General features: G+C 59.1%; 110 protein-coding genes (2 of these 110 running past the window's edge). 48 read left to right on the top strand and 62 right to left on the bottom strand.

Features of this window, described 5'->3' with window-relative positions:
• On the bottom strand, nt 1–43 hold the beginning of the coding sequence (gene rpmB / locus ACR0FB_RS12375; RefSeq protein WP_050603240.1) for a 50S ribosomal protein L28. Its footprint begins 245 nt before the window's first position; only the first 43 of its 288 coding nucleotides appear in the window; the start codon lies at nt 41–43; its stop codon lies beyond the left edge, outside the window.
• A gap of 186 nt (nt 44–229) precedes the next feature.
• A complete protein-coding gene (meaB, locus tag ACR0FB_RS12370; RefSeq protein ID WP_171724394.1) occupies nt 230–1201 on the bottom strand; it encodes a methylmalonyl Co-A mutase-associated GTPase MeaB in 972 nt (323 codons plus the stop codon).
• A gap of 188 nt (nt 1202–1389) precedes the next feature.
• On the opposite strand from meaB, the gene hrpB reads away from it, so the two are divergent.
• From hrpB to ACR0FB_RS12355, 3 genes are all read left to right on the top strand, one after another.
• Nucleotides 1390–3864, top strand: coding sequence for an ATP-dependent helicase HrpB (gene hrpB / locus ACR0FB_RS12365; protein ID WP_480620845.1), 2475 nt, complete (start codon nt 1390–1392; stop codon nt 3862–3864).
• 167 nt (nt 3865–4031) lie between these two features.
• A complete protein-coding gene (locus ACR0FB_RS12360; RefSeq protein ID WP_171724395.1) occupies nt 4032–4490 on the top strand; it encodes an NUDIX hydrolase in 459 nt (152 codons plus the stop codon).
• Nucleotides 4491–4579: 89 nt separating this feature from the next.
• Entirely contained in the window at nt 4580–6055 is a 1476-nt protein-coding gene (locus ACR0FB_RS12355; protein ID WP_480620844.1) for an inorganic phosphate transporter, read from the top strand.
• A gap of 9 nt (nt 6056–6064) precedes the next feature.
• On the opposite strand, the gene ACR0FB_RS12350 is transcribed toward ACR0FB_RS12355, so the two are convergent.
• The 3 genes from ACR0FB_RS12350 to ACR0FB_RS12340 all read right to left on the bottom strand — a co-directional run bounded on the left by ACR0FB_RS12350 (nt 6065) and on the right by ACR0FB_RS12340 (nt 9034).
• Nucleotides 6065–7039: a 2-dehydropantoate 2-reductase gene (locus tag ACR0FB_RS12350; protein ID WP_480620842.1), complete on the bottom strand. Its 975-nt coding sequence runs from the start codon at nt 7037–7039 to the stop codon at nt 6065–6067.
• A gap of 79 nt (nt 7040–7118) precedes the next feature.
• On the bottom strand, nt 7119–8081 hold the full coding sequence (locus ACR0FB_RS12345; RefSeq protein ID WP_171638206.1) for a pirin family protein: 963 nt from the start codon (nt 8079–8081) through the stop codon (nt 7119–7121).
• Between the two features lie 119 nt (nt 8082–8200).
• Nucleotides 8201–9034, bottom strand: a complete 834-nt coding sequence (locus ACR0FB_RS12340; RefSeq protein ID WP_480620840.1) for a phytanoyl-CoA dioxygenase family protein — start codon at nt 9032–9034, stop codon at nt 8201–8203.
• A 216-nt stretch (nt 9035–9250) separates the two neighbouring features.
• Between ACR0FB_RS12340 and ACR0FB_RS12335 the strand changes: the two genes are divergently transcribed.
• Nucleotides 9251–9739 carry a twin-arginine translocation pathway signal gene (locus ACR0FB_RS12335; protein ID WP_480620838.1) on the top strand — a complete coding sequence of 163 codons (489 nt, stop codon included), beginning with the start codon at nt 9251–9253 and terminating at the stop codon, nt 9737–9739.
• Nucleotides 9740–9747: 8 nt separating this feature from the next.
• Nucleotides 9748–10344 (top strand): ferric reductase-like transmembrane domain-containing protein, encoded by a 597-nt coding sequence (locus ACR0FB_RS12330; RefSeq protein WP_480620892.1) that lies wholly within the window; start codon nt 9748–9750, stop codon nt 10342–10344.
• Here the strand turns inward: ACR0FB_RS12330 and argF are convergent.
• Nucleotides 10341–11267, bottom strand: coding sequence for an ornithine carbamoyltransferase (argF, locus tag ACR0FB_RS12325; RefSeq protein ID WP_171724400.1), 927 nt, complete (start codon nt 11265–11267; stop codon nt 10341–10343). The genes ACR0FB_RS12330 and argF overlap by 4 nt on opposite strands.
• A 76-nt stretch (nt 11268–11343) precedes the next feature.
• A complete protein-coding gene (locus ACR0FB_RS12320) occupies nt 11344–12531 on the bottom strand; it encodes an aspartate aminotransferase family protein (protein WP_209546957.1) in 1188 nt (395 codons plus the stop codon).
• Nucleotides 12532–12804: 273 nt separating this feature from the next.
• On the opposite strand from ACR0FB_RS12320, the gene ACR0FB_RS12315 reads away from it, so the two are divergent.
• Nucleotides 12805–13689, top strand: coding sequence for a DMT family transporter (locus tag ACR0FB_RS12315; RefSeq protein ID WP_480620890.1), 885 nt, complete (start codon nt 12805–12807; stop codon nt 13687–13689).
• Between the two features lie 81 nt (nt 13690–13770).
• Here ACR0FB_RS12315 and ACR0FB_RS12310 read toward each other — a convergent pair whose 3' ends face one another.
• Complete coding sequence (locus tag ACR0FB_RS12310; protein WP_480620836.1) at nt 13771–14574, bottom strand: ABC transporter permease; 804 nt, start codon at nt 14572–14574, stop codon at nt 13771–13773.
• A gap of 126 nt (nt 14575–14700) precedes the next feature.
• On the opposite strand from ACR0FB_RS12310, the gene ACR0FB_RS12305 reads away from it, so the two are divergent.
• Nucleotides 14701–15276, top strand: a complete 576-nt coding sequence (locus ACR0FB_RS12305) for a GcrA family cell cycle regulator (protein WP_171724402.1) — start codon at nt 14701–14703, stop codon at nt 15274–15276.
• Nucleotides 15277–15541: 265 nt separating this feature from the next.
• A protein-coding gene (locus ACR0FB_RS12300) for an IS3 family transposase (RefSeq protein ID WP_480620834.1) occupies nt 15542–16668 on the top strand; the annotation gives its coding sequence in 2 pieces (ribosomal slippage) (nt 15542–15806 and nt 15806–16668; 1128 coding nt in all).
• A 1445-nt stretch (nt 16669–18113) separates the two neighbouring features.
• On the opposite strand, the gene ACR0FB_RS12295 is transcribed toward ACR0FB_RS12300, so the two are convergent.
• Nucleotides 18114–18746, bottom strand: coding sequence for a tyrosine-type recombinase/integrase (locus tag ACR0FB_RS12295; protein ID WP_480620832.1), 633 nt, complete (start codon nt 18744–18746; stop codon nt 18114–18116).
• Between the two features lie 73 nt (nt 18747–18819).
• Between ACR0FB_RS12295 and ACR0FB_RS12290 the strand changes: the two genes are divergently transcribed.
• Both ACR0FB_RS12290 and ACR0FB_RS12285 read left to right on the top strand, forming a co-directional pair.
• Entirely contained in the window at nt 18820–20064 is a 1245-nt protein-coding gene (locus ACR0FB_RS12290) for an alpha/beta hydrolase (RefSeq protein ID WP_171724405.1), read from the top strand.
• Between the two features lie 240 nt (nt 20065–20304).
• Nucleotides 20305–21327, top strand: coding sequence for an alpha/beta hydrolase (locus tag ACR0FB_RS12285; protein WP_480620830.1), 1023 nt, complete (start codon nt 20305–20307; stop codon nt 21325–21327).
• 313 nt (nt 21328–21640) lie between these two features.
• Here ACR0FB_RS12285 and ACR0FB_RS12280 read toward each other — a convergent pair whose 3' ends face one another.
• Together ACR0FB_RS12280 and ACR0FB_RS12275 are read right to left on the bottom strand one after the other, a co-directional pair.
• The gene (locus ACR0FB_RS12280; RefSeq protein ID WP_480620828.1) at nt 21641–22717 is read right to left on the bottom strand and encodes a DUF2235 domain-containing protein; all 1077 of its coding nucleotides are present in this window, start codon (nt 22715–22717) and stop codon (nt 21641–21643) included.
• Nucleotides 22695–24986 (bottom strand): xanthine dehydrogenase family protein molybdopterin-binding subunit, encoded by a 2292-nt coding sequence (locus tag ACR0FB_RS12275; protein WP_480620827.1) that lies wholly within the window; start codon nt 24984–24986, stop codon nt 22695–22697. The genes ACR0FB_RS12280 and ACR0FB_RS12275 overlap by 23 nt, the downstream gene beginning before the upstream one ends.
• A 113-nt stretch (nt 24987–25099) precedes the next feature.
• On the opposite strand from ACR0FB_RS12275, the gene ACR0FB_RS12270 reads away from it, so the two are divergent.
• The 4 genes from ACR0FB_RS12270 (at nt 25100) to ACR0FB_RS12255 (ending at nt 30744) form a co-directional block, all read left to right on the top strand.
• Entirely contained in the window at nt 25100–25828 is a 729-nt protein-coding gene (locus ACR0FB_RS12270; protein WP_171636936.1) for a dienelactone hydrolase family protein, read from the top strand.
• 79 nt (nt 25829–25907) lie between these two features.
• Complete coding sequence (locus ACR0FB_RS12265; RefSeq protein WP_480620825.1) at nt 25908–29069, top strand: valine--tRNA ligase; 3162 nt, start codon at nt 25908–25910, stop codon at nt 29067–29069.
• Between the two features lie 138 nt (nt 29070–29207).
• Nucleotides 29208–30371 (top strand): benzoate/H(+) symporter BenE family transporter, encoded by a 1164-nt coding sequence (locus ACR0FB_RS12260; RefSeq protein ID WP_480620823.1) that lies wholly within the window; start codon nt 29208–29210, stop codon nt 30369–30371.
• A 40-nt stretch (nt 30372–30411) separates the two neighbouring features.
• Nucleotides 30412–30744 (top strand): DnaJ family domain-containing protein, encoded by a 333-nt coding sequence (locus ACR0FB_RS12255; RefSeq protein WP_209834987.1) that lies wholly within the window; start codon nt 30412–30414, stop codon nt 30742–30744.
• Here the strand turns inward: ACR0FB_RS12255 and ACR0FB_RS12250 are convergent, their stop codons facing one another.
• The gene (locus ACR0FB_RS12250) at nt 30745–31527 is read right to left on the bottom strand and encodes a crotonase/enoyl-CoA hydratase family protein (protein ID WP_480620821.1); all 783 of its coding nucleotides are present in this window, start codon (nt 31525–31527) and stop codon (nt 30745–30747) included.
• A gap of 66 nt (nt 31528–31593) precedes the next feature.
• Nucleotides 31594–32664 carry an SMP-30/gluconolactonase/LRE family protein gene (locus ACR0FB_RS12245; protein WP_480620819.1) on the bottom strand — a complete coding sequence of 357 codons (1071 nt, stop codon included), beginning with the start codon at nt 32662–32664 and terminating at the stop codon, nt 31594–31596.
• 88 nt (nt 32665–32752) lie between these two features.
• On the opposite strand from ACR0FB_RS12245, the gene ACR0FB_RS12240 reads away from it, so the two are divergent.
• On the top strand, nt 32753–33868 hold the full coding sequence (locus ACR0FB_RS12240; protein WP_480620817.1) for a pyridoxal phosphate-dependent aminotransferase: 1116 nt from the start codon (nt 32753–32755) through the stop codon (nt 33866–33868).
• A 125-nt stretch (nt 33869–33993) separates the two neighbouring features.
• Here ACR0FB_RS12240 and ACR0FB_RS12235 read toward each other — a convergent pair whose 3' ends face one another.
• The 6 genes from ACR0FB_RS12235 to ACR0FB_RS12210 all read right to left on the bottom strand — a co-directional run bounded on the left by ACR0FB_RS12235 (nt 33994) and on the right by ACR0FB_RS12210 (nt 42804).
• On the bottom strand, nt 33994–35184 hold the full coding sequence (locus tag ACR0FB_RS12235; protein ID WP_480620815.1) for a pyridoxal-phosphate-dependent aminotransferase family protein: 1191 nt from the start codon (nt 35182–35184) through the stop codon (nt 33994–33996).
• A 51-nt stretch (nt 35185–35235) separates the two neighbouring features.
• Nucleotides 35236–35868 carry a bifunctional 4-hydroxy-2-oxoglutarate aldolase/2-dehydro-3-deoxy-phosphogluconate aldolase gene (locus ACR0FB_RS12230; protein WP_480620813.1) on the bottom strand — a complete coding sequence of 211 codons (633 nt, stop codon included), beginning with the start codon at nt 35866–35868 and terminating at the stop codon, nt 35236–35238.
• Between the two features lie 4 nt (nt 35869–35872).
• Nucleotides 35873–37678 (bottom strand): phosphogluconate dehydratase, encoded by a 1806-nt coding sequence (gene edd, locus ACR0FB_RS12225; protein ID WP_216598296.1) that lies wholly within the window; start codon nt 37676–37678, stop codon nt 35873–35875.
• Nucleotides 37679–37680: 2 nt separating this feature from the next.
• On the bottom strand, nt 37681–39126 hold the full coding sequence (gene zwf, locus ACR0FB_RS12220) for a glucose-6-phosphate dehydrogenase (RefSeq protein ID WP_480620811.1): 1446 nt from the start codon (nt 39124–39126) through the stop codon (nt 37681–37683).
• 149 nt (nt 39127–39275) lie between these two features.
• Nucleotides 39276–41519, bottom strand: coding sequence for a phosphoenolpyruvate--protein phosphotransferase (ptsP, locus tag ACR0FB_RS12215; protein WP_171636916.1), 2244 nt, complete (start codon nt 41517–41519; stop codon nt 39276–39278).
• 46 nt (nt 41520–41565) lie between these two features.
• On the bottom strand, nt 41566–42804 hold the full coding sequence (locus ACR0FB_RS12210) for an aspartate kinase (RefSeq protein ID WP_171636914.1): 1239 nt from the start codon (nt 42802–42804) through the stop codon (nt 41566–41568).
• Nucleotides 42805–42969: 165 nt separating this feature from the next.
• On the opposite strand from ACR0FB_RS12210, the gene ACR0FB_RS12205 reads away from it, so the two are divergent.
• Nucleotides 42970–43326 (top strand): hypothetical protein, encoded by a 357-nt coding sequence (locus ACR0FB_RS12205; RefSeq protein ID WP_171363717.1) that lies wholly within the window; start codon nt 42970–42972, stop codon nt 43324–43326.
• Here the strand turns inward: ACR0FB_RS12205 and ACR0FB_RS12200 are convergent.
• The 5 genes from ACR0FB_RS12200 to ACR0FB_RS12180 form a co-directional block, all read right to left on the bottom strand.
• The gene (locus tag ACR0FB_RS12200) at nt 43320–43958 is read right to left on the bottom strand and encodes an SDR family oxidoreductase (RefSeq protein ID WP_480620808.1); all 639 of its coding nucleotides are present in this window, start codon (nt 43956–43958) and stop codon (nt 43320–43322) included. The genes ACR0FB_RS12205 and ACR0FB_RS12200 overlap by 7 nt on opposite strands.
• 2 nt (nt 43959–43960) lie before the next feature.
• On the bottom strand, nt 43961–44416 hold the full coding sequence (locus ACR0FB_RS12195; protein ID WP_480620806.1) for a DUF1178 family protein: 456 nt from the start codon (nt 44414–44416) through the stop codon (nt 43961–43963).
• Between the two features lie 72 nt (nt 44417–44488).
• Entirely contained in the window at nt 44489–44950 is a 462-nt protein-coding gene (locus tag ACR0FB_RS12190; RefSeq protein ID WP_171636911.1) for an NUDIX hydrolase, read from the bottom strand.
• 132 nt (nt 44951–45082) lie between these two features.
• On the bottom strand, nt 45083–45826 hold the full coding sequence (locus tag ACR0FB_RS12185) for an EcsC family protein (protein ID WP_480620804.1): 744 nt from the start codon (nt 45824–45826) through the stop codon (nt 45083–45085).
• Between the two features lie 52 nt (nt 45827–45878).
• The gene (locus ACR0FB_RS12180) at nt 45879–46373 is read right to left on the bottom strand and encodes a GNAT family N-acetyltransferase (RefSeq protein WP_171636909.1); all 495 of its coding nucleotides are present in this window, start codon (nt 46371–46373) and stop codon (nt 45879–45881) included.
• 71 nt (nt 46374–46444) lie between these two features.
• Here ACR0FB_RS12180 and ACR0FB_RS12175 point away from each other — a divergent pair, with 71 nt between their 5' ends.
• Both ACR0FB_RS12175 and ACR0FB_RS12170 read left to right on the top strand, forming a co-directional pair.
• Nucleotides 46445–47050, top strand: a complete 606-nt coding sequence (locus tag ACR0FB_RS12175) for a flavin reductase family protein (protein WP_171636908.1) — start codon at nt 46445–46447, stop codon at nt 47048–47050.
• Nucleotides 47050–47688 carry a CatB-related O-acetyltransferase gene (locus ACR0FB_RS12170; protein WP_480620803.1) on the top strand — a complete coding sequence of 213 codons (639 nt, stop codon included), beginning with the start codon at nt 47050–47052 and terminating at the stop codon, nt 47686–47688. Before ACR0FB_RS12175 ends, ACR0FB_RS12170 begins: the two co-directional genes overlap by 1 nt.
• A gap of 31 nt (nt 47689–47719) precedes the next feature.
• On the opposite strand, the gene ACR0FB_RS12165 is transcribed toward ACR0FB_RS12170, so the two are convergent.
• Nucleotides 47720–49354, bottom strand: coding sequence for a SulP family inorganic anion transporter (locus ACR0FB_RS12165; RefSeq protein ID WP_171636902.1), 1635 nt, complete (start codon nt 49352–49354; stop codon nt 47720–47722).
• 166 nt (nt 49355–49520) lie between these two features.
• On the opposite strand from ACR0FB_RS12165, the gene ACR0FB_RS12160 reads away from it, so the two are divergent.
• The 3 genes from ACR0FB_RS12160 to ACR0FB_RS12150 all read left to right on the top strand — a co-directional run bounded on the left by ACR0FB_RS12160 (nt 49521) and on the right by ACR0FB_RS12150 (nt 51936).
• Nucleotides 49521–50081 carry an invasion associated locus B family protein gene (locus tag ACR0FB_RS12160; protein ID WP_480620801.1) on the top strand — a complete coding sequence of 187 codons (561 nt, stop codon included), beginning with the start codon at nt 49521–49523 and terminating at the stop codon, nt 50079–50081.
• A gap of 66 nt (nt 50082–50147) precedes the next feature.
• Nucleotides 50148–51020 carry an S-methyl-5'-thioadenosine phosphorylase gene (locus ACR0FB_RS12155; protein WP_171636900.1) on the top strand — a complete coding sequence of 291 codons (873 nt, stop codon included), beginning with the start codon at nt 50148–50150 and terminating at the stop codon, nt 51018–51020.
• Nucleotides 51021–51306: 286 nt separating this feature from the next.
• Complete coding sequence (locus ACR0FB_RS12150) at nt 51307–51936, top strand: LysE family translocator (RefSeq protein ID WP_171636898.1); 630 nt, start codon at nt 51307–51309, stop codon at nt 51934–51936.
• 7 nt (nt 51937–51943) lie between these two features.
• On the opposite strand, the gene ACR0FB_RS12145 is transcribed toward ACR0FB_RS12150, so the two are convergent.
• Nucleotides 51944–52117 carry a hypothetical protein gene (locus ACR0FB_RS12145; RefSeq protein ID WP_171117543.1) on the bottom strand — a complete coding sequence of 58 codons (174 nt, stop codon included), beginning with the start codon at nt 52115–52117 and terminating at the stop codon, nt 51944–51946.
• Nucleotides 52118–52555: 438 nt separating this feature from the next.
• Here ACR0FB_RS12145 and ACR0FB_RS12140 point away from each other — a divergent pair, with 438 nt between their 5' ends.
• Both ACR0FB_RS12140 and ACR0FB_RS12135 read left to right on the top strand, forming a co-directional pair.
• Nucleotides 52556–53095: an adenine phosphoribosyltransferase gene (locus ACR0FB_RS12140; protein ID WP_171636894.1), complete on the top strand. Its 540-nt coding sequence runs from the start codon at nt 52556–52558 to the stop codon at nt 53093–53095.
• Nucleotides 53096–53265: 170 nt separating this feature from the next.
• The gene (locus ACR0FB_RS12135) at nt 53266–53748 is read left to right on the top strand and encodes a fasciclin domain-containing protein (RefSeq protein ID WP_117869700.1); all 483 of its coding nucleotides are present in this window, start codon (nt 53266–53268) and stop codon (nt 53746–53748) included.
• 36 nt (nt 53749–53784) lie between these two features.
• Here ACR0FB_RS12135 and ACR0FB_RS12130 read toward each other — a convergent pair whose 3' ends face one another.
• The 11 genes from ACR0FB_RS12130 to coxB all read right to left on the bottom strand — a co-directional run bounded on the left by ACR0FB_RS12130 (nt 53785) and on the right by coxB (nt 63744).
• Nucleotides 53785–55200, bottom strand: coding sequence for an FAD-binding oxidoreductase (locus ACR0FB_RS12130; RefSeq protein ID WP_480620799.1), 1416 nt, complete (start codon nt 55198–55200; stop codon nt 53785–53787).
• A gap of 38 nt (nt 55201–55238) precedes the next feature.
• Complete coding sequence (locus ACR0FB_RS12125) at nt 55239–56057, bottom strand: MBL fold metallo-hydrolase (RefSeq protein ID WP_210093517.1); 819 nt, start codon at nt 56055–56057, stop codon at nt 55239–55241.
• 102 nt (nt 56058–56159) lie between these two features.
• Nucleotides 56160–56744 (bottom strand): GNAT family N-acetyltransferase, encoded by a 585-nt coding sequence (locus ACR0FB_RS12120; protein ID WP_171636888.1) that lies wholly within the window; start codon nt 56742–56744, stop codon nt 56160–56162.
• On the bottom strand, nt 56744–58006 hold the full coding sequence (locus ACR0FB_RS12115; RefSeq protein WP_209834968.1) for a M16 family metallopeptidase: 1263 nt from the start codon (nt 58004–58006) through the stop codon (nt 56744–56746). The genes ACR0FB_RS12120 and ACR0FB_RS12115 overlap by 1 nt, the downstream gene beginning before the upstream one ends.
• Nucleotides 58003–59391 (bottom strand): threonine synthase, encoded by a 1389-nt coding sequence (thrC, locus tag ACR0FB_RS12110; RefSeq protein WP_480620797.1) that lies wholly within the window; start codon nt 59389–59391, stop codon nt 58003–58005. The genes ACR0FB_RS12115 and thrC overlap by 4 nt, the downstream gene beginning before the upstream one ends.
• Nucleotides 59388–60065 carry an SURF1 family protein gene (locus tag ACR0FB_RS12105; protein ID WP_171724426.1) on the bottom strand — a complete coding sequence of 226 codons (678 nt, stop codon included), beginning with the start codon at nt 60063–60065 and terminating at the stop codon, nt 59388–59390. Before ACR0FB_RS12105 ends, thrC begins: the two co-directional genes overlap by 4 nt.
• A 157-nt stretch (nt 60066–60222) precedes the next feature.
• Complete coding sequence (locus ACR0FB_RS12100) at nt 60223–61038, bottom strand: cytochrome c oxidase subunit 3 (RefSeq protein ID WP_152457261.1); 816 nt, start codon at nt 61036–61038, stop codon at nt 60223–60225.
• Nucleotides 61039–61060: 22 nt separating this feature from the next.
• The gene (locus ACR0FB_RS12095) at nt 61061–61636 is read right to left on the bottom strand and encodes a cytochrome c oxidase assembly protein (protein ID WP_152457260.1); all 576 of its coding nucleotides are present in this window, start codon (nt 61634–61636) and stop codon (nt 61061–61063) included.
• On the bottom strand, nt 61636–61797 hold the full coding sequence (locus tag ACR0FB_RS12090) for a hypothetical protein (RefSeq protein WP_162896804.1): 162 nt from the start codon (nt 61795–61797) through the stop codon (nt 61636–61638). Before ACR0FB_RS12090 ends, ACR0FB_RS12095 begins: the two co-directional genes overlap by 1 nt.
• Complete coding sequence (cyoE, locus tag ACR0FB_RS12085) at nt 61794–62744, bottom strand: heme o synthase (protein WP_171636880.1); 951 nt, start codon at nt 62742–62744, stop codon at nt 61794–61796. The genes ACR0FB_RS12090 and cyoE overlap by 4 nt, the downstream gene beginning before the upstream one ends.
• A gap of 88 nt (nt 62745–62832) precedes the next feature.
• Nucleotides 62833–63744: a cytochrome c oxidase subunit II gene (gene coxB / locus ACR0FB_RS12080; RefSeq protein ID WP_171636878.1), complete on the bottom strand. Its 912-nt coding sequence runs from the start codon at nt 63742–63744 to the stop codon at nt 62833–62835.
• A gap of 176 nt (nt 63745–63920) precedes the next feature.
• Here coxB and tldD point away from each other — a divergent pair, with 176 nt between their 5' ends.
• The 3 genes from tldD (at nt 63921) to topA (ending at nt 69500) form a co-directional block, all read left to right on the top strand.
• Nucleotides 63921–65342: a metalloprotease TldD gene (gene tldD, locus ACR0FB_RS12075; protein WP_480620794.1), complete on the top strand. Its 1422-nt coding sequence runs from the start codon at nt 63921–63923 to the stop codon at nt 65340–65342.
• A gap of 238 nt (nt 65343–65580) precedes the next feature.
• Complete coding sequence (gene dprA / locus ACR0FB_RS12070) at nt 65581–66705, top strand: DNA-processing protein DprA (RefSeq protein WP_480620792.1); 1125 nt, start codon at nt 65581–65583, stop codon at nt 66703–66705.
• 167 nt (nt 66706–66872) lie between these two features.
• Nucleotides 66873–69500 carry a type I DNA topoisomerase gene (gene topA / locus ACR0FB_RS12065; RefSeq protein WP_480620790.1) on the top strand — a complete coding sequence of 876 codons (2628 nt, stop codon included), beginning with the start codon at nt 66873–66875 and terminating at the stop codon, nt 69498–69500.
• A 72-nt stretch (nt 69501–69572) separates the two neighbouring features.
• On the opposite strand, the gene ACR0FB_RS12060 is transcribed toward topA, so the two are convergent.
• Nucleotides 69573–69908 carry a hypothetical protein gene (locus ACR0FB_RS12060; RefSeq protein WP_480620789.1) on the bottom strand — a complete coding sequence of 112 codons (336 nt, stop codon included), beginning with the start codon at nt 69906–69908 and terminating at the stop codon, nt 69573–69575.
• A 205-nt stretch (nt 69909–70113) separates the two neighbouring features.
• Here ACR0FB_RS12060 and ACR0FB_RS12055 point away from each other — a divergent pair, with 205 nt between their 5' ends.
• Together ACR0FB_RS12055 and ACR0FB_RS12050 are read left to right on the top strand one after the other, a co-directional pair.
• Complete coding sequence (locus tag ACR0FB_RS12055) at nt 70114–70818, top strand: CoA transferase subunit A (protein ID WP_480620787.1); 705 nt, start codon at nt 70114–70116, stop codon at nt 70816–70818.
• Entirely contained in the window at nt 70818–71444 is a 627-nt protein-coding gene (locus ACR0FB_RS12050; protein ID WP_152457252.1) for a CoA transferase subunit B, read from the top strand. Before ACR0FB_RS12055 ends, ACR0FB_RS12050 begins: the two co-directional genes overlap by 1 nt.
• 37 nt (nt 71445–71481) lie before the next feature.
• On the opposite strand, the gene ACR0FB_RS12045 is transcribed toward ACR0FB_RS12050, so the two are convergent.
• Nucleotides 71482–72348 carry a lytic transglycosylase domain-containing protein gene (locus ACR0FB_RS12045; protein ID WP_171636865.1) on the bottom strand — a complete coding sequence of 289 codons (867 nt, stop codon included), beginning with the start codon at nt 72346–72348 and terminating at the stop codon, nt 71482–71484.
• A 353-nt stretch (nt 72349–72701) separates the two neighbouring features.
• On the opposite strand from ACR0FB_RS12045, the gene ACR0FB_RS12040 reads away from it, so the two are divergent.
• From ACR0FB_RS12040 to pdeM, 15 genes are all read left to right on the top strand, one after another.
• Complete coding sequence (locus tag ACR0FB_RS12040; protein ID WP_171724432.1) at nt 72702–72929, top strand: Flp family type IVb pilin; 228 nt, start codon at nt 72702–72704, stop codon at nt 72927–72929.
• 303 nt (nt 72930–73232) lie between these two features.
• Nucleotides 73233–73460: a hypothetical protein gene (locus tag ACR0FB_RS12035; protein ID WP_171724433.1), complete on the top strand. Its 228-nt coding sequence runs from the start codon at nt 73233–73235 to the stop codon at nt 73458–73460.
• Nucleotides 73461–73753: 293 nt separating this feature from the next.
• Nucleotides 73754–74632 carry a Flp pilus assembly protein CpaB gene (gene cpaB / locus ACR0FB_RS12030; RefSeq protein WP_171724434.1) on the top strand — a complete coding sequence of 293 codons (879 nt, stop codon included), beginning with the start codon at nt 73754–73756 and terminating at the stop codon, nt 74630–74632.
• Between the two features lie 193 nt (nt 74633–74825).
• Nucleotides 74826–76199, top strand: a complete 1374-nt coding sequence (locus ACR0FB_RS12025; RefSeq protein ID WP_209834954.1) for a type II and III secretion system protein family protein — start codon at nt 74826–74828, stop codon at nt 76197–76199.
• A 17-nt stretch (nt 76200–76216) separates the two neighbouring features.
• Nucleotides 76217–76840 carry an OmpA family protein gene (locus ACR0FB_RS12020; RefSeq protein WP_171636857.1) on the top strand — a complete coding sequence of 208 codons (624 nt, stop codon included), beginning with the start codon at nt 76217–76219 and terminating at the stop codon, nt 76838–76840.
• 221 nt (nt 76841–77061) lie between these two features.
• Nucleotides 77062–78297: a CpaE/TadZ family protein gene (locus ACR0FB_RS12015; RefSeq protein WP_152457246.1), complete on the top strand. Its 1236-nt coding sequence runs from the start codon at nt 77062–77064 to the stop codon at nt 78295–78297.
• A gap of 25 nt (nt 78298–78322) precedes the next feature.
• Nucleotides 78323–79765: a TadA family conjugal transfer-associated ATPase gene (locus tag ACR0FB_RS12010; RefSeq protein ID WP_480620784.1), complete on the top strand. Its 1443-nt coding sequence runs from the start codon at nt 78323–78325 to the stop codon at nt 79763–79765.
• Nucleotides 79766–79776: 11 nt separating this feature from the next.
• A complete protein-coding gene (locus tag ACR0FB_RS12005) occupies nt 79777–80745 on the top strand; it encodes a type II secretion system F family protein (protein WP_117869719.1) in 969 nt (322 codons plus the stop codon).
• Between the two features lie 10 nt (nt 80746–80755).
• Nucleotides 80756–81730, top strand: coding sequence for a type II secretion system F family protein (locus ACR0FB_RS12000; RefSeq protein ID WP_171636852.1), 975 nt, complete (start codon nt 80756–80758; stop codon nt 81728–81730).
• A gap of 57 nt (nt 81731–81787) precedes the next feature.
• Nucleotides 81788–82330 carry a tetratricopeptide repeat protein gene (locus tag ACR0FB_RS11995; protein ID WP_371732270.1) on the top strand — a complete coding sequence of 181 codons (543 nt, stop codon included), beginning with the start codon at nt 81788–81790 and terminating at the stop codon, nt 82328–82330.
• A gap of 30 nt (nt 82331–82360) precedes the next feature.
• Entirely contained in the window at nt 82361–83212 is an 852-nt protein-coding gene (locus tag ACR0FB_RS11990; RefSeq protein ID WP_171636850.1) for a tetratricopeptide repeat protein, read from the top strand.
• Between the two features lie 3 nt (nt 83213–83215).
• Entirely contained in the window at nt 83216–83761 is a 546-nt protein-coding gene (locus ACR0FB_RS11985; RefSeq protein ID WP_171724435.1) for a prepilin peptidase, read from the top strand.
• Nucleotides 83762–83876: 115 nt separating this feature from the next.
• Nucleotides 83877–85184 (top strand): ATPase, encoded by a 1308-nt coding sequence (locus ACR0FB_RS11980; protein ID WP_171636847.1) that lies wholly within the window; start codon nt 83877–83879, stop codon nt 85182–85184.
• A gap of 40 nt (nt 85185–85224) precedes the next feature.
• The gene (locus tag ACR0FB_RS11975; protein WP_480620782.1) at nt 85225–87636 is read left to right on the top strand and encodes a ligase-associated DNA damage response DEXH box helicase; all 2412 of its coding nucleotides are present in this window, start codon (nt 85225–85227) and stop codon (nt 87634–87636) included.
• A 40-nt stretch (nt 87637–87676) separates the two neighbouring features.
• Nucleotides 87677–88339 carry a ligase-associated DNA damage response endonuclease PdeM gene (gene pdeM, locus ACR0FB_RS11970; RefSeq protein WP_480620780.1) on the top strand — a complete coding sequence of 221 codons (663 nt, stop codon included), beginning with the start codon at nt 87677–87679 and terminating at the stop codon, nt 88337–88339.
• 2 nt (nt 88340–88341) lie between these two features.
• Here pdeM and ACR0FB_RS11965 read toward each other — a convergent pair whose 3' ends face one another.
• The 18 genes from ACR0FB_RS11965 to ruvC form a co-directional block, all read right to left on the bottom strand.
• Complete coding sequence (locus ACR0FB_RS11965) at nt 88342–88935, bottom strand: LytTR family DNA-binding domain-containing protein (RefSeq protein WP_245218136.1); 594 nt, start codon at nt 88933–88935, stop codon at nt 88342–88344.
• Between the two features lie 369 nt (nt 88936–89304).
• Nucleotides 89305–90195 carry a bifunctional methylenetetrahydrofolate dehydrogenase/methenyltetrahydrofolate cyclohydrolase FolD gene (folD, locus tag ACR0FB_RS11960; RefSeq protein WP_171636839.1) on the bottom strand — a complete coding sequence of 297 codons (891 nt, stop codon included), beginning with the start codon at nt 90193–90195 and terminating at the stop codon, nt 89305–89307.
• Between the two features lie 53 nt (nt 90196–90248).
• A complete protein-coding gene (locus ACR0FB_RS11955; RefSeq protein WP_171636837.1) occupies nt 90249–90554 on the bottom strand; it encodes a chorismate mutase in 306 nt (101 codons plus the stop codon).
• 60 nt (nt 90555–90614) lie between these two features.
• Nucleotides 90615–92291, bottom strand: a complete 1677-nt coding sequence (locus ACR0FB_RS11950) for a formate--tetrahydrofolate ligase (RefSeq protein WP_171170859.1) — start codon at nt 92289–92291, stop codon at nt 90615–90617.
• Nucleotides 92292–92435: 144 nt separating this feature from the next.
• Nucleotides 92436–93032: an MOSC domain-containing protein gene (locus ACR0FB_RS11945; RefSeq protein WP_480620778.1), complete on the bottom strand. Its 597-nt coding sequence runs from the start codon at nt 93030–93032 to the stop codon at nt 92436–92438.
• Nucleotides 93033–93129: 97 nt separating this feature from the next.
• A complete protein-coding gene (gene ftsH / locus ACR0FB_RS11940) occupies nt 93130–95043 on the bottom strand; it encodes an ATP-dependent zinc metalloprotease FtsH (protein ID WP_171636833.1) in 1914 nt (637 codons plus the stop codon).
• Between the two features lie 75 nt (nt 95044–95118).
• Nucleotides 95119–96378, bottom strand: coding sequence for a tRNA lysidine(34) synthetase TilS (gene tilS, locus ACR0FB_RS11935; RefSeq protein ID WP_348539537.1), 1260 nt, complete (start codon nt 96376–96378; stop codon nt 95119–95121).
• Nucleotides 96369–97193, bottom strand: coding sequence for a tol-pal system protein YbgF (ybgF, locus tag ACR0FB_RS11930; protein ID WP_171636830.1), 825 nt, complete (start codon nt 97191–97193; stop codon nt 96369–96371). Before ybgF ends, tilS begins: the two co-directional genes overlap by 10 nt.
• A 4-nt stretch (nt 97194–97197) precedes the next feature.
• The gene (gene pal / locus ACR0FB_RS11925) at nt 97198–97704 is read right to left on the bottom strand and encodes a peptidoglycan-associated lipoprotein Pal (RefSeq protein ID WP_152457229.1); all 507 of its coding nucleotides are present in this window, start codon (nt 97702–97704) and stop codon (nt 97198–97200) included.
• A 72-nt stretch (nt 97705–97776) separates the two neighbouring features.
• Entirely contained in the window at nt 97777–99096 is a 1320-nt protein-coding gene (gene tolB, locus ACR0FB_RS11920; RefSeq protein WP_480620776.1) for a Tol-Pal system beta propeller repeat protein TolB, read from the bottom strand.
• Entirely contained in the window at nt 99093–100196 is a 1104-nt protein-coding gene (locus tag ACR0FB_RS11915) for an energy transducer TonB (RefSeq protein WP_480620774.1), read from the bottom strand. Before ACR0FB_RS11915 ends, tolB begins: the two co-directional genes overlap by 4 nt.
• Before the next feature lie 9 nt (nt 100197–100205).
• Nucleotides 100206–100682, bottom strand: coding sequence for a protein TolR (tolR, locus tag ACR0FB_RS11910; RefSeq protein WP_152457226.1), 477 nt, complete (start codon nt 100680–100682; stop codon nt 100206–100208).
• Nucleotides 100683–100684: 2 nt separating this feature from the next.
• A complete protein-coding gene (tolQ, locus tag ACR0FB_RS11905) occupies nt 100685–101380 on the bottom strand; it encodes a protein TolQ (protein WP_152457225.1) in 696 nt (231 codons plus the stop codon).
• A 110-nt stretch (nt 101381–101490) separates the two neighbouring features.
• The gene (gene ybgC, locus ACR0FB_RS11900) at nt 101491–101874 is read right to left on the bottom strand and encodes a tol-pal system-associated acyl-CoA thioesterase (protein ID WP_171636827.1); all 384 of its coding nucleotides are present in this window, start codon (nt 101872–101874) and stop codon (nt 101491–101493) included.
• Nucleotides 101871–102494: a hypothetical protein gene (locus tag ACR0FB_RS11895; RefSeq protein WP_480491606.1), complete on the bottom strand. Its 624-nt coding sequence runs from the start codon at nt 102492–102494 to the stop codon at nt 101871–101873. The genes ybgC and ACR0FB_RS11895 overlap by 4 nt, the downstream gene beginning before the upstream one ends.
• A gap of 63 nt (nt 102495–102557) precedes the next feature.
• On the bottom strand, nt 102558–103577 hold the full coding sequence (ruvB, locus tag ACR0FB_RS11890; RefSeq protein WP_171229583.1) for a Holliday junction branch migration DNA helicase RuvB: 1020 nt from the start codon (nt 103575–103577) through the stop codon (nt 102558–102560).
• A gap of 4 nt (nt 103578–103581) precedes the next feature.
• The gene (ruvA, locus tag ACR0FB_RS11885) at nt 103582–104259 is read right to left on the bottom strand and encodes a Holliday junction branch migration protein RuvA (protein ID WP_480620772.1); all 678 of its coding nucleotides are present in this window, start codon (nt 104257–104259) and stop codon (nt 103582–103584) included.
• Nucleotides 104256–104753: a crossover junction endodeoxyribonuclease RuvC gene (gene ruvC / locus ACR0FB_RS11880; RefSeq protein WP_152457220.1), complete on the bottom strand. Its 498-nt coding sequence runs from the start codon at nt 104751–104753 to the stop codon at nt 104256–104258. The genes ruvA and ruvC overlap by 4 nt, the downstream gene beginning before the upstream one ends.
• A 333-nt stretch (nt 104754–105086) precedes the next feature.
• Between ruvC and ACR0FB_RS11875 the strand changes: the two genes are divergently transcribed.
• Nucleotides 105087–105302, top strand: a complete 216-nt coding sequence (locus tag ACR0FB_RS11875; protein ID WP_171636824.1) for a DUF1127 domain-containing protein — start codon at nt 105087–105089, stop codon at nt 105300–105302.
• 111 nt (nt 105303–105413) lie between these two features.
• On the opposite strand, the gene ACR0FB_RS11870 is transcribed toward ACR0FB_RS11875, so the two are convergent.
• The 4 genes from ACR0FB_RS11870 to ACR0FB_RS11855 form a co-directional block, all read right to left on the bottom strand.
• Entirely contained in the window at nt 105414–105758 is a 345-nt protein-coding gene (locus tag ACR0FB_RS11870; RefSeq protein ID WP_171636822.1) for a hypothetical protein, read from the bottom strand.
• Between the two features lie 101 nt (nt 105759–105859).
• Nucleotides 105860–106738 carry a 50S ribosomal protein L11 methyltransferase gene (locus ACR0FB_RS11865; RefSeq protein ID WP_480620770.1) on the bottom strand — a complete coding sequence of 293 codons (879 nt, stop codon included), beginning with the start codon at nt 106736–106738 and terminating at the stop codon, nt 105860–105862.
• Between the two features lie 66 nt (nt 106739–106804).
• Nucleotides 106805–108037 carry an MFS transporter gene (locus ACR0FB_RS11860; RefSeq protein WP_171724443.1) on the bottom strand — a complete coding sequence of 411 codons (1233 nt, stop codon included), beginning with the start codon at nt 108035–108037 and terminating at the stop codon, nt 106805–106807.
• A 79-nt stretch (nt 108038–108116) separates the two neighbouring features.
• Complete coding sequence (locus ACR0FB_RS11855) at nt 108117–110312, bottom strand: primosomal protein N' (protein WP_480620768.1); 2196 nt, start codon at nt 110310–110312, stop codon at nt 108117–108119.
• Between the two features lie 88 nt (nt 110313–110400).
• On the opposite strand from ACR0FB_RS11855, the gene fsa reads away from it, so the two are divergent.
• The 4 genes from fsa (at nt 110401) to ACR0FB_RS11835 (ending at nt 113640) form a co-directional block, all read left to right on the top strand.
• On the top strand, nt 110401–111054 hold the full coding sequence (fsa, locus tag ACR0FB_RS11850) for a fructose-6-phosphate aldolase (RefSeq protein ID WP_152457215.1): 654 nt from the start codon (nt 110401–110403) through the stop codon (nt 111052–111054).
• Between the two features lie 197 nt (nt 111055–111251).
• On the top strand, nt 111252–111959 hold the full coding sequence (locus ACR0FB_RS11845) for a DUF484 family protein (RefSeq protein WP_171636814.1): 708 nt from the start codon (nt 111252–111254) through the stop codon (nt 111957–111959).
• The gene (locus ACR0FB_RS11840) at nt 111956–112876 is read left to right on the top strand and encodes a tyrosine recombinase XerC (RefSeq protein WP_171636812.1); all 921 of its coding nucleotides are present in this window, start codon (nt 111956–111958) and stop codon (nt 112874–112876) included. The genes ACR0FB_RS11845 and ACR0FB_RS11840 overlap by 4 nt, the downstream gene beginning before the upstream one ends.
• A gap of 68 nt (nt 112877–112944) precedes the next feature.
• Nucleotides 112945–113640, top strand: coding sequence for a CDP-alcohol phosphatidyltransferase family protein (locus ACR0FB_RS11835; RefSeq protein WP_170344959.1), 696 nt, complete (start codon nt 112945–112947; stop codon nt 113638–113640).
• Nucleotides 113641–113661: 21 nt separating this feature from the next.
• Here ACR0FB_RS11835 and ACR0FB_RS11830 read toward each other — a convergent pair whose 3' ends face one another.
• Nucleotides 113662–113929 carry the 3' portion of a hypothetical protein gene (locus ACR0FB_RS11830; protein ID WP_152457211.1) on the bottom strand. Its footprint extends 200 nt past the window's final position, so the window shows 268 of its 468 coding nt (coding positions 201–468); its start codon lies beyond the right edge, outside the window; the stop codon is at nt 113662–113664.

Genomic DNA, 113929 nt, shown 5'->3' with positions numbered 1-113929 from the left:
CAGTCATCGGGCCTTTTCCGGTCAGTTCGCAACGGCGCGACATGGTTTCTTCCTTTGTTTCTGGAGGCCGGGCACAAAGCCCTCGGCCAAATCACAAGGGGCACAACCCGAAGTCGCGCCCGAAAACTGGTTGGATGCGTGTAGTGGGAATCGCAGGAAGGGTCAAGACGGACCGAACGAATTCTTTCATTTTGCGCACGCCTTTGAAACCTTGCCCCCTTTCACCCCGTCAGCTCAGTGTGCCAAGCAGTTCTTCGGCCGCGCGGGCCGGGTTCAGACGCCCGGCCGAGACTTCAGCGTTCAGGCGTTCCATCTCAGCCTTGGCCCGCGGCGTGTCGAGCCGTGCCAGAAGGGCATGGCGGACTTCCTGATCGAACCAGTATCGCGCCTGTGCGGCCCGGTTGGCTTCCCAGATACCGTTGTCGCGGCGCCACCGGGTCAGGGATTGCATCTCGTCCCAGGCTTGCTCCAGCCCCTGTTCTTCGACCGCTGAAACGGTCATTGCCTTGGGGAAACCTTCGGGATCCTGCGGGCGCTTGCGCAGCAATCGCAACGCGCCGGCATAGTCTGCGCATGTCCGGGTCGCCGTGGCCTTCAGGTCGCCATCCGCCTTGTTGATCAGGATGATATCGGCCATCTCCATGATGCCACGTTTGACACCCTGCAATTCGTCCCCACCCGCCGGGGCCAACAGCAACAGGAACAGGTCCGACAATTCGGACACCACCGTTTCAGACTGCCCGACGCCCACGGTTTCAATCAGCACCACGTCATAGCCTGCGGCCTCGCACAGGGCGATGGCCTCGCGGGTCCGTCGGGCAACGCCGCCGAGATGGCTCTGGCTGGGGGAGGGGCGAATAAAGGCGTTCTTCTCGCGGCTCAGGCGTTCCATCCGGGTTTTGTCCCCCAGAATCGAGCCCCCCGAACGGGCAGAGCTGGGATCGACTGCCAGAACCGCGACACGCAGCCCCTGCCCCGTCAGCATCATGCCAAAGCTTTCGATGAAGGTGGACTTGCCCACCCCGGGCGTACCCGACAAACCGATCCGGAGCGCCTGACGCCCCGATCCTGCGAGCTGGGCCAACAGCTCGCTGGCCTGTGCACGATGATCGGCGCGATTGCTTTCCACCAGAGTAATCGCGCGGGCCAGCGCCCGGCGCTCGCCCTTCAAAATCCTGTCGCTGAGGCTGTCTGTCTGCATTCTTGTCCCGATCCTAGAGGCAGGAATAGTTGCCGCGCTCGGGGGGCGTTTGTCCAGACCGCAGGTCTCCGGAAATGCGATCAAAGCGAAAGCTGCGTCAATTCGTGCGTTGCTTGGCCGTTCAGGGTTGATTCTGCCGCCCCGGTGTCACCAGAACGCGCGCGGCGCGAGAACTGGACGACACCAGCATGATCGCGGATAAGAACCGGATGACGATACGCCTGCCCATCGACGACGCCATTCCCGAACTGCTGCACAGATTGTGCGCGCAGGGTCGCGCGGTATTGCAGGCCCCACCGGGGGCGGGCAAGACCACGCGGGTTCCCCTGGCAATGCTCGAGGCGGGTTTGTGCGAAGGCAGGATCGTGATGCTGGAGCCCCGGCGGCTGGCGGCCCGGGCCGCGGCCGAGCGGATGGCCGAGACCCTGGGAGAGCGCGCAGGGCAGACCGTGGGATACCGTGTGCGCGGCGAGGCGAAAATGTCGAAAGACACCCGGATCGAGGTGGTGACCGAAGGCATCCTGACCCGGATGCTGCAATCCAACCCGGATCTGCCGGGAATTGGCGCAGTGATTTTCGATGAATTCCACGAACGGTCTCTGAACGCCGATCTGGGGCTGGCCTTGTGCCTCGAAGTGACCGACGCATTGCGGGACGATCTGATCCTGCTGGCCATGTCAGCCACGCTGGATGCGGATCCCGTCGGTGCGTTGATGGCGGCCCCTCTGGTCACATCGGACGGGCGCAGCTTTCCGGTTGAGACGCGCTGGCTGGATCGGCCATTGGGGCCGCAAGCGCGACGGTTGGATGCGTTGATCGATCTGGTGGTGCAGGCCGAGCGTGAGACCCGGAAGTCCGGCGGCGGAATTCTGGTTTTCCTGCCGGGAGAGGGTGAGATCCGACGCGCTGAAAGCCTTTTGAACGGTCGGTTGCCCGACAGATGCGTGGTGCGCCCGTTATTCGGGGCCATGCCCTTTGCAGCCCAGCGTGCCGCGATTGCCCCGGTGGAACAAGGGCGCAAAGTCGTGCTGGCGACGTCGATTGCCGAAACTTCGCTGACGATCCCCGACATCAAGATCGTGGTGGATATGGGACAGGCCCGGCGGGCTCGGTTCGATCCGGGATCGGGCATGTCCCGGCTGGTGACCGAACGGGTGACCCGGGCCGAGGCCACACAGCGCGCGGGCCGGGCCGGACGGGTGGCCGAAGGGGTTTGTTACCGGCTCTGGTCGAAGGGGGAAGACGGTGCGCTGGCCGCCTACCCGCCTGCCGAGATCGAAGCGGCGGATCTGACCGGGCTGGCGCTGGAGCTGTCCCTGTGGGGCGCTGACGCGGCCGATCTGGCCTTTCTGACTCCACCTCCCGAGGGGACGATGGCCGAGGCGCGGGCTTTGCTGACAATGCTGGGCGCACTCGATACTAATGGGCGGATTACCGATCATGGGCGCGCCCTGGCGGCACTGCCCTTGCATCCCCGGCTGGGGCACATGCTTGTGCGGGCCGGTCCGAACGCCGCCCCGTTGGCGGCCTTGATGGCCGAGCGTGACCCCCTTCGCGGCGCGCCGGTGGATATCACCCTGCGGCAAGAGGCGCTGCGCGACCCCCGGGCCTTTCAGCGCAACAGGGTCTGGCAGGTCAACATGGGCGCAGTGGATCGGATCAATGCCGAGGCCAGACGGCTGCGAAAACAGGCCAAGGGCGACTCGCCCGATCTGAGCCCCGCCGCCATGGCCGCGCTGGCCTATCCTGACCGCATCGGGCAGCGGCGCAAGGGCGACGCGCCGCGCTATGTGCTGTCAGGGGGGAAAGGTGTTGTTCTGGACAGTGCGGATTCACTGGCCAACGCTCCGTTTCTGGTCGTCATCGACACGGATGGCAACCCGCGCGAGGCGAAGGTCCGGATGGCCACCCAGATTTCGGAACGCGACATCCGCGATCTGTTCGCGGATCAGATCGGCTGGGTCGAGACCTGCGCCTGGTCCAAACGCGAGCGGCGCGTCGTGTCGCGGCGGCAAGAGCGGTTCGGTGCGATCACATTGGACGACCGCATCTGGAAGGACGTCCCGGACGACGCTGTGGCCCGCGCGATGCTGGATGGGATACGCGATCTGGGCCTGCGGCTGGAGGGTGCCGCCGCGCGCTTGGCCGCCCGTGTCGAACTGGTGCGCGCCGATGGCGTCGATCTGCCCGATTTTTCGGTCGCAGGCCTGATGGCCGATATGGAAGACTGGTTGCTGCCCATGCTGTCAGGGGTCAAAAGCGCCGAAGACTGGAAGAAATTCGATCTTTTGCCCGCCCTGCGCGCGCGGCTGGACTGGGCGCAGACGCAGGAACTGGACCGGCGCGCTCCGGGGTCATTTGAAACGCCGCTGGGGCGCAAGGTGCCAATTGATTACAGCGCGGCCGTACCGGAAATCTCGGTCCGTTTGCAGGAAGTGTTTGGCGTGACCCGACACCCGGCGATCGGCGGCCAGCCTTTGAAGATCACTCTGCTGTCACCGGCGCAGCGCCCGATCCAGATAACGCGTGACCTGCCCGGTTTCTGGGCGGGCTCTTACGCGGATGTACGCAAGGACATGAGGGCGCAATACCCCAAACACCCCTGGCCCGAAGACCCGACCCAGGCTGATCCCACGCTGAGGGCAAAACGCAGACGTCACTAGAGCCGTCAGCAAAGCCCGAGCCTTGCCCAAAATCCACAAAACAACCCAGAAAACCCTCAAGAATCGGCCAAACCCGGCCAAAACTGGAAGGTTTAATTGAAACTCACCATTTCCGTTGTTAAGTCGTATCAACTTTAAAGGCATAGAGTAGACTGACAAAAAAACTGATGAATGCATGGCTGCAAAATATCTGGGAAGAGGTCGGGCGACCGCTGTTCCTGCGCCCCCGACGGGTGCAGTTTGCGGCGTTATGCACCCGCGTTTATGACGGGCACGATCAGGTTCTGCTGATCACCAGCCGTGACACCAAACGCTGGATCATCCCGAAAGGCTGGCCCATCGATGGTTTGAGTGGCGCGGAAACAGCCCTTCAGGAGGCCTGGGAAGAGGCCGGGGTGCGCGCGGATGCAGTTCACGATGAACCCGTCGGCCAATTCACCTATGACAAGATCCTCAAAAACGGATCAGCGCAACCGGTATTGACCAATGTCTACAGGATTTCGGTGCGCGCGCTGGCGGATGACTTTCCCGAGGCCGATCAGCGCGAGCGCAGCTGGTTTTCGCCGGTTGAAGCGGCCACTCTGGTGCAAGAGCCCGAGCTTCAGGCCTTGTTGCGCAGACTGTAAGGAATTCGCAACATTTCGATGGCACCCAGCTTGCCTGAGCATCCGGATACCGTTAGTGGCGCACGATCCTACAATATCTGACCAAGTTCATGTCTGACACGAATCCGAAACCACGCTGGCAAACGTTGGACAGCGACCTGCACCGAATTTCGCGGGTCGAAACCGCCAACATCCATGTCGCGCGCCACCTGCTGGCACCGGGGGTCGCACTGGCCTTCATGGCGCTTGCCGGGCTGACGGCGGCGGTCCTGTTCGGTCGGGCGGATGGCAGCCATGTCGTGGTCGCGGCGGCCGCGTTCGGGGCCTATATGGCGATCAATGTCGGTGCCAATGACGTGGCCAACAACATGGGGCCAGCGGTCGGCGCGAATGTGCTGACCATGGGCGGTGCCATCGTGATTGCCGCCATCGCCGAAAGCGCAGGTGCGTTGCTTGCGGGGGGTGACGTGGTCTCGACCATCTCGAAGGGGATTGTCGATCCCGCCTCGGTGCAAAACAGCGAGGTGTTCATCTGGGCCATGATGGCAGCGCTGATATCTTCGGCCATGTGGGTCAACCTGGCGACCTGGATTGGCGCCCCTGTGTCCACAACGCATTCAGTCGTGGGCGGGGTGATGGGTGCGGGCATTGCAGCAGCGGGCCTGAGCGCGGTGAACTGGGGCACGATGAGTGCAATTGCAGCCAGCTGGGTGATTTCGCCGATGCTCGGGGGTGCGGTTGCCGCGGCTTTTCTGGCGCTGATCAAGTCGAAAATCCAGAATCAGGACGACAAGATCGCCGCCGCGCGCAAATGGGTACCTGTCCTTTTGGCGGTGATGGCGGGGGCCTTTGCCACCTATCTGTCCGTCAAAGGCCTGCAACGGATCGTGCATATCGATCCGGAAATGGCCCTGTTGATCGGGTTGGGCGTGGGGCTGCTGACCTGGTCCGTGACCGTCCCGTGGGTCAAGCGCAGATCCGAAGGGATGGAGAACCGAACCCGGTCGCTGAAGACGCTGTTCGGCCTGCCGCTTGTGATCTCGGCCACGTTCCTGAGCTTTGCCCATGGTGCAAATGACGTGGCCAATGCGGTCGGTCCGCTGGCTGCGATTGTCCACGCGGTCGAGTTCGGAGAGTTCGCCGCGAAAGTTCCAATCCCGCTTTGGGTGATGATCATCGGAGCGTTCGGGATTTCCTTCGGTCTGTTTCTGTTCGGCCCCAGGCTGATCCGGATGGTGGGCCGCCAGATCACCAAGCTGAACCCGATACGCGCCTTTTGCGTCGCCCTGTCGGCGGCGATCACCGTAATTCTGGCCAGCTGGCTTGGCCTGCCGGTCAGTTCGACCCATATCGCCGTTGGTGCAGTCTTTGGCGTCGGCTTCTACCGAGAGTGGGATTCCGAGCGCCGGCGCAAACAGGGAAAGCGTCACCGCACAGAACATCACCTTGCCCCGGAAGAATACCGCCGTCGCAAGCTGGTACGGCGGTCGCATTTCATGACCATCGTGGCCGCGTGGGTAGTCACTGTGCCCGCCGCCGCAACCATGTCGGCCGTCATTTACTGGGTGTTGACCGCGTTCGCCTGAGGGAGACCGTCAGAGCCTGATCTGTTCCGGCGACAACGGGTGATCGGGTGCATGCTTGATCAGGTCTGACACCTGCGTGCAGATGGGTGTTGGCACTCCGGTTTCGTGACCCATCCGGATGATGTGACCTTGCAGGCTGTCAATTTCCGTTTGCCGCTCGGCCATGAGGTCATAGGCCATGGACGTTCGCGCGCTGGGGTCGATTGTCAGCATCCGGGCCGCGATGCGGGTGAACAGCGGTGTCGGCAGCCGCAGAATATGCGGGGTCATCCATGCCGGAAGCGGTGTGGTCGAGGCCACGGGATGACCCGCCGCCTTGAGGACGGTCAGCGCCTCGGACATCTGATCCGCCATGAGATTGCGCCAGTCGCGGTTCATCAGCTGATCCACCAACGTGAGGCCCGACAAGGCATTAAGCGCATTGTTCAGGTTGATCACCAGCTTGCCCCATTGCACGGCTTCGATCTGGTCGCTGGACTTTACGGGAAGGTCTGCGCTGCTCAGCTGCGCAGCCAGATCACCGGTGCCGCTTTGGATGACGATCTCTCCGGACGTGGCCCGATGATAGGTGGCAGGGCCGTTTGGCACCACGTTGAACGGAACCATACCCGCACGCACATCGCGCCCCGGCAAGGCCTCACGCAATGTTGCGGCAGCTTCGATACCGTTTTGCCAGGACATGATCGGAGCATCCTGCCGCGTAAAGCGCTCAATTTGCTCGGCCATGTCTGCGGTTGCACCCGATTTGACGGTGACGATGACCAGTTCGGCCTGATCCAGACAGGCCGGATCTTCGCTGAGCGTCAGGCCCCCGGTCGGAATCGTGACGTCAAGGCCATCAAAGTCAGTGACCTTCAGCCCGTGCTCTCGGATCGGGTCCAGCACATGGGCGCGACCCAGCAGGGTTACAGCGTGGCCCGCATGGGCCAGCAAAGCACCACAGTAACAGCCAATGCTGCCCGCGCCTGCAAGGACAAGATTCATGATACCCCCTCCGGTACACCCGAAAAGGATCACCGCAAACGTCCTGTGACACAAGCCCGCTTGCCCCCGACGTCACGCGCTAGCGGGCCAGCCGGGGTTTGGTGCGCTCAAGCTCTTTGGAAATAGGGATAAATTCCTGATCGTCGCCCGGAGGCAGTTGAAATGCTCCATTGGCCCAATCGGCGCTTTTCCACTCACGGGTTGCGGTTTCGATTTTTTCCTTCGAAGACGAAACGAAATTCCACCAGATGTAGCGGTCTTCATTCAGGGTCGCTCCGCCCAGCAGCATCAGCCGTGCGCCCAATGCACCGGCCTTGACAGACAGCTTGTCCCCGGGCCGGAACACCATCATGCGGCCCTCGTCAAACCTGTCGCCCGCGATTTCGACCGAACCTTGCGTAACATAGACACCGCGATCTTCGTGGTCGTCAGGCAGAGGGAAAGACGCGCCGGGTTCCAATTGCACGTCGAGATAGAAGGTTTCGGACAGCATCGTGACCGGGCTGGTTTCACCATAAGCCGAACCCAGGATCAACCGGGCGCTGACGCCTGCATCCTGAATATGCGGCAACGCGGCCTGTTTGTGATGTTCGAAATCTGGGGCCATATCCTCATGCGCTTCGGGCAAAGCAATCCAGGTCTGAATGCCGAACAGGCTGTGTTTCCTGCCGCGTGTTTCGTCACTGGTGCGCTCGGAATGGGTGACACCACGCCCTGCAACCATCCAGTTGACCTCGCCGGGATAGATCATCTGATGTGTGCCAAGGCTGTCACGGTGCTCGAATTCGCCCTGGTACAGATAGGTAACCGTGCCCAGTCCGATATGGGGGTGGGGGCGCACGTCGATGCCGCCTTCGGTGATGAATTCAGCCGGCCCCATTTGATCGAAAAATATGAAAGGGCCTACCAACTGTCGTTTTACCGAAGGCAGCGCGCGGCGCACTTCGAACCCTCCCAGGTCACGGGCACGCGGGATGATTAATGTGTCCAGCGCCGGATTCTCCGAAATGCACTCCGGATTGTGTGTCGGGTTCCAACTCATTTCAGCTCTCCCTTCGTTGCGGATGGTCAGGCCACCCGCGTTCACTCAGGTAAGAAATAGCCACGCGAAGCAGCCCATAAAGTGCACAATCGCACAGATTGCGTGCGGCGCCGTTCCGATCAACGCGGCCAGAGTTGCGGGAAAAACGGCCCGTCAATCCGATCCCCCTCGCCATAGCCTGCCGCCTCGAACTGCGCACGCTCGTCCTTGGCCCAGTCGCCGCGATACCGGATGACACCATCAGGTGCCGTCATGCGAAGGGTGAAGCGCCGCACCGTTTCCGACGGCGTGGTCGAGGACAATCCGCCATGCAGCGTTCGCATGTCGAAAAAGATACAATCCCCAAGCTCCAGATCCCATTGCAGCAACTCATACGCGCCTGGGTCGGCATTGACATCGGGTGGCGGATGATAGGTCAGCCCGGCGACTTCGGTGGGCTCATAGCTGGGATGTCCATCGACAAACCGCACCCGCATGAACAGCTTGTCCCATAGGTGTGAACCCTTCACGAATGCGATGCCGTTTTCCTTGGACACGGGTTCCAGCGGCAGCCAAAGGACACACATCGCGCCTTCGAAGTCGAAGTAAGACAGGTCCTGATGGAAGGGCGGGCGCGAGGTCGAGCCGGCCTCGCGCAGGAACCAGTTGTCCATGACAAGGTTGATGGATGGCACCCCCAGCAACCCGGCGGCAAGCGGAGCGCAGGGCGACTTGTGAACGAATTCGTTGAATTGCGGGATTTTGTTCCAGGCCCAGTAGTCTTCGTAATAGCCCGGGGCGTTCGGATCCTTGGTATGACGGGTGAAATTATCCGTCGGCGTGTCAAGGTCGGCGTCGATACCTGCGCGCAGCAATGACAACCAGTCGGATGAGAATTTCGACCGCAGAACAACAGCACCATCGCGTTGGAAGGCGGCAATGTCTTCCTGTGTGACCATATCTGCTGTCGTCATGGAATAATCATCCCGATGTGGTTCGGTGGCCCCGAGCATCGCACCAGGCACCGCCAGAGGTCAAAGAGATTCGTTTCGACGACCCGGAATCACTCACAGAACCGTGAGGACGCGGGGATCCAACCGCGCACGGCCTCGGATTTTGAACGAAACATGCTATGTTTCAGATGGAAGCCGCAGACTGACAAAAATGGATCGCGTATTGGAGGTTTCTCGATGACAGATGCGTTGCTGTCCCGCCGTTCCCTGATCACCCAAGGTGTTGCCGTTTTGGCAACCGGCGCCACAGGGCTTTGGGTGCCTGCCCGCGCAGCCGGGCTTGCGCCGACGCCTTCGATGCGGGGCGGATCGAACAACTATCGCCCAGGCGCGCCAATCGTGGACCGGATCGGTGGCGGCGGGTTCTGGATGACCGGCACCGTACGACGGGCGGGCGATGGCGCCCCCCTGCCCGGCCAGCGCATACAGATCTGGGCCCATACCACAGAAGGGCACGAGCGTGACCCGCAAAGCCATGGAGCGACCTTGACGGATGAAAAGGGTGAATTCCGCCTGGAAATGCCGCAGATCGTTCCTGCATTCGGTCAACCGCACGGGCATCTGGCCTATGACAGCGGCGCGTTCGAAACCGTGTTCCTGCGGCCTGTGATGTCCAGTTCCAAAGACAAGACACTGGCTGCGCATTTCGTGTTGCAACCGCTCTGATCCCGGTGATCCGAACCGGTGCCATTTGGGCGACCCTGATCGCCGCCCTTGCCGTTCCCCTGATCGCTGCGGCAGGCAGCCCGTATCTTGCCTGGCGCGATCCAGCCTATATCCTCGCCGGGTTTGCCGGAATTCTGAGCTTGGGCCTGCTGCTGCTGCAACCGCTTCTGGCCGGAAGATACCTTCCGGGCCTGTCCGCAGTGATGAGCCGCCACATTCACCGCTGGATCGGCCTGACCCTTGTGCTGGCGATTGTTGTCCATGTCGCGGGGTTGTGGCTTACCAGCCCGCCGGATGTGGTGGATGCATTGTTGTTCGCATCGCCAACGCCGTTCTCGGCCTGGGGTGTCATTGCCATGTGGACCGCTTTCGGGGTGGCCCTGTTAGGGGTCTTCCGCAAACGTCTGCGCCAGCGTTTTCGTTTTTGGCGGCTGAGCCACACCGCACTGGCCGGGGTGACGATTGTCGGCAGCCTTGTTCACGCCATGCTGATCGAAGGCACGATGGAGATCGTAACCAAAACAGCGCTTTGCGCACTGGTCCTCTTGGCGAGCGCAAGCACGCTCGCCAAATTGAAAGTGTGGGATATCCGTCGACGCCCTTAGACGCCCAGGCACCAGCGCATCACCGCCTTTTGTGCATGCAGACGGTTTTCGGCCTCATCAAAAATGACCGAGTTCGGGCCGTCCATGACCTCGGAGGTCGCTTCTTCCTCGCGGTGGGCCGGCAGGCAATGCATGAACAGCGCGTCCGGTTTGGCATGCGACATGAGTTCAGCATTGACCTGATATGGACGCAGCATGTTGTGGCGGCGCTCTTTGGCCGACTGGGAATCATGCATCGAAACCCAGGTGTCCGCGACGACGAGGTCCGCGCCTTCCACCGCTTTGTGCGGATCCCTTTCGATCACGATTTTCGAACCTTTCTGGCGGGCAAACCCCATGAACTCCTCTTCCGGGTCAAGCTGAGCGGGGCCGGTGAAGGTCAGATCGAATCCGAATTGACCGGCGGCGTGCAGGAAGGAAGCGCAGACATTGTTGCCGTCGCCGGTCCAGACCACTTTCTTGCCCGCGATAGGGCCGCGGTGTTCCTCGAACGTCAAAACATCGGCCATGATCTGGCAGGGATGGGTGCGGTCGGTCAGACCGTTGATGACGGGCACGTCGGAATATTCGGCCATTTCGGTCAGGATGGTTTCATCAAAGGTGCGGATCATGATCATGTCGACATAGCGCGACAGCACGCGGGCAGTATCGGCAATGGTTTCGCCGTGACCCAGCTGCATGTCCTTGCCCGACAGCACCATGGTCTGGCCGCCCATCTGGCGCACGCCCACATCAAAGGACACGCGCGTCCGGGTCGAGGGCTTTTCGAAGATCAGCGCGACCATGCGGTCTTTCAGCGGTTGTTCGTCATCAGGGGCGGCCTTGGGACGGCCCAGACGCGCCTGTTTCATCGCGCCCGCCTGATCGATCATGGACCGAAGCGCGGTAGCATCGGTTTTGTGGATGTCGAGAAAATGGTTCATGTCGGTTCGTTTCCTGGCTGTCGGTTGCCGGGGGCGCTGCCCCCGGACCTCCGGAGTATTTGGGAAAAGATGAAAATCAGGCAGTTTGGAGTTGGGTTTCGATCTGCCGGGCGGCCTTGTCGAGGCGGATCATGGCCTGAGCGATATCGTCCTCGGTCAGAGTGAGAGGCGGTAACAGGCGGATCACGTTGTCGGCGGCGGGAACGGTGATGACGAGGTTGTCATAACCTGCGTTGACCACGTCGATATTGGCAGGCTTGCACTTGAGGCCGAGCATCAGGCCTGATCCGCGCACCTCTTCGAACACGTCGGGGTGATCTGCGATCAGGGCTTCGAGCTTTTGGCGCAGCAGGCCCGCCTTGCGGTTGACGCTTTCCAAAAAGGCGGGTGTTGCCACATGATCGATCACCGCGCAGCCCACCGCGCAGCCCAGCGGGTTGCCGCCATAGGTCGAACCATGGGTGCCTGCTGTCATGCCGCTGGCCGCGTCTTCGGTGGCCAGGACTGCGCCCAGAGGGAAGCCGCCGCCGATGCCCTTGGCGACCATCATGATATCAGGGGTGATCCCAGCCCATTCATGGGCAAAGAGCTTGCCTGTCCGGCCAACGCCGCACTGGACTTCATCAAGGATCAGCAGCAGCCCGTTGTCGTCGCAGATCTGGCGCAGCGCCTTAAGTTCGGCGTCCGGCACCGGGCGAATACCGCCCTCGCCTTGGATGGGTTCGATCAGGATCGCGGCGGTCCTGTCGGTGATGGCGTCGGTCACGCCGTCCAGATCGCCGAAGGCCACATGCACGAAACCCGGCAGCAGCGGGCCGAAGCCCTTGGTCATTTTCTCGGACCCGGCAGCGGCGATGCCGGCTGACGACCGGCCGTGGAACGAACCGTCGAAAGTGATGATCTCGACCCGCTCGGGCTGATCCTTGTCATAGAAATACTTGCGGGCCATTTTTACGGCCAGTTCGCAGGATTCCGTGCCGGAGTTCGTGAAGAAAACCGTATCGGCAAAACTGTTTTCCACCAGCTTGTCTGCCAACGCCTGTTGCTGAGGAATGTTGTACAGGTTCGAGACATGCCACAGCGCATGGGCCTGGTCAGTCAGCGCGGCCACCAATGCCGGATGGGCATGGCCCAGTGCGTTCACGGCGATCCCTGCGCCGAGGTCCAGGAAACGTCGGCCATCCGCCTCGGTCAGCCAGGCGCCTTCGCCCTTCACGAAGGTCAGGGGCGCACGGTTATAGGTCGGCAGAACGGACGGGATCATGGGATCATCCTTTTCAGGTAGTATGAGCCTCGTGAGTGATACACGAAGGCCCTGTTCGTCAACAATTTTGGTGAGGTCTGTGCCGATTTGTCGGGCACACGAGATCAAACAGGCCGGTTACGCAAAGATGCGTCGGCGTCGGAGCAGTTGGATATGCACATGTTTGATCATGGCCGACCGTATAGCGATGCTTGCACAGGTTGGGAAGCCAGTATTTTGCAGGGATCGAATTTTGCCCTTGCCAAAGCCTGTGCAACGGCGCACCGCTTGGCCATGTTCCAACCCAAGCACCACAATCCACCGCTTGCCGCTGCGCTGATTTTTGTCGCCACCGCCTTTATCGCCGCGACGACGCTGCTGGCAAAGGCGCTCGGGACGGATGCGTTGGGCCCGTCCTTGCACGCCATGCAGATCAGTCACGGGCGGTTTCTGTTTGCCCTGCTGGCGATCGTGCTGGCGGTTGCAGCTTTGCGGCCCCGGTTGGTGCGGCCCCATTGGGGGCTTCACGTCGGGCGGACCAGTTTTGGCTGGGCGGGGGTGACATTGATGTTCGCGTCGGTTGCCTTCATTCCGATGGCGGATGCGACGGCCATATCCTTTCTGAACCCTGTCTTTGGTATGGTGCTGGCCATGCCTCTGCTGCACGAGCGGGTTGGTCCTTGGCGCTGGCTGGCGGCGGCTGTCGCCTTGACGGGCGCGTTGATCCTGCTGCGCCCGACCCCCGCCAGCTTTCAGCCTGCCGCGCTTCTGGCGCTGGCGGCGGCTGCGCTGATCGGGATGGAGCTGATTTTCATCAAAAAACTGTCCGGGCGCGAGCCACCGATGCAGATCCTGCTGATCAATAACGCGATGGGTTTGCTGATCGCCACTTTGGCCGTCAGCTTCGTCTTTCAGATGCCGACCCCGCAGCAGTGGGCGGCATTGGTGGGGATCGGCGTTCTGATGGCCTGTGCGCAGGCCTGTTTCGTCAACGGCATGGCGCGGGCGGATGCATCCTTTGTGGCCCCGATCAGCTATGCCACGCTGATCTTTGCCGCCCTTTACGACTTGGCGGTCTTTGAAGTAATCCCCGACTGGATCAGTCTGATCGGGTCTGCGACCATTCTGGCCGGCGGGCTGATCCTGGTCTGGCGAGAAGCGGTGCGGCGCCGCGTTTGAGAGCCTGCCCTGCACGGCGGAAACGGGTGCGCCTGCATCCCGGCCCCGGCCCTTGCAACCGGTCGCGATGGCTGGGCCACCCTAAGCCTTGAGGCGATATCCGGTGCGCAGCATCAGCCAGGTGATGGTTCCGATCACGAGTGTTGCAAACGTACAAACCGCCATTCCCAGCCACGGAGAGCTGTCGGACACTCCGATCATTCCATAGCGCAAACCATCGATCAGATAGAACACCGGGTTCAGGTGGGTCAGGCGGTTCAGCACGGGCGGCAGCGCCTCGACCGAGTAGAACGTGCCCGACAGGAAGGCCAGCGGCGTGACGATAAAGTTGGTGATTGCTGCCATCTGGTCGAACTTGTTGGCGAAGATACCGGCAAACAGGCCCAACGCGCCCATGAATGCCCCACCCAGAACAACAAAGGTCAGCGCGATCAGGGGGTGCTGAGGCGCAATGGAGAGCAAGACCAAAAACGCAATCGAGATCACCAGTGCAATCATCACGCCTCGGGCAATACCACCCGCGAGGTAACCCAGCAGAATCTCGAGCGGTGACAGCGGCGGCATCAAAGTATCGACGATATTGCCCTGCACCTTGGCGATCACCATCGAGGACGAGGTATTGGCAAAGGCATTCTGGATCACCGTCATCATCATGATCCCCGGTGCCAGAAACATCACAAACGGCACACCCATGATATCGGGCCGGCTGGGTCCGATGGCGATGGTGAAGATCAACAGGAACAGCCCCGCCGTAACCAGTGGTGCCAGAACCGTCTGCGTCCAGACGGCCAGAAAACGCAGGGTTTCGCGCTGAGCCAGCGTGTACAGGCCCATCCAGTTGACTGCTCCGAAGCGACGCGCGGTCTGATCTGCGCGATTTTGCATGATATGCCCTCGACCTGATTCGAAGACAGCTTGTAACTCGGGCAGCAGTGTTTAGAATAGGGGGCTGAGACGAATTCCCAAGGCGGCCCGAATCCGGGGCCGCTTTCCGCTTTTGAAAGGCTAACGATGTCCTGGACAGACGAGCGTGTTGAACTGCTGAAGAAGATGTGGGGCGAAGGCCAGTCGGCCAGCCAGATTGCCAAGGAACTGGGTGGCGTGACCCGCAATGCGGTGATCGGCAAGGTGCACCGCCTGGGCCTGTCGAACCGGACGGCAGGCGCATCCCCGGCCAAGGCGGAACCGAAAGAAAAACCGGCGCCCGCCCCCAAGGCCGAGGCCAAGCCCAAACCTGCACCCAAGACCGAACCGGCGCGTCCGGCCCCGGCCCCTACCTCCGAGGCGAAGCCGGTCGTTCCGGCCCGCCGTCAGATCATCCCCGCCGGTCAGCCGCTGCCACCGCAGCCATCGGCCAATGAGATCAGCCCCGAGGCGCTGGCCAAGGTCAACGAGGTTGAAAAGAAAGCCAAGAAGCTGACTTTGATGGAATTGACCGAGAAGACATGCAAATGGCCCGTGGGCGACCCCGCGACCGAGGATTTCTGGTTCTGCGGCCTTCCGGTTGAGGCGGGCAAACCCTATTGCGAGGCGCATGTGGGAGTGGCCTTCCAGCCGATGAGCTCGCGCAGGGATCGTCGGCGGTAATTGCGAACACAAGAACCTAAATCATGTCTATGGAACGTGAAAAGGGCGCAGGCATTTCGCCACGCCTCTACCGGAGACGTTGCATAGTCAAGAACGACGCAAGGCGTAACGGGTTCTTACAAAGAAAACACCCTCGCTGAATGCTGCGAGGGTGTTTTAGTTCGGAGCGTCAGCTTTGCGGACAAAGTTGCCGTGGGCTCATCGCTTTCTGATCCTCCCCCTCTGAAGTGGTCCGCCGTTATGGTTATGAAAACGGAGGAACCACATGGCGAACAAGCGACCGAGGCCGGAAGAGATTGTCTCGAAGTTACGGCAGGTTGAGATATTGATGGGGCAAGGCATGTCCCGTCTGGATGCGATCCGGCAGATTGGTGTTGTTGAACAGACCTATTATCGCTGGAAGAAGAAGTACGGCGGAATGGGTACGGATCAATTGAAGGAACTTAAGCGCCTTCAAAAAGAGAATGAGCGTCTTCGAAAGGCCGTCTCGGATCTTACCCTGGACAAACTGATCCTGACGGAGGCGGCCAAGGGAAACTACTGAGCCCCGCCCGTCGCCGTGCCTGCATCAACCATGTGCGCCACAAACTGCGTGTCTCAGAACGCCGGGCGTGTCGCGTCCTGAAACAGCACCGATCCACACAGCGAAAGCTGCCGAAAGGTCGAGCTGACGAGAAGCGCCTGGTGGCGGACATGATAGAATTGACCCGCCAGTATGGCCGCTACGGTTATCGCCGGATCGCGGCTTTGCTGAGAGATGCGGGCTGGCAGGTGAATGACAAGCGTGTCGAAAGGCTTTGGCGTCGGGAGGGGCTGAAAGTGCCAATGAAACAACCAAAGAAGGGGCGGCTCTGGTTAAATGATGGATCGTGTGTTCGGCTGCGGCCGGAGCATCGAAACCATGTCTGGAGCTATGACTTCGTGCATTGTCGAACGGATGACGGAAAGGCATTCCGCACGCTCAACGTCATCGATGAGTACAGCCGGGAGTGCTTGGCGATCCGTGTGGACCGCAAGCTGAACTCCAGCGATGTCATCGACGTGCTGAGTGACCTGTTCATCATGCGCGGTGTGCCAAGCTACATTCGCTCCGACAATGGCCCTGAGTTCATTGCCGTGGCGGTGCAAGACTGGATCAATGCAGTTGGAGCAAAGACCGCATACATCGAGCCAGGCAGCCCAAGGGAGAACGGTTACTGTGAAAGTTTCAATGCGCGGTTCAGAGATGAGTTCCTGAATGGCGAAGTCTTCTACTGTCTAAGAGAAGCGCAGATTTTGATCGAAGAATGGAGGAAACACTACAACACAAAACGCCCTCACAGTGCTCTGGGATATAAACCGCCGGCCCCGGAAACCATCGTTCAAATGGACCAAAGGCCAGTCATGCACTAACAATCAAATTGGACCACACAAGTGGGGCTGATCACCTGAGCTTGTTTGTTTGCTGAACTGGCCGCTACTCAGGTCTTTGTCCGCGGAAATCACTACGGATGGTGCCGAGGCGTAGGGAACCCACACCAGTCGAGCCAAGGATGCGGGCAGGCCGGTGGGCTAGGGGCAGGCAATCAAATTACCGGCCCAACGCAGCCGGTGGCAAATCAGTTGCCATCTCGAGGAACGCCGCAAACGCCCACGTCCGTCACAGTGCCGGTCCTTGCACCGGGCGCGGTCCCGAACGCAATTCCCGGTCAGGTTCCTATCGCGACACCAGTAGCGGTACCCGGTCAGGTGCCAACGCCGATCGTAGCGCCGACACTAGCTCCGCCATTAGTGCCAAACCCGACACCCAACCGGGTTCCGACGGCCGTTCCCAATCAAGTTCCGATAGCTGTCCCAGGCCAGGTTCCGCCTCAACCCAATGTGCCGCCCTTGGTGCCAACAGCAACACCCAACCAAATACCAGTCGCTGTTCCTGGTCAGGTTCCGCCTCAACCTAACGGTCAAACTGCTGTGCCACCGCTCGTCCCAACCGCGACTCCCAATCAGGTTCCCACAGCGGTTCCTGGTCAGGTTCCACAGTTGACTCCAAAACCTACGGCAACTCATATGGCCGTCCCAGGACATCCGAAACCACAAGGCGTAGTGACAGTTATGCGCCCAAAGCCAAGGCCGACAACCGGTACTGTCCAGCCAACTGGCACAACACAAGTTACCCACCATTTGACCCACCAAAGCAATTCAAAAAAACTCGATCATGTCGCAGCAACACCTGGACGGCATGACCCGCACGACTTACCCAGGTTCCGCAACGCAGCGGCAAAGGAAAACTGGGAATGCGTTGCCAGCGGATTTGGACAGCGCCGTTACGATGCAGGGCATGGTGTGTTGCTGAACAACGGAGCGTTGCGGCACCTCGGAAACGTGGACGCTATGGCGCGGGATGTACCAGCACGGCATCCAAAACACTCTGGGTGCATTATTTCGGTTAAACGAAAACAGCGCTGAAGCTTGTCTGGCAGCTATCGCTCGGACAATGATGTTAATCGACCAATAGTTCGTCCAAAATCGTCTGATTTGTTGGAGCTTGTACTGCCCTTATTCCCCTAGCACTAACGTTGGCTGACGTAGCACAACACTGCTCAGTACCTAAGTTTTTTCAAATAGGCCAACAATCTATAGTGCCGCACTTCCAAGATGGGCCTCCGGCTATCTGGGCCGGTCTGGTTAGGCGAGCAAAAGCATGAACGGCATCTTTGCAAAGTCAGATTTCTGCGCATTGCTGTCATGGGGGTATCGATCAGCATCGGTCAAAGTGGGCTCGAACCGAACCACTGCCGCGGTGCGATCGTAGGTCTGGTCTGAATTGGCGAACGGCAAGTGCCGCCCGCCAACATGGTTCAAATGTCGATTTGCTCGGCAATGCTCAACGCATCTTCAAGTTCGACACCAAGATATCTGACAGTGCTGTCAACCTTTGTGTGCCCGAGCAGGAGTTGAACTGCCCTGAGATTTCCGGTTTTGCGGTAGATTTCCGCTGCTTTGGTCCGGCGCAGCGAATGGGTACCGTATCCGCTGGGCTCCAGCCCAATCGCGGCCACCCAATCCCTCACAAGCCGGCCATATTGGCGTGTTGAGATATGCGGGCGGTCATGAAACCTGCTGGGAAACATGAAATGGCAGCCGAGCATCTCCGGTGACTTGATCCATGCGGCAATGGTATCCCGCGTGTTTTCAGAAAGTTCAAACTGAACAGGCCGCTTGGTTTTGCTCCGGATCACGGACACGCGTTCGCGAACGCGATCATCCTTTACCAGGTCGGCGACGGCCAGTTTCACCAAATCGCATCCGCGAAGCTTGCTATCAATGGCCGCACTGAACAGCGCAAGATCGCGCAGGTTGCCCGCCAGCTCGAGCCGCGCGCGGATCGCCCAGACCTGTTTCGGCCAAAGCGGCCGTTTCTGGCCGATGATCCGGCCCCTGTGCCAGGCTCTTCGTTTCGGGGTGACAGCGGGAAGTTGGACTCTTGGCATTGTGCGCCCTCCAATCCTCCCGCCAAACCCTGACTATGCACAGCGCTGGCGCCTCAGTTTGCTGGTGGTTTGAATGGCCGTTATAAGCTTGCTGTTTCATTGGCGAACGCCGCAGACGCATTGGGCAGTAGAGAGCCCAAAGCAGAATTGCTTAATCTATACACTTTGCATTCGCAGCCAGCGAATTATTCTGCCTGCCAGTTGTGCGATCGGGTCTCCTCATTTAGCGTGTTTGCGATCGCCGTCCGAATTTACGCACCTGCGTGAAAAGCTTCGGGCAATTCAATTTATCATTCGATCGAGGCGCCAAGTGAGCAAATTGCGAAACTTCAATTTGATGGCTTTGGTCGCTGCACTCCTTTTTCCTGCTCCGGGAGGTGCTCCTCTGCTCGCGCAGGAGGCACCAGCGGAGACATACACTCTGGAGGCTGATGTGATCTACGGCGCGGGCCTCGTGACGAAGGACGGGACGCAAGTATCGCGTGATCTGTGGATGGACATCTACTATCCCGCCGAAAATGCTACCGAGCCACGGCCAGCTGTGATCCTTACTTTCGGCGGGGCTTTCCATCGCGGCAGTCCACGTCTGACATTTCAATCCGGAGGTGCGCAGGACACCTCGATGGGCAACTATTGCCGCCGATTTGCTGCGAGAGGTTATACCTGCTTTGCGATTGATTACCGGCTTACAACGGAACGCCCGGTGCTGTCCGGCGAGGGCTACCAAGAAGACTGGATAGATCCTGAAAGTCTGTTACCGCTTTTACCTCAAGCCAATTACATTCGGGGGACGATGAACCTGCCGCCGATAGATTTCGCGATTCCGGATCAAAAAAAGACAATGGTTGATGGCGTAGTCGCCGCCGCTGAAGACCTGCGCACAGCCGTTTTACACATTCGCAAGGCAGCCGGGACATACCAGATCGATCCAAACCGTATCGTTCTGGGAGGTTTTTCAGCAGGCGCGGTGACGTCCTGGAACGTCGCTTATGGCATGGGCGTCCCCGTTGCAGGTGTCTTTTTACTTTCCGGAACCGATGCGGGCTTTGACGTGAAAAAGACCGTGACATCGACCTCAGTAACACCACCGACTTTGATGTTTATGGGGCAATATGATCTTCCTGGCGCGCTATCCTCTGTGCCTGAACTCATCCAGCATTATGAAAAAGTCGGCGTTGACTATGAGTTCGCATGGGTTCCCGGGTTTGGCCATTTTTACCCTGCTGGTGCTGCCAGTCTGGGCGGCGATGCGGTGAGTGTGTCGATAGAAGGTCGGATTGCAGCCTTCCTTGACCGCTCCTTTGCCGATGATCGCTGAAGTGCGGCTTGCACATTCGCCTTCGGCAGTTTCTGCTAGTGACTGTATTTACAGCGCATACCAAAGAGAACTTTGCAACGCTCTTCAGGCAGTAGAGCACTTTGCGACGGTTATTTGCTTCAATCTTCATAACTATTTCGACGCTTTGACAAATCAGAGGCAAAATACCGACGACCACTTCATTCAGAAGTGCCGACAGCGTTGCGAACCAGCACACTTTACTTTCGATTGGAGGATTCAATGATCCGTAAAAGCGTCTGGCTGTCTGTAGCCGCTTTTCTGCTTTTTTCAGCCGCCAAATCTGGCAACGCTGATCAGGTGTTTGGATACGAAACTGAGCTCGACGTTGTTTACGGGACAGGAAAAATCGCGCCTGATGGTATTCAGACAGAGCGGGAACTGCGGATGGACGTCTATTCACCCTCTGCTGCCAACGCGGACTACACCAAGGCTGCGTCAGTTTTAGACGGCCCGCATCCGGCGGTAATATACGTGCATGGTGGCGCGCATCACCGCGGTGGAAGACGTATAGAACCCTTTCGGCTAGAGGCCGCTGTGCACTCGCGCCCGGAAGATTATGCGCGGTTGCTTGCGCCGCTTGGCTACGTTGTTTTTGTTATCGAGTATCGGCTTGCCACCGAATACCCTGAGCCTGCTTTAGCGCCGGGGGAAGGGAACCTGATTGCCGATGTTGACGCCTACATCACGCCGCAGGTGTTTGAGGCGACAGTTCGGGCTCGGAATGCAATGGGATTGCCACGGCTAGAGAACAGCCCCGAAGACAGGCTTTATCTGTGGAAAGCCGGGCTGGCTGGTGCGGAAGATGCCAACCTCGCCCTCGAATTTGTCATTGAGAACGCGGAGCGCTTCAATATCGATCCTGAGCGCATTGCAATGGGCGGGCATTCGGCCGGTGGCGGAATTACACTCAACGTCGGAATTGGTATGGACGCCCCACTTGCCGCGATTTTTCCGCTGTCCGGGCCGAACATTCTCTTCGAGCATGAAGCGGTGATGGACCACCCTGATTTGCCACCCACACTACTGGCGTACTCTCAATTCGACGAACACACGCAGTTAAGTGACCTGCCAGGAGTTGTGTCGCTTTTGAGGGAAGCCGGTGTGGAATACTCACTGTCATGGGTTCCGGGATTTGCCCATTTTTATCCGCACAATGCTGTATCGCTGGGTGACGATGGCACTCGAATGTCTTTGGGAGACCGGATCATATCATTCCTTGATGTGCACTTGGGTTCAAAGTAAGGGTCCCCCGGCATCTACAAAAACCGAAAGCATTCACGAGTTCAGACGAACTTCAGCAATTTCGGATTTCCGCAAACGAGTGAATGACGAGAACGGCAGCAAAGTCCCGCTCCTGGTGAATTCGGCGTCTGTTCCTCGCTGCGGTCAACATGAATGACTGGTCCTTCCGCTGCGCGGCGGCACCGAAATTCACGCGCATGCAGCATTTCTGGTGCTGCGTGCGCACGTACCAAGAAATTCGAATTTACAAGTTGGGCTCGAACCTGACAGTGAAGTACCGGTGATCTTGGAGTCACCGGCACATTGTAGCCTTTCACTGCGCGGGATGTGTCGGCAGGTTCGGCATCGCGACCCATCCGGGCAGTTCGTCCGGCGAAACTGAAACATGCAGGCGTTCTGACGGGTCCTGCCCGACCTTGCGATGCTTTCGCAGCAGGAAAATCTTACCCCAGCCGCGCCATGTGCCAACCGACGGAGCATGGGGATCAATGGGAAACCGATCGCTCCAGCCGTCGGGCAAAGGCAGACCGTGCAATTCCGCCTTGTCCAGCATCCAGATCAGGGAAATGTTGCTCAGCGGCCGCGCCTCTTCGTAGCCGTTCAATTGGCCACCTATGTCGCCATGGGTTCCGCGGAACCAGACCTGCTCCACATGGCCCTTGAACTCGGGCGTGCAGGTCCACAGAACTGGTTCGAACACTTCGCGCGTCTCATCCAGCGCCAAAGCGTGATACCCGTGGCGGGTGACCGGGCCCAGCTGATGGTTGTGAAAGGCGTGCTTCTCTTCGGCCCTACGCCACAGCAGCGGCAAACGCAAACCCAGCGCCTTGACCGTGTCCCAGACGCCGACCATCTCGATCTCGACCCCTTCGTGGCAGAAACGTCGGCGGAATTCGCTGGCGGCGATGCCCTCTGGATTGCATTCATAGTGGCGATACGCTTGCAGTATGTTTCGTTCAGTGGCGTGTTCCGCCTTGAGCAGGCCGATCATGTCGATCACGCCGGCCAGACTGCGCACGCCATAGGCACCGCGCGAATAACCGATGAAAAAGATCTTGTCGCCCGGCTTGTAGCGGGACGCCAAATACCCATAGGCGCGACGGATCTGGCGGTTGATGCCCCTGCCCATCATCACATCCAGCGAGGACTTCCAGCTTTCCCACTGCACGCCTGCCTCGTAGAACACCGAAACCTTGCTGCCCATCTCGCAGCACAGGCGAAATGTCTGACCGGCGTGGGTTTCAAACCCCGGTTCCAGAGTGGACATGGTGCCATCAAGGATGATGACATGGCTGATCGGTTCGCGGTGCCGCGTCTCGGCGGAATGCTCGGACCGCAAAGGGCGCCCGAGCCATCCCAGAACCTTTCTACTCAGCCGCGACAGATTCATGCGTCAGCAATTCCCATACTTTGTGAGGTGTGAAAGGCATGTCCGCCTGCCGCACCCCATGATCCCAGAGCGCATCCTGAACCGCGTTTGCCACAGCGGCCAGCGCGCCCACGGTGCCAGCCTCGCCACACCCTTTCATCCCCATCGGGTTCGAGGTTGACGGAACCGGCGCCGAGGTAAACTTAATCATGGGTATGTCGGTTGCACGGGGCAAGGCGTAATCCATAAACGAAGCCGTGAGCAGTTGCCCATGTGCATCGTGCACGACATGTTCGGTCAGCGCCTGGCCGATACCCTGCACCACCCCGCCATGTACCTGCCCTTCGGCCAGCATCGGATTGATAAGATTACCAAAATCGTCAACCACGGTGTACCGGTCCACCCAGGTTTCGCCGGTGCAAGAATCGATCACGACTTCGGCAACATGCGCGCCGTTCGGATAGCTGCGCGCATCCAGGTTTGCGCGGGCCTCATGTTGCAGCAGATCCGTTCGACCATCGGCACGCGCCATCTCGGCAGCTTCGGTCAGGGTCGGCGTCAGGTTGGAGCCCGGCGCGCGGAATGTCTCGTGGTCAAAATGCACATCACTGTCCTCGACCCCCATCTTATCGGCTAGATAAGGCGTGAATGCGGCGATCATCTTGTCAATCGTGGCCAGGGTGGCCGTGCTTTGCACGGTGACCGAGCGGGACCCGCCAGTGCCGCCGCCATGGGCAAGCCGGTCGGTATCGCCCTGAATGACGGTGATCTTGTCCATGGGAATACCCGTCTGATCTGACAGGAACTGGGCGTAGACCGTCTCATGCCCCTGCCCGTTCGATTGCGTGCCGACGTAAAGATTCACCGTTCCATCCTCGCAAAACGCGACCTTCGCGTTTTCGGAAGGGTCCCCCAAAATGCTTTCGATATAGTAACAGAGACCCTGCCCCCGGATCAGACCGCGTTCGGCATCCGCAGCTTTTCGGGCCTCGAACCCGGTGGTCTGGTCGGCCGCACGGGTGAGGACCATGTCGAAATCGCCGACATCATAAGTTTCGCCAGTGGAAGTGGTGTAGGGGAAATCGGCGGAGCGGATGAAATTCCTGCGCCGCAGTTCCCACGGGTCAACGCCCAGTTCGCGCGCGGCGCGGTCCATCGCGCGTTCAAGCACGTAAATCGCCTCGGGGCGGCCCGCACCGCGATACGCATCCACCTGCGTCGTGTTCGTATAAAAGCCTTCGACCCGCAAATAGGTGGTCTGGACGTCATAGACACCCATCAGCACTTTGCTGAACAGGCTGGTCTGGATCGCCTGACCGAAGTGGCTGTTGTATGCGCCAAGGTTCACCTTGCTGTGGACGCGGTAGGCGGTGATCTTGTGATCGGCGTCAAAGGCCAGCTCGGCCAGCGAGGTCAGGTCGCGGCCCTGGTGATCGGAAAGCATCGCCTCGGACCGGTCGGACATCCAGTGCACCGGCTGACCCAGCTTCATCGCCGCCACGGAAACGCAGAAATATTCGGGGTATGGCATCACTTTCATACCGAAACCACCACCCACATCCGGGGTCGTGACGCGTATGTTGTCCGCATCCAGTTTCAGTTTTTGCGCCAGTTGGGCCTTCATCGCCCAAACGCCCTGACCTCCGTAAGAAAAATGCAGGCGCCCCTCGGACCAGTTCGCCTGACATCCGCGCGGCTCCAGCGAACTAATGATGACCCTGTTGTCGGCGACGTTCAGCGACACCGTATGCGCGGCCGCCTGAAAGGCAGCCTGGGTCGCGGTTTCGTCGCCCAGCCCCCAATCGAAAGCACGGTTCTCGGGCGCTTCCGCGTGCAGGATCTCACCGCCTGCCTTCACGTCCAGCTTGGCCGGGCGCTCTTGCGTATCCATCCAGATCAACTCGACCGCGTCCTGCGCTTGTGCCAGCGTATCCGCGATAACAACCGCCACCGGCTCGCCCACGAAACGCACGCGATCCCTGGCCAGCATGTGCCGATCGGGCGCAGCGGCCTTCGATCCATCGCGGTTTTGTAAAACGGCAGCGTTTAGCACCGTGTCGATGCCCGAAGCTGCCAGATCGTCCAGCGTCATGACCAGCCGAACGCCGTCGGCAGCCCGTGCGGCCTCGACATCTAGAGACGTGATGTCACCATGCGCCACCGGGCTGCGGAAGAATGCGGCAAACAAAGCGTTCCCGGGCACCGCATCATCCATGTAACGCCCCTGCCCGGTCAGGAACCGTTGATCCTCGGTCCGTTTCACCGGCTGGCTTCTGCCGAACTTTTCCATGGGTGGCCCTCCTGCGCGGTCTCAGGGGCGAGCCTAGCCCGCGACCAGGCGATGTCCAGCGGAGTTCACTGAAATTCGTTTGCGCGCAAAGGATGTTCGGCTAGCCTTGGGCCATGAGCTGGACGCATGATACCGTTTTTCCCTTCTCTGCCCCGATGACCAGCGGGCAGTCGACCACACATGACGTTTATGTCGGCGGCGAAGGCCCACCGATCCTGATCCTTCAGGAACTGCCCGGGATCGGGCCCGAAACGCTGGCGTTGTCCGCCAAGCTCAACGCATCCGGCTTTCGCGTCTACCTGCCTCATTTGTTTGGAACATATGGCAAGGTTGAAATGGCCAAGAACATGGCTCGGTTGTTCTGCGTGCGGCGCGAGTTCAACATTTTCGCCCGTGGCAAGCAGAGCCCCATTGCAGGATGGATGCGCGCCCTGACCCGTGAGATCAAGCAACGCGAAAACAGCGCCGGTGTGGGCGTCATCGGCATGTGCCTGACCGGCAGTTTCGCCCTGACCCTCATGGCCGAAGACGCCGTTCTGGGCGGGGTAGCCAGCCAACCTGCGCTGCCGATCCTCGGGGGTCGCCATCTGCACATGAGCGCTGAAGACATCGGCGCGGCCTCTGCGGGTATGACCGCGAAAGGCCCCGGTCTGGCGATGCGGTACTCCGAAGACAAGCTTGCACCAAAGAAACTGATGCAGGCGCTTGAACAGGCATTCGGCAATCTGCTGGAAACCGTCGAATATCCCGGCAAGGATCATTCGCTGCTGACGCTGGATTTCCATGAACCCGCCTATCAACGCGTTGACGCCTATTTCAAAGCACGCTTTGGCGTGGCTTAGGCGCACTAGGCCTTCCCCTTGCCGCGCGCATTCGCTATTGCAGGCGCGGACCCGAATTTGTTGACGCAGGACGCATCCCATGGCGATGGAAAAGACATTCAACGCGGCCGAGGCCGAGGCCCGGATCTACAAGGCCTGGGAACAGGCCGGAGCCTTCAAGGCAGGCGCGAACCGTTCGCGCGAGGAAAGCTTTACCATCATGATCCCGCCGCCCAACGTGACCGGTGCTCTGCATGTGGGCCATGCGTTCAACAACACCCTACAGGACATCCTGATCCGTTGGCACCGCATGCGTGGCTTTGACACGTTGTGGCAGCCCGGCCAGGACCACGCCGGCATCGCAACCCAGATGCAGGTCGAAAAGATGCTGGCCGCCACCCAACAACCCAGCCGCAACGAATTGGGCCGCGAAAAGTTTCTGGAGAAAGTCTGGGAATGGAAGGGTGAATACGGCGGCACCATCATCGAGCAGCTGAAACGCCTCGGCTCCTCCTGCGACTGGTCGCGCAACGCCTTTACCATGGCCGGTGCAGCGGGCGACCCGCGCACGGGCCATGAAAACAGCCCCAACTTCCACGACGCGGTCATCAAGGTTTTTGTCGACATGTACGACAAGGGCCTGATCTACCGCGGCAAGCGGCTGGTCAACTGGGATCCGCATTTCGAAACCGCGATCTCGGACCTCGAGGTCGAGAATATCGAGGTCGCCGGCCACATGTGGCACTTCAAGTACCCGCTGGCCGGGGGTGAGACGTACACTTACGTTGAAAAAGACGAGGACGGGAACGTCATCCTTGAGGAAGAGCGGGATTACATTTCCATCGCCACGACCCGCCCCGAAACCATGCTGGGCGACGGCGCGGTCGCGGTGCACCCCTCGGACGAACGCTATGCGCCGATTGTCGGCAAGCTGTGCGAAATCCCGGTTGGTCCGAAAGAGCATCGCCGCCAGATCCCGATCATCACCGACGACTACCCCGACCCCGATTTCGGCTCGGGCGCGGTGAAGATCACCGGCGCACATGACTTCAATGACAACATGGTCGCCAAGCGCGGCGGCATTCCGATGTACCGCCTGATGGACACCAAGGGCGCGATGCGGGCCGATGGGGCCCCTTATGCCGAAGAGGCAGGCAAGGCGCAGGACTATGCGCGTGGGCGCGCGTTTACTGAGAACGAAATCGACGCGATCAATCTGGTGCCGGATCATCTGCGTGGCCTCGACCGGTTCGAAGCGCGGGCCAAGGTGGTTGAAGAGATCACGGCTGATGGTCTGGCCGTGATGACCCGCGCGGATGATCCGCGCCTGGGATCGACCGCATTGAAGCCGGATCAGGAAGGCGCCGACACACTGGTGCCGCTGGTCGAAAGCAAACCGATCATGCAGCCCTTCGGCGACCGGTCGAAGGTGGTGATCGAGCCGATGTTCACCGATCAGTGGTTCGTCGATGCCGCCAAGGTCGTCGGCCCTGCGCTGGACGCGGTCAAGGACGGCACGGTCAAGATCATCCCCGAGTCGGGCGAGAAGACCTACTACCACTGGCTGGAAAATATCGAACCCTGGTGCATCAGCCGCCAACTGTGGTGGGGGCATCAGATTCCGGTTTGGTATGGTCTAGACCTGTCCGCAGAAGACTTCATTGACGACGAGAATGATGGCGACCTTGATCTGGTTGAATTGGGTCGTTTGCTGAACGAAGGCGGCATGCTGCATCGTGGCAATGTCATGGAATGTGCCGCGAGTTTCGAGGCCGTTACCGAAAAGTTCCTGGACGACAATGCGGACATTCCCAGCCCTCTGAGCCACGCGACCGTGATCGAAGTCGCCGACAAGCAGGAGGCGATCCATCGGTTCGCCGAAAGCCTGGCGCAGTACGCCGTTGAACAGGATCCGACCAAGCTGGTTTACCCGGTGTGGCGCGACCCTGACGTGCTGGACACGTGGTTCTCCTCTGGCCTGTGGCCCATCGGCACGCTGGGCTGGCCCGAACAGACCGAAGAGTTGCAGCGCTACTTCCCGACCGATGTTCTGATCACCGGTTTCGACATCCTGTTCTTCTGGGTCGCCCGGATGATGATGATGCAGCTGGCCGTGGTCGATCAGATCCCGTTCCACACCGTCTATCTGCACCAGCTCGTCCGCGACGAGAAGGGCAAGAAGATGTCCAAGACCACCGGCAACGTCATCGACCCGCTGGAGATTGTGGACGAGTTCGGTGCCGACGCGCTGCGCTTTACCAACGCGTCGATGGCGGCGATTGGCGGGGTGCTGAAACTGTCCCGCGAACGCATCACCGGTTATCGCAACTTTGGCACCAAGCTGTGGAACGCCGTCCGCTTTGCCGAGATGAACGAGGTTTTCACCGACGCCGTGCCGCAATTGGATGCGGCCGATCTGAAGCCCAAAGCCGCCGTGAACCGCTGGATCATCGGCGAAACTGCCCGCGTGCGCGAAGAGGTCGACGCGGCGCTGGACAGCTACCGCTTCAACGACGCGGCGAACGGGCTTTATGCCTTTGTCTGGGGCAAGGTCTGTGACTGGTATGTGGAACTGTCCAAACCTCTGCTGCAAGGCGATGACGCCGAGGCCCAGGCTGAAACCCGCGCCACCATGCGCTGGGTTCTGGATCAGTGCCTGGTCCTGCTGCACCCGATCATGCCATTCATCACCGAGGAGCTGTGGGGCCTGACCGGCACCCGCGCCAAGATGCTGGTGCATGCCGACTGGCCGACCTATGCCGCCGCCGAACTGGTTGATGCCGCCGCGGATCGCGAAATGAACTGGGTGATCTCGGTGATCGAGAACACCCGTTCGGCCCGCGCCCAGATGCGCGTTCCGGCCGGTCTGTACGTGCCGATGCTGGTGACCGAGATCGACGCCCACGGCCAGGCCGCCTGGGACCGGAACGAGGCGCTGATCAAGCGACTGGCCCGGATCGACAGCCTGACCAAAGCCGACACGCTGCCCAAGGGCACCATCTCTATCGCGGCGCCCGGAGCGTCCTTTGGCCTGCCGCTGGCGGATATCATCGACATCGGAGCGGAAAAGGAACGGCTGGAAAAGGCCAAGGGCAAGCTGGCCAAGGAACTTGGTGGCCTGCGCGGGCGTCTGAACAACCCGAAATTCGTGGCCTCGGCCCCTGCAGAGGTCGTGGAAGAGGCCAAAGCCAACCTCGCAGCCCGCGAAGAGGAAGAAGCGAAACTGAACGAGGCGCTGGCCCGACTGACCGAAATCGCCTGATCTTCATCTTTTCCCAAATACTCAAATCCGGAACCCCGCCGCGACCACAACGGCGGGGTTTTCTTTTGCACGTTCAGACCTTGCCCGACCCTGCCCCTGCTTGTTAGCAATCAGCGAACACATTTCCCCGAGGCCGTCATGACGCACAAAGCCCCACCGTTCCAGACAGTCTCGACCGGGCTGGTTGTGGCAATCGTCGGCTTTTTCAGCTCTTTCCCGATTGTATTGCAAGGGTTGGCGGCGATGGGCGCGTCCCCGACGCAGGCGGCGTCCGGATTGATGATGGCGGCCATTGCCATGGGCCTGACCGCCATCGTGCTGAGCCTGTGGTACCGACAGCCGATCAGCGTGGCCTGGTCCACGCCGGGTGCGGCCCTGCTGGCGGTTTCCGCCACACCTGCACTGGGGTTTGCCGAAGCGACAGGCGCGTTCCTTTGTGCAGGGGCTTTGACCGTGTTGGCCGGGCTGTGGCGACCATTGGGGCGAATGGCTGCGGCGATACCGACGACCCTGGCGCAGGCCATGTTGGGGGGCGTGTTGCTGCCGCTTTGCATATTGCCCTTTCAGGCAGCGGTTGACCTGCCATGGCAAGCCTTGCCGGTAATTCTGACATGGTTCATCGCCGGCCGGATCAACCGCCTGTTTGCCGTTCCGGCTGCGGTCGTAGCAGCGGCAGCCGTCGTCGTTCTGAACGCCGGGGACGCGTCGCTGACGCCGACGCAATGGATCGCGGCTCCGGTCTGGACCACGCCCAGCTTCTCTGCGGCTTCGGTCATCGGGATTGCCGTGCCGCTGTTCATCGTCACGATGGCGACCCAGAACATCCCCGGCATCGCGGTGATCCGCAGCTTTGGCTATGCGCCGCAGACCGGCAAGCTGTTCTCGTCCGTGGGTATTTCCAGCATCTTGTCTTCTCCGTTCGGTGCCCCCGCCACCTGCCTTGCGGCGATCACCGCTGCGATGTGCGCGAACGAGGACAGCCACCCCGACCCCGCGCAACGCTATTGGTCTGCCGTGATGGGTGGGTTGTTCTATTGCCTGTTCGGGGTGTTCGCCGTGGCGATTACCGGGTTCGCCATTCATGCCGATTCACTGTTGATGGGCACGCTGACCGGTGTTGCGCTGATCGGGGTGATGGCCAATGCCACATCCGCCGCGCTGGAAGTTCCGGCCGAGCGCGAAGCGGCCATCCTGACCTTTGCCATCACTGCATCCGGCATTACCGCGTTTGGACTTGGTGCGGCCGTCTGGGGCTTACTGGCAGGCGGGATGGCCTATCTTGTGAAACAACGCTTTCGGTAAACGGGTTCAAACCGCACTTCAAAGCAAGTATGAAGAGGCCATGTTTGGAGCGTTGGGAAAACTGGTCGAGCGCCAGATCAAGAAAGCCCAAGCCGAGGGTCAGTTGCAGGGCCTTGAGGGCGAAGGCCAACCGCTGCCTGACCGGTCATCCGAGGCATTGAGCGATCCGGCCACCGCCGCCGGCCATCGGATCATGGCGCAGGCAGGCGTGTTGCCGGAAGAATTCGACATCAAAAAACAGCTCGACACAGCGCGGCAGGATTATGCGACCCTGACGGACCCCGCCGAGCGTAAGGCCGCAATGGCCCGTATCGCCGATCTGGAAATGCGCTACAACATGGCCCGCGACGCGCGGCGGGCCTTCATGCGGTGATCATTTGAACTCGGGCTTGCGGCCCTGCATCTGCGCCATGACAACTTCCATCTGGTCGGGTTTGCCAATCAGTTCCACCTGCTCAGCGGATTCCGCCATCAGAACGTCTGCGCGGGCCTGAGTTTCGGCAACCTCGATCAGACGCTTGGCGGCACGGATGGCCGAAGGGCTTTGGCCCGCGATGTTTTCGGCTAGGGCCAACGCTTCGGTCAACGGATCGTCGGACAATTGCGTCACAAGGCCCCACTCCGCCGCCTGCGGCGCACCGATCGGGCGGGCCGTATAGGTCAGCAGCCGCAGCACGTCCGACCGGACCAGCCGAGGCAACAGAACCATGCCGCCCATATCAGGAATGATGCCCCATTTCATCTCCATCACGGCCAGTTTCGCTTCGGGATGCGCGATACGGATATCCGCGCCCAGCGCGATTTGCAGGCCACCGCCATAAGCCACGCCCTGAATTGCGCAGATCACCGGAACCGGAACGCGACGCCAGATCAGCGCCAGCTCCTGCATCTCGTTGGCGTCTTCATGGCTGCGGGTCATCAGCCATTCCGTGGGGTCCATATGGGCCATCTTGGCAAAGCTTGCCATGTCGAGCCCGGCGCAAAAGCTTTTGCCTTCGCCGGACAGGACCACGGCACGGGCATCCGAGGCGGCGACCTCTTGCCCGGCGGACAAAAGTGCCTTGATCATTGCATCATCCAGCGCATTCATCTTGTCGCCTCGGGTCAGAGTGACATGGGCAACGTGGTCTTGATAGGCAACGGATACGCGTGACATGGAGGACCTCCGGAAATTCAATCGTGACAAACATGCCCGGACAGACTGCGGAATACCACTGCGACGTCAGGGCATGTCGCTGACAGGCATTCGCCCGAACCACGGGGAATCGAGCGTCATGACATAGAACTGATCCCCCGCAATCTTACCGCCGGTCGTGATGCCCAAGCGGCCTTGCGGGTCCTGTAGCGTGCGCAGGATCGTACCATCGCCATCAAACTGCACCATCATGCCGCGATGGATCGGCGCGGGGCGCACTGCCGGACCCAATCGCCAGATCACCTTGCGCAGGAACGGGTACGGCATCAGCGCCTCGGACGGGACACGCGGGCTGGCGAAGGCCATCCAATAGGTGCCGTCGCCCTGAGCCTCGAGGTTGTCGGGATAGCCGGGCAGGTTTTCCAGCAGGATCTCTTGCCGCCCTGCATTTGGTCCGGTCAGCCACAGCTTGTGCACGCGCGCGCGACCTGTTTCCGCGATCAGCAGAAAATCCTCGTCAGGTGAAAGCGCGACACCGTTGGTATAGACAAAGCCCTCGGCGATTTTCTCGGTGCGGCCGTCGGGTGTGCGACGCGCGACGTAACCCGTATCGGACTGTTCCCAGATGGTGAGGACAGAGGTCGGTTTGGTCCCGCCCATGGTTTCAGGATCGAAGCGGTCAGATGAATTCGAGAAGTAGATCGTGCCATCCCGCGCCACATCCAGCTGGTTGGCGTAGATCACCGGCGCGCCGTTGATGTCGCCCACCAGCGTGTCCAATGTGCCCGGACCGGTCCAACGCATCACCCCCCGATAGCTGTCAGCGATGAAAAGCGCGCCATCCGGTCCGGCCTTGAGGCCGAGGGGACGACCGCCAAGTTGGTCAACCTCGACCGGTTCCGCCCCGTCGATGCGGTAGAGAGTGCCGGACAGGCTGGTTGTGTAGATCGTGCCATCTGGCATGAAAGCGATGTCTTCAGGGCCAATCTCTGCACCCGGCAGGCGAATCAGCTGCGCGACGCCCAGCGCGTTGTTCTCTGCGAAATCACCTGTGAAACCGGCATCTACCGGCATTTCGACGGCGACAGGTTTTACCGGGACGGGCCAGACCAGAAGATAGGCGAGGCCCAGGAGAACAACGATCGAGAGAATGCGCATCTGCGCTCCTTTATTCTTACTTCTTTTCCAGCGCGCCCAACGCCTGTGCGCGCTTGCTCATTGATCGGGCTTGGGGTTATCTGCGGACATGACCGGACCTCGATACACCCCGCTTGCCCAATCCCTGCCCGCCACCGTGCCCTTTGTCGGCCCGGAAACGCAAGAGCGCCAGCGCGGCGCGTCCTTTGTGGCCCGACTGGGCGCCAATGAGAGCATTTTCGGCCCCTCGCCCCGCGCGATCGAGGCCATGGCGCAAGCCGCGTCCGAGATCTGGATGTACGGCGACCCCGAAAACCATGACCTGCGCCATGCTTTGGCCGACCATCACGGCGTATCGCCGGAGAATATCGTCGTGGGCGAAGGTATTGACGGGCTGCTGGGCTATCTGGTGCGGCTGATCGTCGGGCCCGGGGATGCGGTTGTCACCTCGGACGGGGCCTATCCGACCTTCAACTATCATGTGGCCGGGTTCGGCGGCATTCTTCACAAAGTGCCGTATTCAGGTGATCACGAGGACCCATCGGCGCTTTTTGCCAAGGCGGCTGAGGTTGGTGCCAAGCTGGTCTATCTGGCCAATCCGGACAATCCGATGGGCAGCTGGCATTCCGGCGCGGACATCGTGGCTACCATGGATGCCTTGCCTGATGGGTGCCTTCTGGTTCTGGACGAAGCCTATGTGGAATGTGCGCCCGAAGGGACGGCTGCACCAGTCAGTATAGATGATCCGCGCGTAATCCGGATGCGGACATTTTCTAAGGTCTATGGCATGGCGGGCGCGCGGGTTGGCTATGCCCTAGGAGCGCCCGACCTGATCGCAGCCTTCAACAAGGTGCGCAACCATTTCGGCATGAACCGAGCGGCGCAGGCCGGGGCGCTGGCCGCGTTGCAGGATGGCACCTGGCTGGAGCACATTCAGGCGCAAATCGCCGAGGCGCGTGAGCGGTTAGCAACGATTGCCTGCGAGAACGGGTTGGAGCCCCTGCCCTCCGCCACCAATTTCGTGGCGATTGACTGCGGGCGGGATGGCGATTTCGCCAAGGCCGTACTGGACGCTTTGGTTGCGCGGGGCTTGTTTGTCCGGATGCCGTTTGCAGCGCCCCAGAACAGGTGCATCCGGGTAAGCTGTGGTGAAACAGCAGATCTGGATGCTTTTGCGGTCGCATTGCCCAAGGCGCTAGCGGAAGTGCGGGCAAAGACAGGCTAGCGCTGGTCTGTCTTGCCATCGGGTCAAAGGGGGGCTGTCTGCCCCCCATCGCGCAAAGCGCGATCCCCCCGAGGATATTTTTGGCCAGATGAAGGGGCGGATCGGTGCTGTTGGTCTGAGGCGTGTCAGGCGGCCAGAACGGCGGCTGCGGCCTCGAGCGCGCCTTTGCCACGGGGGATATCAAGAGCGGCCATGGCCGTTTCCATACCCCCCAGCATCGCCATCACCATCTGCCCGTTGACATGGCCCATATGCCCGAGGCGAAAACAGCTGTCGTAGTCCTCCATCCCAAGACCAATGCCCAGCGTCAGGCCCAGCTGATGTTCAGTGAACGCGCGCAGGGCCGTGCCGCGACCTTCTGTCAATCGCAAGGCCGTGACGGCGTGACTGCGGTGGGCGCGATCGGCAACGTTCAGATGCAGCGCGCCGCCTTCGGCCCATGTTTCGCAGGCCGCCCAGTTGGCAGTGGCCAGACGTTCATGGCGGGCCCAGACCTGTTCGATCCCCTCTGCATGGATCAGATCAAGCGCGGCGCGCAGGCCATAGAGGTGGTGCGTGGGCGCGGTGCCGTTGAAATACTGATAGAACAGGTCTGGATCGGCGCGCGGCTGCCAATCCCAATATTGCGAAACGCGCGGCATGGTGGCCCGTTTGGCTTGTGCTTTTTCGTTGAAGAAAACAAAGCCGATGCCCGCCGGGGTCATCAGGCCTTTTTGGCAAGCGGCAACTGTGACATCGACACCCCAGCCATCCATCTCGAACCTGTCACAGCCAAGTGAGGCAATGCAGTCTGCCATCAGCAGCGCCGGGTGTTGCAGGTCGTCCAGAAGCCTGCGCAGCGCCGGGATGTCGTTCCGGATCGAACTGGATGTATCCACGTGGACCGCCAGAACCGCCTTGATCTGGTGGTTTCGATCCGCACGCAACGCGTCTGCGATCCGGTCAAAATCCCAGGTTGACGAGGTGCCGAAATCGATCAGTTGAACCTTTGCCCCGATGCCTTCGGCCATCTCGGCCCAGCCATGGGTGAACCGGCCCGAGGCAGGAGCCAGAACGGTTTCGCCGGGGGCGATCACGTTGGACAGAGCGGCCTCCCAGGTGCCGTGACCATTGGCGATATAGATGGCAACGTTGTGATTTGTGCGGGCAACCCGGCACAGATCGCGGGTCAGGTCGGGCATCATGTCGATGAGCGCGCCATCATAGATGTTGGGCGACGGACGGTGCATGGCTTGCAAAACCGCATCCGGCATGACCGAAGGGCCCGGAATGGCCAAATATGTCCGCCCCTGGGAAAGGGATACCGTCTGTGTCATGGGGTCAACCTGTATAAATTGACGCCCACATTACCGAGAGGCCGCGCGGCGTCAATCCGCCAGCTTCGACGCCTCGCGCGCAAGTGTCTCGATCCCGGCCCAGTCGCCGTTTTCGACCAGTTGCTTTGGTGCGACCCAGCTTCCGCCAGCGCAGATCACGTTGGGCAATGACAGGTAGTCGCGGGCGTTGGCGGGGGACACGCCCCCGGTCGGGCAAAAGCTGATCTGGGGGAGCGGCGCGCCGATTGCCTTGAGCGCGGGCGCGCCGCCCGAGGCCTCGGCCGGGAAGAATTTCAACATGTCATAGCCTTTTTCCAGCAACGCCATAGCCTCGCTTGCCGTCGCGGCGCCGGGCAACAGCGGCAGATCTTCGGCTTCGCAGGCCGCGATCAGGGCATCCGTGGAACCGGGGGAAACGCCGAACTGCGCGCCCGCCTTTTTGGCGGCGCAGACGTCTTCGGGTGTGACCAGCGTACCTGCGCCGACCACGCCGCCCGGCACCTTGGCCATCGCGCGGATCGCGTCGAGCGCGGCGGGCGTGCGCAAGGTGACCTCAAGCGCGGGCAAGCCGCCGGCGACCAATGCCTCGGCCAGCGGGCGGGCCTGCGCGACGTCATCGACAACCAGAACCGGAACAATGGGCGCCATAGCGCAGATTTCGCGGGTGCGTTGGGATTTGGACATGATGTTAAACTCCGAAAACGCTGGCACCGGTGTCGGCCGAGCCGACATTCTGGCGGAACGCACCAAAAAGATCGCGCCCAGCGCCGTGTTGATTGGCGGACAGGTCGGCGGTCGCGGGGGACCGGTCCAGAACGCCTGCGGTGAGGATTTCCAGATCACCCCTGACCGCGTCGACGCGCAGGACGTCACCGTCCTGAAGGTATGCAATGGGGCCGCGGTCGAGCGCCTCGGGGACAACATGGATGGCGGCGGGTACTTTGCCGGAAGCGCCAGACATGCGGCCATCGGTGACCAGAGCCACTTTCTGGCCCCGGCCCTGCAGGATCGACAGCATGGGCGTCAGCGAGTGCAGTTCCGGCATCCCGTTGGCCTTGGGGCCCTGAAACCGGACCACGACGATAACGTCATCTGTGAACTCTCCGGCTTTGAAGGCGGCTTTCACCTCATCCTGATCGTGGAACACCCGCACGGGTGCTTCGACGACCTGATGTTCCGGCGCTACGGCTGATACTTTCATAACCCCAGTGCCCAGATTGCCGGTCAGGCGCGACAGGCCCCCGGTGGGTTGGAACGGGTCATTGGCTGGGCGCAGGATCTTTTCGTTCAGGCTGTGTCCCGAACCATCCTGCCAGATCAACTCGCCATCGATCAGTTTGGGTTCCTTGGTATAGTTGTGCAGCCCCTGACCTGCGACGGTCAGCGTGTCCGGGTGCAGCAAGCCTTGTTCAAGCAGAGTACCGATCGTGTACCCAAGGCCGCCGGCCGCGTGGTAATGGTTCACATCCGCCAGGCCGTTGGGATAGACCCGCGCGACCAGCGGCACCACAGCGGAAATATCGGAAAAATCCTGCCAGTCCAGCACGATACCACCAGCGCGCGCCATGGCGATCAGGTGGATCAGCAGATTGGTTGAACCACCGGTTGCCATCAGACCGACGATGCCATTGACGAAAGCGCGCTCGTCCAGAACCTGACAGACCGGAGTGTAGCTGTTGCCCAACGCGCTGAGCGACAGGGCACGGCGCGCGCCTTCCTCGGTCAGGGCGTCACGCAACGGGGTATTCGGATTGACGAAGCTGGAGCCCGGCAGGTGCAGCCCCATAAACTCCATCAGCATCTGGTTGGTATTGGCGGTGCCATAAAAAGTACAGGTACCGGGGCCGTGATAGGCCGCCATTTCAGCCTTCATCAGCTCTTCGCGGCCCACTTCCCCGGCGGCGAATTTCTGTCGGACCTTGGCTTTTTCGTCGTTCGGCAAGCCGCTGGTCATCGGGCCTGCGGGCAGGAATACGGCAGGCAGATGGCCAAAGGCCTGCGCGCCGATGATCAAGCCGGGCACAATCTTGTCGCACACCCCAAGAAAAACAGCCGCGTCATAGGTGTTGTGGCTAAGCGCCACACCGGTTGCCAACGCGATGACGTCGCGTGAGAACAGCGACAGCTCCATCCCCGCTTCGCCCTGGGTGACACCGTCGCACATGGCTGGCACACCGCCTGCCACCTGTGCCGTTCCGCCGGCGGCACGGATCGCATCGCGGATCAGGGCGGGATAGCGTTCAAACGGCTGATGAGCCGAAAGCATGTCATTATAGGCGGTGACAATACCCAGATTGCCCGCAGTGCCGGTGGCCATCGATTGCTGATCCTCGCCCGCGCCCGCATAGGCATGGGCCTGACCGCTACAGGACAGATGCGCACGGGCAGGACCCTTGGATCTGGCTTGCTCCATCCGTTCAAGATGTGGGCCGCGCAGATCGGCGCTGCGGTCGATGATCCGTTTGGTGACATCGGAAATGACTGAGTGAACCATGATTACCCTCCGATCTGACGCCAGCGGCGCCCATCGCGATGCATCAGCATCAATGCTTCTTCGGGGCCTGAACTGCCCTGATCGTACCGGGACGGGCGGTCTCCGCGCTGCTCCCAGCCCTGAATGATGGGATCGACCCAGGCCCAGGCGGCCTCGGCCTCGTCCCCACGCATGAAAAGTGTCTGATCGCCACGGATGACATCCATGATCAGCCGCTCATAAGCGTCGGGGGCTTGCGCTTCGGCCCCAAGCGCATCGGCAAAGCTCATGTCCAGCGCAACATCCGACAGCCGGAAGCCCCCCGGCCCCGGATCCTTGATCGTGGTGCGCAAGGTGATTCCTTCGTCAGGTTGCAACCGGATCACCAGAACGTTTCCGTGCAGAGGGCCGACATTGGGAAAAATCGTGTGCGGCGGATCGCGGAAGAACACCGCAATTTCGGATTCCCGCGCGCGCAGACGCTTGCCAGTACGCAGATAGAACGGCACACCTGCCCAACGCCAGTTGCCGATATGAACCTTGAGGGCGATGAAGCTTTCGCTTCGGCTGGCGGGGTTGCCGACATGATCGACATAACCGCCCTCGCCCTTATCGGCCCGATACTGACCGCGCGCTATGTCAGACTGGGCCACGGGCTCCAGCGCTTCGATCACCTTGACCTTTTCATCGCGCACCGCGTTGGGCGAGAATTTCGAAGGCGGTTCCATTGCGGTCAGACACAGCAACTGCACCAGATGGTTCTGGACCATGTCCCGCATTGCGCCGGACTGATCGTAATAGGCCCCGCGCCCTTCGACGCTTACGGTCTCGGCCACCGTGATCTGCACGTGGTCGATATGGGTCGAATTCCAGAGCGGTTCGAACAGCGAGTTGGCAAAGCGCAGCGCCATCAGATTCTGCACGGTCTCTTTGCCCAGATAATGGTCGATCCGGTAAATCTGATGTTCTTCGAAACAGGCACGCAAGCCTTCGTTCAGCGCCTTCGCCGAGGCAAGGTCGTGCCCAAATGGTTTTTCGACGACAATGCGGCTGTCCGGTGTCGCAAGACCGGCGTCATGCAGCCGCTGCGCGATACCCGAAAAAAGGCTTGGTCCAACGGACAAATAAAAGGCCCGCACGACGTCTTCGCGCATCCGTTCTTTCAGGTCGGACCACCCGGTCTCGCCCAGCGCATCCACGGGCACATATTCGACATGGGCAAGGAACCGATCCATTGTTTCCCGGGAAAAACCGGGCGCGAACTGTTCCATCGATTTTCGAACCTGATCGCGAAACCCGTCATTGTCGATATCAGAGCGTGCCGTACCGATGATCCGCGCGCCGTCGGGCATTTGGCCGACCTCGAAGCGATGGTACAGGCCCGGCAGGATTTTACGCTGCGCCAGATCGCCGGTCGCACCGAAAAGTACCAGATCAAATGGCTCTACCGGAATTACGCGTGAAACCATCACAGGCTCCTTCTGAATTTGCCGATATCAGCTTAGCACGGCGTGATACCCCGAAAAACCCAATATGTTATCGCTAACATTGCATGTCTATTAGAAAACCGCCCATGAAAAATCAAGCACAGTTTGAAGAAACCGTGCCGTTTAGCGCATCAGGTCTGATGGCGCAGCCAGTCCATGACCGCAGGACGCACCGATTGCTCTCCGCGGTGGCGCGCGTCAGCGATGATTTTGCGAACCTCCGTCAGATTGGACCGCAACAGCAGGCTTTTGACCGGGCCGATCGAGGCAGGCCGCATCGACAGCGTCCGTATCCCCATCGCCGCAAGGCACAAGGCCTCGACCGGGCGGCCTGCATCTTCGCCACAGAAGCTGAGTGGCGTGTCCGAGATATCGCAGCGTTCGACGATGCGTTCCATCAGGCTCAGGAAGCTGACATTCAGCGTGTCATAGCGACGCCGGACCAGTTCGTTTTCACGGTCAGCAGCAAAGAAGAACTGCTTTAGATCGTTCCCGCCAATCGAAATGAAGTCCACTTCGTCAAAGAATTTCTGCGGCGCGAAGGCCAGCGACGGCGTTTCCAGCATCGCGCCAACTTCAAGCATCTCGGGCAGCACATGACCCAACCGTTTTTCCCGCTCGATGGTTTTGTTCACTTCCCAACGGGCTTCGCGATATTCCTCGGCCTGCGCGACAAAAGGGAACATGATGGTCAGCGGTCGACCATTGGCGGCGCGCAGCAGGGCCTGCAACTGCATCCTCATGACGCCGCGCTTGTCCAGACCGACCCGAATGGCGCGCCAGCCCAGCGCCGGGTTTGGTTCCGCCACGTGCTTCATATAGGGCAGAACTTTGTCCGACCCGATGTCGAGTGTTCGGAATACTACCCTTTTGCCGCCTGCCGCGTCCAGAACGCGCTGATACTGGCTGACCAGTTCTGACCGTTTCGGCATCTGGTTGCGGATCAGGAATTGCAGTTCAGTGCGGAACAGGCCAACGCCCTCGGCGCCCGAGGTGCCAAGCGATGGCAGATCGGCCATCAGACCTGCATTCATCACAAGGTTAATCCGCGAGCCATCGCGCGTCACGCAGGGTGTTTCGCGGATCGACGCATAACGTTCCTGCGCCTTTGCCTGCATCGCGATCTTGTCGCGGAAGGCACTGACCACACTGTCTTCCGGGCGCAGATGCACAACACCTTGATCACCATCCACCAGAATATGATCTCCGTTCAGGGCCTCGGTGGTGATCCGGCCCACATGCACGACCAAAGGAATCGCAAGCGCCCGCGCAACAATCGTGGCATGACTGCCGACAGAGCCTTCTTCAAGCACGATCCCCTTCAGCGCCCGTCCGTATTCCAGCAAGTCGCCGGGGCCGATATTGCGCGCGATCAGGATCGGATCGGGTGGCAGATCAGCACTGTCCGTCTTGCCTTGCCCAGTCAGGATGCGCAGCAGGCGATTGCTGAGATCGTCCAGATCCGCAAGACGTTCACGCAAGTACGGATCGGTGACCTGTCCCATGCGCGCACGGGCCTGGGATTGTTCTTTCTCCACCGCGGCTTCGGCGCTGAGACCCAGGGCTATGTCTTCCTCCATCCGCCGCATCCAGCCTTTGGAATTGGCAAACATGCGGTAAGCTTCCAGGACCTTCAGCTGTTCCTTGTCGCCGCCCTGCGAAATTTCGAGCATCTTGTCGACGCCGACGCGCAGTTCTTCTACCGCATCGACCAAACGTTCGCGTTCCCGGTGAGGGTCTTCGGCAATGGGGTTGGTAACCACCACGCGGGGTTCGTGCAGCCAGACATGCCCTTCAGCAGACCCTTCCTGCGCCGGGCCGCCGCGCAGCAGAACCGATTGCTGGTGCAGGGGTGACAGGGCCGCGCCTTCGCCGACAAAGGCGCCAAGCTCGGCCATTTCGGCCAGCACCATGGCGACCACTTCCAGTGCATAGACCTCATCTGCGGAAAACTCGCGCGCCTCGCGGGACTGGACGACCAGAACGCCCAGCTTTTCCCCAAGGCGTTGAACCGGCACACCCAGGAACGAGGAGTACCGCTCCTCGCCGGTTTCCGGCATGTAACGGAAGCCCTTGGCCGACGGCGCGTCGGCGGTGTTGACGACCTTGCCGAACTTGGCGACCCGCCCCACAAGGCCTTCGCCCATGCGCATCCGGGTTTTATGAACCGCTTCCGGAGACAGCCCCTCGGTCGCGCAAAGTTCCAGCGTGTCTTCATCGCGAAACAGATAGATGGAACACACCTCGGCCCTGATGCTGTCGGCAATCAGGTGCGTGATCCGGTCAAGACGTTCCTGACCGGCGGCTTCGCTCGCCATTTCTTCGCGCAACCGCCGCAGCAGCTTGCGGGATTCTGTTTCCGTGCCGTCCGCCATGGCCCAACCGATTTAGTGTGTCAGGCGATACCTTTGGCCGATAAGCTCAGGCCGCCTTGTCCAGTTCAAAGGCATCATGCAGTGCCTGAACAGCAAGTTCCATGTATTTCCTGTCGACAAGGACGGAAATTTTGATCTCGGAGGTTGTAATGACCTTGATGTTGATCCCCTCATCCGAGAGCACCTTGAACATCTTGGCCGCCACGCCCGATTGCGAGCGCATCCCGATACCCACAACCGAGACCTTGCAGACATCAGTGTCTGCAACCAGTTCGGCATAGTTCAGCTCGCCCTTTTCCTTGATCTCCAGCAGCGCTTTTTCGGCGCGTGCCACCTGATCGGTGGGACAGGAAAAGGTCATGTCCGTGCGCCCCTCGTCCGAGATGTTCTGGACGATCATGTCGACGTTCACACCCTCTTCGCTGAGCGCCGAGAAGATTGTCGTGGCGATGCCGGGGCGGTCCGCCACGGAAACAACGGTCATTTTCGCCTCGTCGCGGGAATAGGCCACACCGGCCACAACATTGGATTCCATGATATCCTCCTCGTCGCAGACCAGCGTGCCGGCCTCATCGGATTGTTCTTCAAAACTTGAGAGAACGCGCAGTTTGACTTTGTATCGCATCGCAAGTTCGACCGAGCGGGTTTGCAGCACCTTGGCACCAAGCGACGCCAGTTCCAGCATTTCTTCGAACGAGATGCGGTCCAGCTTGCGTGCCTTTTCGCAGATGCGCGGATCGGTGGTATAGACGCCATCAACGTCCGTATAGATGTCGCAGCGTTCGGCGTCGAAGGCTGCCGCAAAGGCAACCGCCGTGGTATCCGACCCACCCCGACCCAGCGTGGTGATGCGGCCTTCGGGGCTGATCCCTTGGAAGCCTGCAACCACGGCAACGCGCATTCCTTCGCCGAATTTCTGATTCAGGTTCTCGGTCGGGATTTCCTCGATCCGCGCCTGACTGTGCGCGCTGGTGGTCAGCAGCGGCACCTGCCAGCCCTGCCAGCTGCGCGCGGGGATGTCCATTTCCTGCAAGGTCAGCGCCATCAGTCCAGCGGTAACATTCTCGCCCGAGGACACGACCGCGTCGTATTCCCTGGCGTCGAACAGAGGCGACGTTTCGTTCACCCAGCCCACAAGCTCGTTGGTCTTGCCCGACATGGCCGAGACGATGACGATCACGTCATAGCCCTTGGCAACTTCAACGCCGATACGTTTGGCGGCGCGGCGGATGCGGTCCAGATTGGCGACCGATGTGCCGCCGAATTTCATTACGAGTACGGGCATGGGGGCAAAAGTCTCCGCGCCTTGGATTTGACGTTCCGTGCCTCATAAGCGAGGGGCACCGCAAGGGCAAGGGCGCAAAGGAGTTCTGCCTGCGGCGCAGGGCCGCTTTACATTGCACCGGCGCGATGTCAGCCTAAGGATAACAACCAGATCAAGAGGTTCCTCATGTTTCGCCTAGCCCTCGCCTTTGCCCTATTGTCATCGCCTGCACTGGCCCAGGTCGCGAGTGTTGCCGGGACGGACGGCAAGAACGCGTTGGGCACAATTCCCTGCGCTGCAAATGCCGGTGATCCCGTACAAAGCTGCCACGCGGAACTGCGCCGCCATGATGACGGAAACATAACGGTCGCAGTGGCCCTGGGAGGCGGACATGTGCGCAATATCTATTTCAAGGATGGTGTGCCGGAATCCAGCAATTCGACCTCGAAAATCTCACATGAAACGCGAGGCGATATGATGGTGGTCTACATTGAACCTGGTGAGGTCTTCGAAATCCCCAAAGCCGCATTGGCCTCTCAGTAGGCGTGCGGTTGTCCGTCATAGGTTTCAAAACAGCCCGTTGTGCTTAGCGACAAGGCATCAAATCGTTCAATCAGGCCGGACACGGCCTGATCCACATCGATATCCGCCGCTGCACCGCCCATATCCGTCTGAACCCAGCCCGGATGATAGATGCCGACGGCAATCCCGTCATCTTTGAGATCCATCGCCAGATTCCGCCCAAGGTTCAGAGCCGCCGCCTTGGATGCGCGGTAGATATAACTGCCACCCGGCGCAAGTGTGTGCGACGCCATTTTCGACGAAAGGATCGCAACTTTACCGCCCGCGGCGCGCAGGTTGGGCAACAGGGTCTGTATGGTCAGAAAGACCCCCGTGACATTTACCGCAAAGCTTTGCGCCCACATGTCGGCCGGGTAGCCATCGATCGAATGCCCCTTGTCCAGATACACGCCGGCATTGCAGACCATCAGATCGACAGGCTGGTCTTTCATCTGTTCTGCCATGGCTGATTGCTGCACGGGATCGGACACATCCAGACGCACCTGCATGCTGCCGTCACGCGCCGTCCCAGTGACCTTGTCCCCCCGGTTCACGTAATGCTTTGCCAGGGCTTGCCCGATGCCGCGATTGGCGCCGGTGATCATGATGTGCATGATCAATTGGTCTTTCTGCTGGGGACAAACGGCAGCGGAGCCACCGGCACGCCATCTTCGATCAGGGATTTCGCCTCATCCAGCTTGGCTTCTCCGTAGATGGCACGCTCCGGAGCCTCGCCCAGATGAATCTTGCGCGCCTCGTTGGCGAAATCTTTCCCGACATAATCCGAGTTTTCTTCGACATGGCGGCGCATTTCGGCCAAAACCTTCTCGATTTCGGGCGATGGCGTTGCAACGTCGATCTTTTCTTCCGGAGTGGAACGGATTTCACTTTTCTTCCTGGCATTCCGCGCCGGGCGGACGCGAGGCGTCATGACCGCTTTCTCGACCTGCGTGCACCCGCAAACCGCGCAGGTGACCATACCCACAGAGGCCAGCTTGTCATAGGCTTCTGCGGATTGGAACCAACTGTCGAAACTGTGGCCTTCGCTGCATTTCAACGCGTATTGAATCATGTTCAGTCCAAAAAAACGATTGGCGAATAGATACCGATCAAGGTGACAATATCAAGCCTATCAGATGCTACTTCAATGTGAGTACGGCTTAAAGTCGCGCAACAATTCAGCGAGCTCATGAGAATCGACCTTTAGCGCCGCTTTTTTTGGCGAAAACCATTTGCGCCGACGCTCGGTCTTTTCCGGGTATTCCTGCGACACAGCGCTTACATGCACTGGAAAAACATCCACCAGACATAAGGATGGAGGCCGGTTCGAATGATGTTTGTGGTGCAGGAACTGCCCCAGTCGCACCCCGCTGATCCGACCAGATACGCCCGCCTCTTCCCAAGCCTCTTGCAATGCGGTTTCCTGCGGGCTCAGACCGGGGATGAGCCATCCTTTGGGAATGATCCATCGCCGTGCCTTGCGTGTCGTGACCAACAGAATCTTGGGACGGCCGCGCTTGATCCGGAAACACAAAGCCGAGGATTGCCGCAAAACTGGCTGCCTTGCAGCTTTTGGAAGGTCATGAAGCAACAATCGTGCTTTCATCAAGCGACGCTCCCTTTCGGTCGAACGTCAGCCATCCAAATTGGTACGCTCACCCAATCTAGCGGCTGCCACCTGCAATCATACCACATGATGTATCACACGCCAAGTCACTCACGTCGCCCAGGATATCGCCTACATTCGGGCAGAAAGCCGCCGTGCCAGATCCTCATGGGGGATGTCAGCGTCAATTGCCAACCGGCGCAAACCGAAATGCACGCGCGCTATCTGTTGGTAGTAGCGCGTGTAGACATAATTCGTGCCACCGCCGGCCAATGCCCCCAGCACAGGAACGGACTGGGCTGCAAGCTTTTGCCCCAGTACTATCGAAAAACGCGGCGCAACGGCGGCAATCAGGCGTTGCATGGCCGGTCCGGTCAGGGTCAGCCGGACCGAGAAAAACCCCAGGTCTGCCCCATCATCATGCGACAATGGTCCAGCTGCCGACAAGACGCGAACGCAATCGAACTTTACGTTTTCGGCAGAGGGATCAAACCCCTCGCGCGCGGCGGCCCCTTGAATGGCACGCAGCAGCATCGCGGTTGTCGCGGGCAGCTCCATCAAGGCTGTCGAAACGCCGCCCAGCCCCCCGGCCGCACCCATGGCAGTCGTCAGCGCGGTATTGACCCAGGGCTGTTGATCAGGAACCGCGCGCCGCGAGCCCTCGGCCGCATGCATCGCCAGCCACAATGCCTGCTCGGTTGCGCCTGTCAGGCCATTCCGAACGGGTTCTGGCAATTGCTCCAGCAAAGACTCGGCTGACCCCCCAAGTTTGTTGAGAAGTTTCACGCCGCCCCCTCCGGCGGACCGGTAGTGATCCGCCAAACGATCCAGTTCGGCCTCGGTATCCACGTTTTCAACAAGAACAACGTTCTGCATTCACGCCCTCCTGCCTTTCAACATCGGCGTTGCGCAGCATGGTTTCAATAGGTCAGCGGCTCCAACGTGTCACCGCGCCCTGAACCCCGGACCAGGCGCCGGGCACCAGTTCCAGCCCCAAAACCCGGTCAGGGTTGGTGGGCGGAGGCATTTCGACCGCGTGCAATCGCGTGAAACCGAACCGGCTGTAATAGGGCTGATCCCCGACCAGCATGACCCTCTGCCAACCGCGGGTGCGCCCCGCTTCGACTCCTGCATGTATCAGATATCCACCCAGGCCTTCACCTTGGTGGGTGGGGTGCACGGCAACCGGCCCCAGCAGCAGAGCATCATGATCACCAACATGAACCGGCCAGAACCGGATCGCACCGGCCAGAATCCCCTGACCGTCGCGCACGACCAAAGACAAGCCCGCAACCGGCGGTACATCATCACGCAAGCGGTAGGACGACAAAGCCTCGCGACCCGGCGCAAAACACAGGTCATACAGGGCTTCGACCTCCCACCAGTCGTCCGGCTCTTCCGGCCTGATCCCGAATTGCTGCACCCTGCCCTCATTTACTTGCTGGCAATCGCCCTAGCACTTCGCTACGCCTTGGGCAAACGCTTGGAGATCAGATGTTCTACCGCCCCGAAGACGGCCACGGATTGCCGCACAACCCGTTCAACGCCATCATCACGCCGCGCCCGATTGGCTGGATTTCGACTCGGGACGCGGATGGGGTCAACAATCTGGCACCCTATTCCTTCTTTAACGGCGTCGCCTATACGCCACCACAGGTCATGTTTGCCTCAACCGGCACCAAACAGGATCAGAACGCCGGCAAGGACAGCATCGCCAATATCGAGGCCACGGGCGTGTTTTGCGTAAATGTCGTGGCCCAAGCGCATCGGGACGCAATGAATGCAAGTTCGGCCGGGTTGCCGAAAGAAGTTGATGAGTTTTCGCATGCCGGGCTTTCACCCATAGAATGCGAAACCATACCCTGCGCACGGATCGAAGGGGTTCCAGCTGCGCTGGAATGCAAGCTGACCCAGATCGTCACGCTGCCCGGTGAAGCCAATCGGGTGGTGTTTGGCGAAGTGACAGGTGTACACCTGCACGACGATCATATTCGGGATGGCAAGTTTGACGTGACCTCGTTCCAACCTTTGGCGCGGCTTGGGTATCGCGATTACTCTGTCGTTTCCGAGTTGTTCAGCCTTTCGAGACCGGATGACTGATGCCCCTGCCTGACGCTGCGCGCCGATATCCTGTCACTCTGCCTGACGGCACGGAACACAAAGGAACGGCCTTTCTGTCACGAGTGATCAACCACCCCAGAATTCAGGTGGGAGATTACACCTACGCATCAGATTTTGACGAACCCGAGGATTGGGCCAATCGGTTGGCCCCTTACCTGTTCGAGTTTTCGCGCGAAAAGCTGATGTTGGGGAAGTTTTGCCAAATTGCCCACGGCGTCCGCTTTGTGACAGCCTCGGCAAGTCATGCGATGGATGGGATAACCTGCTTTCCCTTTCCGGTATTCGATCCGGAACAGATGCTGGAATTCCAGCCGGACGTCCGTGACACCGTGATCGGCAATGATGTCTGGATCGGCTATGGCGCACTGATCATGCCAGGAGCCAGTATCGGTGACGGAGCGATAATCGGCGCGGGTTCAGTCGTGCGTGGAACCATCCCGCCGTATGCGATCGTCTCGGGCAATCCTGCCGAAGTACGGCGATACCGGTTTGACGCCGACACAATCGAGCGGTTGCTTGCTTTAAAGTGGTGGGATTGGCCAGCCGAACTGATCGCCGAAGCCGAAAGCGCTCTGCTGACGGGAGATATCGATAAGCTGGAGCGCTTGGACCCTTGAAAAAGGCGGCCTGATTGGCCGCCTTTCGAAGTCAGTGCCCGCCCAGAATACCGGTGCGGACAGAGTAATCTACCGCCAGTTCGTAGTCCGGGTCATCATCACTGTCGACCATGAGGTGTCCGGCTTTGTTCAGCAGTTTGTGACAATCCCGGCTCAGGTGGCGAAGCATGACTCGTTTGCCTGCTGCCTCGTATTTTCCTGCGATATTCTCGATGGCTTGCAGCGCGGACTGATCCACCACGCGGCTTTCGGCGAAATCGATGATGACGGTTTCGGGATCGTTCGGGACGTCGAACAGTTCGATAAAGCCGTCAGAGGACCCAAAGAACAACGGCCCCTGAATTTCATAGACTTTCGCGCCTTTCTCGGTCTCGGAGTCACGCGTGACCGCATGAATGCGCTTGGCATTGTTCCAGGCATAGGCCAGCGCCGAGACGATGACGCCGACCACAACGGCAACGGCCAAGTCCTCCATCACCGTTACGACAGTGACCAGAACGATGACGAACGCATCGGTCATTGGTACTTTGCGCAGAATTTTGAACGAGTTCCACGCAAAGGTGCCGATCACAACCATGAACATCACGCCAACCAGCGCGGCCAGCGGGATTTGTTCGATCAGGGGTGATGCGAACAGGATGAAGACCAGCAGGAAAAGCGCTGCTGCAATTCCGGCAATACGAGTACGCCCGCCGGATTTCACGTTGATCATCGACTGCCCGATCATCGCGCAACCGCCCATGCCGCCGAAAAATCCGGTCACGATATTCGATGCGCCCTGCGCGATGCATTCCTGAGACGCCCCACCACGCTTGCCTGTGATCTCACCCACAAGGTTCAGGGTCAGCAAGGATTCGATCAGGCCGATGGCGGCCAGAATGACTGCATATGGCAGGATGATCTCAAAGGTTTCCCAGTTCAGAGGAACCATTGGAATATGGAAGGAAGGCAGGCCGCCTTCGATCGATGCCAGATCGCCGACGCGCGGCACATCAAGGCCAAAACCGATCACGATTGCCGCGACAACCAGAATACCGGCCAGCGGCGCAGGAATGATGCGTGTAATCCGGGGCATGACCCAGATCACTGCCATTGTCAGCCCGACAAGACCCAACATGGTGTAAAGCTGCATCCCGGACAACCATTCGCCGCCGCCCATGCCATGACCGGTATTTTCCATGGTTCCGGGCACTTTGAACTGCCCCATCTGGGCAAGAAAGATCACGATGGCCAGACCGTTCACAAAGCCCAGCATGACAGGATGCGGCACCAAACGGATGAAGCGCCCCCAATGCATCGCCCCGGCGATGACCTGAAGGAGTCCCATAAGAACAACGGTCGCGAACAGGTATTCAACCCCATGCTCGGCCACCAGTGCCACCATGACAACCGCAAGCGCGCCGGTCGCGCCCGAGATCATGCCCGGCCGTCCACCGATCAGTGCGGTGATCAAACCGACCAAAAACGCCGCATAAAGACCGACCAGCGGGTGCACACCCGCCACAAAGGCAAAGGCCACCGCCTCGGGCACCAGTGCAAGGGCAACAGTCAGGCCGGACAGCAGCTCGATCCGCAGGCGTGAGACGGTCAGCCCTTCATCTGGAACCCAGCGCAGATCGGGAATGGCAAGGCGATTGGCAAAGCTTGCCAGCAAGGCTCGGGGCATCAGACAGTCCTATAGGATTATATGTTCGCGCGAAGGCGTCGTTGTAGCTGGCGCGCCGGCATTGAGCTACTGCACAAAACGGGATGCAGCCATGCGTGTGACGCATACGTGACGCTCGCGGCAAGTTGATTTGCAGAACCATGATGAAGCCACAACATGTGAGGCCATGCGTTGGATCCTCTTCTTACTGTTCCCGGCCCTTCCCGTCCTTGCACAGGATTTGGATGGCAATGACACGGCCGGCAACTGGCGGGTAACGCATCACGAGATTTTCGGCATCTGGAATTCGATCTGTGACGAGCGCGAAGAAGACAACACCCTGCGGCAGCGGTGTTACATCCGACGGGCCGAGGTGTTTTCCTTTCGGCCAAAATTTGCGGCACAGTTCGTTTTCATTACGCCCGAACCTGAAGGTTTCAAAGTTGAATTCGGGATCGAGCCGGGCACTTTCTTCAACCCATCCGGATTTCGCATCGACAACAGCGAAGAAGCCATATGGCGCACGCGGCGCCCCGGATGCCTGACCGGGCTTGGCTGTACCTTCGAAGACCAACGTGCCGAGGCGCTTTTGGACGCCATGCTGACCGGCGATGCGTTCCGCTTTGTGTTTCGAGACCGGCACGGACAATCACAGGATCTGACCTGGTCTCTGGGCATATTTGGCGCGGCCTGGGATGATTTCACTGTGCAATCACAGCAGCGCAACCTGTTGACGATGCGGGAATAGGCCTCTTGTCAAATCCGGGCTGAACCCGCACAAATTCAACATCAGTTATTCAGGCGGAGCAGGACAGTGACCCAAACCAGAATAGCCGTCATCGGCGGATCGGGCATCTATGACATCGATGGGCTGGAAAACCCGGAATGGGTAGAGGTTGAGACCCCTTGGGGTACGCCGTCAGACCAGATCCTGACAGGGTCGCTTGACGGTATCGAAATGGCCTTTCTGCCACGTCATGGGCGCGGTCATGTGCATTCACCCACCGATGTACCTTATCGCGCCAATATCGATGCGCTGAAACGGTTGGGCGTGACGGACGTGATCTCGGTGTCGGCCTGCGGATCGTTCCGCGAACATATGGCACCGGGTGACTTCGTGATTGTCGATCAGTTCATCGATCGCACTTTTGCACGGGACAAAAGCTTTTTCGAAACGGGCTGCGTTGCCCATGTCAGCGTTGCTCATCCCACCTGCCCACGCCTGTCGGACGCATGCGAGACGGCAGGTAAGGCCGCCGGCATCACAATCCACCGGGGCGGCACCTATCTGGCGATGGAGGGCCCCCAGTTTTCAAGCCTTGCGGAATCCAGGATGTATCGCGAGCAATGGGGCTGTGACGTGATCGGCATGACCAACATGCCCGAGGCGAAACTCGCCCGCGAGGCCGAGCTGTGTTACGCGTCGATCGCGATGGTCACCGATTATGACAGCTGGCACCCGGACCATGGCGAGGTGGACGTGACCACGATCATCGCCACCCTGACCGGCAATGCCGAAAAAGGCCGCGCACTGGTCAAGGGCCTGCCGTCCCTTCTGGGGGCCGAACGAACACCCTGCCCGCACGGTTGCGACCGGGCGCTGGAATACGCGATCCTGACCGCACCGGAAAAGCGCGACCCGGCGCTTATGGCCAAGTTGGATGCGGTGGCCGGGCGTGTGATGTAAACGCCCGGTTTTGCTACTGATGGCCGGAAATCGCGCCGAAACCCGGCCTGGCACAGGGTACTGGTAAGGTTTGTTGTCCTGCCGGTTTGTCAGAACGGAACGTTCCCTGGCATTTTTCTTTAAGTGTTTCCTGCGACTTCTTGGGTTTCGAGCGTAATGCGTTTTGCGTATTTGGCCTGTTTTAGCGCCTCGAACAGGGAAATTGAATCCGACATTGTCGACTTGAATCCAATTCGTAGTATGACAGAAAATCTGTATGAATTGAGTTGAGTAAAGGAACCGCATCATGCCTTTTGAAGTCTGGCTGGCCTTTGTGGCTGCATCTACTGCTTTGCTGCTGCTCCCCGGCCCGACGGTGTTGCTGGTTCTCAGCTATGCCCTGTCCAAGGGGCGCAGTGTCGCCGTCGCATCGGCCACGGGGGTGGCGGTGGGCGATCTTTTGGCCATGACCGCATCTTTGCTGGGGCTTGGCGCGCTTGTTCTGGCTTCGGCCACGTTGTTTTCCGTTCTCAAATGGGTGGGCGCGGCCTATCTGGTCTGGCTTGGGATCAAGCTGTTGCGCAGTGCGCCAGCCGGTGGATTGAACATGGTCGACACCGGGCGGGATGTCACAGCGCGCAGCGTATTTGGCCACGCAGCCGCCGTCACAGCCCTGAACCCGAAATCCATTGCCTTCTTCATTGCCTTTGTGCCGCAGTTCATACGCCCCGCTGAACCGCTTGGACCTCAGTTCGTCATCCTGATTGCCACATTCGTCGGGCTGGCCTGGTTGAACGCGTTGGCCTACGCCCTGTTGGCAGACAGGTTGCGGCGTTTGATCGGCCGCGCCAGCGTAATCACTGCGATGACACGGTTTGGCGGGTTGACCTTGATCGGCATGGGTATGGCCACGGCGGTCCTACGCCGACCGGCCTGACACCGCATCAGTCTTCGGCGTGCTCTTTCATGAATCCACGGATAAATCTGCGGATTTCGCGCGCAGCCGACGTGTCCAGCTCTTTGCAAAGCTCGACAAACGAGTCACGTTCATCCCTGTCGAGGCGTAAGACCAACTGACTGTTTTTCTTGGTCGATCCTTTGCCTTCATTCCTGGCCACGTGTATTTTTCCCAACGAAGTTAAGCTCTATCTGGCGATGCTGTGCATATCCATAGCATAGTTTTTGTCGTTATCGGGCACTTAACGGCAAGGACAGGACATTGACAATGAACCTTGCCACCTTCGGACCGTTCTTGAGCCAGCTCCTCGCAATTGAAGCCGACCGCGCCTGAGACACGGACATGTCGAATTGCAAACCAAACAGATTGCTCATTGCGCTACCGGAAATTCGAGCGTGGAACTGTTTGGAACAGGTGGCAGCAAGCAAGAAAATGGGTCGGAGACTTATCTTGGCCGGCGCACAAGTTGCGTCGGTTTTTGGCCTGCTCAACGCTGCAACCTCACTCCCGTGCTGATCCAGCCGTGGAATTGTTCCTTGCATGGCCAACCCCGTTGGGCCAAACACAATACCTGTGTTTGACGCTAAAAGGTTGGTCCATGTCCAGAAATAAATCTGTCAAAGATTATATCCGAACCATCGTCGATTTCCCGCATGAAGGGATCATGTTTCGGGATGTGACAACTCTGTTTGCCGACCCCCGTGGGTTTCGGATGGCGATTGACCAGATGCTGCACCCCTATGCCGGTGAGCAGATTGACAAAGTGGTCGGGCTTGAAGCACGCGGGTTCATTCTGGGCGGTGCGATTGCACATCAGTTGAGCGTCGGTTTTGTCCCGATCCGCAAGAAAGGCAAACTGCCCGGCACGACAATCAGCCAGGACTACAAGTTGGAATACGGAGAGGCGATCGTCGAGATCCATGACGATGCCATCCAACCCGGCGAAAAAATTCTGGTGGTTGACGATCTGCTCGCCACGGGCGGAACTGCAGCGGCGGGCATCAAGCTGATCGAGCGGCTTGGGGGCGAAATCGTCTCGTGCGCCTTCATCATTGACCTGCCCGAGCTTGGCGGCAGTAAAGTGTTGGAAGAGATGGGCATGGACGTGCATGTCCTGTGCGAATTCGAAGGACTCTGATCAGGAGTTTTTCACAAAAACGTGACTGGAAACTAAAAACCGGAAAGGCTTAGCCCGGTTTTCGCGCCGATCAAGGCGCAAAACGGATCAATATAAGTAATCTTGTGGTCAGGTTGCCCCGTACCCTAGGTGATGCTGCTTGAAGCATTTCAACCCAGGGAGTTTAGCTCATGTTCCGCAAATTCGCCGCCGCCGGTGTCGCCTCGATCCTCTTCAGCACTGCTGCATTCGCCGATGGTCACGGCAAGGACATTGTCGACACAGCCGTCGCCGCTGGCAGCTTTGAAACACTTGTCGCGGCAGTTCAGGCCGCCGAACTGGTGGACACACTTAAAGGCGAAGGCCCGTTCACCGTGTTTGCCCCCACCGATGACGCGTTCGCGGCTTTGCCAGAAGGCACCGTCGAAAACTTGCTGAAGCCCGAAAACAAGGATCAGCTGGTTGCCATTCTGACCTACCATGTCGTGCCGGGCAAAGTGATGTCAGGTGATCTGAGCGATGACATGACGGCTGCAACCGTACAAGGCGGCGATATCACGATCGATCTGGATTCGGGTGTGATGGTGAATGACGCCAACGTGGTTCAGGCCGACATCGAAACCAAGAACGGCGTGATCCATGTGATCGACAAGGTGATCCTGCCTGCATCGTAGGAATCAACCGGGCACGGTCCGACGTTCGGGCCGTGTTCACCCTTTCAGAACCGCGCCGGGATTCATGATGCCCTGCGGGTCCAATGCCCGCTTGATGGCCCGCATCGCGCCCAGCTTGGCTGGATCGCAGTAGCGTTCCAAATCGCTGGTCTTTAGGCGCCCGACCCCATGTTCGGCACTGACCGAACCGTCGAAGGAATAGACCAGATCATGGACGGCCTGCTTGATCGCGCCTCTTTGATCATCAAATTCCGATCGGTATCGCCCTTTGGGCGGGAACACGTTGTAATGCAGGTTGCCGTCACCAAGATGACCAAAGCAATTGATCCGGAAGGACCCCAGGCGTGCAATCAATTCTCTGCCTTCGCAAATGAAATCGGGAATTCTGGAAATCGGGATCGAGATATCATGGCTCGACACTGACCCGATCAGACGATTGGCTTCGGGAATGCGTTCGCGCACCGCCCACAAATCGGCTCTCTGCGCTTCACTTTGGGCGATTACTCCGTCCTGAACCTGACCGAGTTCTTCAGCGCGAACAAAGAGTTCCTCCAACGCGGCAAATGGTGATTGCCCATCAGCCAGACCCAGCTCGATCAAGACGCTCCACTCCGGGGGCGAGGCGAACGGCTGACGGACATCCGGCAGAACCTCGGTCAGGAAATCAAGCCCTTGCCGGTGGATCAGTTCAAACGTGCTGACGGCCTCACCCACCTTGTCCCGCGCCAAAGCCAGCAGGTCGATCGCCGCTTCGGGAGAAGCCACCTGAAACACCGCGGTCCCGACACCGGTGGGTCGCGGGAACAGCTTCAGCGATGCGGCAGTGATGATCCCCAGCGTCCCCTCGGCCCCAATCAGCAGGTTGCGCAAGTCATAGCCGGTGTTGTCCTTTCGCAGCCGGCTGAGGCCATGCCAGATCTCACCACTGGGCAGCACCGCCTCAAGCCCCAGGCACAGGTCGCGCGCGTTGCCATACCGCAAAACGTTGACGCCCCCTGCGTTGGTCGACAGGTTGCCCCCGATCCGGCAGGATCCCTGCGCCGCCAATGACAAAGGAAACAACCGGTTTACCGCCTCGGCTGCGGCCTGAACATCTTGAAGAATAGCCCCGGCTTCGGCGACCAGAACGTTCTCGGTTGGAAAGACAGACCGGATGACGGTCATCCGTTCCAACGAGATCACCAACGGCGCAGGCCCCGCCGACATCACCTGCCCGCCGACCAGGCCAGTGCCGCCGCCATATGGAACAATCGGAACCTGTGCCTGTGCAGCCAATTTTACCAGCTGCGCCACCTCATCGGTGTTTCGCGGCAAGGCCAGCAGACCGACCCGTCCCGAAAAACGCCCGCGCGGTTCTTCCAAATACCGTTCCTCTACGGGGCGCAGGACACCGTCGCCCAGTTTCGAACGGAGCAGCGCGGCAAAACGGTCATCAGCGGGGTTCAAACTCATACGCCTCCAATGCCCAAGCGATGCGGTTGCCGCAAGCCTTATTCAAGATCAATCAGATAGCGCGGCTCAAGCACCACAACCGTGGGGCGGTCCGGAAGGTTCCGCAACGACACGGTGATCTCCGACACCCCGCCGCGCTCAACCGGAAATGTATCCCTGATATCCACCAGGAAGCGATCCAGCGAAAACTGCGAGAACCAGTGCATCGGAATGATGACAGAACTTTTCAGCCGTTTCAGAACCGCAATCATATCGGGCAAAGGCATCGTGGTCCCGCCATCCACGGCGGCCATGACCACATCCAGCCGCCCGAGCGCGGCAAACTGTTCATCCGAAGGGACATGATGCAAATGCCCCAGATGACCTATGCACAACCCCTCAACCTCGAACACAAAAATCGAATTGCCGCGTTCTTCGACCCCACCATATACAGACCGGATATCGGTCGAGACATTGCGCACCAGCATCTCACCCAGATCCAGATGATGCTCGATACCTTTCCCGAACTCTCCCCACCCCGGGAGAACATGCGGAATGGCCGGGTCGGGATGCGCCGTCCAATGCGTGCCGTGGGCATGGTTCATCGTCACCACGTCGGGGATCAGGTTTGCGCTGCCGATAAATCCGGTAAAATCCGTCACCGCATTCAGCCCGCCGCGGGTCTGGATCATGAAAGAGGCATGCGCGATATAGCTAATCCGCACCGAGAATTCCGGCACCGGATCCTGCCAGGCCGCCCTGTGCAGATACTCGATTCCGGGCGCCGCATCGGCAATGGCGACACAATGACTTGGCCGTCGCTCCTGCGCAGCGGCCCCGCCCGAAATCACCATTAATGCCGCAATCAACCAGCGCATACCCCGAGTGTAGCGCAGAAAGACAACAAGTCATGCCCCTTGTTCATCTGGCCCCAAATATCCCGGGGGAGGCGCGGCTTGCCGCGACGGGGGCAGCGCCCCCTATCCCGCGTCGGTTTTTCCACGCCGGTCAGACCGCAGGCTGGCATACAGAACATGCGTCCGCCACCGCCCGTTGATTTGCAAATACGACTGCGCCACGCCCTCGTATTTGAAGGCCGAGCTTTCCAGCAACCCGCGCGACGCCCGGTTTTCCGGCAGGCAGGCGGCTTCAATCCGGCTCAGGTCCAAACGGGTAAAGGCATGGTGAACCATCGCGCCGATGGCTTCACGCATATACCCTTGTCGGGCAAAGGCCTGACCGGTCCAGTACCCCAATGTGCCCGCCTGTGCGGGACCGCGCCGAATGTTGTCCAGCGTGATGGCCCCAACCAACACGTCATCTTCACGGCGAAACAGAAAAAGCGGAATTGCCGTCCCGGCCGCTACCGAACGTTGTGCCCAATACACACGGTTGGTAAAGGATTTGCGGCTCAGGTGGTCCTTGGCCCAGATCGGTTCCCAAGGCGTCAGGTAACCTTTCGAGGCTCGCCGCAACGCGGCCCAATCGTTGAAGTCGGAATGTACAGGCGGGCGCAGGCTGAGCCGCGCAGTCTCGAGTTTCAGCTTGCGTCTGCCCAACAGCATCACGCCGCCCGCCTCTCCTGTAGTTCGGCCAATGTCGGCGCCCCCGAAACCGGCCCGTACAGCGCCAAAGCGGCAGGTGCGTTGACGGCCATCTGCTCGGCAAATACGCGCACATTTTCGGTGCTGACCGCATCGATCTTGGCCACCGTATCTTCCAGAGACGGGACCCGCCCCCAGATCTGAACCAGCCGCGCCAGCCGTTCGGCCCGGTTTGACGGGCTTTCCAGCCCCATCAACATCCCGGCTTTCATCTGCGCACGGGCACGGGCAACCTCTTCCGTGGTCATGTCCTCTGCTGCGCGCTTCATCTCGTCGATGGTGATGGTGGCAAGCTCTGCCACCTGATCTGCCGAGGTACCGGCGTAGATCGTCGTCGTACCGGTATCCGCATAGGCACCAGTCTGGGCAAAGATCGTATAGCAGAGCCCGCGTGTTTCACGCACCTCCTGGAACAGCCGTGAGGACATGCCGCCACCCAGAGCCGTCGAATATATCTGCGCCGTATAGATCGCATCGTCGCGATAGCCCGGGCTTTCCAGCGCAAGTGCAAAATGGGCCTGCTCCAGCTTTTTCTCCTGCCGTGCTTCACCACCGGTAAAGCGCGCAGGGTCAGCGATCAGCCCGGTGCGTGGTTGCAGATGACCGAACATCTCTTCGGCCATTTTTATCAGCTGATCGTGATCCACGGCACCGGCAGCGGACAGGATCATCTGATCGGGGCCATAATGCTCTGCTACGAAGCCAGAGAGGTCTTCTCGTGAAAACGCACTGACCCGTTCGGATGGTCCCAGAATGGTTCGGCCCAAAGGCTGGTCGTGATAGCTCTGCTCCTGCAACCAGTCAAAGATCACATCGTCGGGCGTGTCATAGGCCTGGCCGATCTCCTGAAGGATCACGCCGCGCTCAACCTCGATTTCGCGCGGGTCGAAAACCGGGTTCAGAACGATGTCGCCGATCACGTCCATCGCCAGCGCCACGTCGTCCTTCAGAACGCGCGCGTAATAGGCCGTTACCTCGCGCGAGGTATAGGCGTTGATATACCCGCCCACATCCTCAATCGCCTCGGCGATTTGCAGCGCCGAACGGCGCTCTGTTCCCTTGAACGCCATATGTTCAAGGAAATGCGCGATTCCGTTCTGTTCGATCCGCTCATGCCGCCCACCGGCGGTTACCCAGATGCCGATGGCCGCAGATTGCAGCCCCGGCATATGTTCACTGACGATACGAAACCCGTTCTTCAGTTGGTCTTGTCTGACAGTCACTCAGCGATGTGCCTTTTTATATGATCCTCAAGGGCACCCAGATCATTGGCGATGCGGGTCACCCGTTCCGGACGTTCATACAGATCAGACATGCGGGATGGAAGAGGTGGATGCACGTCGCTCGCCTTCTCGACTGCGGCGGGGAACTTGGCGGGATGCGCAGTGGCCAAGGTGATCATCGGGGTATCGGTGGCACGGTGGTCTTCGCCGACCTTGATCCCGACCGCAGTGTGCGGGCAGACCAGTTCCGCGCTGTGGGCAAGCGTATGCCTGATCGTCGCCAGCGTTTCGTCTTCGGACACTCGGCCCGAGTCGAAACTCTCGCGCAGCGCTTCCATCGCGCCCTGGCTGACGTTGAAGCCGCCATTTTTGAGCTCGTCCATCAGCTGCGCCACGGCACCGCCGTCCTCGCCATAGGCGTAATACAACGCCCGCTCAAAGTTCGAGCTGACCTGAATGTCCATCGACGGGCTGATCGAGGGGATGGTGTCGCCCTTGAAATACCCCTCACCCGACAGACAGCGGTGCAGGATGTCATTCTGGTTGGTTGCAACGACCAGACGGTCGATGGGCAAGCCCATGCGCTTGGCCAGATAGCCTGCGAAGATGTCGCCGAAATTGCCGGTCGGCACGGTGAAACTGACCTTGCGGTGCGGCGCGCCGAGGCTGACGGCGGCCGAGAAGTAATAAACGATCTGCGCCAGCACCCGGGCGAAGTTGATCGAGTTCACACCTGCCAGCTTGACCCCGTCGCGGAAGTCGAAATCGTTGAACATATCTTTCAGCGCGGCCTGACAATCATCGAAATCGCCGTCCACGGCCAGAGCATGAACGTTGCTGTCCGCAGGCGTCGTCATCTGGCGACGCTGCACCTCGGACACGCGGCCATGCGGGAACAGGATGAACACATCTACGGCATCCAGCCCCCGGAACGCCTCAATCGCGGCAGAACCGGTGTCGCCGCTGGTCGCACCCACGATGGTCACGCGGTCATTGCGCCGTTTCAGGGCCACCTGGAACAGCTGGCCGATCAACTGCATGGCAAAGTCTTTGAAGGCCAGCGTGGGGCCGTGGAAGAGCTCCAGCAAGAAGTGATTCTCGTTCAGCTGCTTCAGCGGCGCGCGGGCGTCATGACCAAAACCCTCGTAGGCACGCGCGATGATCTGCTTGAACTCATCCTCGGCAAAGGAGCCGCTGACATAGGGCCACATCACACGGAACGCGATGTCTTCATAGGGCAGACCAGCAAGCGCCGCGATCTCGTCATGGCTCATCACAGAGATCTCGGCGGGCAGATAAAGCCCCCCATCGCGGGCCAATCCGGTCAGCATCGCCTCTTCAAAGGTCAGTTCTGGCGCTTGGCCACGGGTCGAGATGTATTTCATTGCTCTTCACTCTCAGAAGGGGCGCGATTGCGCCACAGGAAATAACCGGTCATCACAGCCCAAACCAGAGCCAAGCCAAACCAGGTGATTGCATATTGCAGGTGATCGTTTGGAATCCCGGCCGTATCCACCGGCAAAGGCGTCACGTTCGGGTCGGTCTGAGACCGCGCAATCAGCAACACCGGTTCGGCCCCCAGCGCGGCGGCCAGATTGGGCACGTCCCGGGCAAACCAGATGTTGTCGTCAATATCGGGCTCGGGCGTATAGCTGTCGACCTCATCCGGCCAGTGCAGGTTGCCGGTGATCTCCATCGGACCGGTCAGACGCGACGCCTGTTTTGCAGTTGTCGGCACAAACCCCCGATCGACCAGAATTGTGCGGTCCTCGGTGTTGAACGATTGGATGATGCGATACCCTGCCCCGACCTGTTTGACCGAAACAAGAACATGGATTTCGCCTGGTTCCATCTCACCCGAAACCGTTATCGGAAGGTATTTGTCGGTGTCCTCTGAAACCTGCCGGGGCAAGGCGATAGGGTCGGCTGAAATGCGACTTTCAATCTCTGCCAACAGCTCCTGTTTCCAGGCCAGACGCTGCATCTGCCAGATCCCCAGCGACAGCAGAACGCCCAAACCGGCGAGGCCGAAGATCAGCAGGAACAGAATGCGGCGCATGGCAGGGTCGAACCTCGTTTCAGGAACCGGCGTCTTGTTAAGGGGCGTGTGGGCCAAATTGCAACCACGCAATTGTATGGGGCGCAATCTTGCGCCCGGAACAGAGAAAAAGCCGCCCCTCAAGGGCGGCTTTTGCAATTTGATCAGCTGATCGGGCTTACATCAGCGGGGCCTGTCCCCAGATGTAGACTGCAAAAAACAGGAACAGCCAGACAACGTCAACGAAATGCCAGTACCAGGCCGCCGCTTCGAACCCGACATGCTTTTCAGGTGTGAAGTCGCCTTTGAGGGCCCGGATCAGGCAGACCGACAGGAAGATGGTGCCGATGATGACGTGGAAACCATGGAAACCGGTCGCCATGAAGAAGTTCGAATAGAACTGATCATCGCCAAATTTCCAACCTTCATGGGCCAGCAGCTCATAGTATTCGAACGCCTGCAAACCGGTAAAGGCAATGCCCAGAACGATACCGATGGCCAGACCGTTGATCAGCGCTTTGCGGTCGTTGTCATGCACCAGCGCGTGGTGGGCCCAGGTGATAGCACAGCCCGACAGCAGCAGAACCAGAGTGTTGATCAGCGGCAGGTGGAACGGGTCAACCGCGTGGATGTCCGGCTGGATGTATTCGGTGCCGGCATAGTCGTACATCGGGTACATGCGATGTTTGAAGAACGACCAGAACCAGGCAAAGAAGAACATCACCTCGGACATGACGAACAGGATGAAACCGTACCGCAGACCGATGCGAACCACAGGGGTGTGATCCCCCTGGCGGCTTTCGACAACAACTTCGGACCACCAAGCGAACATGGTGTAAAGAACTGCGACCAGACCGGCCCAGAACATCCACGGGGTCAATCCGTGCATCCAAAGGACGGCTCCGAACAACATCACAAAGCCGCCGACAGCTCCGATCAGAGGCCAGATCGACGGGGCCAGAATGTGATAATCATGGTTTTTAGCGTGTGCCATCAGCGTCCCTCACCTACAGGCGTTAGTTCGTGTTTGTTTCTGCCTGCGCTTCAAGGGCGGCATAGCCCTCTGGCAGGTCAATTTCGTAGAATGTATACGACAGCGTGATCGTATGAACATACTTTGCTTCAAGATCTTCGACCATTTCAGGATCGACGAAGAAGGTCACCGGCATCTCTACCCGCTCGCCGGGTTGCAGCACCTGCTCTTCAAAGCAGAAACAGGCAATTTTTTGAAAATACCCGCCCGCCGAATAGGGTGCCACATTGTATGAGGCCTGACCCGCTATTGGACGATCCGTTGGGTTGTAGGCCTCATAGAAAGCCAGTCCGGTCTCGCCGATGCGCACTTCCATCTCGCGAACGACCGGTTTGAATTCCCAGGCCATGTTTTTGGCCTTGGACGCATCAAACCGTACGGTGACCGTGCGGTCCAGAATGTCTTCGGGGGCGGCTTCGGCCACACCGGTTGTACCGCCAAATCCGGTCACGCGGCAGAACCAGTCGTAGAATGGTACCGCCGCCCAGGCCAGGCTACCCATCAGGACAACCACACCCACGGTTTGAGCGACCGTTTTCTGTGGACCAGACAAAGCCATCAGTTCTGGACCTCCTGCGTGGCCATGTTGAAGTCAGTACCCGAGACCTTGACGATCGTCAGGCCGAAAATGATCACGATAAAGGCAGCCAGCGTCAGGCCGACGCCCAGATTGCGGCTGAACCGACGCTGATGCAGTTCATGGCTTTTGCGCAGGCTCATGACCATCCTCCCAAACCATAGGGTTTCAGCAAGGCTTCGGCCAGAATAGCGCCGAAATGCAGGAAGAGGTAGAGCAGCGAAAGCTTGAAAAAGCTGCGTTCGACCTTGAAATTATCGGCCTCCGAGTCGTCCTCGGTCCGACGCGAAATTTGCCAGGCGCCGCGCAGGAACAACGCGTTCAACACCAAAGCCACGGTCAGATAGATGGGGCCACCGATGCCAGAGAACGCAGTTCCCACCGCCAGTATCGCCAGCAGGGCCGTATAGACGAGAATGTGCACACGCGTTGCTCGGCGGCCATGTGTCACTGTCAGCATGGGCACGCCCGCATCGTCATAGTCCGAGCGCATGAACAGCGCGAGTGCCCAGAAATGCGGCGGTGTCCACATGAAGGTCAGGGCGAACATCAGCCACGGTTCAACCTCCATGGACCCGGTAGCAGCCACCCAGCCGATCACCGGAGGGAAAGCGCCCGCCGCACCACCGATCACGATGTTCTGCGGGGTCGAGCGCTTCAGCCACATCGTGTAGACAACGACATAGAAAAAGATTGTGAAGCCCAGAAACGCACCTGCGAACCAGTTGGTCGCAAGGCCCAGCATGATGACCGACAGGCCCGACAGGGTCAGGCCGATGGCCATCGCCTCACCCTCCTCTACCTTGCCGGAGGGGATCGGGCGACCTTTGGTGCGTTTCATCACCTTGTCGATATCCGCATCCCACCACATGTTCAGCGCACCCGATGCACCGCCACCGATGGCGATGAACAGAATGGCGCAGAACCCGACAAAGGGGTGGACCGGAACCGGGGCCGCCAGCAGACCGACCAGCGCCGTGAACACGACCAGAGACATCACGCGCGGCTTCAGCAGGGCGAAGTAATCGCCAAAGCTGGCCTCGTCCGCGTGGGCGGTCGCTGTGCTGGCATTGATGCTTGCGTCGGTCATCTCGGGTCCTTCTGGGGCGAAAGCTGCGCGGTCAGCCCGCACAGCCTGCATTTCGTGTCAGGCGGGCTTTTACCCGCCCTCAGTGTGCTCAGTTCGAAGCAACCTGATAGCTTTGCGGCAGACCGGCATATTCTTCGATCGCACCTTGCAGCCACTGGTCATACGCTTCCTGGCTGACGACTTTCACGGTGATCGGCATATAAGCGTGGTCTTTGCCGCAGAGTTCCGAACACTGACCGAAATAGATGCCTTCCTTCTCGGCCTCGAACCAAAGTTCCGCTAGACGCCCGGGCACGCCATCCTGCTTCACGCCGAAGGACGGGATAGTCCAGGAGTGGATCACGTCAGATGCGGTAACCTGCATCACGACAACCTTGCCAACCGGTACAACAACGGCAGTGTCGGTGGCCAGCAGCCATTCGTCTTCGCTGTAACCCGCATCTGCCAGCTTGGCGCGCATGGCATCATCCAGAACAAACGGGGTCACGTCGGCGTCAGCCGGGCGCGCACCCTCATCCAGAGTGGCCGGATGGCCCAGCAGGTAGCTGTCGAAGGCAAAATCGTGATCAACATATTCATAGGTCCAGTACCACTGGTTGCCCACGACTTTGATGGTGATGTCGCCTTCCGGAATTTCCTGCTGTTTGAACAGAACCGGCAACGAAAACGCACCGATGAAGACCAGAATCAGGATCGGGCCAAGGGTCCAGGCAATCTCAACCGGGGTATAGTGCGAAAAACGCGCCGGTTTCGGGTTTACGCGTTCGTTGTAACGCACGATGCAATAAACCAGCAGGCCGGCAACCAGCAGGCAGATGACGGTGATGATCACCAGAATCATGCCGTCCAGACGCTGAATTCCCGTGGCAAGGCTGGTGGCCGCGGGCTGAAAGCCCATACCGCCGTCAACCGGCTTGCCAATAATCTCAAGCTCCTGAGCCATGGCTGGAAGGCTGGAGAGGGCTGTCATAAACCCTGAAAGCATCAAAGCATTCTTCATGTTCTGTCCTGATCGTTTGATCTTTGCGTCCCTGGCGAAAAGGTGTGAATCGGTCGCACCTCTCCCGTTGTCTTTGGCCGCGTTAAAAACCATATTCCGTCGGGTAGATAAAGCAAAATGCTTGCGTCAAACAGACGCTATTTTTGATCTGGATCAAACCCGAAAGGTCGCAACCCATGTCCGACGCCCCGTTTCGCCCGTTTGAAAGCGCTCTACCACACGATGAAGCGCTTGCCATTTTGCGCTCGGCCACGGACGGGGCCGAGGACGGAGAGCTGTTTGTCGAGCGGCGAAAATCCGAGTCTCTCGTGTTCGATGACGGCCGTCTGCGCACCGCGTCTTACGATGCGTCGGAAGGGTTCGGGCTGCGTGCCGTACAAGGTGAAGTGGCTGGATATGCGCATTCCACAGACGTCTCGATTCCTGCCCTGAAACGGGCGGCGGAAACAGCAAGACTGGCTGTCGGGGATGGCGGCGGGGTCTTGGCGGATGCTCCGCGCTCCACCAATACGCGCCTCTATACGGACGAAGACCCGATTGATTCTGCCGCTTTCCCGGTCAAGATCGAGACATTGCGTGAGATCGACGCCTTCGCCCGCGATCTGGACCCGCGTGTGGTTCAGGTCAGCGCCACGATCGCGGCAGCCGTGCAAGAGGTCGAGATTCTGCGCCCCGATGGTGTGATGGTCCGCGATGTGCGCCCCATGACCCGCGTGAACGTGTCGGTCATTGTCGAACAGAACGGACGCCGCGAAAGCGGATCCGCCGGTGGTGGTGGCCGGGTTGGCCTGAGCGGGTTGATCGACCCCGCCGACTGGCAGGCCAAGGCCCGCGAAGCCCTGCGTATCGCACTAGTCAACCTGGACGCGGTTCCTGCACCGGCCGGTGTCATGGAGGTCGCGCTTGGCCCCGGCTGGCCGGGCATCCTGCTGCACGAGGCCATCGGCCACGGCCTGGAAGGCGACTTCAACCGCAAGGGCAGCTCGGCCTTTGCCGGGTTGATGGGGCAGCAGATTGCTTCGAAATGCGTGACCGTGGTGGATGACGGCACGATTGCTGATCGTCGCGGCTCGATCACCGTGGATGATGAGGGCACGCCCAGCGCGCGCACGGTGCTGATCGAAGACGGTATATTGACCGGATACATGCAGGACCGCCAGAATGCGCGACTGATGGGGGTTGCTCCTACGGGTAACGGGCGGCGGCAGAGCTATGCGCACAAACCCATGCCGCGCATGACCAACACGATCATGCTGGGTGGCGAAGCCGACCCGCAGGCCCTGGTGGCTGATATCAAGGACGGCATCTGGGCCGTTGGATTCGGCGGGGGTCAGGTGGACATCACCAACGGCAAGTTCGTTTTCTCGTGCACCGAGGCATATCGTGTCGTAAACGGCAAAATCGGCGCGCCGGTCAAGGGCGCCACGTTGATCGGTGACGGGGCGTCGGCCTTGAAACGCATCCGCGGGCTGGGCAACGATATGGCGCTGGACCCAGGTATGGGAACCTGTGGCAAGGACGGGCAATGGGTGCCGGTGGGTGTTGGCCAGCCGACCGTGCTGATGGACGGGCTGACTGTCGGTGGTTCGGCCGCCTGAGTCGGAAGCGGCGCATTCCCGGAGGCGCAGGGTTAACCCAGCGTCTCTTTTTTCGCGAAAATTGCCTTAGGCGACCAAAGCGCCCTTTCTGACTGAGCATTATTTATTTTGCTTATTATCAATGTGTTCTATGCTTTTCTCTGACAGAATTGCAAAAAAACAGTTCTAATTTTCGACGATTCACAAGCTGTTAACTGCCTGTCCCGTAAACCAGTTCTGCAACAAGGCGGAGCAACGGATGACCGAAGAGCAGCTTTCTTCCAATCACCCCCCACTCCCACCCACCACGGAAGAGGACCGGTTCTCGTGGCTTCGTCTGTTGCGTTCTCGCAAGGTCGGTCCGGCGACATTTCGTCGGCTGCTTCGCGATTATGGCTCAGCGCAGAACGCGCTGGCCGCGCTGCCTGAAATGGCACGCGCCGCCGGTATAAAAGGGTATGAAACCTGCCCCCCCGGCGTGATCGAGGCGGAACTCAGGGCCGCAAAAGCCGCTAAAGCGCGGCTTTTGTGCCTTGGGTCCGCTGAATTCCCCGCGGCCCTGGCTGGACTCAACGAAGCCCCGCCGCTGCTTTGGGCGATCGGAGACGTTTCGCTGCTGCAAAAACCAACGATTGCGATGGTCGGCGCGCGAAACTGTTCCTCGCTCGGCGCGCGGATGGCACGTGGCCTGGCCACCGAACTGGGCAGCAAGGGGCACGTAATCGTCTCTGGCCTGGCGCGTGGCATCGATACAGCCGCACATGTGGCCGCGCTGGAGACCGGCACCGTGGCGGTCATGGCCGGTGGCGTTGATGTGATCTATCCCGCCGAAAACACGGAACTGGCCCATGACATCGCGTCCCGCGGCTTACGGATTTCGGAACAACCGATGGGCGTAACACCCCAGGCCCGGCACTTTCCACGCCGAAATCGGATCATTTCGGGGCTTGCGCAGGCGGTTGTCGTCGTCGAGGCAGCCGCCAATTCCGGCAGTCTGATCACGGCACGGGACGCACTGGATCAGGGGCGCGAGGTTCTGGCCGTTCCCGGCCATCCGTTCGACGCGCGGGCCGCCGGTTGCAATCTGTTGATTCGTGACGGCGCCACACTTGTCCGATCTGCTGAAGACGTTATTGAAGCCTTGCCGAGGCAGGACGACCTGATTTGCCGGCCAATCGAACCGCCCTCGGAACCAATCGTGCGTCCTGCAAGAGACCTGCACGAGCAAATCATCGCGCGGCTTGGCCCCTCGCCCATCGCCGAAGATCAATTGCTGCGGGATATCGCGGCCTCGGCCGGTGAGCTTGGACCGGCGCTGATCGACCTTGAACTTGATGGGCGAATCCAGCGTCAGCCCGGAGGTCTGTTGTCGCTGGCAAGTTGATCGTACCCTCGTTCCGGCGTGCCCGGTTTCTGAAGATTTGTGATAGCGCACTGAAATCACGGCGCTTTTCCACCGACGAAAGGAACGCATTGACAATTCCCGCTTGCCCCACACATTTTGCACCACCATAGAAGGCGCCAAATTCGTCGAGCGAGGTTTCCCCTTAAATGCCCGTAGTTGTTGTAGAATCTCCGGCCAAAGCAAAAACAATCAATAAATACCTGGGCCCCGACTACACGGTTCTGGCCTCTTACGGCCATGTGCGGGACCTGCCGCCAAAGGATGGATCGGTCGATCCTGAACATGACTTCTCGATGAAATGGGAGGTCGGGAACGACAGCCGCAAGCATGTCAAGGCCATTGCCGACGCGTTGAAAGAAGACAATGCGCTGATCCTCGCCACTGACCCCGACCGCGAGGGCGAGGCAATCAGCTGGCACCTACAGGAGGCGTTGACCAAACGCCGCTCGATCAAGAAGGATACGCCCGTCAGCCGCGTCACCTTCAACGCCATCACCAAGGACGCCGTGACCGAGGCGATGCAGAACCCGCGTCAGGTCGATATGCCGTTGGTCGAGGCCTATCTGGCCCGCCGCGCGCTGGATTATCTGGTGGGGTTCAACCTGTCTCCGGTTTTGTGGCGCAAACTGCCGGGTGCGAAATCGGCGGGTCGCGTGCAATCCGTCTGTCTGCGCCTGATCGTCGAGCGCGAGATGGAAATCGAGGCATTCAAGCCGGTGGAATACTGGTCGGTTCGGGCGCTGTTCGAGACACCGCGCGGGCAGACCTATGAGGCGCGTCTGGTCACGCTGGCCGGCAAGAAGCTGGACAAGCACGATTTGGCCAATGCGACACAGGCCGAGCTGGCGGTTCAGGCGATCACCAGCCGCGCGCTGAGCGTGACATCGGTCGAGGCCAAACCCGCCGCACGTAACCCAAGCGCTCCGTTCATGACCTCGACCCTGCAACAGGAGGCCAGCCGCAAATTCGGCATGGGCGCGCGCCATGCAATGCAGGTGGCGCAGCGGCTTTATGAGGCCGGGTACATTACCTATATGCGGACCGACGGCATCGACATGGCGCCTGAGGCCGTAGCAGCCACGCGCGAAACAATCGCGGATCGCTATGGTGCTGAATATGTACCGGACAGCCCGCGCATCTACAAGAACAAGGCCAAGAACGCTCAGGAAGCTCACGAGTGTATCCGCCCGACGGATATGTCCCGCGATGCCAAGGCGTTGAAGGTCACGGATGAAGATCAGCGCAAGCTTTACGATCTGATCTGGAAACGCACCATCGCCTGTCAGATGGCTGCCGCACGTTTGGAGCGCACCACCGTCGAGATCGGCAGCGACGACGGTCAGGTCGGCCTTCGCGCCACGGGCCAGGTGGTCATGTTCGATGGGTTCATGCGGGTATACGAAGAAGGCCGGGATGACGTCGCGGACGAGGATGAAAAGCGCCTGCCACAGATCACGCAGGGCGATCCGGCCCGTTTTGCCAAAGCCTCTCTGAAGGATCAGTTTGCCAAGGCGACCAGCGACAGCGGTGACAAGATCGCGAAAGAAGCAATCCTGTCCGAGAACGAATCCGTTCTGGCCCTTCAACACCATACCCAACCGCCCCCGCGCTATACCGAGGCCACTTTGGTCAAACGGATGGAAGAGCTGGGGATCGGGCGCCCATCTACCTATGCCTCGATCGTAACGACGATCCAGGATCGGGAATATGTCCGCAAGGACAAGAACAGGCTAATCCCCGAGGAAAAGGGCCGGATCGTCACCATCTTCCTGCTGAACTTCTTCCGCCAGTATGTTGGCTACGAGTTCACCGCGAATCTGGAAGAGCAACTGGATGACGTCAGCGCCGGGGAGCGCGACTACAAGGATCTGCTGGGCAAGTTTTGGCGTGATTTTTCAGCCGCGATTGGCGAGACCTCCGAGCTCCGGATTTCGGAAGTGTTGGATAAGCTAGACGAAGCTCTGGCTCCGCAGCTGTACCCGCCGCGCGAGGATGGGTCCGATCCGCGTATCTGCCCGAAATGCGGCACCGGTCAGTTGCACCTGAAGACCTCTCGTACGGGTGGGTTCGTCGGATGCGGGAACTATCCGGAATGTACCTATACGCGCCCGATTGCCGGTGAAGGCGCGGAAGGTGACGAAAGGCTGCTGGGCGAAGATGGCGGGGATGAGATCTGGCTGAAGTCCGGCCGGTTCGGCCCTTACGTTCAGCGGGGCGAACCCACGCCCGAGAACAAAAAGCCCCCGCGCGCATCCCTTCCGCGCGGGTGGAGCAAGGATGACATGGATCTGGAAAAGGCGCTGACGCTTCTGTCCCTGCCCCGTCAGATCGGCGAACACCCCGAAGGCGGCATAATCAGCGCGAATTTCGGGCGGTTCGGCCCCTACCTGATGCATCAGCTGCCGGAGGAGGCAAAGCCGGTCTACGCCAATCTGAAAGACCCCAGTGACGTGTTCGAGATCGGCATGAACCGCGCCGTTGAATTGCTGGCCGAAAAACGGGCAAACCCCGGTCGTGGACGGCGGGCCGCGGCGAAACCTCTGAAGGAGTTGGGTGAGCATCCCGATGGCGGCGCGATGCAGGTTCTGGACGGGCGCTATGGGCCTTATGTGAAATGGGAAAAGATCAACGCGACGATCCCCAAGGACATCAAACCCGAGGACGTAACGCAGGAAATGGCCATCGAGCTTGTCAACGAGCGCGCTGCCAAAAAAGGCACCAAGAAGAAGGCCACGTCTAAAAAGAAAGCAACCGCCAAGAAAGCAACAACCTAGTCTGACAGGTGGTCGGGGTTGAAAAAGCCCCCCACAATCGCCGTTTCGGCATTGCGGGGGGCTGTCAGCGAATTACCTGGGCTGAGGGCCGCACCGCACTTCGAGCGTCGTCTGCCAGTCTTCCGAGCTGCTTGAGCTAGGATAGTAGCCGGGTGCGCTGCCTGAGTTCTGGGCAGCAGCCGTCAGGACATCGATGATCAGGGCTGCATTCTTGTCCACCCCCTGATAGCCGGTATCGCTGGCCAGAACGAAGGCCTCTTTGCCCTGCTGTGCGCACCGTGCGTTGGCGGTTGAAATTGCAGATTCAAGTGAAGACTTCTCAGAATATCCAGTACCAACAACTTTGATCTTGTTACCATCGAGCTGAAGTACCGCCGCCTGATCAGGCTCACAGGCTGACAAAGCCAAAAGCGCAGCAGCTGCGGTTGCTCAGACCCAAATTCGTTTCATGTTTTCAACCTCCTATAAAAGTGCGGCGAACATGCAGAGCCACCCGATCAATTGCAACGGCCTTTTCCATTGGTAGAAATACGACCCAGCCTCCGGTTTCATTGACTTCCCTGTGACGCGACGGCACAACCAGCCCATCACCATGTCATTGGGGGAGTTTTCCATGAAGAAAGTCTATGCCAATGCCACCGAGGCGCTCGATGGGCTGCTGTCGGATGGCATGCTGATTGCCGCAGGCGGGTTTGGCCTGTGCGGCATTCCGGAATTGTTGCTTGAGGCCATCCGGGATTCGGGCGTCAAAGACCTGAGCTTTGCGTCGAACAATGCCGGTGTGGACGATTTCGGAATCGGCATCCTGTTGCAGACCAAGCAGGTCAAGAAGATGATCAGCTCGTATGTCGGTGAAAACGCCGAGTTCATGCACCAGTATCTGAGCGGTGAGCTGGAGCTGGAATTCAACCCCCAGGGAACACTGGCCGAACGGATGCGCGCCGGTGGGGCGGGCATCCCGGGCTTCTACACCAAGACCGGCGTCGGCACCGTGATAGCCGAAGGGAAAGAGCACAAGGACTTCAACGGCGAGACCTACATTCTGGAAGAAGGCATTTTTGCCGATCTGGCCATCGTCAAAGCCTGGAAGGCTGACGACACCGGCAATCTGGTTTTCCGCAAGACCGCCCGTAATTTCAACGTTCCTGCCGCGACCTGCGGCAAGATCTGCGTGGCCGAAGTGGAAGAGATCGTTCCGCGTGGTTCGCTGGACCCCGACTGCATCCACCTGCCCGGTATCTATGTGCATCGCATCATTCAGGGCGAACACGAAAAGCGCATCGAACAGCGCACCACCCGCAAGAAGGAGGAAGCATAATGCCCTGGGACCGCAATCAGATGGCCGCACGCGCGGCAGAGGAACTGGAAGACGGCATGTATGTGAACCTGGGTATCGGGATCCCGACGCTGGTGGCAAACTATGTGGGTGACAAGGACATCACGCTGCAATCGGAAAACGGCATGCTGGGCATGGGCCCCTTCCCCTTCGAGGGCGAAGAAGACCCGGACCTTATCAATGCAGGCAAGCAGACGATCACCGAACTGTCCCGCACGGCCTATTTCGACAGTGCCACGTCCTTCGCCATGATCCGCGGCGGCAAGATCGCAGCGGCGATTCTGGGCGCCATGGAAGTGGATGAAAAAGGCGATCTGGCAAACTGGATGATCCCCGGCAAGCTGGTGAAAGGCATGGGCGGCGCGATGGACCTGGTTGCAGGCGTCGGCCGGGTGATTGTCGTGATGGATCACACCAACAAGCACGGCGACAGCAAGGTCCTGAAGGAATGCACCCTGCCACTGACCGGAAAGGGCGTCGTGGATCGCATTATCACCAATCTTGGTGTGCTGGATGTGGTTGAAGGCGGTCTGAAAATCGTCGAACTGGCGGAAGGTGTCAGCGAAGATGAGCTGCGCGCCGCAACGGAAGCGACAATCGTTTCCTGATCAAATGGAAAGGCCCGCCGGATCACGGCGGGCCTTGTTAGTTGGAAGTCTGAAAAACACAGCCATCGGAAATCAGGTCTGGCGGCGTTGCGCACAAAGCCCGCGCGATCTGAAACGCGGCGAGGACTTTTGGCACGTAGTCCCGGGTTTCAGCATAGGGTGGCACACCGCTGTGTTTGCGTACGGCCCCCTCTCCTGCGTTGTATCCAGCCAATACAAGTATTGGATCATTCCCGAACTCTTCCATCAGCCAGTTGAGGTATTTTACACCGCCCGCAATGTTCTCAGAGGGCTTAAGGCTGTCCTTTACCCCGAATCTGGCCGCTGTCGCGGGCATTAACTGCATAAGCCCCTGCGCGCCTGCGGAACTGACCGCGTCTGTACGCCCGGCCGATTCCACCGAGATGACCGCAAGCACCAGCGCAGGTGAAACATTGGTTCCCACAGTGGAACGAAGGATATCGATCCCGCGTTCCTTTGCGATATCTTGCAGCGATTGCAGTCGCGGTGATCTCACGTTGGTTGCGGCCAGGGCGCTGATCGCCGCGTCAAGCCGCCCGGCCCCACCTTCATCAATGTGCGGTGAAATCAAGTTCCAGAAAGCCTTGTACGATCCTTTGGGATCTCGTTTGACTTCCGCACCGGGCGCCGGCAGCGGAGCGACTTTGGTACGCGCGATGATTTCCGGCACCACCAGTTCAGTGCCCGTGCTGGGCGCTGAAGGGTTGGCTGCATGTTCTTCCGGAGTGATCTGCACGGTCACACGCGGACGTTCACCGGGTTTTGGGACTTTGACGCGCTTGTATACGCCGCGCGGCTCTGTCTCGGTCGCATTTACGGATGCAGTACCCGATATCAGAAACGCCAGCACACCGGCGCATTGAAGTGCGTTCCGGAGATTCATTTGCCTGCCTCATGTTTTCTTTTTAGGCGATTTGAACCCCGAATCTTCCCGCAAGGCCAGAAAAACAAAGCGAAATGGGGCAGTTTCGCCTCATTTGGCGCAATTTTGCATCGCTATAGGGCCTTTGCTTCAATCGTTGTGATTTTTTTATCTTTTATTTTCAATATATTATAAAAACTATAACCAAAAAGTTAAGCCGTACGAAAAAAAATCTGTGTTTGGCCCAATTCCTGCCACGCACAACAGGCAAACATTAATCCATACCGAGACGGACATGAGCGGCCTGAGAGAGAAAGCTCTGAAGAACGCCGAGGTTTGTTAAACTCTTTTTGATCCTTTAGGAGGGACGTAACATGATCAAGTTCATCAAGAACTTCCGCAAAGACGAAGACGGCGCAGTAACAGTTGACTGGGTTGTTCTGACCGCAGCAGTCATCGGCCTGGCAGCCGTTGCATACCAGCAGATCTCGGCTGGCGCGACCGGCCTGGCAACAGACGTGAACACCGCTCTGCAAGCATCGTCGATCAGCACCGGCAGCAACACCGCAACAGGTGGTATCACAGCTGCAGGCACCAACTAAGCCTTTGGTTTAGCAAGATTTCGAGACCGCGCCTTCAGGCGCGGTCTTTTTTGTTTCAGAAGTACCGGTACTTCTGAGGCAAAAATACAGGCTAATAGACATGACGCCGCCCGACACATCACGAGTGCCACCGAATTAGTCACGCCCTTTTCAGGTCTCACCGCAATAAGGAACACGAGAAAAAGTGCTGAATCTTAGATATCTTCACCAAAATCAACTTTTGGCCTGATTTCCGCCATCCGAACGAACCACTGTTGGGCGACGTTACGGGAAACACTGAATTGTCGTATTGGAGATATGTAGATGCTAAAGTTCCTTAATCGGTTCAAATCGGACGAAGCAGGAGCGGTGACCGTTGACTGGGTGGTTTTGACCGCAGTATTGATCGGTCTGTCAGGCGCGACCTACCTCGTCATCAGCTCAAGTGTTGATGGTATCGGCGGTAACATCAACCAAGCCATGAGTTCCTCTGTTGTCAGCACCGGCTCGAACACCGGGCCTGGCGGTCTCGTCACAGCGGGAACCAACTGAACCACAGCGAGTTTTCACATTCACCCACTTTCCTGAGCTTGTTGGTGAACGTGTAGGGCAAATAAACGCGGCGGCCTTTTTGGGGCGCGGCGTTTGTTTCGTTGTTCTTCGTCTGGCCTGCCGTAAGGAAATGACAGCAGTCGTTTTGCGGAATTGTGCGAAAGCTGACGCAGAATCTAACAAGCAGACATTTTTGTCCCACATTTCGACACAATTTACATTTAACGCTTGGGCTGTTTCAAAGTGGCCCTTTGGCCGCTTAGTATCCGACTAAATAAGAAAGAGGTGCATGTATGCGAGCGGTATTCGGACTTGTCCTGATTGTCGGCGTTGCTCTGGCTGGGGGCGCCGTTTACATGGCGCGCAACTATATTGCGGCTTATCAAAGCGAACTGGCACGGCAGAAACAAGCGGCAGAAGAAGCGCTGGCCAATGCCAAAGTCGATGTCATTCCGACGGTAACTGTTTACGTTTCAAATCGTCCTCTAAAATACGGTGAACGCCTGACGCAGGAAGACGTACGCGCTGTAGACTGGCCGGAAAACGCGATTCCCGAAGGTACGTTCTCTGATCTCACTGCCCTGTTTCCCGAAAGTGGCGCCAATGAGCGTTATATTCTGAGAACCATGGAAAAAGACGAGGCGATTATGGAGGTCAAGATCACGCGTCCAGGCGAATCGGCTGGCCTAACATCTCGACTTGAAAAAGGTATGCGCGCCTTTGCAATCAGCGTCGACGTGGCCTCTGGTGTTTCAGGCTTCCTGCGTCCCGGCGACAATGTCGACATCTACTGGACCGGATCAAGCGGCACCATCGAGGGCAACACCGGCGGCATCACCAAGCTGATCGAAACCAATGTTCAACTCATCGCGGTCGACCAGACCGCTGGTTCGGACGTCGCAAGCGCAACGATTGCACGCACAGTCACGGTCGCAGCCACGCCGGAACAGGTCGCAGCACTCGCGCAGGCCCAGAACACCGGGCGGCTGTCACTGGCCCTTGTTGGGGTGCAGGATGACTCTGTTGCGTCGGCAATCGAGGTGGATCAGCGCAAACTGCTTGGAATAACGGCAGCCGCTCCGGAACCGAAGGAAGAGGTTGAACAGGTCTGCACGACGCGCATCAGACGCGGTGGCGAGATTGTCAACGTGCCTATCCCTTGTACAAATTGACGCCAATTCAGAGTGTTACAAGATCGGAGCCGCATCTCAGATGCGGCTCTTTTCTTGTTGTTGTTGCCAATTCTCCACATAAGGAAAATTCCAGAAACCATTGATTATTGCAATAAATTCGGATTTCGCGCAGTCTCTTTGCACATAGGGCATAAGACCCAAAAAACGAGGCGTGATCGGAGAGGCAGGTCACATGACAATACGTTCCTGGATCAGCGCAACCCTGCTGGGGTTGTCGCTTTTTATGGGCCCGGTCGGCGATGCCGCCTGGGCTGAATCCCTTCGCGTGGTAAAAAAGGGCACAGTGGAAACGCTGGAAGTTCCGATGAACCGCGCGATTGTTGTGGAAAGCGAACAACCTTTCGCAGAGCTCAGCATTGCCAATGCCGGCATTGCAGACATCTCATCGTTGTCCGAGCGCACGATCTATGTTCTGGGCAAGGCCCCGGGCCTGACCACGCTGACACTGTTTGACGGCGCAGGCAATCTTTTGGCCAATGTCCGCGTCCGGGTCGCACCAGATGTTACGGAATTCAAGGAACGTCTGCGTCAAATCCTGCCCAATGAACCCATCGAGGTTCGCACAGCGAATGATGGCATTGTTTTGTCCGGTACGATCTCCAGCTCGGCCAAACTGGCCCGCGCACTTGAATTGGCTGAACGGTACGCGCCCGAACGTGTATCGAACCTGATGTCTGTGGGTGGCGTCCAGCAGGTCATGCTGAAAGTTCGCTTTGCCGAGATGAACCGCTCGGTCGCTAAAGAGCTTTCTTCAACGCTTTCAGTTACGGGCACTGATTTTGTCGGTGGTTTCAATCCGCAGAACCTTGTTCCCCCTGTCACAGTGGAAAATGGTGTCTTGTTGTTTGGCTTCGGGGTCGGATCGGCACAAGTCAACTTACTTCTGCAAGCCCTCGAGTCGAAGGGCCTTGTTCGCAACCTTGCCGAACCGAACCTTTCAGCCCTGTCCGGTCAGGAAGCAACGTTTCTGGCTGGTGGTGAAGTTCCGATTCCGGTGCCGCAAGACGACGGTGTCGTGGCAATCGAGTACAAACCCTTCGGTGTGAATATGAACTTCATTCCTCGGGTTGTGGACGGCGACCTGATCAATCTGGAAATGGGCACCTCGGTTTCGAGCATCGACACCAGCACCAACTTCACGATCAATGGAGACACCGTTCCCAGCTTTATCGTGCGGGAAGCCAAGACCACAATAGAACTGCGCGACGGGGAAAGCTTTGCCATCGCCGGACTGCTTCAGGACAACTTTGTGGACCAAGTCAACCAAGTGCCGTGGCTGGGAGATGTGCCGGTTCTGGGGTCCTTGTTCCGCAGCGCTGATTACCAGCGTGAACAAAGTGAACTTGTCATCATCATCACGGCGCATCTAGTTTCACCGACTCGAGGCGAAACTCTTGCGCTTCCAACCGATCGGGTCAAACCGCCCAGCGAATTCGACCTGTTCGTGAACGGTCGGGTGGCGCGCACACAGCGCGCGGGCGCCGGCGGAGCGTCTGAGGTTGCCAAACAGAGCTTCGGCAGCTCGTACGGCTACGTCCTAGATTGATCAGGAGGATAGGACCAATGCAGAAGTGGATCATCACACTGGGTCTTACGGTCGCCGTTGCCGCATGTACGCGCGAGGTCGGATACGAGATCGATGCCGGAACCTTTGGAAACGCGACATTGAACAATATCCAGGTTCAAAACGGCGAGTTGACCTATGCTCAGATTCTCGGTCGCAGATTTGCCGCGGATGTGCCCAGCCAAGTGAACTTTGCCTTCAACAGTTCGCAACTGGACGCATCAGCGCAAAGCATACTGTTGCAGCAGGCTGACTGGATCAAACAGTTCCCCGAAGCCAGGTTCCGGGTTTACGGACATACAGATGCCGTTGGGTCGACCAGCTACAACAAAAGCCTTGGGCTACGCCGCGCGCAGGCCGTCGTTGCGTTCCTTGAACGGCAAGGCATCTCGCGTTCACGTCTTGAAGCCGTTGTATCCTTTGGGAAAACGCAGCCGTTGATCGCGACACCGAATCGGGATCGCCGCAACCGTCGGACGGTAACGGAAGTTTCTGGCTTTGTTGACCGTCACCCACAACTGCTCGACGGTAAATACGCGAACATTATCTATCGCGAATACGTTGAAAGTGCGACGTGGAAGACCGTGATTGAGAATGTATCATCAACAGATACGGCCAACTAGTGCCGCCGGAAGCGGTGGATAATACGTTTGAAATGGGCGACATCGTCGCCCATTTCCCTACAATTGGTTCTTTTGCGCCCAATTCTCGCCCAACTTCAAAGCAACATTGTGAACAATAGGGTGACCTGCGGCCAAATTTGACCGTATTGGGGCGACAGCACATCAATCTGGCGGATTTCGTTCATATGACATGCTGAGCCCTCACGACGAGGATAGTGTTTATGACCAGCGCGACGCCGCAAGACGACAATACTGCAATCTTGGCCTGCACCATCAGTCGGGATGTTCAGAATTTCGACCTTCTGATCGAAGACATGGAAGCCATCTTGGGCGAACGCTGGGGAGATCTGGGATTTGCAGAAGCGTTGGCCTTTTTCAGCCAACCCGAAGCTGAAACGCTGGAATTCGTAGCACTGGCGATCGACGGAGAAGACGAAGACAACCTTTCTCTGCTAGGTGAGATAATCACTCAAGCCAATGAAAAGAAAGTAAAAGTTGTTCTGATCGCCGAGGATGTTACCCCGGCATCCCTGCACCAACTGCTGCGCAAGGGTGCTGACGAGTTCGTGCCCTATCCTCTTCCCGAAGGCGAATTGCAGGAAGCCATCGAGCGAATGAAGCAGCCCGACCCGGTTGCCGTTGCGCAAGCAGCCGCCGTTCCTTTAGCCGGCGGCGCGTCCAAGGAAGGCGCACTGTTTGTCGTTCAGGGCCTGGCAGGTGGTGTCGGCGCAACGACACTGGCCGTAAACCTGGCTTGGGAACTGGCCTGTGCTTCGGACAAAGACGCACCGACTGTGTGTCTGATCGATCTGGACCTGCAATACGGGACTGTTTCCACCTATCTGGATCTGCCGCGACGAGAGACCGTGTTTGAAATGCTGTCGGATACCGATGCGATGGACAGCGAAGTATTCTCGCAAGCCCTTCAAACATATGAAGAAAAGCTTCAGGTTTTGACCGCACCCTCCGACATGGTGCCACTGGACTTGATCACCCCGGAAGACATTCAGCGCGTGATCGACATGGCGCGCGCGCATTTCGACTATGTCATTGTCGACATGCCAAAAACGCTGGTCCTGTGGTCGGAAACAGTTTTGCAGGCCGCCCATGTGTATTTCGCCCTGATCGAGCTGGACATGCGGTCCGCCCAGAATGCCCTGCGCCTGAAACGTGCATTGCAGGCAGAGGAGCTACCATTCAACAAGCTGCGTTTTGCGTTGAACCGCGCGCCGAAATTTACCGATCTGAACGGGAAAAGCCGCGTGAAACGCATGGGGGAAAGCCTTGGAATCTCCATCGACCTTCTGCTGCCTGATGGTGGCAAACCGGTCATGCAAAGTGGGGATCACGGTCTGCCTCTGGCAAATGCGGCCGCCAAGAACCCTTTGCGCCGCGAAATCGCAAAGCTGGCGAAGTCGCTCCACAGCCTCGGCAGCAGTGCCGAAGAAGCTGCGTAAACATCATCCCAAGGGGGGATAAGCCGTGTTTTCAAGATACAAAAAACAACCCGCAGCGCAGCCCGTCAAAACGCCGGCACAACCGGCTGAAACAGCGGCGTCTTCTGCACAGGCGACACCTGTCGCGACTGCGGTGGCACGCAAACCCGTGAAAAAGATTGCTGCTGAGGTCACAAGTTCAGACAAAGACCGCAAACGCAAGGAGCGGTTGGGTGAGATCAAGATCGAACTGCACCGCGAACTGCTGGAGAACCTGAACCTGGCCGCGCTGGAAAACGCCGGCGAAGCCGAGTTGCGCGCTGAAATCAGTGCTATCGCCAGTGAAGTTCTGGAAACACGGAACATTGTTCTGAACCGCGAAGACCGGTCCCAACTGAACAAGGAACTGTATGACGAGGTGACGGGCCTTGGCCCGCTCGAGGCGCTGCTTCAGGACGATTCGGTCAACGATATTCTGGTGAATGGTCCACAACAGATTTTTGTGGAACGTTCCGGCAAGCTGGAACTCAGCGACATTACCTTCAAAGATGAAAAGCACCTGATGCGGATCATCGACAAGATCGTGTCCGCCGTGGGCCGCCGCGTCGATGAATCCAACCCGTATGTTGACGCCCGTCTGGCCGATGGATCGCGTTTCAATGCCATGGTGCCTCCGATCGCGGTGGACGGATCGCTTGTTTCCATTCGTAAATTCAAGAAAGACAAGCTGGGCATTGACGACCTGGTCAATTTCGGTGCGTTCACCGAAGAAATGGCCGCATATTTGCAGGCCGCCGTGTCCACGCGACTGAATATCATCGTTTCCGGGGGTACGGGTTCGGGTAAAACAACCACGCTCAACGCCTTGTCCAGCTTCATCGACGATGCCGAGCGGATCCTGACCATCGAGGACACGGCTGAACTTCAACTGCAACAGACGCATGTGGGTCGGATGGAAAGCCGCCCGCCCAACGTGGAAGGCAAAGGTGAAGTCAGCCCGCGCGACTGTCTGAAGAACGCCCTGCGTATGCGTCCTGACCGTATCATCGTGGGTGAGACACGCGGCGCCGAGGTCATCGACATGTTGCAGGCCATGAACACCGGTCACGACGGATCAATGACCACGATTCACGCCAACTCGGCCCGTGACGGCATTTCACGTCTGGAAAACATGATCGCGATGGCCGGGATCGAAATGCCGATCAAGGCGGTCCGCAGTCAGATCGCCTCGGCTGTGAACCTGATCGTGCAGGCCAGCCGCCTACAGGACGGTTCGCGCCGGATGACCTCGATCACCGAGATCACCGGGATGGAAGGGGACGTGATTTCCATGCAGGAAATCTTTCGTTTTCAACGCGTTGGCCTGACACCAGACAACAAGATCATCGGGCATTTCACCGCCACTGGCGTCCGGAGCCACTATTCGGAACGGTTCCGTCTATGGGGCTTTGACTTGCCAGCGTCCATCTACGACCCAACCACAATGTAGGAGAACCGGGTATGCAATTGCCTATGGAGGCGATCATTTATGTCGCCATCTTTGTGGGGGTCCTTGCCTTGGTCGAGGGCATCTATCTTGTCGCCTTCGGCAAGTCCATTAGCCTGAACAGCCGCGTCAACCGGCGCCTGGATATGCTGGAAAAGGGTGCCGGACGCGAACAGGTGCTGGAGCAGCTGCGCAAAGAGATGCAGCAGCATATGAAATCGCAGAGCATTCCTCTGTATTCACTTCTTGCTGACAAGGCGCAAAAGGCTGCAATCGCGTTCTCTCCACGTCAATTGATCATGATCATGGGTCTGGTATCAGCCATGGCCTTTGTCGGTTTGAGCATTGGCACCGCTACGGACACGGCACTTCGTATCGTTGTTTCCATCGCGATCGGCATCGGCGGCGTTTACGCCTGGGTAAACCACAAGGCCAAGAAACGCATGGGAATGATCGAAGAACAACTGCCCGATGCGGTTGAGCTGATGGTACGATCTCTGCGTGTTGGCAATCCATTTGTGTCGACGATTCAGGTGGTTGCAAACGAAGTTCAGGATCCGCTGGGAACCGAATTTGGCGTTATCGCTGATGAATGTGCCTATGGTCGCGATGTGGGCGAGGCGCTGAAGGACATGGCTGAGCGTCTGGACATGCAGGATATGCGCTTTCTTGCCGTAGCCGTGGGTATTCAGCAGCAATCTGGCGGCAACCTGGCCGAAATTCTGGCCGGATTGGCAAAGGTGATCCGCGCCCGTTTTCGCCTGTTCCGTCGGGTCAAGGCGATTACGGCCGAGGCGCAATGGTCCGGCAAGTTCCTGTCCGGGTTCCCTGTTGCCTGTCTGATTTTTATTCTTGTCAAGGACCCAGGCTATTACGACGACGTGTTGGATCACCCCTGGTTTATTCCCGCGTGTTTTGTTGTCGCGATCCTGCTGACATTGAACCTGATCGTCATGAAAATCATCACCAACATCAAGGTCTGAGGGCAGCACCATGGAAATCCTGACCAGCATCAATGACCTGTTGACCCAGCACCTGGGTGAATTCGGACCGCTTATCGTTGTCGGCGTACTTGGCCTGCTTATGGTTCTGGTCGCTGTCACACTGATGATGAAGCAGCCGGAAGACCCCCTGAAGAAACTGCAAAGATCGAATGCGGCTCCTCCAAAGCAGAAAAAAGGGAAGAAAGAGCAGCTTCGAAACTCGAGCCGAAACGAACAGCTTGAGAAGTTTGCAACTTTCCTCGAGCCCAAGAACGAGGAAGAATACTCGGCCGTCGAGCTGAAGCTGCGCCAGGCGGGCTACAGGTCGAAGGATTCGGTTCGGTTCTTCCACTTTGCGCAGTTTTCCTTGGGGATCCTTGGTATTTTCATTGGTGTTCTGCTGGTCACGGTTTTTTCCGGCGGCCAGGAATTTACCGGAACACAGATGATGATCCGGGTGCTTGTCCCCGGCGCGATCGGCTATTTCGCACCCAAATACTGGATCACGCGACGGGTCGAAGAGCGGAAGGAAGCGATCACCGCCGGTTTTCCCGATACGCTTGATCTGATGCTGGTCTGCGTCGAGGCCGGTCAATCGCTGGATCAGGCCATCGTTCGCGTGGCCAGTGAAATGAGCGCGTCTTATCCGGATATCGCGCAGGAATTCGAAACCGTCGCGTATGAAATGAAGGCCGGCAAGGACAAGGATACCGTCCTGCGCGACTTCGGCGTGCGCTGTGGCGTTCAGGACGTGAACTCTTTTGTCACCGTCATGATCCAATCGGCAACATTTGGTACATCAATCGCCGAGGCGTTGCGGGTTTACGCCGGTGAGATGCGCGACAAACGCGTGATGCGCGCCGAGGAGGCCGCGAACAAGTTGCCGACCAAGATGACTCTTGTCACAATGATGCTGACGGTTCCACCGCTGCTGATTATTCTGGTTGGCCCGTCGGCAAATGTTATTTCGAGTTTTGGACGCTAGGTCGGATAGAGCCATATGAAAGCTGAATTCAGGTGCTTCCCTTCCGGGTTTCGCCTAATGTTCCGGGCCACCATGGTTTTTGCCATGGTGGCTTCTTGTACAGAAGGCCTGTCACCCAACGGTTTGGATGCACCGGGAGTTGACACCAAAGGTCAGGCCGAGGACAGCATCGAGGTCGGAAACAGATTGATGGCCGCCGGAGAATACGAACTGGCGCTTCAAACCTTTACCCGGGCCGCGCTGGAACAGGGTATGACGCCCCAGGTCCTGACGTCTCTGGGTACCGCAAATGTGGGGCTACGCCGCTTGGGACAGGCCGAAAAACTTCTGCGCAGAGCCGTCGAAGACGACACGGACTGGCCGGTGGCCTGGAACAATCTGGGTGTCCTGCTGATGGAAAAACAGGAATACCCCGAGGCCGCGCAAGTGTTTCAGCGTGCCTATGCGCTGGACAATGGCGAAAGTGACGCAATCCGGGACAATCTGCGCTTAGCACTCGCAAAAATGGAAAATCCTGTTAATAATACCCCACAAGAACAACAAGAATACACACTGGAGCAGCTTGGCGACGGGCAATTCACGCTACGCAAGATCCAGTAATTGAGGCGAGAGCAGTAAAGGACGCAAAAAATGCGCCAGCAATTCTTGATTCCGAGTGTTGTTATCAGTGGTCTGATCCTTTCGGCCTGTGCAAAGGAAACCGAAGAGGAAAAGGTTGAACGAACGTTTCAGGAAGTGAACGTCATTGACGAAACAAACCTGAGCGATGTGCTTCTGAGCGCCGCAGATCCAAACGAAGCGGTGACCTATTTCCACGGCGCAGCGCTCAAGAACCCGGACCGGATCGATCTTCAGCGCGGACTGGCAATTTCTTTGGGCCGTGCCAAACGCACGACCGAGGCCGTGACCGCATGGAAGCGCGTCACAACGATGAAGGGCACGAACGCCGCGGACAAGGTTGAATACGCGGACGCATTGGTCCGAAACGGCGACTGGTCGCAGGCGAAAACCGTTCTGGATTCGGTTCCCCCAACCTTTGAAACCTTCAAACGGTATCGCCTCGAGGCAGTCGTTGCGGATTCCCGGAAAGAGTGGAAACGCGCGGATCATTTCTATGAAACCGCTGTCGGGCTGACGACACGTCCGGGCAGTGTGATGAACAACTGGGGATATTCCAAACTGACCCGCGGCGAATATGCCGAAGCGGAGCGGTTGTTCTCGGAAGCGATCCGTCAGGACAACTCGCTGTTTACTGCCAAGAACAACCTGGTTTTGGCCCGATCAGCGCAAGGCAACTATAGCCTGCCAGTCGTCCCGATGACTCAGGTCGAGCGAGCGCGTCTGCTCAACACGATGGGTATTTCGGCAGTCAAACAGGGCGATATAACCACCGCCAAGAACCTTTTCCGCGAAGCCATTTCAACCCACCCGCAGCATTTCGACGAGGCGGTCCGCTCGCTTCGGGCGCTTGAAGGGGCCTGACACATGCAAATACCCGCAGTGGCAGCGGCCTGGTTTCTGCCGTTTGTGCTGCCGATCTGCTTTTACGTGGCCTTCACGGATATGCGTGAGATGCGGATCAAGAACCATGCAGTCCTTGCGCTGACGCTGGTTTACATCGTGATAGGACTGATCGCCATCCCGCCCTGGTCTACAGGCAGTGTCGGCGGCAACCTGGGGCCGATCACCGTGTCTATGCCGGTCTATTTCTGGCAACTGCTGCATATCGTCGTGGTTTTGGTCATTGGTATCTTCCTGAACGCCGCGGGCACCATGGGCGCTGGCGATGCCAAGTTTCTGGCCGCCGCATCGGCGTTTGTCTGGCTGGGCGATCTGCGAATTATGCTTATGATCCTGACCGCCTGTATTCTGGCTTCCGTGGTCACTCATCGTTTGGCCAAGATCACAAGGCTGCGCACGATCGCGCCGCATTGGGAAAGCTGGAGCCGGGGCAAACAGTTTCCGATGGGTTTCGCCTTGGGCGGATCATTGGCGATGTACCTGATTCTGGGCACTGTTCTCGGATCGTAAACTATCATCAGCGCGCCTTGCCGCTGCCTTTGTCCCGCCACAAAGCTGGTTCATTTTCTTCAAGACGCCCGTTTTCGGCTTCTTGGCGTGACATTTTGATGGACGAGCACCGCGCATGAATATGCAGAATTCCTCTGTTATGGCCCCCCCTGCCCCCAAAGGTCTGGGCGAAATGAAGCTTCCGCTTGTAATGATGCGGGACATTCTGCTGAAGACGATTTTTCGCAAAAACGCGAGCACGGTATCAGAAGTCGCCGAAGCCATCTGTCTGCCTGGTTCTGTAACACAGGAACTGGTCGATATCGCGCGCGATCAGAAACTGCTTGAAGCGACCGGGACACTGAACGCCAATAGCGGCAATGAGATGGGATATCAGCTGACCGATGCAGGCAAGGCCCGTGCGCTGGATGCGCTGAGCCAATCCGAATATTTCGGCGCAATGCCGGTGCCGCTGGATGTCTATCGCGAGCAGGTCAAACGCCAGTCGATCCGAAATATTCAGGTCACGCGAGAGCAACTAGTTGGCGCAATGGGTCACCTGGTTCTGCCCGACAGCCTGCTGGACCATCTGGGCCCGGCGGTCAGTGCGGGCCGATCGATTCTGATGTACGGTCCTCCGGGCAACGGTAAATCCTCAATCTCGAACGGGATCCGGGATGCGTTGGGTGATAACGTCTATGTGCCCTACGCTATCGAATATGCGGGTCAGGTGATCACGGTCTATGACCCGATCGTGCACACGGCGATCGAACAGGAGCCGGACGACCCCAACAGCCTGCGTCGTCGCAAGCGGTTCGATTCTCGCTATGTGCAATGCGAACGCCCTACCGTCGTAACCGGTGGTGAGCTCTCGCTCAGTATGTTGGATCTGGTTTACAATCCGACCGCACGAACCTATCAGGCCCCGTTGCAGCTGAAATCCACCGGTGGCATTTTCATCGTTGATGACCTTGGCCGTCAGGCCGAACCGCCGCAGGCGCTGGTCAACCGTTGGATTGTCCCGCTTGAAGAAAACAAGGATATCCTCGGCCTGCAATCGGGTGAAAAGTTCGAAGTTCCGTTTGACACGCTGGTCATCTTCTCGACCAACTTCCACCCCAATGAGATCTTCGACCAAGCGGCCTTGCGCCGGATCTTCTTCAAGATCAAGATTGACGGCCCCAATCAGGAGAACTTCCTGAAAATCTTTGCCATGGTGGCCCGCAAACGAGGTATGCCGCTGGATGAGGCGGCATTGGTGCACCTGTTGAAGGTCAAGTACCCGACCATCAACAATATTTATGCCAACTACCAACCGATCTTCCTGATCGATCAGATGATCTCGATCTGCGAGTTCGAAGGCATCCCTTATCAGATGAGTCCGGACCTGATTGACCGTGCCTGGGCCAACATGTTCGTAAAAGACGAGAAAATCGTCAAATAACGCCGTGCCAATCCCTCCTCCGGGCGGGTAATCTGCAACCATGACGCAGATTCCCGCTCGGATTGGTACGTGGTTCTCCTCCAAAGGCTGGTCCATCCACCCACATCAGAAAGAGATGTTCGACCGGGCGAAGGAACCGGCAACCCTGCTGATCGCCCCAACCGGTGGCGGCAAGACCATGGCCGGATTTCTGCCTTCCCTGTCCGAAATGGCCGACGGGGACTACAACGGGTTGCATACACTCTATGTCTCGCCGCTCAAGGCGCTGGCGGCGGATATCAAACGTAACCTGCGCACCCCGGTGGATGAGATCGGCCTGCCCATCCGGATCGAGGATCGCACCGGTGACACCTCGGCCACGCAAAAAAAACGCCAAAGAGCCGATCCACCCCATATCTTGCTGACCACACCGGAAAGTCTGGCACTGCTGACCTCGTACGAAGATGCGCCGCGCATGTTCGATGGGGTACAGCGGATCATCGTCGACGAAGTCCACGCGCTGGCGGAAAGCAAGCGCGGCGATCAGCTGATGCTGGCCCTGGCACGACTTCAGCGCCTCAACCCGGGTCTGCGTCGTGTAGGCCTGTCAGCCACAGTCGAAGACCCTGCGGCAATTGCCGGCTTTCTGGCGCGCCACCCGGACGCCTGCCGGATTGTGCAGGCCGATCCCGGCCCGGACCCGGACATCCAGATGCTGGAAACAACGGAAACGCCGCCCTGGTCCGGCGGAGGCGCGGCCTATTCGATTCCGGCTGTGCTGGACCAGATCCGGCGGCACAAGACCACGCTGATCTTTCACAACACCCGCGCGCAGGCCGAAATCTACTTTCACAATCTGTGGCTGGCGAATGACGACGGCCTGCCCATCGGCATCCATCATGGCAGCCTTGACCGGCAGCAACGCGAGCGGGTCGAGGCCGCGATGGTGCGTGGCGAATTGCGCGCCATCGTCTGCACCGGCAGCCTCGATCTGGGCATTGATTGGGGCGATGTCGATTTGGTGATTCAGATCGGTGCGCCCAAGAACGTCAAGCGTCTGGTGCAAAGGATTGGTCGGGCCAACCACCGCTACAACGCGCCTTCCAAGGCGCTGCTGGTTCCTGCCAACCGCTTTGAGGTTGTCGAATGCGTCGCTGCGCTCGAGGCCGCCAAAGCCCATGACCTGGACGGAGAACCCCGAGGCCCCGGCCCCCGCGATGTGTTGTGCCAGCACATTCTGATTGCGGCCTGTGCCGGGCCCTTTGACGCTGATGATCTATATGCCGAGATGACATCCGCGGGACCTTACGCACAGTTCACCCGATCCGAATTTGACTCCTGTCTGGATTTCTGTGCCACCGGTGGCTACGCCTTGCGCGCCTATGATCGCTGGCAAAGGTTACAGCAGCGCGCCGACGGGCAATGGCAATTGCGCGATCCCCGCGCAGCGTCGCGCATTCGCATGAATTTGGGCACGATTCAGGACACGGATACACTCAAAGTTCGCCTTAGACGCAGCCGTGGCGGTAAACCGTTGGGCGAAGTCGAGGAAGCCTTTGCTGCTTCGCTGACCCCCGGCGATACCTTCCTGATCGGCGGACAGATTGTGCGGTATGAAGGTCTGCGTGAAATGGTGGTCGAAGTCAGCCGTCGCGCCGATCGCAAACCAAAGATCGCGACCTTCTCGGGCACGAAATTTGCGACCTCAACGCAACTCAGCGACCGCATTCTGCGCATGTTCGCCCAAACTGACTGGCCGCACCTGCCTTCCCATACGGCTGATTGGCTGGACTTGCAGCGCCAAATGTCCCGCCTGCCTCAACGCGATCGTCTGCTGATCGAAAGCTTTCCAAGCGACGGGCGAGAGCATCTGTGCGTATACGGATTCGCCGGCCGCAACGCGCAACAAACACTGGGGCTGCTGCTGACCAAACGGATGGAGGAAACCGGTTTGGCGCCGCTGGGGTTTGTCGCTACAGACTATGCCACGCTGATTTGGGGTTTGGATGCGGTCACTGACCCACGCCCTTTGTTTCAACCCGAAGCGCTGCGTGACGGGCTGGACACATGGCTGGCAGGCAACGCAGTCATGAAGCGTACCTTTCGCGCGTCGGCCACGATTGCCGGTCTGATCGAACGCAACTTGGCCGGGCAACGTAAAACCGGGCGGCAAGCCACGTTTTCGTCAGATATTCTCTATGACACTTTGCTGAAATATGATCCCGATCATCTGTTGATGCAGATCACCCGCGAAGAAGCCATGCGCGGGTTGGTTGACTTCGGTCGGATCGAGGCAATGCTGGCGCGCATCGGCGACCGCATCGACCTGCTGCGTCTGGACCGCGTTTCCCCACTGGCCGCGCCGCTGTTTCTTGAGGTCGGAAAGGTACCTGTCAAAGGAGCCGCCGAAGAAAGGCTGCTTGCCGAAGAAAGCGCCCGCCTGCTGGGAACCGCCGGGTTGGACCAGCTTTGAACCCCTTGCGCAAGATGTGGAATCAGGCCAAGAACGTATCATGAACGTGTGTGAATTTTCCTTTGCAGACCAGCAACTCGCTGCGTTGCCGTCTGGCGCATTATGGTGGCCGGCGCGGCGACTGCTTTGTGTTTCGGACCTGCATCTGGGAAAATCAGAACGTATGGCCCGACGGGGCGGGGCTACGCTTCCGCCTTATGACAGTCGCGAAACGCTTGACCGGCTGGCGCGCGATCTGGAACACACCAACGCCGAAACCGTCATCTGCCTGGGTGACAGCTTTGACGATCTCGAAGCGGCCCAAACCTTGCCCGACGCAGAAGGGTTGAGGATTGCGACTTTGCAGGCCGGGCGCCAATGGATCTGGATCGAAGGGAATCACGATCCCGGCCCGATCGAGATGGGGGACTCTCATCTGGTCGAATGGCAGTGCGGTCCTCTTGTCTTTCGTCACATCGCCCAGGATCGGCCGCAAGGTGAAATTTCAGGCCATTTTCATCCGAAAGCACAGATTCGGACAAAAGGAAGGCACATTTCCCGGCCCGCCTTTCTGCTGGACAGAAACCGGCTGATCCTGCCTGCCTACGGAACTTACACCGGGGGGTTGCGCAGTTCGGATCGGGCACTTTCCGATCTCATGAGCTCGGACGCAATGGCCATTCTAACGGGTCCGCAACCACAGATGATCCCAATGCCGCGTTGAGTTCAGATCAACCCGTCTTCTTCCAACTTCGGTTTGTACTTGCGGCTTACTGGAACCAGATCGCCGTTCATCAGGCGCAAAAAGGTTTTACCCGCTTTTTTTTCAAGCCCAACAATGGACGCGTCTACCACCCAATGTGACCGGTGCGAACAGTGCCCGGGGACCGGTTCCATCTCGGCAATTGCGTCCGTAAAGCGCGAGCGGACCGTGAACGTGCCTTCTGAAGTGACAATATCCACATTGTGGTCCCTGACCGTCAAACGATGGATTTGACCATCGAAGTCAGGCGGCAGACGCCTGATCAGGCGCGGCTTCTCGGCGTCCGGGGTCGAGGCCATCAATGGGTTCAGATCATTGCGTTGCACAAGAACCAAACCCGTTGCAAACAGGACCCCATATACCGCTACGGTCTGGGCGCCAGGTACTATGTGGCCCCCGCACGTGAACAGGACCCACGCCAATATCCAAAGGGACGGCGTGAACAGAACCAGGATCAGTGCCGCGAATGCCAGATCACGGACGGGAACATTCAACAGAACAGGGTTTTTCTGCATCAGCTTGCGCGCCAAACCGGTGACTGTCAGGGCAAGGACCATCACCCCGGTCCAGAAAAGAAGACGCAAACCGAAGCTCAGATCCGCGACCAGAAACGGAGGAAACGCGTAGGCAAGCAAGGGAAGAAAGACAAGGCCCGCCGTCACTCGCTGTGGGGTACAAGCATTCCGAATAGTGTTAATCCCAGACGTCATACCGCTTTTGTGCATGACTCAACAAAATTCAACCTTAGCACGACACGCACTGATGCACCTTACCTGTAACCAACTGGGAATACTGGGATATCACGATTTCTTAAGCTGTCAAACCCATTCAGGGCAAAATGGCTACAGCGTGCAACGATTGTCTCGCGGGGTCACGCACAACCGAGGAGTGTGCCGGGCCGATATGATCGACCCGACCAGATTGCCTTACGCAGTCAAACCTTCGGGTTCGGGCAGAGCGTTGGCGCGGCAGCACGCAGTCAAAGTGTTGGCCAACAGGCATGCAATGGTCATTGGACCTACACCACCCGGAACCGGAGTGATGGCGCCAGCACGCTGGGACGCGCTGGCATAGTCCACGTCACCGACCAGCTTGTTCTTTCCGTCGCGTTCGATGCGGTTGATGCCTACGTCGATCACGGTCGCGCCTTCCTTGATCCAGTCGCCCGGAACCATCTCGGGGCGGCCAACAGCGGCAACAACGATGTCGGCGCGGCGTACGACATCCGGCAGATCCTTGGTGCGCGAATGCGCGATGGTCACGGTGCAGCTGTCGCCCAGCAGCAGCTGCGCCATCGGTTTGCCCACAATGTTCGAGCGGCCGATCACAACGGCGTCCATGCCGGAAAGCGAACCGTGGTGGTCACGCAGCATCATCAGGCAGCCCAGCGGGGTGCAGGGCACCATCGATTTCTGACCGGTGCCCAGAAGGCCCACGTTCGAAATGTGGAAGCCATCCACATCCTTGGCCGGGTCGATCGAGTTGATCACCAGATCCTCGTTCAGGTGTTTGGGCAGCGGCAACTGAACCAGAATGCCATGCACGGCCGGGTCGTTGTTCAGCTTGTCGATCAGCGCCAGCAGGTCTTCTTCCGACGTCGCGGCGTCCAGTTTGTGCTCGTACGAGTTCATGCCGACTTCAACGGTCATTTTGCCCTTCGAGCGGACATAAACCTGGCTGGCTGGGTCTTCGCCCACAAGAACCACGGCCAGGCCGGGGGTGATGCCGTTTTCTTCTTTCAGCTTTGCGACCTGATCGGCAACTTGACCGCGCACTTTTGCGGCAAAGGCCTTACCGTCGATAACCTGAGCTACCATACTTCGATCCCTTCTTTCAAAAAACGGATCGGGCGCACAGAACGCCCGGTCAGTCAGTCGGTGCCAATCACGCGCTCTTCGCGTGCAATCGACCAGTCAATCAATATGCGCCACAGCTTCTCGGCCAGATCCGGGTCCATCCCCAGCGCGTCCGAGCTTGCACGCACGCGTTGCACCACCTCTTCGACACGTTCCGGGATACGGGCCGGAAGGCCCTCGCCCGGTTTCAGCTGCGACGCGCGGTCGATATAGCTGGCGCGTGTCACCAGCATTTCGATCAGTTGGCGATCCAGCTTGTCGATCTCAGCCCGCAGCTCCTGCATCGTGTTGCAGTTCTGAGGCGGTGTCAGAGTGGGCATCGTCATCTCCTCATGGCCCGGGAATGAATCCCCGGACCACGAGATGTCCTATTCGGCGGCTTAGAACAAGCCCTCGATCTCACCTGCGTCATTGAGGCAGATGGTTTCGGCAGCCGGTTTGCGGGGCAGACCAGGCATGGTCATGATCTCGCCGCAGACGACCACGATGAAGCCCGCGCCCGCGCTCAGGCGTACCTCGCGCACCGGAACCGAATGGCCCGTGGGTGCACCGCGCAGCGATGGGTCGGTCGAGAAGGAATACTGCGTCTTGGCCATGCAGACCGGCAGGTTGCCATATCCGGCTTCTTCCCATTCACGCAGCTGGTTGCGGATCTTGTTGTCAGCCAGAACCTCGTCAGCGCGGTAGATGCGCTTGGCGATGGTTTCGATCTTCTCGAACAGAGGCATATCGTCGGGGTAGATCGGTGCGAAGTTCGCGGTGCCACCTTCGACGATTTCGACGACTTTCTCGGCCAATGGGGCAGACCCTTCGGAACCCAGCTCCCAGTGACGCGATAGAACCGCCTCGACGCCGTGCTCGCCACAATAGTCTTTCACCGCCTGAACTTCGGCATCGGTATCGGTGACGAAGTGGTTGATCGCGACGACAACCGGTACACCGAAGGATTTCACGTTCTCGATGTGACGGCCAAGGTTGGCACAGCCTGATTTGACGGCCTCAACGTTTTCCGCACCCAGATCGGCCTTGGCAACGCCGCCGTTCATCTTCATTGCCCGCACGGTCGCAACCAGCACCACAGCCGACGGGGCAATGCCCGCCTTGCGGCACTTGATGTTCATGAACTTCTCGGCACCCAGATCCGCACCGAAACCGGCTTCGGTCACGACATAGTCGGCAACTTTCAGAGCGGTCTTGGTCGCGATGACCGAGTTACAGCCATGCGCGATGTTCGCAAACGGGCCGCCGTGGACGAAGGCCGGGTTGTTCTCCAGCGTCTGCACCAGGTTCGGCTGCATCGCGTCCTTCAGCAGAACGGTCATTGCGCCTTCGGCCTTGATGTCACGGCAGTAGACCGGCGTCTTGTCGCGGCGGTAAGCAACGATGATGTCGCCCAGACGCTTTTCAAGGTCTTTCAGGTCGTTTGCCAGGCAGAGGATCGCCATAACCTCGGACGCCACGGTGATGTCAAAACCAGCTTCGCGCGGGAAGCCGTTCGATACACCACCCAGTGAAGCTGTGATCTGACGCAGGGCACGGTCGTTCATATCGACCACACGGCGCCATGCGACACGGCGGGTGTCGATCTCTTGCTCGTTACCCCAGTAGATGTGGTTGTCGATCATTGCCGACAGCAGCGAGTGCGCCGAGGTGATGGCGTGGAAGTCACCGGTGAAGTGCAGGTTCATCTCTTCCATCGGAACGACCTGCGCATAACCGCCACCCGCGGCGCCGCCCTTCATACCGAAGTTCGGGCCAAGCGAGGCTTCGCGGATACAGATCATCGCGTTCTTGCCGATGCGGTTCAGGCCGTCACCCAGACCCACTGTGGTCGTGGTCTTGCCCTCACCTGCCGGGGTCGGGTTGATTGCAGTCACCAGGATCAGCTTGCCGTCTTCGCGGTCCTGAACCGAGTTGATGAAGTTCTGGCTAACCTTCGCCTTGTCATGGCCGTAAGGCAGCAGATCCGCAGAGTCGATGCCGATCTTGGCACCGATTTCCTGAATCGGCTTTTTGTTCGCTTCGCGGGCGATTTCGATATCGGATTTGTAGCTCATTGGCCGGGGTCCTTGATTGAATACCGTGCAAAACCGACGCGAGGCGTCGGCGCTGTGCATTCCATACCCTTGTGTACAATCCCGGTAGCCATGGATTCCGACATTCTGGCGTCGCGAAGCGTCGTAAGTTCGTTTCAGGGGTTTCTAATCGGAAACAAGCCCGTTTTCACAAGCCCAAACAGGTTGATCCGGAACAAACAGTTTCAGCCGGTCCCCCAGTTGAATGCGCCCCGGGCGTTCGACCCATCCCGTGACGCCCCGACGCCCGGCCGCCGCAGGCTTGAAAGCTGCGCCATGCCCCGGTTGATCCGCTTCGATCTCGCGCCCCGGCAGAACACAAGGGGCGTTTTCCATGTCCACTGTTATCGTCGCCCCGTTCGTTACCTGAAGACGCGAGGACGGGGGAATATGAGAGAAATCCGGGATTCCGCGCAGCACAATGGAAGCCCCAAGATAGGACGGGTCAAGCTGATCCAACCCCATGTCCTGCGCAATTTGCTGCAACTCCTCCTCGGACAAAACTGAAAGCTGACGCACGTTGCGAATTTCAGTGCCTTTCGGGTAAAGGTTCGAGACCCGGACACAGGACGCCCGATTGAGGCCTTCGTGGCGCTCACCCTTCACGCCGTCAAAACCCAGATCCAGCGCGTCAACAGCCTTGGCCCGCAAGGAAGTTCCCGCAGGGACATAGCCAAGCCAGACTGCTTCGGCGGCAAATTCGGTTTCACGCAAAAATGGCATAGCCTTCCCTTTTCATCCTTTTTCTTGCGCGCATATTGCCCGGCAAAACACCGATGAAAAGAAAAAAGACCCGGACTATGCGCCGGGTCTTTTTTGACTATGCGGTGGGTTCAGGCTCCATCCCGCCATCGGGCGGAGATTTCTTGGCCTTTGTCTTGGGAATGGCCGTGACACTGGGCGCGCTGCCTTCATCCGGCTTGTCGCCTTCATCATCCTCGCTGGGTGATTCACCATTCATAACGCGCTTGATCTCATCACCCGTCAGGGTTTCGTATTCAAGCAGGCCCTGCGCCAGGCGTTCCCATGCTTCGTGCTGTTCGGTCAGAATCTGGTGCGCGCGCTCATAACCCTGCTGGATAAGGCGCTTCACCTCTTCTTCGATCAGCTCTTTCGTATGGGCCGACACCGAGAACCCTGCGGTGTTGCCCTGATAGCCTTCATGCGCCTCGGCATAGTCGATGTTACCAACCTTGTCCGACATGCCCCAGCGCATCACCATGGCACGCGCCAGCTGACTGGCCTGCATGATATCTCCGGCCGGGCCGTTCGAAACGTGGTCTTCACCGTATTTGATGACCTCGGCGGCTTTGCCGGCCATGGTCATGGCCAGCTTTTGCTCACACTCATCACGGTGGTAGTTCAGGCGATCCATTTCAGGCAGCGAAACCACCATACCCAGCGCACCACCGCGCGGAATGATCGTGGCTTTGTAGACAGGATCGCACAACGGCAGGGTCAGGCCGACAACGGCATGGCCGGCCTCGTGATAGGCTGTCTTTTCCTTCTGGTCCTGGGTCAGCACCATCGAGCGGCGCTCGGCGCCCATCATCACCTTGTCCTTGGCGTTCTCAAAGTCTTCCATGGTGACAAAGCGGCGACCCACGCGTGCGGCCATCAAAGCAGCCTCGTTCACGAGGTTCGCCAGATCGGCACCCGAGAAGCCCGGCGTGCCGCGAGCAATGATGCGCAGATCGACATCGGGGCCCAAAGGAGTCTTGCGCGCGTGCACGCCCAGAATCTTCTCACGGCCTTTGATGTCGGGGTTGCCAACGGTCACATTACGGTCAAAGCGGCCTGGACGCAGCAGTGCGGGATCCAGAACATCCTTACGGTTGGTGGCCGCCAGAATGATCACGCCTTCATTGGCCTCAAAGCCGTCCATCTCAACCAGCAACTGGTTGAGGGTCTGTTCGCGTTCGTCATTACCACCGCCGTAGCCAGCGCCACGATGGCGACCCACCGCGTCGATCTCGTCGATAAAGACGATACAAGGCGCATTCTTCTTGGCCTGTTCAAACATGTCCCGGACACGGGATGCACCGACACCCACGAACATCTCGACAAAGTCGGACCCTGAAATAGTGAAGAACGGCACACCCGCCTCACCCGCGATGGCACGGGCCAGCAAGGTCTTACCGGTGCCCGGAGGTCCGACCAGCAGCGCGCCCTTGGGGATCTTACCGCCAAGGCGGCTGAACTTCTGTGGATTGCGCAGGAATTCGACGATCTCTTCCAGTTCTTCCTTGGCCTCGTCGATGCCCGCGACGTCGTCAAATGTGACGCGGCCATGCTTTTCGGTCAGCATCTTGGCCTTCGACTTGCCAAAGCCCATCGCACCGCCTTTGCCGCCGCCCTGCATCCGGTTCATGAAATAGACCCAGACACCGATCAGCAACAGGAACGGCAACAGCGTGATCAGGAAAGACTGGAAGCCCGACTGCTGTTGCTTGACCGCTTGAACCGGGATGTTCTCATCGATCAAAAGCTTGGTGACCTCGGCATCGCCGGGTTTGATCGTGACGTAAGTCGCACCGCTCTCGGTCGTATAGCGGATCTGTTCACCATCCAGCGTCACGTTCTTGACTTCACCGCCTTGCACAGCGCCGACGAAATCGGAGTAAGTTCTTTCATTGCTCTGAAGCGTTCCGCCCGGTCCACTGAACAGATTGAACAGTGCAAGGATTAGCAGGAACAGAACGACCCAAAACGCGATATTGCGAGCGTTGCCCAAGGAAATTCTCCCAAAAGTTCCGGCAGGTGAGAAGCTGCCAAGTTACCTCTTAAAATAGAGAGGATTGTGGTATGTTCAATGCGATAAAAAAGATGCGTGGAACTCGGGCCATTCCGGCGTCGTGTCCGCGCGCCATCCATTCGCGAATCCCGCAAGCGGAGCGGCCAGCACCACGCCCCCCTTCCAGACCGCGGGCGTCGCACTCAAGGCCAGCCTGGGCCGGCCTGTTTCGCGCCATTCAGGCACCTGTCGCAGCCCGTCTTCACCCAGAGCGCGGATCTCGGCACCGGAAATTTCGGGACCGGTCAAGACCCATTTGCCATCCCAAACTTCGTCACGTGCTGAAATCCGAGCCTCCACGGCCTTGAATTCCCTGCAAATCCAAACACTCATCCCTTCCGGGACCAACAGGCAACCGCTGAGCGACCCTGCCCGCCCGTCGGTTATGGCCTTCATGGCCTGCTCGACCGCCGCCTGACGCGGGGGATATCCCTGCCCTGCGATCCAGGCAAGGCATCCAAGCAACACGCGGCGTCGGATTTCCTTGGGCAATGCGGCAAAACCGGCCCTGTTCACCTTCACGTCGCACTGTTCGATCTGGGCTACATTCCCTGCGGATTCCTGCGCAAAAACGCCCAGGGCTGCATTGGCCTGCGCCAGATTGTCGGCCACTCGCGACAGTGAAAGCGCATCAATTCCTAGTGGTTTGAGGCCGGACATGGCCTCTCGTGCCTTGATCCGGTCGAAACGAGGGTCCTGATTCGACGGGTCTTCGACCCATGTTGCGCCGATACCGGTCAGGTAGGCTCTCAGATCCTTGCGTGTGATCCCCAGCATTGGCCGCAGCAATGTCACCCCTTCCCATTGCCGACTTGCCGACATGCCGGACAGTCCCGTGACACCTGATGAACGACCCAATCGCATCAGCAACGTTTCCGCCTGATCATCTGCCGTGTGCCCCAACGCGATGGCGTCGATTCCGCGCTGTTGCGCCCAACCGGCAAGCAGGCTGTAACGCGCCTTGCGGGCCTCGTCCTGAACATTGCCCGATCCGTCCCAACCCGCCCAATGCAAAATGTCATGCGGCAGCCCCAAAGCAGCGGCCTGGCGCGACACTGTCACGGCCTCCTGCGCTGCGTCGGGGCGCAAGCCGTGATCGACCGTGGCCACAAAAAGGGCGATCTCTTCGTTTTGGGCGACTTGATGCAAAAGATGCATCAACGCCACGGAATCCCCACCGCCCGAGACCGCCACGCCCAATTTAGGCGGAAGCCTTTCGGGAAGCCGGGCGCGAAGCTCTGCAAGCAGGTTTTCGCTGTGACGATTCAAGAACACCCCAGCGCAGACATCTCTTGCGTCGCATCCGCAAATGCCGGTGCGGATGGAAAGCGCACGCCAACTTCGTTGAGCGTGATGCAGGCCTGATCGGTCTGCCCCAGACGCCCCAGCGCCGCGCCCAACTCGAACAGCGCCTCGGGGGCAAATGCGCCTTCGGAATCTCCGGTAAAGCTTGCCAAAAACGCCCGTGCCGCTTCGCGGGTGTCGCCAAGGCCTTCGAGCGCATGACCCCGTTTCAGATTCGCTTCGGGCGCCAGGGGGCTGCCAGGATAGTTCGCATCAAACTGCGCAAACAAATCAGCCGCAGTCTGGTAATTCCCATCGGCCAGTGCTTGCGATGCCGCGTCGAAATCCGCCCGCTCGCCCACGGCCAGTTCACCCTGATCGGTTTGGGATGGCGTGGCAGGCGTGATGACGGCCGTACCTACATCTGTGCCCTCTCCGCCCAGTGTGCTGGTCGGTTCGCCTGAAATCTCGCAGTTTGCCTCAAGCTCGCACAGGCGGAACTCCAGATCTCCGATGCGATTGGTGCCGTCTGAGACGATGTTTTGCACACGCTGGTTAAGCTGCTCGGTCTGACTGGTCAGGCGTTGCAGTTCCGCTTCAATGGCGTCAACCCGATCGAGAACCGAACTGCCGGACAAGTTTGGCGCGGGCGATCCTGTGGTGGAAAACTCACGCTTCAGACGCTGAATTTCCACATGCAGCACCGTCAGCTCCTGACGTATGTCGGCCAGGGTTTGCTGATCCTGTGCCTGTGCAACACCGGCTGTCGCCATGACCGCCGCCAATACCCATCCTGCCATACGCATTGTCTTACCCCAGTGTTGATCCGGTCAGCACAGTCACTGCGCGGCGGTTCTTGGAATAGCATTCCTCAACGCTGCAAATCTCAATTGGGCGCTCCTTGCCGTAGCTGACGGTTTTGAGACGGTTGCCAGCAACACCGCGCGAAATCAGATACTCACGAGCGGCATTTGCGCGACGCGCACCCAGCGCAAGGTTATACTCGCGCGTACCCTGCTCGTCCGCGTGACCTTCGATCGTGGCAACAAAATCCGGATTGGCCAGAAGCCAGTCCGCTTGCCCTTGCAACACGGTCTGCGCCTGTGGTGTCAGGGTGGACTGGTCCACGGCGAACAGAACACGATCCCCGACGGTCTGCTGGAAATACGCAGGCGAACGCGGGTCACTGGGCGAGCCCGGTACGATTGCGCCTGTGCCACCAGCACCGCTGCCGCCCAAGGCGGATGGGTCATTGTTCGTACAGGCGGCGATCACACTTAGCGCGCCCAACGCCAGGACTTTGCTCAATACATTCATTTCAAGTGCCTCGTGTTTTGATTGTTGCCGCCTGTCTACCACAGGGACGAATCGTTGTGAACTTTGCTGCGATCAATTCTGTAGTGGGCCCCATGACGGATCACTGCCGCCATCCGGTGTACGCACCGGGCGCAGGTTGCGGCCCGAGATATCCACCGAATACAGCGAGGCCCGGCCGCTGGCGCCCTGCGTTTCACGGGTGAACATGATGACGCGGCCATTGGGCGACCAGGTTGGGCCTTCATCCAGAAACGAGGCGGTCAACAAGCGTTCCTCTGATCCGTCCGTGCGCATCACCCCGATGTGGAAGCGGCCCTGATTTTGCTTGGTAAAGGCAATCAGATCGCCGCGCGGCGACCATACCGGCGTGCCATAACGACCCGAGCCAAAGCTGATCCGCGTGGCCTCGCCGCCAATCGCGGGCATCACGTAAAGCTGCGGCGTGCCCGAACGGTCGCTTTCAAACACGATCCGGCTGCCATCCGGCGAATAGCTGGGGGCGGTTTCAATCGCTGGCGTGTTGGTCAGACGCGTGCTTTGCCCCGACGCCAGATCCATTTTCCACAGGTCCGTGTTTCCCCCCTGAATCAAGGAATACACGATCGACCGGCCATCCGGCGAAAAGCGGGGCGAAAAGCTCATGGTTCCGTCCTGCGTCTTCAGTTCCTGTCGTTTGACGCGGCCCACATCCAGAACATAGATGCGCGGGCTGCCGCTTTCATAGCTGGTGTACAGCAACCGATCGCCAGTAGGCGAAAAGCGCGGCGCCAGAACGATTGCGGCACTGTCGGTCATGTACTGCACGTTCGCCCCATCATAATCCATGATAGCCAGACGTTTCAGGCGTTGGTTTTTCGGTCCACTTTCCGAAACAAAGGCCACGCGGCTGTCAAAATAACCGCCCTCGCCTGTAATCCGGCTGTACACCTGATCTGCCACTTTGTGGGCCATGCGCCGCCAGCCCTCGGTGGTGCCTGCCAATTGCAACCCATTGCCCAGCTCCTGACCCGAAAACACATCCCAGACCCGGAACCGAACCGTGAGGTTCTTGCCCGAAACATTGACCGCCCCCGTAATCAGCGCATCGGCATTGATCGCTTTCCAATCGGCAAACTGAACTGGTGCTTCGAAGCTGCTGACCCGACTGATGAAGGCATCCGAAGAGATCTCGCGGAACAACCCGGTTCCTGTCAGATCAGCCGCCACCACGCGCGAGATGTCCTGTGCATATTGCGCCGCTGACGGACCATCGGGAACAAAGTTCGGCACCGCAAAGGGCAATGGTTCGATAATGCCCTGGTCCAACTCCAGTCGCAGGGGACCGTTCTGTGCAAGAACCGGCGCAGACATCAGCGTCAGGCCGACAAAGAGGCTGGTCAGAAGTTTCATCATTTGATCCGCATCCTCTCGGGATTGAATGTAATCTCAACATCCTGCCAATGAGCGTATTTGTCAGCAGGCAAATCATATCCTCTGGCCCCGCAGCGCAAAATCGCACGCCGGGCGGCCTGATAAGCCTGATTGGCCGCACCAGCAGACCCACCAGAACTGTCCAGCATCCGAATGCTGCCATCCACAACCGTACCATCACGGTTTAGCGAAAAAGCCACAACGACCACAGTACTCAGTGCATCCGTAGACAAAGAGCCCACATTCCAGCACTTGGACACGGCCAATCGCATCGCGTCCTTCTCGCCGCTGGTCAGCGGTGGGCCGGATGGCTGGGTTCCACTGCCCAAGGCTTCGGCCAAAGCGTCATTGATCGCGGCCTCGTCGGCTTGCGCGTCAGGTTCAGGCGCCGCCTCGGGCGTCTCTGCCACAACGGCTTCGGGCGGTGGGCTTGGGCGGTTCGGACGCACCCGCGGTCGCGGTGACGTAAGCGGAGACTGCTCTTTGGTTTCCTCTGCCTCGGTCACGATCTCGGGCGCCGCTTCTTCCGGCGCGGTCTGATCCTGTTGTTCCTGCTGAACCTCGGCTCCTTCGTCCAAAGACACCGGCGGCGTTTCGAAATCATCCGGTTTTACCTCGGGCGGTGGTGGCGCTATGGCCTCGGGGGCAACACGATCGGATGGGCGCGGCTGCGCCTCGGGTCCCGGAGGCACAGGCTGTGCGACAGGTTCGACCTCGGGCTCTGTCAGTACCGGCAGCTCATCCGGCACGTCCGGTTCCGGCGGTGCTTCGACGATAACGGGGGCAGGCTCGGGTTCGGGTTCGGCAGGCACGACGGGTTCAGGGCGCGGCTGTTCCTCGACCACAGGTTCTGGCGGCGTGCTATCAGCCTGTGGTTCGGGCGGTTGTTGCAATGCCGTCGGCACCTCCGGGATATCAGGCGCATCCCGCTGGGCCGTCATGGCCGCGAATTGTTCAGCGGTTATCACGGACACATCCTGTACGGCCATCGGCAAAGGCTCGGACCGGAAGGTACCGCCGAAAAGCGCCGCTCCGATCAGGCTGACATGCGCAATCGCCGAAATCTTGGTGCCGGTATCCACCGTGCGCCCTCACTCTCCACCTTCGTCCAGCGTCGGCCCGCCCGTATCGGTCACAAGCCCAACGTTGGAAAACCCGCCCGCGTTCAGCGCGCCCATGACCTGCATGACCTGCGCGTAAGGAATCGCGCCATCGGCGCGCAGGAAAACCCGGTCACTGCTCCGCTCTGCGGCGATGGCCCGCAGCTTGCCGATCAGTTCCTCGCGCAACACGTCAGTTGTCTGGATCTGCACACGTCCATCTGCCGTCAGGGTTACGGTCAAAGGTTCTTCATTGTCACCGGGCAAAGCACTGGCGGCGGTCTTGGGCAGATCTACCGGAACACCGACCGTCAGCAATGGCGCGGCCACCATGAAGATAATCAGCAAAACCAGCATGACATCCACAAACGGTGTCACGTTGATCTCGGCCATGGGTTGCGCACGACCGCGACGCCGACCGCGTCTGCGCCCGTTTCCACCCGAGGATTGCTGAACCGCCGCGCCCATTGTCAGCTGTCCAACTGGCGCGACAGGATGGTCGCGAACTCGTCAGCAAAGGCCTCATAGCCGCCCACGATGCGGTCACAGTCAGCACTGAGCTTGTTGTAGAAAATAACCGCCGGGATCGCGGCCAGAAGGCCGAGCCCCGTTGCCAATAGTGCCTCGGCAATACCCGGGGCCACGACCGCCAGATTGGTATTCTGCTGTTCGGCGATTTCAATAAACGCATTCATGATGCCCCAGACGGTACCAAACAGGCCGATGAACGGCGCAGTCGATCCAACCGTGGCCAGAATGGGCAGACCTTTCTGCAAGGTCTCTGCCTCTTTCGCTATGGCCACATCCATAGACCGGTCTATCCGCGCGGTCGCTCCGGCAATCAATCCGCCATCATTTCGGTGCGACCTGCGCCATTCGATCATTCCGGCCGCAAAAATCTTTTCAGAGCTGCCATCCGGCTGGGTTCCGATCTGCTCGAACAGCTCGTCCAAAGGGTTGCCGGACCAGAAGCTCTCGTCAAATGCCTGCGCCTCGCGACGGGCCGCGCGGTAATTTATCAGCTTCTGGATGATGATGCCCCAGGACCAGATGGATGCACCGATCAGCATCAACATCACCAATTTGACGATAAAGGTCGCGCGGGCATACAGCCCCCACATGGAGAAATCGATCTCCTGCGCCAGCGCCAGCGTTTCAGCTTCCATGAACCTGCTCTTTGTTTTTGCCTGACGGCCGTTTGTTTGGCCTTGTTTTGACAAACGCTAACGCAGTTGGGGTTGAAATGCCAATAGAACCACCCCTGACCCTCAAATTGTTACATCAATGCGCGAATCTCTGCCGGAAGCCGGATCGGCCTGCCATCCTTGTTGATACACACGGCAGTGACCGAGGCGCGAAAAATCTCGGTCTCGCCACGCCGGACCAGCTGCGCCATGGTCAGCCGCACACCCGAGATTTCCGTGACTTCGGTTTCGACGATCAGTTCGTCATCGAACCTGGCTGGCGAAAGGTAATCGGCCTCGACCCGCCGCACGACCCAAACAATGCCTTCTTCCCGCATCGCGTTCTGGTCATTGCCCAGATTGCGCACCCAATCCGAACGCGCACGTTCGATATACCGCAGATAGTTCGCGTGATAGACGACGCCGCCCATGTCGGTGTCTTCATAATATACACGAACCGGGTAGGAATGTTTCATTGCGGTGGCTCCAACCGGGCAAACAACCTGAGCGCATGAGACGCATCCTGCGCCGAACCGGGCAAAACCGGATCGTAAGCAGCCCGAATCAACGCAGCAATATCGGGGCGCAGGATCGTCGTTTCGCCCGCCACGGCCAGCGGAGATTGCGTCCGAAACGCAGTATCGGACCAAAGCAGGATGGTCTGCACCACCTGGCTCAGCGCCAGCGTTTCCGCCGGTATCTTGGACAACTGCTTGTCCATGCGCAGAAAAACAAAAGCCGCGCGGATCGCACCGTCTTCTTCGAACCTGAAGATGCGGTACTGGTTTGCATCCGCTCTAACCAAGCGCCCGACCAACGGTGCCAGATCCGGGATCAGACGATCAAGATCCGGCACGTCCAGCAGCTCTTTCCAATCCCGGAAGAAGAAGACCATGCAGTTGGCACCAAGTTCGGGGTCGGTTTCGGCCATTTTGTGACCGGCCAAGGTGACAACCGCCTCGAAGGCGCCCTTCACAGTGGACAGCGTTTCATCTTCAACGCCAAACACAATCGGCACGATGGGTCGTCCCCAACGGGCAAACAGAAACTCACCGCTTTCGCGCGTGAACAGCGCCTCAATCTCTTCCGGTGTCACGGTCAAGCCTTCATCTTTTCGAAAATACTCTCGCCGAAGGCATAAATTTTCCAAGCGCAAGCTTCAACCGAACAGATCGCTCTGCCGCTTGGGTGCAGCCATGCCCAGATGCGTCCAGGCCTTTTGCGCCAACATCCGCCCACGCGGTGTCCGCTGGATCAACCCCTGTTGCAACAGAAAGGGCTCGATCACTTCTTCCAGCGAGTCCCGGCTTTCAGACAGCGCGGCTGACATCGTTTCGATCCCGACAGGACCACCACCGTAATTTTCGGCGATCAGTTTCAGATATCGGCGGTCCGCACCATCCAGCCCCAAATGGTCCACACCCAGCCGCGTCAAGGCTCCGTCAGCCAGTTCGCGGGTGATCCGCCCATCTCCTTCGACAATTGCGAAGTCCACCACCCGGCGCAGCAGACGTCCGGCGATGCGCGGTGTACCGCGCGACCTGCGCGCAATCTCGCGTGCGCCCTCATCATCTGCCGGAGCGCCGAGTTTCCGCGCGTTTCGGGTGACGATCTCATGCAGTTCATCCACGGTGTAGAACTGCAACCGGGTCGGAATACCAAACCGGTCGCGCAAAGGTGTGGTCAGCAAACCCATGCGCGTCGTGGCCCCGACAAGCGTGAAGGGTTGCAACTCGATCCGAACCGTTCGCGCAGCGGGCCCCTCGCCGATCACCAGATCAAGCTCGAAATCCTCCATCGCGGGGTAAAGCACCTCTTCCACCGCCGGGTTCAGGCGGTGGATTTCGTCGATGAACAGGACATCACGCGCTTCGAGATTGGTCAGGATCGCAGCCAGATCGCCCGCTTTCGCCAGAACCGGCCCGGACGTCATGCGAAAATTCACCCCCAGTTCACGCGCCATGATCTGCGCCAGCGTCGTCTTGCCCAACCCCGGAGGGCCATGGAACAACGTGTGATCCATCGCCTCGCCCCGCTGGCGGGCGGATTGGATGAAGATGCGCAGATTGGCGCGCGCCTCGGCCTGACCGATGAACTCATCCAAGCCCTGCGGGCGCAATGCGCGGTCGTTGTCCTCGGGCAATGGGTCCGGGCGCACAGTGGGATCAGCGTCTACCATTCATTCAGCCTTTCGGAGCCAGCAATTGCAGGGCGGCACGGATCAAACCCGCTTCGTCTGCATCCGGGTTGTTGGCGGCGGCCTCGGCAACCGCGGCTGCTGCATCCGACTGCCCATAACCCAGATTGGACAAGGCAGACAGCGCACCCGCTGATGCCGCGGCGGCCCCAGAGGCTGGTTTTGGCGTCCGCTTCGGAGCAGGCGCTGCCTCGACAGGCTCTACAACTTCGATCGAAGGGCCATCCATCGCATCAATCACCGTGCCACCCAAGGCCATCACGCCCGGCGCCTTGTCCTTGAGGTCCAGAACGATCCGCTGCGCTGTTTTCGGCCCCACACCTTTCGCCGCCTTGACCGCCGCCCAATCTCCCAGTGCGATTGCGCGGCTGACACCGTCCGGCCCCAGCGCGCTGAGGATCGCCAGAGAGACTTTCGCTCCGACCCCCTGAACCGAGCACAAAAGGCGATGCCATTCCTTCTCGACCAGCGAAAGAAAGCCATAAAGCTGCATCAGGTCTTCGCGCACGACCATGTCCGTATAGATCGAAACCGCCTCGCCCACGCCCGGCAGTGCCGCCATGGTCCGGTCAGAGCAATAGACGATGTATCCCACCCCCCGGACATCGATCAGCACGTGATCTGCGGCGCGATAGTCCAGCCTTCCGGTGAGTTTTCCGATCATGCCCGCACCTCTTTCACACGCACCTGTTGGGTCTTGCCGTAATAGGCATGGCAAATCGCAATCGCCAGAGCATCGGCTGCATCCGCCCCTTTGGGCTGACATCCGGGCAATTGCAGTTTGACCATGTGCAGCACCTGTTCTTTTTCCGCGTGCCCCACACCCACGACCGTTTTCTTGACCCGGTTCGGGGCGTATTCCCCAACCGGCAAACCAGCCTGAGCCAGTGTCAGCAACGCAACCCCACGCGCCTGACCCAGTTTGAGCGTACCGGCACCATCCTTGTTCACAAAGGTCTGTTCAATGGCTGCCTGGTCCGGTTGGTGATCGGCGATGACTTCGACAATCTGGTTGTGGAGAGACAACAGCCGCTCACCCAGATCATCCCCATCCGACTTGCACAAACCGTTGGCCACGTGGCTCAGGCGGCTGCCATTTGATTCGATGACGCCCCACCCCAGGGTCCTAAGCCCCGGATCAATGCCCAGAATTCGCATGTTTTGCCTCGGCCTGCTCGGGTTCTGTGATCTTTTTTCAACGCCTAGCACGAAGCGTGAACATTTTCCAAGCGAATTGACCCAAGGCCTGAAAACGACACCCCTGTCCCAAGGGCGACTCAACGTGCCATTTGCGACTTCAAAAAGTCTGAATTCGACACTTTTGTGAACGCGTTTTCACCAATTATTTAAGGAGATTACAGCCTTTTGCAGCATTGCAGGAAACGCATAGGACACATGCAAAAACTGAACTTGTGCGGGCGATTTGGCGGCACTAGATGCCGGGCAGATCGAAAGACTGCAAAGTGAACACCAACCAGAAGGAAACAGGATATGGCTGCACTGGACACCACCCGCTTCGCCTCCACTGGCTCGTTCGGCCTCGTTGGCCGTATCGGCGCATTTTTCGTATCGGCCGTGAACGCAGCTGTCGAATGGAATGACGCCCGCGTTACCCGCAACGCGCTGACCGGTCTGAGCGATCGTGAACTGGAAGATATCGGCCTGTGCCGCGGCGACATTGACGCCATCGCCCAAGGTCTCCGGTAATACCGACCACCACTCGCATTCGCCCCTTCCTCCTCCCTTGAGGGGCAAACAAAAACACCGCGCGCCCCGGGCACGCGGTGTTTTTTTTTGGAAACTGAGTCAAATTGAGATTCAGTATAAAACCTTGTTGAGTTGCACGGCAATCGCCTGCGACACCGGGTCGATCTGCATCACCCAGGCACCCGCTTTTTCGACCGATGTGCCTTCGTTCAAACTGTCGATCCGATATTGGTATCCGGTCGGGCCAAGGCTGGACAAAAGAAACGCCTTGAACGCCACAACACTCAGAAGCGTAAGCAACAGCACCCTGGCCGGCACTGCCGAGCTTACCCGCTGCGGCTTCATGACGACCAGGCCATCCTTGCGCATCGTCGCGCGATAGCCACGGCTCATCTTTTGATGTTTTTTGTTCAGGCGATTAACGCGCTGAGTGAACTCCAGTTGTTTACCCGTCATGGCAGCCTCCAAAAACCGCCCCCCTCGACTTCAGTCAGAAAACGGTAAATAGAGAATACGACAAAAACGTGGCAAAATTCCACAAAACTCCTGCAAATGGCCTAGTTTGAGCCCTGTTTCATTAAGATTAGGGTCGTCCACTCACCAATCTCACCTCTATGAGCGAGATTGAATTCATTTTGAGAATAAACCGACACCACGTCATCGGCCTGTTCGTTAAGGACCCCTGACAGGATTGCATAGCCTCCGGGACGCAGATTCGCCGCGATTTCCGGCGAGAGGGCGACCAGAGGACCTTTCAGAATATTGGCAAAGATCAGGTCGTAGGGTGCGTGCGCCCTGAGATCGGGGTGATCGAAACCCGCGGCTTCCACGCACCGTACGGCACCGGACATCCCGTTCGCCTTGAGATTGGCTTCGGCCACGTCAACGGCCACTTCATCAATGTCACTGGCAATGATGTCGCCGTCCCAAACCCGGGCTGCGGCCATGGCCAGAACGGCGGTGCCGCATCCGATATCCGCCACTTTCGTCGCGGTGAAGCCTTCGTCCAGCAATCTGTCAAAGGCCTTGAGGCAACCCAAAGTCGTACCATGGTGGCCGGTGCCAAAGGCCATTGCGGCCTCGATCAGCAATGGAATGCGACCTTCGGGCAGCTTGTCGGCATCATGGCTTCCATAGACAAAGAAACGCCCCGCCTCGACGGGTGCAAGCTCGCGTCGCACATGCGCAACCCAGTCGGTTTCCGGCAGCTCGGAAACAACAAACGGTTTGGCGTCGAACGCCGCGGCCAGAACCGCCAGCGCGGTCTCGTCAGGGGCTTCGGTGAAATATCCGCCGACCTCCCACAGGCCGGATCCGTCTTCGACTTCGAACACACCAACGCCGGTTGGCTCTGGCTCCAGACGTTCCATCGCCTCGCCCAGACCTTCGGCGGCCTTCTTACCTGTCAGCGTCGTCAGTGCGGTGAATGTGGGCATTGGGGCCTCCTGTCTCGATTGACACCGCGCCTAGGACGCCGCGCCGTCAAGGTCAAGCGCCGAGACCTATTCCGCAGGGGCCGGAGCGTATTTGGTCAGGATGGTCTCGTTGCCAGGCTCGGGGTGACGCGGGATCAACAGGGACAACAGCAGCGAAACGATCGCCATCGCCGCGGCCAGGCCAAACACAGCGCCCGGCGACACGACCCAAAGCAGGCCAAGCAAAGCGGGCAAAAACACCGCCGCAATATGATTGATCGTAAAGGCCACCGCAGCGGTCGGCGCGATGTCAGCAGGGTCAGCGATTTTCTGGAAATAGGTTTTCAATGCCAAAGCCAGCGCAAACAGCACGTGGTCGATCACATAAAGGATTGCCGCAAGCAGAACGCCCCAACCGAACCAATAGATGCCGCCATAGGCTGCGAACACGATGGCCAGGCCGGTATATTCAAATATCAGCGTGCGCCGCTCACCGAACTTTGCCACCGCCTTTCCCAGCAATGGGGCGGCCAACATGTTGATCATCAGATTGATTAGATAAAGGCTGGTGAGCTCATGCACTTCAAAGCCGAATTTCTCGACCATCATGAACCCGGCAAAAACGACAAATATCTGCCGCCGCGCGCCTGCCATGAACTGCAATGCATAATACAGCCAATACCGGCGACGCAGGATCAGCTTCTTGGTCTGCGGCGTGGGCGCATCGAATTGCGGATAGGCGAACAGACAGAACAGTGCCAACGCAGCCGTAACTCCACCCGACGCCATGAATACAAAGTTGTAGGACAGATCAAAGCGATCCCAGGTCAGTACGATCAGCCCATACACCACCATGGTCGCCGCCGATCCCATCGCAACCAGCCATCCCAGCACCTGCGGAGCACGATCCTTGGGCAGCCACTGCAATTGAAGCGACTGGTTTACGGTCTCGTAGTAATGGAACCCGATCGAACTGAACAAGGTCACAAACAGCAACCCGCCCAGGCTGGGGAACCACGCGGTCACCGCCGTTGCGACACCAAGCATCATCAGCGAGATCATCGCCAGCACCTGCTCGCGAATGAAAATGATGACGGCAATCACCCCAACCGCCAGAAACCCTGGAATCTCGCGCACCGTGTGCAGCAGACCGATATCCGCGCCATCAAAGTTCGCCACCTCAATAACAAAGTTGTTCAGCAACGCGCTCCATGCGTTGAACGCAATGGGCATGGTCAGCGCCATCATGAACAACAGCGTGATGGGGCGGCGCCAGAACGGCAGGCTCTGCGCCTCTGTAAGGGGCATGGGTTTCAGCATGAGACCCCTCTACGCCCATTTCGCTGCTTTGGCGAGAGGGAAGCGGTCTGCGCACAATCACCCTGCACAGATGCAGAGGTCAGTAAAAATTCTGTGGGTCGATATCGACGGTCAGGCGGATATCGCCCTTCAGGCGCAACGGGGCGATCCAGCGGGCAATGGCATCCTGAATCGGCGCCCCTTTCGGGGCTTTCACCAACAAGCGCACTCTGTGGCGACCGCGTATACGTGCAATAGGTGCCGGCGCCGGGCCAAAGACCTGAGCACCGATCGCGCGCAGGGGCGAATCGTTGCGGGCCATTGCATTGCCGATATCGAAGACCGGCCCGACCTCGGGGCCCGACAACACGATCCCGGCCATGCGACCATAGGGCGGCACGCCTGCCGCCTGCCGACCCGCTGCCTCGGCTTTCCAGAACCCTTCCTCATCACCCGACAGGATGGCCCGGATCACCGGGTGTTCCGGTTGAAATGTCTGCAAAAGCGCCTGCCCTGGCTTGTCCGCCCGTCCCGCGCGCCCAGCCACTTGCCGCATCAATTGAAACGTACGCTCAGCCGCGCGCAGATCCGCGCCGTGCAGAGACAGGTCAGCGTCAATCACACCGACCAATGTGAGCTTGGGAAAGTTGTGCCCCTTCGCCACCAACTGCGTACCGATGATAATGTCGGCATCCCCGGCGGCGATCTCTTCTATCTTGGCTTTCAATGCCCGGGCTGAACCAAAAAGATCAGAACTCAGCATTGCGATTTTCGCCTCGGGGAAGGTCGCCTCGGCTTCTTCCCCCAGCCGTTCGATCCCCGGCCCGACCGGGGCCAGCTTGCCTTCCACGCCGCAGGAGGGGCAATCTTCGGGCATCGGCTTGGTTTCGCCGCATTGGTGGCACATCAATCGCTTGAGAAACCGATGCTCGACCATGCGTGCGTCGCACTGATCACAGGCGATCTGCTCGCCACAGGCCCGGCACAAGGTCACCGGCGCATAGCCACGGCGGTTGATGAACAACAGCGATTGTTCACCTTTTTCGATCCGCTGCTGCACCGCTTGCCGCAAAGACGGAGAAACCCACGTTCCGGGCTGCATCTGCTCGGCCCGCATGTCGATGGGCTTCATCTCGGGCAATACCGCCGCCCCAAAACGCGAGGTCAGGTCAAGCCTTTCGTACTTGCCCGCCTCGGCATTGGCCCAACTTTCAAGCGAAGGTGTCGCACTGGCCAGGATCACCCGCGCGCCACAGATCGCCGAGCGCAGAACCGCCATGTCGCGTGCGCTGTAGTGCACGCCGTCTTCCTGTTTGTAGGACGTGTCGTGTTCTTCATCGACGACCACAAGCCCCAGATCGCGGAATGGCAGAAACAGCGCCGACCGGGCGCCCACGACCAGTTGCGCATTGCCCTGCCCGACCATCCGCCAGACCCGCCGCCGTTCCGTCATGGTTGCGCCGGAATGCCATTCCGCCGGGCGCGCACCGAACCGCACCTCGACCCGGGTCAGAAATTCTGCGGTCAGGGCGATCTCGGGCAGCAGGACCAAGGCCTGCCGCCCCATGCGCAGCGCCTCAGCCACAGCCTCCAAATAGACCTCAGTCTTGCCGGAACCGGTAACCCCTTTCAGCAGCGTGGTGCCGTAATCACCGGTCCGCTGCCCGGCCTGAAGCCGTTCGACCGCCGCTGCCTGATCCGCTGTCAGGTCTTTCCCGGGAAGGTCCGGATCAAGATGAGGATAAGGCAGGTCGCGCGGGCTGTCCTCTTCGCGCACGGCGCCTTGTTTGACCAACCCTTTGACAACAGATGACGTTACACCCGCCTGCTCGGCGAGCTCTTTCAAGGTAAAAGCCAGCCCGCCGTAGTCGCGCAATACCTCCAGAACCCGGGTCCGCGCATCGGTCAATCGGTCTGGTTGGCCTTCACCCAACCGATAGACCTTGCGCATCGATGGCGGATCACCCAAGCCCGGTGCCCGCGTCGCCAGACGCAGCATCGCAGGCATTGGTGTCAGAGTGTAATCGGCGACCTTTTCCAGAAACACCCGCATCTCTTCACGCATCGGTGCAACGTCAAGAACCCGGATTACCGAGCGCGCCTTGCTCAGGTCAAAGCCGCCCTGCCCCGGCCCCCAAACCACCCCCAGAACCTTGCGTGGTCCCAAAGGAACCTCGACAAACGCGCCCAGAACGCACCCGCCTTCGGGCGCTTTGTAATCCAGGGTCCGGTCAAGCGGCTGCGTTGTAAGCACCGCAACCAGCTCTCCTTGGTCGAAAAATCCGTTAGCGCTCACGGCATATCCTTCGCAGGGGGTTCCAGCAGGGGTCTCTTTGAGGTAAAGCCATCCGCGACCAAGGCCAACCCATCAAAGGACTGCCCTCATGAAATTCTTCGTAGACACCGCCGAGATCGACGCCATTGCCGAACTGAACGATCTGGGCATGGTGGACGGCGTAACCACCAACCCTTCGCTGATCCTGAAGTCAGGTCGCGACATTCTGGAAGTGACCAAAGAGATATGTGATCTGGTCGATGGCCCGGTATCGGCCGAGGTTGTCGCCACCGAAGCTGACGACATGATCGCCGAAGGCCGCAAACTGGCCAAGATCGCACCGAACATCGCGGTCAAAGTTCCGCTGACATGGGCCGGTTTGAAAACCTGCAAGACGCTCAGCGACGAAGGCCAGATGGTCAATGTGACGCTCTGCTTCTCGACCAATCAGGCGATTCTGGCTGCGAAAGCGGGCGCGACATTCATCTCGCCTTTCATCGGACGGCTTGACGATATCAACCTCGACGGCATGGACCTGATCGCAGACATCCGTCAGGTCTATGACAACTACGGGTTCGAGACCGAAATCCTTGCTGCATCGATCCGTACCGTCAACCACGTGACCGACAGCGCCCGCATCGGAGCCGACGTGATCACCGCACCGCCTGCCGTAATCAAGAAGCTGGCCGACCATCCGCTGACCGACAAAGGTCTGGAAACCTTTCTGGCCGACTGGGCCAAAACCGGTCAGAAAATCCTCTGATCTGGCTTGCAACCGCGCGGCGCCATCAGGCGCCGCGCCCGGCCCAACGGCCAAATGCCTGATCTGTGATCGGGCATGGCGGGCGGGAGCCCCTTGCCACGACATGCAAGGAAATCCACCCTTGCGTGCATTTTTTCCAAGGCAAATCCGGTCCGGCATGTTATAAGCCGCGACAACAAAAAAAGACCGGACGGGACATGAGCAGCACCCCCAAACTCGAGGATAACCTCCGCGCGGCAATTCTGGCCGAGCCGGATGTCGTACTGGACGACAAAGACCTGATGCAGGCGCTTGTCGCTGCCAACGAACAAGCGCGCGGCGACAACGTGATAGACCTGCGCGGCATTGCAATGCAACGGCTCGAGGCGCGGCTGGATCGGCTGGAAGACACCCACCGTTCCGTCATCGCTGCGGCCTATGAAAACCTCGCGGGCACCAATCAGGTCCACCGCGCCATTCTGCGATTGCTGGAACCTGTCGAGTTCGAAGATTTCCTGCGCGCGCTGGGCGCCGATGTGGCGGACATCCTGCGCGTCGACAGCGTTACGCTGGTTCTGGAAACAACCGTGGTTCAGAACGATCCCGCAATCGACACGTTGGGCGGGGTCCTGACGATCGCGGAACCCGGCTTCATCGACCGGTACCTGACCATTGATCGCGGCGGTCCTGCGCGGGATGTGATCTTGCGGGAAATCCATCAGCCAAACCGACGTATTTTCGGGTCACAGGCCGATCAGCTTCGTTCCGAGGCCTGCCTGAAGCTGGACCTCGGGGCCGGTCGCCTTCCGGGCATGATCGTCATGGCCGCCCGCGACCCGCGGCATTTCACCCCGCAGCTGGGCACCGATCTTCTGGCCTTTTTTGCCGGCGTGTTCGAACGCTCGATGCGCCACTGGTTGTCGTGAGCCTGGTCTCGCCCGCTTGCCGCGACGCGCTTCAGCATTGGCTGGACAGCCTGAGCGCGCTTGCCGGACGATCCGAGAATACGCTAAACGCCTATCGTGGCGATGTCGTCGAGTTTCTGTCGTTCATGACCCTGCATCACGCCGAACGGCATGGCCTGAAGGCGCTGGAACGGATCACGGTGTCGGATATGCGCGCCTGGATGGCGGATCAGCGTGGCGCGGACGTCAGCGCGCGGTCTTTGGCGCGCAAACTGTCGGCGGTCAAAAGCTTCTACCGTTGGCTGGCAGAGCGTGAGGGGTTCGAGCCCACCGCCGTTCTGTCCACCCGCGCGCCGAAATTCACCAAGAAACTGCCCCGTCCGCTGGCCGAAGATGCAGCCCGCGCCATGATCGATACAGTGGAACTGCAATCCACATCCGACTGGGTCGCGGCGCGCGACGTCGCGGTTGTCACGCTGCTGTACGGATGCGGCCTGCGCATATCCGAGGCGCTGTCCCTGACCGGAGCGGACGCGCCTTTGCCCACCACGCTGCGCATCGTCGGGAAAGGCGACAAAGAGAGGGTCGTACCGGTTCTTCCTGCCGCTCGCGAAGCGGTCGACGGATATTTGAAGCTGTGTCCCCATCCACAAGCACAGGACAAAGCCCTGTTTCGAGGCGTCCGTGGCGGGCCATTGAACCCGCGTGCAATCCAAGGGGTCATGGCCAAGGCACGTATGCAATTGGGGCTGCCCTCAACCGCAACACCCCACGCGATGCGGCACAGCTTTGCCACCCACCTGCTGTCAGCCGGAGGCGACCTGCGTGCCATTCAAGAGCTTCTAGGCCACGCCTCTTTGTCGACGACGCAGGCCTATACGGCAGTGGACACTGCGCGGTTGATGGAGGTCTACAACAGCGCGCATCCCAAAGCCTGAAGTGCACATGACTCGAAAACCCGGGCTTTTGGTTTGCATCTCGGACGCGCATCAGTCATGACGCTCGCATGACACTCAGATTCAAAGCTCTTTCCGTTCATCTCTTTACTGCAACAGGCGCTGTTTTTGCCATGTTGGCCATGCTGGCCGCGGTCGAAGAGAAATGGAGCCTTATGTATCTTTGGCTTGTCGTGTCTTTCATTGTAGACGGTATCGATGGCCCGCTGGCGCGACATTATCACGTCAAGCACAACGCGCCCGAGTTCGACGGCGTTCTGCTGGATCTGATCATCGATTACCTGACCTATGTGTTCATTCCGGCTTTTGCCCTGTTCAAATCGGGGCTGATGGACGGCTGGACCGGATGGTTCGCGATCATCGTCATCACATTTGCCAGTGCGATGTATTTCGCGGATACACGCATGAAGACCAAGGACAATTCCTTTTCCGGTTTTCCCGGGTGCTGGAACATGTTCGTGATCGTGATCTTCGCACTGGAACCGAATTTCTGGATCATCCTGCTGCTGGTCACCCTGCTGTCGCTGGCCATGTTTCTACCGCTGAAATTCGTGCATCCCGTGCGCACCGAGCGCTGGCGCAGCCTGACCTTGCCGATGGCGCTGGCATGGACGTTCTTCGCGGGTTGGGCCGCATGGGTCGATTTTCACCCCGAAAGCTGGGCCCATTGGGGGCTGGTCATCACCAGCCTGTACCTGACCTTCGCAGGCATCGCTCAACAGGTTGTTCCGCAGCGCCACGCCTGACGTAGCGCTGCCCGTCCCGTTTTACAGAACGTCCTGCACCTCGAACTCGGTGCCGTTATGGGTAAAGACGTCGCCCTTTTGCAGACCTGCCATCGCCAGATATATCGGGCTTTGGGTTGAAATGCCCATATAGGTCTTGCCATCCACTTCAAACCGCGTTGTCGAGACACACACGACAAATCTGCGGTTGTTGAACTTGATCACAGCTCCTGGCCTGACCGTGTCGGCAAGGCTGAAATCGGTATTTTCGATGACATCAATCTTGGCATGATGCGCATGAACCGGGGCA

Source organism: Ruegeria sp. P10 (assembly GCF_056534925.1).
The sequence above is the reverse complement of the archived record's forward strand: the minus strand, read 5'-3'. Positions and strand labels throughout refer to the sequence as shown.

Excerpts from the sequence above, each read along its gene's own strand:
- topA (WP_480620790.1), top strand. The coding sequence starts at position 66,873 with ATGCCCGTAGTTGTTGTAGAATCTCCGGCCAAAGCAAAAACAATCAAT.
- ACR0FB_RS12040 (WP_171724432.1), top strand. The coding sequence starts at position 72,702 with ATGATCAAGTTCATCAAGAACTTCCGCAAAGACGAAGACGGCGCAGTA.
- ACR0FB_RS12015 (WP_152457246.1), top strand. The coding sequence starts at position 77,062 with ATGACCAGCGCGACGCCGCAAGACGACAATACTGCAATCTTGGCCTGC.
- ACR0FB_RS12320 (WP_209546957.1), bottom strand. The coding sequence starts at position 12,531 with ATGATCCCGTCCGTTCTGCCGACCTATAACCGTGCGCCCCTGACCTTC.
- ACR0FB_RS12190 (WP_171636911.1), bottom strand. The coding sequence starts at position 44,950 with ATGAAAGCACGATTGTTGCTTCATGACCTTCCAAAAGCTGCAAGGCAG.
- ACR0FB_RS12140 (WP_171636894.1), top strand. The coding sequence starts at position 52,556 with ATGTCCAGAAATAAATCTGTCAAAGATTATATCCGAACCATCGTCGAT.
- ruvB (WP_171229583.1), bottom strand. The coding sequence starts at position 103,577 with ATGGTAGACGCTGATCCCACTGTGCGCCCGGACCCATTGCCCGAGGAC.
- cyoE (WP_171636880.1), bottom strand. The coding sequence starts at position 62,744 with ATGACCGACGCAAGCATCAATGCCAGCACAGCGACCGCCCACGCGGAC.
- ACR0FB_RS12195 (WP_480620806.1), bottom strand. The coding sequence starts at position 44,416 with ATGATTCAATACGCGTTGAAATGCAGCGAAGGCCACAGTTTCGACAGT.
- ACR0FB_RS12025 (WP_209834954.1), top strand. The coding sequence starts at position 74,826 with ATGACAATACGTTCCTGGATCAGCGCAACCCTGCTGGGGTTGTCGCTT.
- ACR0FB_RS12205 (WP_171363717.1), top strand. The coding sequence starts at position 42,970 with ATGTTTCGCCTAGCCCTCGCCTTTGCCCTATTGTCATCGCCTGCACTG.
- fsa (WP_152457215.1), top strand. The coding sequence starts at position 110,401 with ATGAAATTCTTCGTAGACACCGCCGAGATCGACGCCATTGCCGAACTG.
- ACR0FB_RS11965 (WP_245218136.1), bottom strand. The coding sequence starts at position 88,935 with ATGGTCCTTGCCCTGACAGTCACCGGTTTGGCGCGCAAGCTGATGCAG.
- ACR0FB_RS11945 (WP_480620778.1), bottom strand. The coding sequence starts at position 93,032 with ATGCCATTTTTGCGTGAAACCGAATTTGCCGCCGAAGCAGTCTGGCTT.
- cpaB (WP_171724434.1), top strand. The coding sequence starts at position 73,754 with ATGCGAGCGGTATTCGGACTTGTCCTGATTGTCGGCGTTGCTCTGGCT.
- ACR0FB_RS12090 (WP_162896804.1), bottom strand. The coding sequence starts at position 61,797 with ATGAGCCTGCGCAAAAGCCATGAACTGCATCAGCGTCGGTTCAGCCGC.
- ACR0FB_RS12270 (WP_171636936.1), top strand. The coding sequence starts at position 25,100 with ATGAGCTGGACGCATGATACCGTTTTTCCCTTCTCTGCCCCGATGACC.
- coxB (WP_171636878.1), bottom strand. The coding sequence starts at position 63,744 with ATGAAGAATGCTTTGATGCTTTCAGGGTTTATGACAGCCCTCTCCAGC.
- ACR0FB_RS12165 (WP_171636902.1), bottom strand. The coding sequence starts at position 49,354 with ATGCCCCGAGCCTTGCTGGCAAGCTTTGCCAATCGCCTTGCCATTCCC.
- ACR0FB_RS12295 (WP_480620832.1), bottom strand. The coding sequence starts at position 18,746 with ATGCCAAGAGTCCAACTTCCCGCTGTCACCCCGAAACGAAGAGCCTGG.
- ACR0FB_RS12335 (WP_480620838.1), top strand. The coding sequence starts at position 9,251 with ATGACAGATGCGTTGCTGTCCCGCCGTTCCCTGATCACCCAAGGTGTT.
- ACR0FB_RS12045 (WP_171636865.1), bottom strand. The coding sequence starts at position 72,348 with ATGAATCTCCGGAACGCACTTCAATGCGCCGGTGTGCTGGCGTTTCTG.
- ACR0FB_RS12160 (WP_480620801.1), top strand. The coding sequence starts at position 49,521 with ATGCGTTGGATCCTCTTCTTACTGTTCCCGGCCCTTCCCGTCCTTGCA.
- hrpB (WP_480620845.1), top strand. The coding sequence starts at position 1,390 with ATGATCGCGGATAAGAACCGGATGACGATACGCCTGCCCATCGACGAC.
- ACR0FB_RS12095 (WP_152457260.1), bottom strand. The coding sequence starts at position 61,636 with ATGGCTTTGTCTGGTCCACAGAAAACGGTCGCTCAAACCGTGGGTGTG.
- ACR0FB_RS12345 (WP_171638206.1), bottom strand. The coding sequence starts at position 8,081 with ATGAGTTGGAACCCGACACACAATCCGGAGTGCATTTCGGAGAATCCG.
- ACR0FB_RS12100 (WP_152457261.1), bottom strand. The coding sequence starts at position 61,038 with ATGGCACACGCTAAAAACCATGATTATCACATTCTGGCCCCGTCGATC.
- ACR0FB_RS12285 (WP_480620830.1), top strand. The coding sequence starts at position 20,305 with ATGATCCGTAAAAGCGTCTGGCTGTCTGTAGCCGCTTTTCTGCTTTTT.
- ACR0FB_RS12000 (WP_171636852.1), top strand. The coding sequence starts at position 80,756 with ATGGAAATCCTGACCAGCATCAATGACCTGTTGACCCAGCACCTGGGT.
- ACR0FB_RS12275 (WP_480620827.1), bottom strand. The coding sequence starts at position 24,986 with ATGGAAAAGTTCGGCAGAAGCCAGCCGGTGAAACGGACCGAGGATCAA.
- edd (WP_216598296.1), bottom strand. The coding sequence starts at position 37,678 with ATGGTTCACTCAGTCATTTCCGATGTCACCAAACGGATCATCGACCGC.
- argF (WP_171724400.1), bottom strand. The coding sequence starts at position 11,267 with ATGAACCATTTTCTCGACATCCACAAAACCGATGCTACCGCGCTTCGG.
- ACR0FB_RS12350 (WP_480620842.1), bottom strand. The coding sequence starts at position 7,039 with ATGAATCTTGTCCTTGCAGGCGCGGGCAGCATTGGCTGTTACTGTGGT.
- ACR0FB_RS12150 (WP_171636898.1), top strand. The coding sequence starts at position 51,307 with ATGCCTTTTGAAGTCTGGCTGGCCTTTGTGGCTGCATCTACTGCTTTG.
- ACR0FB_RS12235 (WP_480620815.1), bottom strand. The coding sequence starts at position 35,184 with ATGACACAGACGGTATCCCTTTCCCAGGGGCGGACATATTTGGCCATT.
- ACR0FB_RS11860 (WP_171724443.1), bottom strand. The coding sequence starts at position 108,037 with ATGCTGAAACCCATGCCCCTTACAGAGGCGCAGAGCCTGCCGTTCTGG.
- ACR0FB_RS11980 (WP_171636847.1), top strand. The coding sequence starts at position 83,877 with ATGAATATGCAGAATTCCTCTGTTATGGCCCCCCCTGCCCCCAAAGGT.
- ACR0FB_RS11950 (WP_171170859.1), bottom strand. The coding sequence starts at position 92,291 with ATGAGCTACAAATCCGATATCGAAATCGCCCGCGAAGCGAACAAAAAG.
- ACR0FB_RS12260 (WP_480620823.1), top strand. The coding sequence starts at position 29,208 with ATGACGCACAAAGCCCCACCGTTCCAGACAGTCTCGACCGGGCTGGTT.
- ACR0FB_RS11865 (WP_480620770.1), bottom strand. The coding sequence starts at position 106,738 with ATGCCCACATTCACCGCACTGACGACGCTGACAGGTAAGAAGGCCGCC.
- ACR0FB_RS12315 (WP_480620890.1), top strand. The coding sequence starts at position 12,805 with ATGTTCCAACCCAAGCACCACAATCCACCGCTTGCCGCTGCGCTGATT.
- ACR0FB_RS12245 (WP_480620819.1), bottom strand. The coding sequence starts at position 32,664 with ATGCGCATTCTCTCGATCGTTGTTCTCCTGGGCCTCGCCTATCTTCTG.
- folD (WP_171636839.1), bottom strand. The coding sequence starts at position 90,195 with ATGGTAGCTCAGGTTATCGACGGTAAGGCCTTTGCCGCAAAAGTGCGC.
- ACR0FB_RS12310 (WP_480620836.1), bottom strand. The coding sequence starts at position 14,574 with ATGCAAAATCGCGCAGATCAGACCGCGCGTCGCTTCGGAGCAGTCAAC.
- ACR0FB_RS12035 (WP_171724433.1), top strand. The coding sequence starts at position 73,233 with ATGCTAAAGTTCCTTAATCGGTTCAAATCGGACGAAGCAGGAGCGGTG.
- ACR0FB_RS12280 (WP_480620828.1), bottom strand. The coding sequence starts at position 22,717 with ATGAATCTGTCGCGGCTGAGTAGAAAGGTTCTGGGATGGCTCGGGCGC.
- pal (WP_152457229.1), bottom strand. The coding sequence starts at position 97,704 with ATGAATGTATTGAGCAAAGTCCTGGCGTTGGGCGCGCTAAGTGTGATC.
- zwf (WP_480620811.1), bottom strand. The coding sequence starts at position 39,126 with ATGGTTTCACGCGTAATTCCGGTAGAGCCATTTGATCTGGTACTTTTC.
- tolR (WP_152457226.1), bottom strand. The coding sequence starts at position 100,682 with ATGGGCGCGGCGGTTCAGCAATCCTCGGGTGGAAACGGGCGCAGACGC.
- ACR0FB_RS12255 (WP_209834987.1), top strand. The coding sequence starts at position 30,412 with ATGTTTGGAGCGTTGGGAAAACTGGTCGAGCGCCAGATCAAGAAAGCC.
- ACR0FB_RS12050 (WP_152457252.1), top strand. The coding sequence starts at position 70,818 with ATGCCCTGGGACCGCAATCAGATGGCCGCACGCGCGGCAGAGGAACTG.
- ACR0FB_RS12135 (WP_117869700.1), top strand. The coding sequence starts at position 53,266 with ATGTTCCGCAAATTCGCCGCCGCCGGTGTCGCCTCGATCCTCTTCAGC.
- ACR0FB_RS12005 (WP_117869719.1), top strand. The coding sequence starts at position 79,777 with ATGCAATTGCCTATGGAGGCGATCATTTATGTCGCCATCTTTGTGGGG.
- ACR0FB_RS12360 (WP_171724395.1), top strand. The coding sequence starts at position 4,032 with ATGAATGCATGGCTGCAAAATATCTGGGAAGAGGTCGGGCGACCGCTG.
- ACR0FB_RS12210 (WP_171636914.1), bottom strand. The coding sequence starts at position 42,804 with ATGCCCGTACTCGTAATGAAATTCGGCGGCACATCGGTCGCCAATCTG.
- ruvC (WP_152457220.1), bottom strand. The coding sequence starts at position 104,753 with ATGCGAATTCTGGGCATTGATCCGGGGCTTAGGACCCTGGGGTGGGGC.
- ACR0FB_RS11975 (WP_480620782.1), top strand. The coding sequence starts at position 85,225 with ATGACGCAGATTCCCGCTCGGATTGGTACGTGGTTCTCCTCCAAAGGC.
- ACR0FB_RS12185 (WP_480620804.1), bottom strand. The coding sequence starts at position 45,826 with ATGCAGAACGTTGTTCTTGTTGAAAACGTGGATACCGAGGCCGAACTG.
- pdeM (WP_480620780.1), top strand. The coding sequence starts at position 87,677 with ATGAACGTGTGTGAATTTTCCTTTGCAGACCAGCAACTCGCTGCGTTG.
- ACR0FB_RS12340 (WP_480620840.1), bottom strand. The coding sequence starts at position 9,034 with ATGACGACAGCAGATATGGTCACACAGGAAGACATTGCCGCCTTCCAA.
- ACR0FB_RS12200 (WP_480620808.1), bottom strand. The coding sequence starts at position 43,958 with ATGCACATCATGATCACCGGCGCCAATCGCGGCATCGGGCAAGCCCTG.
- ACR0FB_RS11845 (WP_171636814.1), top strand. The coding sequence starts at position 111,252 with ATGAGCAGCACCCCCAAACTCGAGGATAACCTCCGCGCGGCAATTCTG.
- ACR0FB_RS12250 (WP_480620821.1), bottom strand. The coding sequence starts at position 31,527 with ATGTCACGCGTATCCGTTGCCTATCAAGACCACGTTGCCCATGTCACT.
- dprA (WP_480620792.1), top strand. The coding sequence starts at position 65,581 with ATGACCGAAGAGCAGCTTTCTTCCAATCACCCCCCACTCCCACCCACC.
- ACR0FB_RS11985 (WP_171724435.1), top strand. The coding sequence starts at position 83,216 with ATGCAAATACCCGCAGTGGCAGCGGCCTGGTTTCTGCCGTTTGTGCTG.
- ruvA (WP_480620772.1), bottom strand. The coding sequence starts at position 104,259 with ATGATCGGAAAACTCACCGGAAGGCTGGACTATCGCGCCGCAGATCAC.
- ACR0FB_RS11870 (WP_171636822.1), bottom strand. The coding sequence starts at position 105,758 with ATGACGGGTAAACAACTGGAGTTCACTCAGCGCGTTAATCGCCTGAAC.
- ptsP (WP_171636916.1), bottom strand. The coding sequence starts at position 41,519 with ATGGCGGACGGCACGGAAACAGAATCCCGCAAGCTGCTGCGGCGGTTG.
- ACR0FB_RS11955 (WP_171636837.1), bottom strand. The coding sequence starts at position 90,554 with ATGCCCACTCTGACACCGCCTCAGAACTGCAACACGATGCAGGAGCTG.
- tolQ (WP_152457225.1), bottom strand. The coding sequence starts at position 101,380 with ATGGAAGCTGAAACGCTGGCGCTGGCGCAGGAGATCGATTTCTCCATG.
- ACR0FB_RS12020 (WP_171636857.1), top strand. The coding sequence starts at position 76,217 with ATGCAGAAGTGGATCATCACACTGGGTCTTACGGTCGCCGTTGCCGCA.
- ACR0FB_RS11875 (WP_171636824.1), top strand. The coding sequence starts at position 105,087 with ATGGCTGCACTGGACACCACCCGCTTCGCCTCCACTGGCTCGTTCGGC.
- tldD (WP_480620794.1), top strand. The coding sequence starts at position 63,921 with ATGTCCGACGCCCCGTTTCGCCCGTTTGAAAGCGCTCTACCACACGAT.
- ACR0FB_RS11990 (WP_171636850.1), top strand. The coding sequence starts at position 82,361 with ATGCGCCAGCAATTCTTGATTCCGAGTGTTGTTATCAGTGGTCTGATC.
- ACR0FB_RS12120 (WP_171636888.1), bottom strand. The coding sequence starts at position 56,744 with ATGCTGTTGGGCAGACGCAAGCTGAAACTCGAGACTGCGCGGCTCAGC.
- ACR0FB_RS11995 (WP_371732270.1), top strand. The coding sequence starts at position 81,788 with ATGTTCCGGGCCACCATGGTTTTTGCCATGGTGGCTTCTTGTACAGAA.
- ACR0FB_RS12265 (WP_480620825.1), top strand. The coding sequence starts at position 25,908 with ATGGCGATGGAAAAGACATTCAACGCGGCCGAGGCCGAGGCCCGGATC.
- ACR0FB_RS12240 (WP_480620817.1), top strand. The coding sequence starts at position 32,753 with ATGACCGGACCTCGATACACCCCGCTTGCCCAATCCCTGCCCGCCACC.
- meaB (WP_171724394.1), bottom strand. The coding sequence starts at position 1,201 with ATGCAGACAGACAGCCTCAGCGACAGGATTTTGAAGGGCGAGCGCCGG.
- ACR0FB_RS12055 (WP_480620787.1), top strand. The coding sequence starts at position 70,114 with ATGAAGAAAGTCTATGCCAATGCCACCGAGGCGCTCGATGGGCTGCTG.
- ybgF (WP_171636830.1), bottom strand. The coding sequence starts at position 97,193 with ATGCGTATGGCAGGATGGGTATTGGCGGCGGTCATGGCGACAGCCGGT.
- tolB (WP_480620776.1), bottom strand. The coding sequence starts at position 99,096 with ATGATGAAACTTCTGACCAGCCTCTTTGTCGGCCTGACGCTGATGTCT.
- ACR0FB_RS12355 (WP_480620844.1), top strand. The coding sequence starts at position 4,580 with ATGTCTGACACGAATCCGAAACCACGCTGGCAAACGTTGGACAGCGAC.
- ybgC (WP_171636827.1), bottom strand. The coding sequence starts at position 101,874 with ATGAAACATTCCTACCCGGTTCGTGTATATTATGAAGACACCGACATG.
- ACR0FB_RS12125 (WP_210093517.1), bottom strand. The coding sequence starts at position 56,057 with ATGCGCTGGTTGATTGCGGCATTAATGGTGATTTCGGGCGGGGCCGCT.
- ACR0FB_RS12170 (WP_480620803.1), top strand. The coding sequence starts at position 47,050 with ATGCCCCTGCCTGACGCTGCGCGCCGATATCCTGTCACTCTGCCTGAC.
- ACR0FB_RS12105 (WP_171724426.1), bottom strand. The coding sequence starts at position 60,065 with ATGCGCCGCATTCTGTTCCTGCTGATCTTCGGCCTCGCCGGTTTGGGC.
- ACR0FB_RS12175 (WP_171636908.1), top strand. The coding sequence starts at position 46,445 with ATGTTCTACCGCCCCGAAGACGGCCACGGATTGCCGCACAACCCGTTC.
- ACR0FB_RS12305 (WP_171724402.1), top strand. The coding sequence starts at position 14,701 with ATGTCCTGGACAGACGAGCGTGTTGAACTGCTGAAGAAGATGTGGGGC.
- thrC (WP_480620797.1), bottom strand. The coding sequence starts at position 59,391 with ATGAAATACATCTCGACCCGTGGCCAAGCGCCAGAACTGACCTTTGAA.
- ACR0FB_RS12130 (WP_480620799.1), bottom strand. The coding sequence starts at position 55,200 with ATGAGTTTGAACCCCGCTGATGACCGTTTTGCCGCGCTGCTCCGTTCG.
- ACR0FB_RS12230 (WP_480620813.1), bottom strand. The coding sequence starts at position 35,868 with ATGTCCAAATCCCAACGCACCCGCGAAATCTGCGCTATGGCGCCCATT.
- ACR0FB_RS11835 (WP_170344959.1), top strand. The coding sequence starts at position 112,945 with ATGACACTCAGATTCAAAGCTCTTTCCGTTCATCTCTTTACTGCAACA.
- ACR0FB_RS12290 (WP_171724405.1), top strand. The coding sequence starts at position 18,820 with ATGGCCGTTATAAGCTTGCTGTTTCATTGGCGAACGCCGCAGACGCAT.